The 88,155-nt window shown below is 66.7% G+C and carries 67 protein-coding genes and 2 pseudogenes; 23 read left to right on the top strand and 46 right to left on the bottom strand.

The genetic code is table 11. The annotated features are described in order from the left end of the window. Positions 1-60 precede the first annotated feature (60 nt). The 6 genes from paaK to paaF all read right to left on the bottom strand — a co-directional run bounded on the left by paaK (position 61) and on the right by paaF (position 6,286). Positions 61-1,377, bottom strand: a complete 1,317-nt coding sequence (paaK, locus tag B4I46_RS15615; RefSeq protein ID WP_054915437.1) for a phenylacetate--CoA ligase PaaK — start codon at positions 1,375-1,377, stop codon at positions 61-63. An 82-nt stretch (positions 1,378-1,459) separates the two neighbouring features. Continuing rightward, positions 1,460-2,665, bottom strand: a complete 1,206-nt coding sequence (gene pcaF, locus B4I46_RS15620) for a 3-oxoadipyl-CoA thiolase (protein ID WP_123752470.1) — start codon at positions 2,663-2,665, stop codon at positions 1,460-1,462. Next, entirely contained in the window at positions 2,658-3,107 is a 450-nt protein-coding gene (paaI, locus tag B4I46_RS15625) for a hydroxyphenylacetyl-CoA thioesterase PaaI (RefSeq protein ID WP_043863008.1), read from the bottom strand. The genes pcaF and paaI overlap by 8 nt, the downstream gene beginning before the upstream one ends. Then, on the bottom strand, positions 3,100-4,674 hold the full coding sequence (gene paaH / locus B4I46_RS15630; RefSeq protein ID WP_286900902.1) for a 3-hydroxyacyl-CoA dehydrogenase PaaH: 1,575 nt from the start codon (positions 4,672-4,674) through the stop codon (positions 3,100-3,102). The genes paaI and paaH overlap by 8 nt, the downstream gene beginning before the upstream one ends. A 2-nt stretch (positions 4,675-4,676) precedes the next feature. Next, positions 4,677-5,468 carry a 2-(1,2-epoxy-1,2-dihydrophenyl)acetyl-CoA isomerase PaaG gene (gene paaG / locus B4I46_RS15635; RefSeq protein WP_043863010.1) on the bottom strand — a complete coding sequence of 264 codons (792 nt, stop codon included), beginning with the start codon at positions 5,466-5,468 and terminating at the stop codon, positions 4,677-4,679. Between the two features lie 44 nt (positions 5,469-5,512). Further along, positions 5,513-6,286, bottom strand: a complete 774-nt coding sequence (gene paaF, locus B4I46_RS15640; RefSeq protein ID WP_054915468.1) for a 2,3-dehydroadipyl-CoA hydratase PaaF — start codon at positions 6,284-6,286, stop codon at positions 5,513-5,515. Positions 6,287-6,547: 261 nt separating this feature from the next. On the opposite strand from paaF, the gene paaY reads away from it, so the two are divergent. The 3 genes from paaY to feaR all read left to right on the top strand — a co-directional run bounded on the left by paaY (position 6,548) and on the right by feaR (position 9,116). Then, the gene (gene paaY / locus B4I46_RS15645) at positions 6,548-7,144 is read left to right on the top strand and encodes a phenylacetic acid degradation protein PaaY (protein ID WP_043863012.1); all 597 of its coding nucleotides are present in this window, start codon (positions 6,548-6,550) and stop codon (positions 7,142-7,144) included. A gap of 73 nt (positions 7,145-7,217) precedes the next feature. After that, positions 7,218-8,141, top strand: a complete 924-nt coding sequence (gene paaX / locus B4I46_RS15650; RefSeq protein WP_054915441.1) for a phenylacetic acid degradation operon negative regulatory protein PaaX — start codon at positions 7,218-7,220, stop codon at positions 8,139-8,141. A gap of 66 nt (positions 8,142-8,207) precedes the next feature. Continuing rightward, a complete protein-coding gene (gene feaR / locus B4I46_RS15655) occupies positions 8,208-9,116 on the top strand; it encodes a transcriptional regulator FeaR (RefSeq protein WP_043863014.1) in 909 nt (302 codons plus the stop codon). Positions 9,117-9,139: 23 nt separating this feature from the next. On the opposite strand, the gene B4I46_RS15660 is transcribed toward feaR, so the two are convergent. The 7 genes from B4I46_RS15660 to B4I46_RS15690 all read right to left on the bottom strand — a co-directional run bounded on the left by B4I46_RS15660 (position 9,140) and on the right by B4I46_RS15690 (position 17,217). Continuing rightward, positions 9,140-10,639 (bottom strand): aldehyde dehydrogenase family protein, encoded by a 1,500-nt coding sequence (locus tag B4I46_RS15660; RefSeq protein ID WP_286900907.1) that lies wholly within the window; start codon positions 10,637-10,639, stop codon positions 9,140-9,142. A gap of 179 nt (positions 10,640-10,818) precedes the next feature. Next, entirely contained in the window at positions 10,819-11,247 is a 429-nt protein-coding gene (locus B4I46_RS15665) for a MarR family winged helix-turn-helix transcriptional regulator (protein WP_043863016.1), read from the bottom strand. Next, on the bottom strand, positions 11,240-12,325 hold the full coding sequence (hemE, locus tag B4I46_RS15670; RefSeq protein ID WP_054915444.1) for a uroporphyrinogen decarboxylase: 1,086 nt from the start codon (positions 12,323-12,325) through the stop codon (positions 11,240-11,242). Before hemE ends, B4I46_RS15665 begins: the two co-directional genes overlap by 8 nt. 27 nt (positions 12,326-12,352) lie before the next feature. Continuing rightward, entirely contained in the window at positions 12,353-13,039 is a 687-nt protein-coding gene (gene rpe, locus B4I46_RS15675) for a ribulose-phosphate 3-epimerase (protein ID WP_043863018.1), read from the bottom strand. 12 nt (positions 13,040-13,051) lie between these two features. Further along, entirely contained in the window at positions 13,052-13,978 is a 927-nt protein-coding gene (locus B4I46_RS15680) for an alpha/beta fold hydrolase (protein WP_100633845.1), read from the bottom strand. Between the two features lie 58 nt (positions 13,979-14,036). Then, entirely contained in the window at positions 14,037-15,599 is a 1,563-nt protein-coding gene (locus B4I46_RS15685; protein WP_286900910.1) for a class I adenylate-forming enzyme family protein, read from the bottom strand. 1 nt (position 15,600) lies between these two features. Continuing rightward, positions 15,601-17,217, bottom strand: coding sequence for a phosphopantetheine-binding protein (locus tag B4I46_RS15690; RefSeq protein ID WP_286900911.1), 1,617 nt, complete (start codon positions 17,215-17,217; stop codon positions 15,601-15,603). A 451-nt stretch (positions 17,218-17,668) separates the two neighbouring features. Here B4I46_RS15690 and ccoN point away from each other — a divergent pair, with 451 nt between their 5' ends. Together ccoN and B4I46_RS15700 are read left to right on the top strand one after the other, a co-directional pair. Further along, positions 17,669-19,096 (top strand): cytochrome-c oxidase, cbb3-type subunit I, encoded by a 1,428-nt coding sequence (gene ccoN, locus B4I46_RS15695; RefSeq protein ID WP_043863022.1) that lies wholly within the window; start codon positions 17,669-17,671, stop codon positions 19,094-19,096. 10 nt (positions 19,097-19,106) lie between these two features. Beyond that, positions 19,107-19,319, top strand: coding sequence for a hypothetical protein (locus B4I46_RS15700; protein ID WP_054915446.1), 213 nt, complete (start codon positions 19,107-19,109; stop codon positions 19,317-19,319). A gap of 272 nt (positions 19,320-19,591) precedes the next feature. Here the strand turns inward: B4I46_RS15700 and B4I46_RS15705 are convergent, their stop codons facing one another. Further along, positions 19,592-20,674 carry an ABC transporter substrate-binding protein gene (locus B4I46_RS15705; protein WP_286900913.1) on the bottom strand — a complete coding sequence of 361 codons (1,083 nt, stop codon included), beginning with the start codon at positions 20,672-20,674 and terminating at the stop codon, positions 19,592-19,594. A 228-nt stretch (positions 20,675-20,902) separates the two neighbouring features. On the opposite strand from B4I46_RS15705, the gene B4I46_RS15710 reads away from it, so the two are divergent. Further along, entirely contained in the window at positions 20,903-22,561 is a 1,659-nt protein-coding gene (locus B4I46_RS15710; protein WP_043859916.1) for a nitrite/sulfite reductase, read from the top strand. After that, positions 22,545-23,039, top strand: coding sequence for a DUF934 domain-containing protein (locus tag B4I46_RS15715; RefSeq protein WP_043859917.1), 495 nt, complete (start codon positions 22,545-22,547; stop codon positions 23,037-23,039). The genes B4I46_RS15710 and B4I46_RS15715 overlap by 17 nt, the downstream gene beginning before the upstream one ends. 53 nt (positions 23,040-23,092) lie before the next feature. Here B4I46_RS15715 and B4I46_RS15720 read toward each other — a convergent pair whose 3' ends face one another. Further along, the gene (locus B4I46_RS15720; RefSeq protein ID WP_286900914.1) at positions 23,093-28,015 is read right to left on the bottom strand and encodes an NEL-type E3 ubiquitin ligase domain-containing protein; all 4,923 of its coding nucleotides are present in this window, start codon (positions 28,013-28,015) and stop codon (positions 23,093-23,095) included. A gap of 69 nt (positions 28,016-28,084) precedes the next feature. After that, a complete protein-coding gene (sohB, locus tag B4I46_RS15725; RefSeq protein WP_054915449.1) occupies positions 28,085-29,101 on the bottom strand; it encodes a protease SohB in 1,017 nt (338 codons plus the stop codon). A gap of 197 nt (positions 29,102-29,298) precedes the next feature. Between sohB and B4I46_RS15730 the strand changes: the two genes are divergently transcribed. The 5 genes from B4I46_RS15730 (at position 29,299) to B4I46_RS15750 (ending at position 33,370) form a co-directional block, all read left to right on the top strand. After that, a complete protein-coding gene (locus B4I46_RS15730; RefSeq protein WP_088515425.1) occupies positions 29,299-30,009 on the top strand; it encodes a histidine phosphatase family protein in 711 nt (236 codons plus the stop codon). A 55-nt stretch (positions 30,010-30,064) separates the two neighbouring features. Next, positions 30,065-30,382, top strand: coding sequence for an SCP2 sterol-binding domain-containing protein (locus B4I46_RS15735; RefSeq protein WP_286900916.1), 318 nt, complete (start codon positions 30,065-30,067; stop codon positions 30,380-30,382). 178 nt (positions 30,383-30,560) lie between these two features. Then, positions 30,561-31,628 (top strand): phosphotransferase family protein, encoded by a 1,068-nt coding sequence (locus B4I46_RS15740; RefSeq protein WP_286900918.1) that lies wholly within the window; start codon positions 30,561-30,563, stop codon positions 31,626-31,628. A 28-nt stretch (positions 31,629-31,656) separates the two neighbouring features. After that, complete coding sequence (locus B4I46_RS15745; RefSeq protein ID WP_286900919.1) at positions 31,657-32,424, top strand: SDR family oxidoreductase; 768 nt, start codon at positions 31,657-31,659, stop codon at positions 32,422-32,424. Between the two features lie 166 nt (positions 32,425-32,590). Then, a complete protein-coding gene (locus B4I46_RS15750) occupies positions 32,591-33,370 on the top strand; it encodes a TSUP family transporter (protein WP_043859924.1) in 780 nt (259 codons plus the stop codon). Here B4I46_RS15750 and nudC read toward each other — a convergent pair. From nudC to gnd, 5 genes and pseudogenes are all read right to left on the bottom strand, one after another. After that, positions 33,338-34,168 carry an NAD(+) diphosphatase gene (gene nudC / locus B4I46_RS15755; RefSeq protein ID WP_058541138.1) on the bottom strand — a complete coding sequence of 277 codons (831 nt, stop codon included), beginning with the start codon at positions 34,166-34,168 and terminating at the stop codon, positions 33,338-33,340. The two genes, B4I46_RS15750 and nudC, sit on opposite strands and share 33 nt — an antisense overlap. A gap of 30 nt (positions 34,169-34,198) precedes the next feature. Further along, positions 34,199-35,011 (bottom strand): crotonase/enoyl-CoA hydratase family protein, encoded by an 813-nt coding sequence (locus tag B4I46_RS15760; protein WP_043859926.1) that lies wholly within the window; start codon positions 35,009-35,011, stop codon positions 34,199-34,201. Positions 35,012-35,145: 134 nt separating this feature from the next. Further along, positions 35,146-36,945: a glycoside hydrolase family 15 protein gene (locus tag B4I46_RS15765; RefSeq protein WP_054915454.1), complete on the bottom strand. Its 1,800-nt coding sequence runs from the start codon at positions 36,943-36,945 to the stop codon at positions 35,146-35,148. 10 nt (positions 36,946-36,955) lie between these two features. After that, positions 36,956-38,455: a glucose-6-phosphate dehydrogenase gene (gene zwf, locus B4I46_RS15770; protein WP_054915455.1), complete on the bottom strand. Its 1,500-nt coding sequence runs from the start codon at positions 38,453-38,455 to the stop codon at positions 36,956-36,958. After that, positions 38,452-39,438, bottom strand: a pseudogene (gene gnd, locus B4I46_RS15775) (phosphogluconate dehydrogenase (NAD(+)-dependent, decarboxylating)); the annotation flags it as partial. The pseudogene gnd and the gene zwf, both read right to left, overlap by 4 nt. A gap of 191 nt (positions 39,439-39,629) precedes the next feature. Here gnd and B4I46_RS15780 point away from each other — a divergent pair. Next, a complete protein-coding gene (locus B4I46_RS15780; protein WP_221181553.1) occupies positions 39,630-39,800 on the top strand; it encodes a DUF6026 family protein in 171 nt (56 codons plus the stop codon). On the opposite strand, the gene B4I46_RS15785 is transcribed toward B4I46_RS15780, so the two are convergent. Further along, the gene (locus B4I46_RS15785) at positions 39,797-40,405 is read right to left on the bottom strand and encodes a LysE family translocator (RefSeq protein WP_043862636.1); all 609 of its coding nucleotides are present in this window, start codon (positions 40,403-40,405) and stop codon (positions 39,797-39,799) included. The genes B4I46_RS15780 and B4I46_RS15785 overlap by 4 nt on opposite strands. 120 nt (positions 40,406-40,525) lie before the next feature. Here B4I46_RS15785 and B4I46_RS15790 point away from each other — a divergent pair, with 120 nt between their 5' ends. Beyond that, positions 40,526-41,407 (top strand): LysR family transcriptional regulator, encoded by an 882-nt coding sequence (locus tag B4I46_RS15790; RefSeq protein ID WP_286900923.1) that lies wholly within the window; start codon positions 40,526-40,528, stop codon positions 41,405-41,407. 108 nt (positions 41,408-41,515) lie between these two features. On the opposite strand, the gene B4I46_RS15795 is transcribed toward B4I46_RS15790, so the two are convergent. From B4I46_RS15795 to B4I46_RS15810, 4 genes are all read right to left on the bottom strand, one after another. After that, entirely contained in the window at positions 41,516-43,738 is a 2,223-nt protein-coding gene (locus B4I46_RS15795; protein ID WP_258659257.1) for a TonB-dependent receptor, read from the bottom strand. 240 nt (positions 43,739-43,978) lie between these two features. After that, positions 43,979-46,417: a TonB-dependent siderophore receptor gene (locus B4I46_RS15800; RefSeq protein WP_286900926.1), complete on the bottom strand. Its 2,439-nt coding sequence runs from the start codon at positions 46,415-46,417 to the stop codon at positions 43,979-43,981. An 84-nt stretch (positions 46,418-46,501) separates the two neighbouring features. Next, a complete protein-coding gene (locus B4I46_RS15805) occupies positions 46,502-47,473 on the bottom strand; it encodes a FecR family protein (protein WP_286900927.1) in 972 nt (323 codons plus the stop codon). Continuing rightward, positions 47,470-47,976, bottom strand: a complete 507-nt coding sequence (locus B4I46_RS15810; protein ID WP_043860201.1) for a sigma-70 family RNA polymerase sigma factor — start codon at positions 47,974-47,976, stop codon at positions 47,470-47,472. The genes B4I46_RS15805 and B4I46_RS15810 overlap by 4 nt, the downstream gene beginning before the upstream one ends. Positions 47,977-48,108: 132 nt before the next feature. Between B4I46_RS15810 and B4I46_RS15815 the strand changes: the two genes are divergently transcribed. Then, positions 48,109-48,555, top strand: coding sequence for a GNAT family N-acetyltransferase (locus B4I46_RS15815; RefSeq protein ID WP_058541143.1), 447 nt, complete (start codon positions 48,109-48,111; stop codon positions 48,553-48,555). Positions 48,556-48,634: 79 nt separating this feature from the next. On the opposite strand, the gene B4I46_RS15820 is transcribed toward B4I46_RS15815, so the two are convergent. The 3 genes from B4I46_RS15820 to B4I46_RS15830 form a co-directional block, all read right to left on the bottom strand. Beyond that, entirely contained in the window at positions 48,635-49,186 is a 552-nt protein-coding gene (locus B4I46_RS15820) for a DUF4174 domain-containing protein (protein ID WP_043860195.1), read from the bottom strand. A gap of 243 nt (positions 49,187-49,429) precedes the next feature. Then, on the bottom strand, positions 49,430-51,790 hold the full coding sequence (locus B4I46_RS15825) for a DNA polymerase II (protein WP_054916068.1): 2,361 nt from the start codon (positions 51,788-51,790) through the stop codon (positions 49,430-49,432). Positions 51,791-51,844: 54 nt separating this feature from the next. Continuing rightward, a complete protein-coding gene (locus tag B4I46_RS15830; protein WP_282362301.1) occupies positions 51,845-53,059 on the bottom strand; it encodes an MFS transporter in 1,215 nt (404 codons plus the stop codon). Positions 53,060-53,176: 117 nt separating this feature from the next. On the opposite strand from B4I46_RS15830, the gene B4I46_RS15835 reads away from it, so the two are divergent. The 5 genes from B4I46_RS15835 (at position 53,177) to B4I46_RS15855 (ending at position 56,782) form a co-directional block, all read left to right on the top strand. After that, positions 53,177-54,130, top strand: a complete 954-nt coding sequence (locus tag B4I46_RS15835) for a LysR family transcriptional regulator (protein ID WP_078480214.1) — start codon at positions 53,177-53,179, stop codon at positions 54,128-54,130. Between the two features lie 36 nt (positions 54,131-54,166). After that, positions 54,167-54,853 carry a hypothetical protein gene (locus tag B4I46_RS15840; protein ID WP_043860192.1) on the top strand — a complete coding sequence of 229 codons (687 nt, stop codon included), beginning with the start codon at positions 54,167-54,169 and terminating at the stop codon, positions 54,851-54,853. Positions 54,854-54,936: 83 nt separating this feature from the next. Next, a complete protein-coding gene (locus B4I46_RS15845; RefSeq protein ID WP_043860191.1) occupies positions 54,937-55,635 on the top strand; it encodes an AzlC family ABC transporter permease in 699 nt (232 codons plus the stop codon). Next, the gene (locus tag B4I46_RS15850) at positions 55,632-55,955 is read left to right on the top strand and encodes an AzlD domain-containing protein (RefSeq protein ID WP_054916070.1); all 324 of its coding nucleotides are present in this window, start codon (positions 55,632-55,634) and stop codon (positions 55,953-55,955) included. Before B4I46_RS15845 ends, B4I46_RS15850 begins: the two co-directional genes overlap by 4 nt. Further along, positions 55,952-56,782, top strand: coding sequence for an AraC family transcriptional regulator (locus tag B4I46_RS15855; protein WP_054916071.1), 831 nt, complete (start codon positions 55,952-55,954; stop codon positions 56,780-56,782). The genes B4I46_RS15850 and B4I46_RS15855 overlap by 4 nt, the downstream gene beginning before the upstream one ends. Before the next feature lie 69 nt (positions 56,783-56,851). Here B4I46_RS15855 and B4I46_RS15860 read toward each other — a convergent pair whose 3' ends face one another. Genes B4I46_RS15860 through B4I46_RS15880 form a run of 5 tightly spaced genes read right to left on the bottom strand, consistent with a single transcriptional unit; the run spans position 56,852 to position 61,293 of the window. Beyond that, positions 56,852-57,604 carry an ABC transporter permease gene (locus B4I46_RS15860; RefSeq protein WP_058541148.1) on the bottom strand — a complete coding sequence of 251 codons (753 nt, stop codon included), beginning with the start codon at positions 57,602-57,604 and terminating at the stop codon, positions 56,852-56,854. Continuing rightward, a complete protein-coding gene (locus B4I46_RS15865; RefSeq protein ID WP_286900930.1) occupies positions 57,604-58,803 on the bottom strand; it encodes an ABC transporter substrate-binding protein in 1,200 nt (399 codons plus the stop codon). The genes B4I46_RS15860 and B4I46_RS15865 overlap by 1 nt, the downstream gene beginning before the upstream one ends. Then, positions 58,769-59,617, bottom strand: a complete 849-nt coding sequence (locus tag B4I46_RS15870) for an ABC transporter ATP-binding protein (protein WP_043860186.1) — start codon at positions 59,615-59,617, stop codon at positions 58,769-58,771. Before B4I46_RS15870 ends, B4I46_RS15865 begins: the two co-directional genes overlap by 35 nt. After that, positions 59,614-60,681, bottom strand: coding sequence for an acyl-CoA dehydrogenase family protein (locus B4I46_RS15875; RefSeq protein WP_058541149.1), 1,068 nt, complete (start codon positions 60,679-60,681; stop codon positions 59,614-59,616). The genes B4I46_RS15870 and B4I46_RS15875 overlap by 4 nt, the downstream gene beginning before the upstream one ends. 51 nt (positions 60,682-60,732) lie before the next feature. Next, positions 60,733-61,293, bottom strand: a complete 561-nt coding sequence (locus tag B4I46_RS15880; RefSeq protein WP_043860184.1) for a carboxymuconolactone decarboxylase family protein — start codon at positions 61,291-61,293, stop codon at positions 60,733-60,735. A gap of 106 nt (positions 61,294-61,399) precedes the next feature. Between B4I46_RS15880 and B4I46_RS15885 the strand changes: the two genes are divergently transcribed. Further along, positions 61,400-62,311, top strand: coding sequence for an AraC family transcriptional regulator (locus B4I46_RS15885; RefSeq protein ID WP_043860183.1), 912 nt, complete (start codon positions 61,400-61,402; stop codon positions 62,309-62,311). A 127-nt stretch (positions 62,312-62,438) separates the two neighbouring features. Next, entirely contained in the window at positions 62,439-64,064 is a 1,626-nt protein-coding gene (locus B4I46_RS15890) for a methyl-accepting chemotaxis protein (RefSeq protein WP_286900931.1), read from the top strand. A 53-nt stretch (positions 64,065-64,117) separates the two neighbouring features. On the opposite strand, the gene B4I46_RS15895 is transcribed toward B4I46_RS15890, so the two are convergent. The 11 genes and pseudogenes from B4I46_RS15895 to B4I46_RS15945 form a co-directional block, all read right to left on the bottom strand. Then, positions 64,118-65,086 carry a LysR family transcriptional regulator gene (locus B4I46_RS15895; protein ID WP_088515436.1) on the bottom strand — a complete coding sequence of 323 codons (969 nt, stop codon included), beginning with the start codon at positions 65,084-65,086 and terminating at the stop codon, positions 64,118-64,120. Positions 65,087-65,140: 54 nt separating this feature from the next. Further along, entirely contained in the window at positions 65,141-66,097 is a 957-nt protein-coding gene (locus B4I46_RS15900; RefSeq protein ID WP_058541152.1) for a peptidylprolyl isomerase, read from the bottom strand. Continuing rightward, positions 66,094-66,570 carry a YbjN domain-containing protein gene (locus B4I46_RS15905; RefSeq protein ID WP_043860180.1) on the bottom strand — a complete coding sequence of 159 codons (477 nt, stop codon included), beginning with the start codon at positions 66,568-66,570 and terminating at the stop codon, positions 66,094-66,096. The genes B4I46_RS15900 and B4I46_RS15905 overlap by 4 nt, the downstream gene beginning before the upstream one ends. Positions 66,571-66,587: 17 nt before the next feature. Continuing rightward, the gene (locus tag B4I46_RS15910; RefSeq protein ID WP_043860179.1) at positions 66,588-67,247 is read right to left on the bottom strand and encodes a hypothetical protein; all 660 of its coding nucleotides are present in this window, start codon (positions 67,245-67,247) and stop codon (positions 66,588-66,590) included. Positions 67,248-67,271: 24 nt separating this feature from the next. Beyond that, on the bottom strand, positions 67,272-68,954 hold the full coding sequence (locus tag B4I46_RS15915; protein ID WP_286900934.1) for a putative porin: 1,683 nt from the start codon (positions 68,952-68,954) through the stop codon (positions 67,272-67,274). Positions 68,955-69,007: 53 nt separating this feature from the next. Continuing rightward, positions 69,008-69,682: an energy transducer TonB family protein gene (locus B4I46_RS15920; RefSeq protein WP_240619904.1), complete on the bottom strand. Its 675-nt coding sequence runs from the start codon at positions 69,680-69,682 to the stop codon at positions 69,008-69,010. 8 nt (positions 69,683-69,690) lie between these two features. Then, positions 69,691-70,116, bottom strand: a complete 426-nt coding sequence (locus B4I46_RS15925) for an ExbD/TolR family protein (RefSeq protein ID WP_043860333.1) — start codon at positions 70,114-70,116, stop codon at positions 69,691-69,693. Between the two features lie 10 nt (positions 70,117-70,126). Continuing rightward, entirely contained in the window at positions 70,127-71,932 is a 1,806-nt protein-coding gene (locus B4I46_RS15930) for a DUF2341 domain-containing protein (protein WP_286900935.1), read from the bottom strand. 30 nt (positions 71,933-71,962) lie between these two features. Further along, positions 71,963-73,501, bottom strand: a complete 1,539-nt coding sequence (locus B4I46_RS15935; RefSeq protein ID WP_088515468.1) for a ShlB/FhaC/HecB family hemolysin secretion/activation protein — start codon at positions 73,499-73,501, stop codon at positions 71,963-71,965. Positions 73,502-73,588: 87 nt separating this feature from the next. Beyond that, a pseudogene (locus B4I46_RS25665) lies at positions 73,589-73,903 on the bottom strand (transposase); the annotation flags it as partial. A gap of 534 nt (positions 73,904-74,437) precedes the next feature. Continuing rightward, positions 74,438-75,064 (bottom strand): LysE family translocator, encoded by a 627-nt coding sequence (locus tag B4I46_RS15945; protein ID WP_078481895.1) that lies wholly within the window; start codon positions 75,062-75,064, stop codon positions 74,438-74,440. Positions 75,065-75,199: 135 nt separating this feature from the next. On the opposite strand from B4I46_RS15945, the gene B4I46_RS15950 reads away from it, so the two are divergent. Then, positions 75,200-75,697: an Lrp/AsnC family transcriptional regulator gene (locus B4I46_RS15950; RefSeq protein ID WP_058541157.1), complete on the top strand. Its 498-nt coding sequence runs from the start codon at positions 75,200-75,202 to the stop codon at positions 75,695-75,697. Between the two features lie 48 nt (positions 75,698-75,745). Here B4I46_RS15950 and B4I46_RS15955 read toward each other — a convergent pair. Continuing rightward, positions 75,746-88,155 (bottom strand): filamentous haemagglutinin family protein (locus tag B4I46_RS15955; RefSeq protein ID WP_414708944.1); only part of this gene is annotated, 12,410 nt, incomplete at its 5' end.

Consider the following 88,155-nt stretch of genomic DNA (forward strand, 5'->3'; position numbering starts at 1 on the left):
ATGCCTGGCGCACACAAAAAAAAGCCCCGACCAGGTCGGGGCTTCGGCAGCCATCAGCTATCAGCTGGCCAGACGCTTGTCGTACACATGACAGGCCTTGCCTTCCGAACGTTTCAGCGTGCCCAACGGCTGCAGCACGATGCGCGTGCTGATGCCGATGTAGGTCTTGATCTGCTTGCCCAGCTCGGCGGTCAGCAGCCTGCGCTGGGCCTCGTCGTAGTGCTGGCATTCGGCACGCAGCTCCACGTGCACATCCACCGTGTCGAGATTTCCATCACGATACAGATAAATCTCATAGCACTCTGAAAACTGTTTTATTTTCAGAACCTGTTCCTCGACCTGGGTCGGGAACACGTTGACCCCGCGCACGATGAGCATGTCGTCGCTGCGCCCGGTGATCTTGTCGATGCGCCGCATTGGCCGCGCGGTGCCGGGCAACAGTCGCGTCAGGTCGCGGGTGCGGTAGCGGATCATCGGCAGCGCCTCCTTGCTCAGCGAGGTGAACACCAGTTCGCCCATCTGCCCGTCGGGCAGCACCGCACCGGTCACCGGGTCGATGATTTCGGGGTAGAAGTGGTCTTCCCAGAGGGTCGGCCCGTCCTTGGTCTCGGCGCACTCCATGGCCACGCCCGGGCCCATGATTTCCGACAGCCCGTAGATATCCAGCGCAGTGATGCCCATGCGCTGCTCGATGGAGCGACGCAGCTCGTCGGTCCACGGCTCGGCACCGAAGATCCCCAGGCGCAGCGCCAGCTTGTGCGGGTCCAGCCCCTGGCGCTCGATCTCGTCGGCCAGGTTGAGCATGTACGAGGGCGTGACCATGATGATGTCCGGCTGAAAGTCGTTGATCAGCTGCACCTGCTTCTCGGTCTGCCCGCCCGACATCGGGATCACCGTGCAGCCCAGGCGTTCGGCGCCGTAATGCGCGCCCAGCCCGCCGGTGAACAGCCCGTAGCCATACGACACATGCACCTTGTCGCCCTTGCGCCCGCCCGCGGCGCGGATCGAGCGCGCCACCACGTTGGCCCAGGTGTCGATATCGTTCTGCGTGTAGCCCACCACCGTCGGCTTGCCGGTGGTGCCGCTGGAGGCGTGCACCCGCACCACGTCATGCATGGGCACGGCGAACATGCCGTAGGGGTAGTTGTCGCGCAGGTCGGTCTTGGTGGTGAACGGGAATCGGGCCAGGTCGTCCAGCGAACGCACCTCGTCGGGGTGCACCCCCAACTGGTCGAAGCGCTGGCGATACAGCGGCACGTTCTGGTAGGCGTGGGACAGGCTCCAGCGCAGGCGGTCAAGCTGGTGCTGGCGCAGTTCATCGATGCTGGCGGTCTCCAGCGGGTCGAGTACAGCAGTGTTCAAGGCGGCCATGTTCATGTGTTCACTCTGATTCTTTTTATGGTTCAGCCCCTGACGGGCCCGAGTGTGGGAGCTGCACGGCTCCCGCTGTATTGCCGGCTCAGGTTCGCTCGATGATCATCGCGATACCCTGCCCCACGCCGATGCACATCGTGCACAGCGCGTACCGCCCGCCGCGCTGCTCCAGTTCCACCAGTGCGGTGGTCACCAGGCGAGCGCCGCTCATGCCCAGCGGATGCCCCAGGGCGATGGCGCCACCATTGGGGTTGACCCGCGGGTCGTCGTCAGCCAGCCCGAGCTCGCGCAGCACCGCCAGGCCCTGCGCGGCGAAGGCTTCGTTCAGCTCGATGACATCCATGTCGGCCAGGTTCAGGTTGGCCAGTTCCAGTACCTTGCGCGTGGCCGGCACCGGGCCGATGCCCATGATGCGCGGCTCGACGCCGGCCGTGGCCATCGCCACCACCCGCCCACGAGCCTTGAGCCCGAAGCGCGCAGCCTGCGCCGGGCTTGCCAGCAGCAGCGCACAGGCACCATCGTTGACCCCCGAGGCATTGCCCGCCGTGACACTGCCGCCCTCGCGAAACGGCGTACCCAGGCGTTGCAGCATCTGCAGCGTGGTGTCGCCACGCGGGTGTTCGTCGTGCTCGACGCGCCTGGGCTCGCCCTTGCGCTGGGCAATCGACACCGGCACGATCTCCTGCGCCAGGCGCCCGCTGGCCTGGGCAGCTGCCGCACGTTGCTGGCTGCGCAGGGCGAAGGCGTCCTGGTCGGCACGGGAAATGCCGAACTGTGCGGCGACGTTTTCGGCAGTCTCCGGCATCGAGTCGATACCATACGCCTTTTCCATCGCCGCGTTGACGAAGCGCCAGCCAATGGTGGTGTCGTACAATTGCGCCTGGCGCGAGAAGGCCTGTTCGGCCTTGCCCATCACCAGCGGGGCGCGCGACATCGACTCCACCCCGCCCACCAGCAGCAGGCCGGCTTCGCCACTGCGGATCGAGCGTGCGCCCAGGCCGATGGCGTCCATGCCCGAGCCGCACAGGCGGTTGACCGTGGTGCCCGGCACTTCTATCGGCAGGCCGGCCAGCAGCGCCGACATGCGCGCCACGTTGCGATTGTCTTCGCCGGCCTGGTTGGCGCAGCCGAACAGCACGTCGTCCACCTGCGACCAGTCCACCTGCGGGTGGCGCGCCATCAGCGCACGCAGCGGCACCGCGCCCAGGTCGTCGGCACGTACCGTGCTCAGCGCGCCGGCATAGCGCCCGATGGGGGTGCGCACGGCGTCGATGATAAGGGCGTCATTCATCTGCGGTCTCCTGGGCAAGCACTGTGCCTTGCACCTTGTAAGATTTGCCATGGAACAGCGCGATCAGCTGCCCGTTCTGGTTTTCCACACGCACGTCGTAGTTGCCGGTGCGTCCGCCACGGCTCTGCTCGACGCAACTTGCATTGAGCGTGTCGCCCATCAGTGCCGGGGCGATGTAGTCGATGCTGCAGCCCAGGCCGATGGTGACCTGGTTGTAGGTGTTGCAGGCCACGGCAAACGCCGAGTCGGCCAGGGTGAAGATGTAGCCGCCATGGCAGGTGCCATGGCCCTGGATCATGTCGGCGCGCACCGGCATGCTCAGGCGCGCCCTGCCCGGCGCGACGCTCAGCAGTTGCATGCCCAGCGCGAGGCTGGCGCGGTCACGGGCGAGCATGGCCTGGGCACATTGGCTGGCAAGCTCGGTGGCGTTCAGGTCAGTCATGCAATGCCCTCCCCTCGGCGACCGTGCGCCGCAGCAGCAGTGATGGCCGGTAGCGGCTTTCGCCGTAGGCGGCCTGCAGATTGTCGAGTACCGCCAGCACCTGCGTCGGGCCGATGGCGTCGGCCCAGGCCAGCGGGCCTTGGGGGTAGTTCACGCCCTTGCGCATGGCCAGGTCGACATCCGCCGCCGTGGCCACGCCCTGCAGCACCGCGTCGGCGGCTTCGTTGGCAAGCATGGCCACGGTGCGCATCACCAGCAGCCCCGGCACGTCGGCCAGCGGGCTGACCACCAGGCCCGCGGCCTGCAGCAAGGCCACGGCCTGGTCGCGGGCAGCGGGGGTGGTGTCGGCGGACCAGCTGATGCCGATGCGCCCGGCGGTGGCGTAGTCCAGCGCCAGGTCGAACAGCACGAGGTTGTGCAAGCCTTCGTCGCGGGCGCGCTGGCTGGCCAGGCGACCGTCGGTCAGGGCCAGCACGGCGTCGCCCACGCGTATGACTGCGTGCCCGCATCGCGGGTCAAGCCCGCTCCCACAACGACCGGTGGGCGCGGGCTCGACCCGCGATGGGGCCCGGGACACCTTGATGCCGTGCGCCTCGATACGCGTCAGCAAGCCCTGCGCAACGCCCAGGTCGCCTTCGACTTCGCAGGCCTCGATGCGCAAACCACTGCGCAGCTCGCTGACCACCGGGCGCGCGGCCGAGGGCCCATAGTCATAGAACCCCTGCCCACTCTTGCGCCCCAGCCGGCCGGCATCCACCAGCGCCGCCTGGATCAGCGACGGCTGGAAGCGCATGTCGCCGTAATAGGCATCGAACACCGAACAGGTGACCGCGTAGTTGACGTCATGCCCGATCAGGTCGGTCAGCTCGAACGCGCCCATGCGAAAACCGCCGGCCTCGCGCATCAACGCATCCAGCGTGGCGCACTCGGCCGCACCCTCCTGCAACAGGCGCAGGCTTTCGGCATAGAACGGGCGCGCCACGCGGTTGACGATGAAGCCCGGGCTGGAGCTGGCATGCACCGGCGCCTTGCCCCAGGCCCTGGCCGTTGCATACAGGCTGGCTGCTACCTGCGGCGCCGTGGCCAGCCCCGAGACGATCTCGACCAGCGCCATGACCGGCGCGGGGTTGAAGAAGTGCACGCCCACGAACCGCTCGGGCCGCGCCAGGCCGGCCGCGATGCGGGTGATCGACAGCGACGAGGTGTTGCTGGCAAGCACGCAGTCGGCCGTGCAGATTGCTTCCAGGCGCGCAAACAGCTCGCGCTTGGCGTCGAGGTTCTCGACGATGGCCTCGATCACCAGCCCCGCATCCGCCAGCTCGTCGAGCGCCTGCACCGCGTGCAGGCGCGCCAGGGTGGCCTCGCGCTGCGCGGGGTCGAGCTTGCCCTTCTCCACCCGCTTGCCCAGTTGCACACCCAGCCCCTCGATGGCCGCGCTCGCCGCCCCCGGGCGGCTGTCGTGCAGCAGCACCGGATGCCCGGCCTGCGCCGCCACCTGGGCAATGCCGGCGCCCATGGCCCCGGCACCGATCACCGCCACCACAACACTTGTGTCCAGTGCGCTCATGCTCAGCACCCCTTGAACACGGGGGCGCGCTTGGCCATGAAGGCGGCCACGCCCTCGCGGTAGTCCTCGCTGCGCCCGGCCAGGCGTTGCAGGTCGCGCTCCAGGTCCAGTTGCTGGTCAAGGCTGTTGTCCAGGCTGGCATTGAGCCCGCGCTTGATCAGTGCCAGGCCCGAGGTGGGCTGTGTCGCCAGCTGTCGCGCCAGGCCCAGGGCCTCGTCGCGCAGGGCCTCATCGTCGACACAGCGGTAGATCAGCCCCCACTGCTCGGCCTGCTCGGCCGACAACTTGTTGCCCAGCAGCGCCAGGGCCTTGGCCCGCGCCACGCCGACCAGCCGCGGCAGGAACCAGGTACCGCCCGAGTCGGGCACCAGGCCGAGTTTGCAGAACGCCTGGATGAAGCTGGCCGAACGCGCCGCCAGCACCAGGTCGCAGGCCAGCGGGATGTTCGCCCCGGCGCCGGCGGCCACGCCGTTGACCGCGCAGATCACCGGCAGCGGCAAATCGCGCAGGGCGCGAATCAGCGGGTTGTAGAATTTTTCGATGGACTCGCCCAGGTCGGGCATCTGCGCACCGGGCGCGACGTTGCGGTCGGACAGGTCCTGCCCGGCACAGAAGCCGCGCCCTTCACCGGTAAGCAGCAGCACACGCACCTGGGCATTGGCGCGTACCTGCTTGAGCGCCTCCTTCACTTCGGCGTGCATCTGCGCGTTGAAGCTGTTGAGTTGCTCGGGACGGTTCAGGCGCAGAAAGGCCACGCCGTCGTCTATGTCGAAAAGAATGTGCTCGAAGGTCATGACCAGTACCGCTCGCAAGGTTGAAGTAAAAGGGGCCGGCGCACTCAGCGGCCGGTGAACACCGGGGCGCGTTTTTCGCGAAAGGCACTGATGCCCTCGCGCCGGTCATCGGTGGCGGCCAGCACGGTGAAGGCGTGGCGCTCGAAACGCAGGCCGCTGGCAAGGTCGGTGTCCATGGCCTTGAGCAGCGATTCCTTGGCCAGGCGCACGGCCAGCGGGGCCTTGCGCGCGATGGCCTGGGCGATCTGCACGGCGCGCTCGACGGTGAATTCGGGTTGGGTGATTTCGCTGACCAGGCCGGCCTGTTGCGCGGTGCGCGCATCGATGGGCTCGCCGGTGAGCACCATCTGCATGGCCATGGACTTGCCCACCGCGCGCAGCAGACGCTGGGTGCCGCCGGCGCCAGGCATGATGCCCAGGTTGATTTCCGGCTGGCCGAAACGCGCATCCACGCCCGCCACGATGATGTCGGCGTGCATCGCCAGCTCGCAGCCACCGCCCAGGGCAAAGCCGTTGACGGCCGCCACCAGGGGCTTGCTGAAGCGGCTGATCTGCTGCCAACAGGCAACACGCGGGTCGTTGAGGATGCCCACCGCATCGCGCTCGGCCATCTCGTTGATGTCGGCGCCGGCGGCAAACGCCTTGCGGCTGCCGGTGAGAACCACGGCGCGGCAGCTGTCGTCACGCTCCAGGCGCTCGAGTTCGGCTGCCAGCTCGCCGAGCAGGCGGGTGTTGAGGGCATTGAGCACCTCGGGGCGGTGCAGCGTCACCAGGCAGATGCCGGCGTGGGAGTTATCAAGCAACAGGGTGTCAGGCATGACGGTCACCGCACGGGCCAGTCGAGGCTGGCTGTTATTGTTGGGTCGAGGCCGAATGCGGCAGAGTATAGCCACAATACGATACACAAAATCAACATTACCGTGACCTGTCTGTGTCTATTTGTTTTCCATGCGTGCCAAACAAACCCAGCAAACACTGCGTTTATCGCGAGTAAAGCGCCAAGAAGCGATACATCTAAGCATTGCAAACAAGTAACAATACGTTATATTCGCTGTCATCCCCGTCCACAGGAAACCGACATGACCTGCTACAGCCTTGGCGGAATCACCCCGGTCATCGACCCCAGCGCCTACGTGCACCCTTCGGCGGTGCTGATTGGCGACGTGATCGTCGGCCCCGACTGCTATGTAGGCCCGCTGGCCAGCCTGCGCGGCGATTTCGGACGCATCATTCTCGAACAGGGCGCCAACCTGCAGGACACCTGCGTGATGCACGGCTTCCCCGACAGCGACACGGTGATCGAGCGCAACGGGCACGTGGGCCACGGCGCCGTGCTGCACGGCTGCCGCATCGGTGCCGATGCGCTGGTGGGCATGAATGCGGTGGTCATGGACGGCGCCGTGATCGGTGCCTGCTCGATCGTCGGTGCCACCGCCTTCGTCAAGGCCGGCTTCGACTGCCCGCCCCGCTCGCTGGTGGTGGGCTCGCCGGCCCAGGTAAAACGCAGCCTGAGCGACGCTGAAGTGCACTGGAAGCAGGGCGGCACGGGCGAGTACCACGCACTGACCCGGCGCTGCCTGGAGCAGATGGTGGAATGCAGCCCCTTGAGCCAACCCGAACAGGACCGCAGACGTGTCAGCGACAGTACGTTCCGCCCGAAAAACCACACGGCCTGAAGTGCCGGCGGCAACGCTGGCCTTGAAGGACAAACGGCAGTTATATTCCGGGGTTTCACCCAGCGGATCCTCCATGTCGTCGCTCGCGCCCCTCAATCAGCTCGTCACCCGTTTCCAGGAACAGATCCCGATCCGTGCCAGTTCGCTGATCGTCACCCTGTATGGCGATGCCATCGAACCCCACGGCGGCACCGTGTGGCTGGGCAGCCTGATCCAGTTGCTCGAGCCCTTCGGCATCAACGAGCGGCTGATCCGCACCTCGATGTTCCGCCTGACCAAGGAAGGCTGGCTGACCGCCGAAAAGGTCGGCCGGCGCAGCTACTACAGCCTCACCGGTGCCGGGCGGCGGCGTTTCGACAAGGCCTTCAAGCGGGTGTACAGCTCGGTGGTGCCGCAGTGGGATGGCTCCTGGCACCTGGCGATGCTCACCCAACTGTCTGCCGACAAGCGCAAGCAGGTGCGCGAAGAGCTCGAATGGCAGGGCTTTGGCGCCATCTCGCCAGTGGTGCTGGCCAGCCCGCGGGCCGACCGCACCGACATCAACGCCACCCTGCTGGACCTGGACGCGCTGGAAGACACCATCCTGTTCGAGACCACCGGCCAGGACGTGATGGCCTCCCGCGCCTTGCGTGCCCAGGTGCGCGAAAGCTGGCGTATCGAGGAACTGGGGGCGCAGTACAGCGAGTTCATCCAGCTGTTTCGCCCGGTGTGGCAGGCGCTGCGCGAGCAGGACAGCCTGCAGCCGATGGACTGCTTCATGGTGCGCCTGCTGCTGATTCACGAGTACCGCAAGCTGCTGCTGCGCGACCCGCACCTGCCCGACGAACTGCTGCCGGGCGACTGGGAGGGCCGCGCCGCACGCCAGCTGTGCCGCAACCTGTATCGACTGACCTGTGCCCCGGCCGAACAGTGGCTGAGCAGTGCGATGGAAACCGCAGACGGCCCGCTGCCCGATGCCAGCGAAAACTTCTACCGGCGCTTCGGCGGGCTGCGCTAACCTGCAGCGCGTGCCCCCAGCCATCACATGCACCCTAACAACAATGCCAGGTGTGAGGTGTGACCCATGAATACCGCTACTGCCCAGCAGCACTTCCAGCAATGGCTGGCCGACATCAACCATGCCTGCGGCGAGTTCGACGGTGCCGCGCTGGGGGATGCGTTCAGCGGTGAGATTCGCCCCCGCCAGCTGGGCGCCCTGCGCTTCAGTCACGTGAGCAGCTCTCACGCGCGGCTGCTGCGCACGCCGCGCGAGGTGCAGCGCAGCAGCGAACACAAGTACTTTGCGGTGTTCCAGCTCAAGGGCATGGCCAACATGGCCCAGGACGACGCCCGCGAAGTGCTGATGCCGGGGGACATCCTGCTGATCGACAGTGCACGCCCCAGCGACTTCACCTTTGGCGATGCCTCCCAGCAGATCTCGCTGATACTGCCCCACGACCGGGTCGACCAGCTGCTGCGCTTCACCCCGGTGGAGATCGGGCGCAAGATCCCGGCCGGCTCGCCGGTCGCCCTGCTCGCCCAGCAGATGCTGTTGTCCTCGACCCAGCTGGACGAGGTGAGCCTGGCCGAAAGCGAAGCGGTGATCGATGCGCTGATCAGCCTGATGCGCCCGGCACTGTGCGGCAGCGACAGCAATCCCGACCCGCATGAACGCATCTTTCGCAAAAGCCTGGCGCTGATCGAGACGCACATTGCCGACGAGGCGCTGTGCCCGGAGATGATCGCGCGCGACATCGGCGTGTCGATGCGCGGGCTGTACCGGGTGTTCGCCAAGAAGGGCCTGGTGATCGCGCAGTACATCAAGAACCGGCGCCTGGACATCTGCGCCGAAACCCTGCGCAACCCGCAGTCGACCCTCAAGCTGTCGGCGCTGGGGTACACCTGGGGCTTCTCCAACAGCAGCTACTTCACCACCGCGTTCAAGCAGCGCTTCGGCGTGTCGCCCGGCGAGTACCGCAAGCGCTACAGCTGAGCGCCTGCGGCCTGCCAGCCGCCTCAGTGGCGGATGCACACCGACTTGGTCTCGGTGAAGGCGTCCAGCCAGTCGACGCCGAAATCACGCCCGGTACCGGATTGCTTGAAGCCGCCAAACGGCATGTTTGCATCGATCAGGGTGTGGCTGTTGACCCACACGGTGCCGGCCTCGATGCGCGGGGTGAGGTCCATGGCCGACTTGAGGCTGGTGGTCCACAGGCTGGCGGTCAGGCCATAGTCGCTGTCGTTGGCGCGGGCCAGCGCTTCTTCCACATCGGCCACGCGGGTCAGGCTCAGCACCGGGCCGAACACTTCGCTGCGGGTCAGGCGCAGGTTGTCGTCGGGGTTGAGGATCAATGACGGGCTGACGTAGTAGCCATTGGCATCCGGCGCGCTGGCACCGCTGATGATCTGCACGCCCTGCTCGCGGGCATCGGCCAGGTAGGCCTGCACCGACTGCTGGTGCGCGCCGGAAGCCAGGGCGTTGATCTGCGCGCTGGGGTCCAGGCCCGGGCCTACGCTCAGCCCCTTGATCGCCTGCTCGAAGTCCGCTGCCAGGCGGTCGAACAGCGGCGCCTCGATATAGATACGCGAACTGGCGGCGCACACCTGCCCCTGGTTGAGGAAGCTGCCCATCATCAGGCCTTCGATCACCTGCTGCGGATCGGCGTCGGCCAGTACGATGGCCGGGTTCTTGCCACCCAGCTCCAGTGACAGGCGCGTCAGGCGGTCGACCGCCGAACGGGCAATGTGCTTGCCGGTGGCGGTAGAGCCGGTAAAGCTGATCTTCGCCACCCGCGGGTGGCTGGTGAGGGCGCTGCCGCATACGCTGCCGCTGCCGGTGATCAGGTTGAACACGCCGTCCGGGATGCCGGCCTCGGTGGCCAGCTCGGCCATGCGCATCAGGGTCAACGGGGTGATCTCGGAGGGCTTGATGACGATCGAGCAGCCGGCCGCCAGGGCGGGCATCACCTTCCACATGCCGATCATCAGCGGGAAGTTCCACGGCACGATGCCAGCCACCACGCCGACCGGCTCCTTGCGCGTATAGGCGGTGTAGCGGGCGCCTTCAGGCACCGGGATCGACACATCCAGGGTGCGCCCGCAGATCTTGGTGGTGAGGCCGGCGGTGTAGCGCATCCAGTTCAGGGTACTGCCGACTTCGAAGGCGCGGGCGATGTTGATCGACTTGCCTTGTTCCAGGGTTTCGAGCTGGGCCAGCTCTTCACCGTGCTGTTCGAGCAAATCGGCGTAGCGCAGCAGGATACGCTCGCGCTCGGCCGGGGCGCGGCGCGCCCACACGCCACTGACGAATGCCCGATGCGCCGATTGCACGGCCTGGTCGACATCCTCGGCGCTGGCATCGGGGGTCACGGCAATGGGTTGGCCGTTGGCCGGGTTGAAGACGGTAAGGGTCTGGCTGGAGGTGGACGGCCGCCAGCCGCCATTGATGTACAGGCCGTGTTGGCGTCCGAGAAAACGCTGGACACTGGCTAGCAGGGGTACGGTGCCGGCAGTCATGAACACTCCTTTTGTTATGGTTGGGAACATCCCAGGAGAGTGTATGGCGCTGCTGAAGGTGGGGTGTTTCGCTGGCTGCCAGGGAGGTTGGCGGGTGTGCCAATGTGGTGGGTGGTGTGGCTGTTCGCCAGCAAGGCTGGCTCCTACAGGAGCAGGCCTTGCTGGCGAATGGGTGCGGGTCAGCGCAGGCGGGTACGGATCCGGTGGCACACGTTGAGCACCTGCTCCACCTCGCCCTCGCCCAGGTCGATCTTGCACGCCATGTTGCTGAACACCTGCGCCGCCTCGGCCTTGAGCTCACGGCCCTTGTCGGTCAGCAGCAGGTTGCGTCGGCGTCGGTCGCTGGGGTCCAGGTACACGGTGATGAACCCCGCATCCGCCAGGCGCTTGACGATTGGCGTCAACGTGCCCAGGTCGAACAGGGTGAGCTCGCTCAAGGCGCTGATCGACACATCATCCTTGCCCCACAACCCGGCCATCACCAGCAGTTGCGGGTAGGTGACGCCACGTCGCTTGAGCGGTTCGGCATAGTCCCGAACCATGGCGTTGGCTGTCGAATACAGCGAGAAACACAGCATCTTGTCGAAGTCGAACGTCGGGTCAAGCATGCACACCTCCCGCGACGCGGCTGTAGTGATGCACCGCGTCGACCAGTACTGCAACCGCCTCTGGCGAAGTGGCCGGCGAAATGCCCTGCCCCAGGTTGAACACATGGCCGAAACCGGCCGCCGGTGGTCCGAACGTCTGCAGGGTGCGTCGCACCTCGCGGCGAATGCTCGCCTCGTCTGCCAGCAGCACGGCCGGGTCGAGGTTGCCCTGCAGCGCCACGCAGTTGCCCACCAGCTGGCGTGCCAGCGCCAGGTCACACGTCCAGTCCAGGCCCAGCGCATCGGCGCCGCTGTCGGCCAGCGGGCTGAGCCACTGGGCGCCACCACGGGTATGCACGATGGAGGGAATGCGCACGCCATGCTGGGTCTTGTGCAGGCGCGCCAGCACTTCACGCAGGTAATACAGGGAGAAACGCCGATAGGCAGCGTCGGCCAGCACACCGCCGAAGCTGTCCACCAGCATCACCGCCTGGGCGCCGGACTCGATCTGTGCATTGAGGTCGGCAGCCACCGCGTGACCGAGCACCTTGAGCAACCGGTGCAGCAGTTCCGGGCGACGGTAGAGCATCTTCTTGATCAACTGGCAGTCGCCCGGCGGGCCACCCTCGACCATGTAGCAGGCCAGGGTCCAGGGGCTTGCGGCAAAGCCCACCACCGGCACCTTGCCCTCCAGCTCGTGACGCACCTGGGCGAGGGTCTGGTAGGTGTGCTCCAGCGCCTCGGGTTCGGGCACGCGCAGGCGCTCGATGGCCGCCTCGTCACGCAAGGGGTGACGAAAGCGCGGGCCATCGCCGTTCACGCAGTACAGGCCCAGCCCCATGGCGTCGGGCAGGCTGAGCATGTCGGCAAACACCACGGCGGCATCCAGGCTGAAACGGCGCAGCGGTTGCAGGCTGGCCTCGGTGGCCAGGTCCGGGTTCTTCACCAGGTCCAGGTACGAGCCGGCCCTGGCACGCAGGGCACGATGCTCGGGCAGGTAGCGGCCGGCCTGGCGCATCAGCCAGACAGGCGTATGCGCCGTGGGTTGGCGCAGCAAGGCCTTGATAAACGTATTATTGTGCAAGGACGGGTAACTCATGCTGGTTCGCGAAATTCACTGCACAGCTCATGACTGGCGCCGCGGGGCGGCATCGGCAATCGTGCTGCGCAAGGCGTGGAGCGTGGCGCGGTAATCGGGCTGGGAAAAGATCGCCGTACCGGCCACGAACATGTCGGCACCGGCCGCAGCGACCTGGCCGATGGTGTGAAGGTTGACCCCGCCATCCACTTCCAGGCGGATGTCACGGCCACTGGCATCGATCAGCTTGCGCGCTGCTTCGATCTTGGGCAAGACCGCCGGGATGAACGACTGCCCGCCGAAGCCGGGGTTGACCGACATCAGCAACAACAGGTCGAGCTTGTCGAACACATACTTGCATTCCTCCAGCCCTGTGGCCGGATTGAAGGCCAGGCCCGCCTTGCACCCCAGATCCTTGATCAGTTGCAGGGAGCGGTCCAGGTGAACGGTGGCCTCGGGGTGAATCGAGATGTAGTCGGCACCCGCCTCGGCAAATGCCTGGATCATCGGGTCCACGGGGGTGACCATCAGGTGCACATCCAGCGGCGCGGTGATGCCGTAGCTGCGCAGGGCCTTGCAGAACTGCGGCCCCATGGTCAGGTTGGGTACGTAGTGGTTGTCCATCACGTCGATGTGGATGACGTCGGCACCGGCAGCCAGAACCCGCTCGGCTTCCTCGCCCAACCGGGCAAAATCGGCCGCCAGCATCGACGGGGCAATCCAGAACTCTTTCACACGCCTACTCCGTTACTCATTGGCTATTCGTCGCATCGGGCCCTGCTCGTTTTGCGCAAGGGCGGTGTTGATCTGTGCGATCAGGCTGTCACTTGCCGCTTCGAGATGAAAATGGTGCCCGCCATCATGCCAGTGCACACGGCTGGCCCAGGGCAACGCTTTTTTGCGCTTGTCGAATTCCGGGCCGGCAAACAGGCCCTGGCGCCCGAGCATCACATGCAGCGGGCAACTGATCTGACGCAGGAAGTCGCAGGCCTGACGCTCGGTCAGCTGCATCGGTTCGGGCAGCACCAGCCGCGGGTCGTGACGCCAGCGGTAGCCATCCCCCACGCTGAGCAGGTCGCGCATGGCCAGCAGGCGTGCCGAGGCCGGCGAGAGCAGGCCGTCGATACTGTTGCGCCGCTCGTTGACCGCCGCCTCGACGCTGCTGAACTGCACGCTGTCGGGGGCCGAGAAGCCATGCAGGCGGGTGCGCAGGGCCAGGCGCATCAGGCGATGGGCCTTCTTCAGGTGCTCCACGGTGTCTTCTTCGGCGATGGTGAACGGAGCGCCCATGCCATCGAGGAAGATCATGCTGTCGATGGACTTGTTCATCGCCCCCAGGATCGACGCGATGCCGCTGCCCATGGAATGGCCGATCACCGAAAAGCGCTTCCAGCCCATGCACTCGACCAGGGTATTCATGTCGTCGGCATGTTCCCACAGATAGTAGCCACTGTCGGCACGCCGATGGTCCGAGCGTCCGTGCCCGGCGAGGTCCGGTGCCACCACGAAGCAATCCTTCAGGTACGGCGCCACCTGTTCGAACGAGGCGGCGTTGTCCAGCCAGCCATGCACGGCCAATACCGGATGAGCCCCCTCCTCGCCCCAGACCCGCAGGGCAAACGTCTGCCCGTTGACGTCCAGGGTCTGGTCCCTGCCTTTATTGCCAAGACGCATGTAGATACTCCCTGCGTAAGCACTGTTTCGAGGTAACGGGCAACACCCGCAGCGCCTGTCAGCCGGCGGCCGCCAGCTGCGCCGAGCGTGCCGTGTGTTGCAACTGCTTGAGGTCGAACTTGCCGTTGGCGGTGCGCGGCAAGGTGAGCTCGATACTGATTGCCAGTGGCACCTTGTGCGGCTCGAGCCCGGCGCGGCAGCGTTCGAGCAACTGCTCGGCGCTGAGCGTGACGCCCTGGCTCAAGGTCACGAAAGCCCACAGCCCTTCGCCGGCCGCAGCATCCTCGACACCGACCACCGCTGCCGCGTCGATGCCTGCCATGGCATAGAAGAAGTCTTCCACTTCCGCCGGGCTGACCTTCATGCCGCGGGACTTGATCACGTGATCCATCCGGCCTTCGAAATACAGGTAGCCGTCTTCGTCCAGGTGGCAGTAGTCGCCGGTATGCAGCACGCTCTCCCCGGGATAGGGGCCGGGCTTGAGCTTTTTCGCCGTGGCCTGCGGGTTGCGCCAGTAGCCGGCCATGACCGTGGCGCCGCGAATCACCAACTGGCCCACCTGGTGGGCCTGGTCGATGCGCTGGCCGTGCTCGTCGATCAGCCACAACTCGGTGTTGGGAATGGCGATGCCGACGCTGCCCGGCTTGCTGTCGATGTCCTCTGGCGGCAGGTAGGTGCAGCGCTTGCACTCGGTCAGGCCGTACATGGAGAAGATCTGCGCCTGCGGAAACAGCGCCTTCATCTGCGCAATGTGCGTCGGCTTGAGCGCCGCGCCGGTATTGGTGACCATGCGCACGTGCTCGAAACTGGCGTTGCGCTTGCTCGCGTACTCATGCAGCAGCATGAGCATGGTGGGCACGAACGGGATGACCGTGATCTGGTACTGGCGGATCTTCTTGATCAGGAAGATCGGCCAGGTGAATTCCTTTTCCAGTACCAGGGTGGCGCCCGCGCTCAGCGCCATGATCATCTGGTACAGGCCATAGTCGAACGACAGCGGCAACGAGCAGAGCACGTGGTCGCTGTCGTTGTAGCCCAAGTAGGTGTGCAGCGACGACAGCGCCGCGAGCATGTTGCGATGGGTCAGCATCACGCCCTTGGGCTCGCCGGTGGACCCGGAGGTATAGATGATCGCGGCCAGGTCCAGGTCAAGCGTGCCGCAAGGCACCGGAGCTCCGTTGCCCTGCATCAGCACACCCTCGAAGGTGCGTGTCAGCGCCGAGTCGGCCTCGCCGTCCAGCAGCACGATGGTGCGCAGGTACGGCAGGCTCGGGGTGTCCACCGACAGGCTGGCGAACTTCTCCGAGGTGGTGATCAGCACCGAGGCCTCGGCGTCCCGCACGATGTAGTCAAGGCCCTCGGCGTGAGTCTCCAGGCCGACATTGACCACCACGCCACCGGCCTTGAGCACACCCCAGAAGGCACAGATGGTTTCTACCCGGTTGCCCAGGCACAGCACCACCCGTTCCTGACGCTGCAGGCCACAGGCCTGCAAGCCCGAGGCCAGCCGCGAACTGGAATCGTCGAGGTCGGCATAGGTGTAGGTTTCATCGGCATAGATGACTGCCGCCTTGCGCGGGTACAGGCCGTTGCTGGCCTCCAGTACCTGCTGCAGGAGCACGCTAGACCGCCTCATACTGTACCTCTGGCTGGCCTTGCGAGGCGGTTTCGGGGGCGTTCTGGCGGTTGGCGTCGATGTACTGCGCCAGCGTCGTCACGGTATTGAAGTGCCCGGGGGCAATGGTGTCGGGGTTGACGAAGAAGCCTTCGATCTCGTCCTCCAGGCTGACCAGCAGCTCCATCGAGGTGAGCGAGTCGAGCCCCAGGTGGTCACGCAGGTGCGAGTCGGCACGCACCTCGGTACTGGCTGGCAGCTTGAGCACCACCCGCAGGATCTCGATCAGTTGCGTCTGCGTGGCGCCGCTGGCCGTCACGCCCGGTGCGCTGCTGGCGACAGGTGCGCTGGCCGGGGCGGCGAGCATGTCGTCCAGCGCCACGTCGGCGTGGCTGTCGCGGATCTCCAGTGCGGTCTGACGGGCCCTGGCCAGGAACAGGCGGCCGTGACTGACGATCACCTCGGCCGGGTGACCATGGCTGTGGAACAGGGTGGGCGAGGCCGTGGGGCCATAGGCACCGGAGGCCGTCACCGCCAGCAGGTCGCCTTCGCTCAGGGTCTCGATGCGCACGTCACGCCCCAGCAGGTCGTCGGGGCTGCACAGCGGGCCGGAGATATGGTACTCGCGCAGCGGCGCGCCATTGCTGCCGGTGGCGTGCACGATGCGGAAGTTGCGCTTGAGCACCTGGCCGCTGCCCGCCGCGGCACCGTGGCAGTTGGTGCCGCCGTCGGTCACGGCGAAGGTCTTGCCGTGGTTGTGCTTGATGTTGTCGACGGTGACCAGCAGCGCGCCGCATTTGCCGGCCACGAAACGGCCGGACTCGACGATGATGCGGGTACGCGGGAACTGGCGATGGAAACTGTCGAACAGCGGCGCCAGCAGCTGCTTGAGCTGACGGGTGTCGAGTTCCTTTTCGTTCTCGTAGTACTTGATGCCCAGGCCGCCGCCGACGTCGACCATGCTCAGGTCCAGGTCGTAGCGAAGGGTGAGGTTGCGGTACAGGTCGAGGATGTAGCTGGCATTGTCATACACCGACTGGGCGTCGAGGATCTTGGTGCCGTTGTAGACGTGAATGCCCTTGATATGCAGATTGGGCAGCGCCAGGTACTGGCCGAAATTGGCCACTGCGGTGTCTTCCTCGATACCGAAATGGGTCGGGCGCCCGCCCATCTTCCAGGGCGAGCCCGAGGCCGAGAAATTGGGATTGATGCGAATGGCCACCGGTGCGGTACAGCCCAGCGAGCCGGCCAGGGCAGAGAGCGCGCGCAGTTCGGTTTCGGATTCGACGACGATGGCGAACACCCCCACTTCCAGCGCCCGGCGGTGTTCCTCGGGCTTCTTGTAGGGGCCCAGGAAAATGATGTCCTGGGGTGCAACGCCCGCCTTCAGGGCGATTTCCAGCTCGCCCAGCGAACAGACCTCGGTGTTGCCGCCGTACGAACGGATCAGCTTCACCAGCGACAGATTCGGATTGACCTTGAGCGCGTAGAAGATATCCACGCAGTCGGGCAAGGCGTCGCGCAGTTCATTGAAACTGCTGCGCAGCACCGCCTCGTCATACAGGTAGGTAGGCGTACCGAATGTCGCCTTTGCCTGGAGGACCAATTCTTTGGAAAGCTTCATCTGTTGCTCCCTTCGTTATTATATTTTCCGGTGCCGAATGCGTGCGCGGGATGCGCACCTGCGTCGTCCCGTTAGCCCTGGCGCGTTAAGTGTCGTATCGGATCGCGCAACGCCTGCAACAACGACAGAAAGCCCCTGCCTGCAAAACTTTGCGCGCAAAGTTTGTGAAATTCTCTACTGCGTTTCGCGGTGATGTCAAGATAATTCCAATGAACCCTGGCTGCGGCCGATGGTCACCCCGTTGACTGCGATTTAGGCCGCATAACAGCGTTCAAATGTCGCACCTGTTACAGATCAGTAGCGCTTTTGCCCAATGAATACAGGGCTTTTATCTGATCCGTATATAAGGCCTGTTTCTGAGTCTGTTTTGTCTGCGGCAGGCTTTCTAGAGTCAGCGCCTGTGCTCGTCCCGTCGGGGGGTGGGCTAGGAAGGAAACGCGGATAAACAGCCATGAGTACTCATCAACAGGCACAGGCCTACAACTACAAGGTGGTCCGGCAGTTCGTGGTCATGACGGTGGTGTGGGGCATCGTCGGCATGGCCATGGGCGTATGGATCGCCTCGCAACTGGTCTGGCCGGAGCTCAACCTGGACCTGCCCTGGACCACCTTCGGCCGCCTGCGCCCCCTGCACACCAGCCTAGTGATCTTCGGTTTCGCCGGCAGCGCGCAATTTGCCGCCAGCTACTACGCGGTGCAGCGCACCTGCCAGGTACGCCTCTACAGCGACTGGCTGACCGCCTTCACCTTCTGGGGCTGGCAGGCGACCATCGTGATCATGCTGCTGAGCCTGCCCCTGGGCCTTACCACCACCAAGGAATACGCCGAGATCGAATTCACCGGAGCGGTGTGGATGGCGATCGTGTGGGTGGCCTATGGCGTGGTGTTCTTCGGCACCCTGCTGCGCCGCAAGGGCACGCACATCTATGTCGGCAACTGGTTCTTCGGGGCCTTCATCGTGGTCATCGCGATGCTGCACGTGGTCAACCACCTGTCGATTCCGGTCAGCTGGTTCAAGTCCTACCCGGTGTACGCGGGGGCCACCGATGCGATGGTGCAGTGGTGGTACGGCCACAACGCGGTGGGCTTCTTCCTGACCACCGGCTTCCTGGGGATGATGTACTACTTCGTGCCCAAGCAGGTCGGCAAGCCGGTGTATTCCTACCGCCTGTCGATCGTGCACTTCTGGGCGCTGATCACCCTGTACATCTGGGCAGGCCCCCACCACCTGCACTACACCGCCCTGCCCGACTGGGCGCAGTCGCTGGGCATGGCGATGTCGATCATCCTGCTGGCCCCGAGCTGGGGCGGCATGATCAACGGCATGATGACCCTCTCGGGCGCCTGGCATAAGCTGCGCAGCGACCCGATCCTGCGTTTCCTGGTGCTGTCGCTGGCGTTCTACGGCATGTCGACCTTCGAAGGGCCGATGATGGCGATCAAGACCGTCAACGCCCTGTCGCACTACACCGACTGGACCATCGGCCACGTGCATGCGGGTGCGCTGGGCTGGGTGGCGATGATCACCTTCGGCGCGCTGTACCACATGATTCCCAAGGTGTTCGGCCGCGAGAAGATGTACAGCATCGGGCTGATCAACCTGCACTTCTGGCTGGCCACCATCGGTACCGTGCTGTACATCGCCTCGATGTGGGTCAACGGCATCACCCAGGGCCTGATGTGGCGCGCCATCAACGACGACGGCACCCTCACCTACTCGTTCGTGGAGGCTCTGGTGGCCAGCCACCCGGGCTTCATCGTGCGCTTCGTCGGTGGCGTGTGCTTCCTGAGCGGGATGCTGCTGATGGCCTGGAACACCTGGCGCACGGTACGCGTGGCAGACCCGAAACTGGCACTGGACAACGCGCAGATGGCGTAAGGGGCAGCGAATGAACGGCTGGGCATATGGGTTGTATTGCGTGACCGGACTGGTGTTCTTCTACCTGATCACCAGCGCCTGCCTGAGGCGCCATAGCGACCAGGTGGATGACCAGGCAAGCCTCATACCCTTTGCCGATGACCCGGTGGTGGCGCGCCGGGTCGAGCAGGCCATCGGGCGACCGGTGCCTGCCGAGGCACCGGAGGCCTTGCTGAAGGCTTGAGGGGGGTGCTGCACCGGCATGTCCGCAAGAGCGGGTTGATTCGCTCTTGCGGCTTGGCCTATTGATGACTGACCCAGTAAACCGCCGTCACGACCACCAGTACAATCAGGCAGAGTATCGCCCACGCATCGACACTGCTGTCCGGCTTGCTTGCCTTGCTTGGATTTCCCATTGCATTGCCTCTTGTTGTGGTTATGGGAATGCACTGCACCTGATGCAGTTAAGTCCAGCAATGCCCTTTGCTCAAGCAGGGTTTTTGTACAGCTCGTCGGTTAGTAGTCCATCGCGTCCTTCAGGAACGGGTATCGATACCCTGGCGCCTTGCCAACGGCGCTGAACCCCTTGAAATCCAGCCCATAGTCGCCCTGCTGTTCAAGCGAGAGCCAGCGCCGCGCCTTGACCGCATCGATCAGCTGAAGCACCGGCACCGGCCGCGGCCGGGCGAGCAACTGACCGATCGGCACGCCCTGCGCATCATCGTGCAGCAGCACCATGGCCCACCCGCCCAGAGAAAAGTGCCCGCCCATCAACACGCTCAATCGACCCTCGATTCGCGCCTGCAGGGCCTGCGGCGAACTGTTCACCGCACTGAACAGCACATCCCGGCCCGGCACCCGCCCGGCCTCCTCGAATGCCTGCATCGCGCCAAACGCCATCTCGTCATTGGCCGACCACACCAGCTGCGTACGCGGATAACGCGCACCCAGCAACTGCGCCTGTTCATAGGCGCGCTGGCGACTCCATTCCCCATACACCAGCTGGCGCAGGTGCACGCCGGGCAACTCGGCCAACGCCCGGTGCATGCCCTGCTCACGCAACTGCGCCGCCGGGGTGTGCTTCAACCCCGAGAACGCCAGCAGGTCCACGCCCTGCTCTAGGGCAGCGGGCGGCAACTGCTCGACCAGCGTCTTGAGCATGCGGTAGCCGGCCTCCTCGTCGTTGCCGGTCAGGGTGCCGAGGACCGGCGGATAACGGTCCGGATACTCGTGCACCTGCCGCGCCTGGTCGACCGTCAGGCCGTTGTTGACCAGAAACAGCCTGACCCCGCTGCCGCGCGACAGGCGGATGATCTCCGGCGCCACGTACTGCTCGTTGACCAGCACCAGGTAGTCCGGCCGCTGCGGCCCCTGGAGCGCCTGTCGCGCCTGATGCAACACACGCTGGCGATCACGCCCGCTGTACTCGACACGCAAGGACATGCCCAGGTTCTGCGCGGCGCCTTGCATGAAACGCGAGTAACTGACCCAGAAGGTCTCGTCGGCATTGCCCGGATTGAGAAACACCACCGAGGCCGCCTGGGCGCCACTCACCAGCGACAGGCCCAGCCACACCGACAGGCACAAGGCCTTGAGCATTCGAGTACGCTCCTGCAACGCAAAGCGCCGAGTATAACCGCGACGGCACGGGCAACGCTCAGGTGACAGCCAAACGCTAGCCAGTCTCACTTAGTCCATATAGTTCTTTTCATATGCAAAAACATCACTTTTGCGCATAAACGCAAACTGCTATCTTGCCTCGGCTCCGCCCCGGAGTGCGCGGCCGTGCGCGCGATTAGCTGCAAGCAGCCTGAGAACAGGACCCCTATGTACGTATACGACGAGTACGATCAGCGGATCATCGAGGACCGCGTCAAGCAGTTCCGAGACCAGACCCGACGCTACCTGGCCGGTGAGCTGAGCGAAGAAGAGTTCCGCCCCCTGCGCCTGCAAAATGGCCTCTATATTCAACGTTTTGCCCCGATGTTGCGGGTAGCCGTGCCCTACGGCCAGCTGACGTCGCGCCAGACCCGGATGCTGGCCAAAATCGCTCGCGACTACGACAAGGGCTACGCGCACATCAGTACCCGGCAGAACGTGCAGTACAACTGGCCTGCCCTGGAGGACATCCCCGAGATCCTCGCCGAGCTGGCCACGGTGCAGATGCACGCGATCCAGACCAGCGGCAACTGCCTGCGCAACGTCACCACCGACCAGTTCGCCGGCGTTGCCGCCGACGAAGTGATCGACCCGCGCCCATGGTGTGAAATCGTGCGTCAGTGGACCACCTTCCACCCCGAGTTCGCGTACCTGCCGCGCAAGTTCAAGATCGCCATCAATGGCTCGGCCAGCGACCGTGCGGCCATCGAAGTGCACGACATCGGCCTGGAGCCGGTGCACAACGCGGCCGGCGAACTGGGCTTTCGCGTGCTGGTCGGCGGCGGCCTGGGCCGTACCCCGGTGGTGGGCGCCTTCATCAACGAATTTCTGCCCTGGCAGGACCTGCTCAGCTACCTGGACGCGATCCTGCGCGTGTACAACCGTTACGGTCGCCGTGACAACAAGTACAAGGCGCGCATCAAGATCCTGGTCAAGGCCCTCACGCCGGAGGTGTTCGCCCAGAAGGTCGACGCCGAAATGGAGCACCTGCGCGGCGGCAGCACCACCCTGACCGATGCCGAAGTGCATCGCGTGGCCAAGCACTTCGTCGACCCCGACTACCTGGCGCTGGACAACCTCGACAGCCAGCTGGCCGAGCTCGACCAGCAGCACCCCGGCTTCGCCCGCTGGCGCACGCGCAATACCCTGGCGCACAAGAAGCCGGGCTATGTGGCCGTTACCCTGTCGCTCAAGCCGACCGGCGTGGCGCCGGGCGACCTGACCGACAAACAGCTGGACGCGGTGGCCGACCTTGCCGAACGCTACAGCTTCGGTCAGTTGCGCACCTCCCACGAGCAGAACATCATCCTGGCCGACGTCGAGCAGCGCCAGCTGCACGCGCTGTGGCTGGAGCTGCGTGAAAACGGCTTCGCCACGCCGAACATCGGCCTGCTGACCGACATCATCTGCTGCCCGGGTGGCGACTTCTGCTCGCTGGCCAACGCCAAGTCGATCCCGATCGCCGAATCCATCCAGCGCCGCTTCGACGACCTGGACTACCTGTTCGACATTGGCGAACTGGACCTGAACATCTCCGGCTGCATGAACGCCTGCGGCCACCACCACGTCGGCCATATCGGCATTCTCGGGGTGGACAAGAAGGGCGAGGAGTTCTACCAGGTGTCCCTGGGTGGCAGCGCCAGCCGCGACGCCAGCCTGGGCAAGATCCTCGGCCCCTCGTTCGCCCAGGACGACATGCCGGACGTGATCGAGAAGCTGATCGATGTGTACGTCGAGAAACGTACTGAAGACGAGCGCTTCATCGACACCTACCAACGTATTGGCATCGACCCTTTCAAGGAGCGCGTCTATGCAGCGAATCATTAAGGGCAACCAGATCGTCGACGAAACCTGGCACCTGCTGCCCAAGGACGTCACCCTGGACGAACTGACCAACTGCGACGACTATATCGTGCCGCTGCACCTGTGGCGCGAGCACGCCCATGCCCTCAAGGCCCGCGACGGCGGCCTGGGCGTGTGGCTGGATGCCGACGAGGAAGCCGAGGAAATCGGCGATGACGTGGCCAGCTTCCAGGTCATCGCGTTGAACTTCCCGGCCTTCACCGACGGGCGCAACTACTCCAATGCGCGCCTGCTGCGTGACCGCTACAAGTTCACCGGCGAGCTGCGTGCCATCGGCGACGTGCTGCGCGACCAGCTGTTCTACATGAAGCGTTGCGGTTTCGACGCCTTCGCCCTGCGGGCCGACAAGGACCCGGTCGAAGCGCTGCAGAGCCTGCAGGACTTCTCGGTGACCTACCAGGCCGCCACCGACGAGCCGCAGCCGCTGTTCCGTCGACGCTGAACACCGCCCCATGAAAAAGGCCCCTTGCGGGGCCTTTTTTTGTGGCGTCGAATTTACAACCGGGTGACCTGGTCAGGCACGCTGTTCCAGATTTCTGCCGTCAGCGTCTCCAGCAACTTTTTCTCCTCCTTGGCCAGGTTGGCTTGCAGTACGTGGCTCTGGCGCAGGTACGCCGCTTCGGTGATGTGCCCTGCATCTGCATCTGCCTGCAAGGCCTCCATGCGGGCGTGCAGCGGCTTGGCGATGCGCTGGTAGCGCTCGGCATACTGCACCTTCAGGTAACTGACCCAGAAGTCGCGCTGGGCAATCGAAGCCTTGAGCACTGCCGGCGTCTCGCCCTCTTCGATCTCCTTCTGCGCAGCCTTGATATCGGCATCGCTGACCTGGGCAGTGGCTCGGTAGCGCATGGTGTTGGGCTGCCCCGGCAGTTCGAGCGGCTCGGTCAGCGCGGTACGGTAAGCCAGCCGCACTTCGACCTCGTCCACCACCGTGCCAGCACGCACACGTGCATCGATGACCCGCCGGGCAATCAGCTCGACCTGCTCCAGACGATACAGCCCGCGCGCCAGCTTCATCAGTGACCACTCGGCACCCAGCTGGGTACCCAGCGCCAGGGCCTGGTTGATCAGCACCTGCACCTCAAGCTGGCTGAACACCAGGATCACCGCATCGCCACAATTGCGCACGCTGTCCAGGGTCTGCAGTACCTCCTCGCGCAGCGCCGTGTTGGCGCTCACTGCCTTGATCAGCGTCCACACCCGCTGCTTGAGGTCGTCGTAGGTCTCGCGAAAATCGGACGTCTCCCCCAGGTCATCGAACAGCCGGAACAGTTCGCCGGTGCCCGGTTCGGCCTTGAGCGCATCCCACATCGCCTGCAGTTCGGCCGCCTGCACCGCATCTGCACCGGCAAGCCAGGCCGTGGCACCGGCAGCCATCGGCTCGGGCGCAAAATGGACGCGCAGGTTCGGCGTAACGCCAAAGCTGATACGCGTGCGCTGACGATAGACCGTCAGCCTGACCTGGCTGTCGGCATCGATCGGGTTGCCGTGCAGGCTGGTGACCCGATTGATCCTCAACACCCGATCGACACGCTCGGCTGAGGGCGCCAGCACGTCCTGCGGCACCACCTGAATGTTGTTGGCGCGCAGGTCGACCTCTTCGAGCATGTCAAGGTCCATCAGGCCGGTCGGCCAGGTACTGATGCCCGTGTGCTGCAGCCTGAGCCCGCGCAGGTCGGCCAGGGTCGAAACATCGGGCGCGGTTATCAACGGGTTGTGGTCCAGGTTGAGGATTCTCAGGCGAACCAGTTTGGCCAGCACCGCATTGGCAGCAGCATCCATGACCAGGCTGTTGTAGCTGAACGTCAGCCGGGTGATGCGCGGTATGGCTTCCAGCGCGGCAGGCAGGGTGCTGAACAGGTTGTTGGAAAGGTTGAGCCAGCGCGTATTGGCAAACTGCTCGATAAAGGCCTCGGGCAACTCACTCAACTGCATGTCGCGCATGAACAGCGACGCCACATGGCTGAAATCGGCACTCAGAATCGGCAGACCGTCAAGGCGCGTCTCCGACAGGTTGAGGGTGTAGCCGACGGTTCGCCCTTCAAAGGTTACCACCGGGCTGGTCTGGCGCCGCCAGCAACGCTCGATGCGATCGGCCGCCACCTCCCGGTGGCGACGGGTGGCGAAACTCACGGACTGATCGTTGCGCCAGGCGGTCAGCTCATCGATCAGCTTGAACAGTTCCTGGCGACGCCCCTCAAGCTTGACCAGCAGCTCCTCCTCACTGAGCCCCTCACCTAGCTCCTGCAAAAAGGCCTGCACCTCGTCCACCGCCAGGTCGGGGTACAGCGCCCGGGCCCGCTGCATCGGCGTCTGCGGCCTGCCGAACGGGCGCCGGCCACTGAGCGGATAACCGATCTGGCCATCGAGCATGCGCATTGGCGGCTTGAACCAGCGCGTGCGCGGACGCACGCCGATGCTGCTACGCACCGCAGCCGTATCCTTGGCGGCATTCTCGGCCAACATCAGGCGCAACGCGTCGGCCTGGTTGATGTTCAGGCCCAGCAGCACGCGCTCGCTGTCGGGCAGCGCATGCAGCATGGCGGCGCACAACGGCTCCACCCCGCCCAGCGCGTTATGCTCGCTGTCATAGGCCTGATAGCCTTCGTCCAGCCGCGCGAGAATACGCTTGGTGCCGGTGGCCGTGCTGCTCCCGACCGCCTTGAGCTCATCGCCCCACGGGCTGCCCTCACGTACCTGCAACAGCACATCGCCAGACCAACCCGGCAAGGCCTGCAACTGGTCCATGGCAACCTTCAGGCAGTCCAGGCGATCGGTGTAGCCCAGGTAGAGGCCCTCACGGGCACGCACCACGCGCGCCTGCTCCGCCAGCCAGCGGGCCTGTTCGGCCAGGCGCAACGGCACCCGCGGCGGGTTGGCGGTGAGCTGCGCTCGCTCGCTGACGCTGGCACTCTCGACCAGCTCTCTGGCCTGCCGCCACGCCAGCCCGGCAAACTGCTTGCGTACCACCGCCATGCCCGCCACCTCCTGCACCGGGTCGGCGCGGTAGAGGCTGTCGAACACCTGGCTGCGGTTGACGCTGGCGTAACGGGCATAGGCTTCACGCAATTGCGTCAGGCGACCAGCCTCGGTCCTGGCCAGGTAGGGGCCGAACAGGGCCTTCTCTTCCTGTTCGGTCAAGCCCTGCAGCAGCGTTGTCAGGAAGCGTCCGTCGACCAGTTCCTGGCGCGTGATCGACAGGGTCCGGTTGTCGGCGCTCAGCGGCGTACCGTACTCCTTGACCAGTTGCCCGTCCTCCATCACCCGCACCAGCACGCCGGCCGGCCAACCCGGCATGCGTGTGAGCAAGGCCAGGGGCAAGGCATCGAGCTCGGTGGCCAGTGGTTGCCCGTCGCGCATGGCCGCAATCACATCCGTCACCCTGCGGCTCATCTGCCAGCGCACCAGGCTGTCGCCGAGCAACGCCGGCAAAGGCTCGTTGTTGCTGTGCAGGCGGCGCAGGCGTGCCTCGTCGATGCCGGTGATGGCGGCCATGTTCAGCAGGTCCTCGTCACCCATGCCGTCCACCAGATGGCCCAGGCGCCGCCACAACGTCAGGCCCTCCCACTGCTGCGGGTCTTCGGCCTCGAGGCGCCAGGCCCCGGCGCCGTTGTGCACCACCGGCGGCTGATAGGCGTCATCGCGAGGATGGCGGACCTGGTACTGGCCCGCTTTGGTGCCGATCACCTCGTAGGCGCGGCCCTGCACACGGATGTAGGTCTTGTCGCCCACGCTGTAGCGCCCCTGAAGGTCCGGCACGACCCCCGACAGATCGACATCCGCAGCATAGGGCTCCAGCTGCGGCTTCCACAGCCGGTACTGCCCGTTGGCCAGCCTGATCTGGATCGTGCCTTCCAGCAACTCGCTGCCCGGCCCGACGGCCAACGGCTTGAGGGCAAGCCCCAGGCCCACGGCGAATGCAATGTTCAGTGCCACCGACTGCAGGTGCGCCATGGCCAGCTCGCGATCACCCACCTCCCAGTCCTCGATGCCCTCGACCACCTCCCCGATCAACTGGCCGGCCGCCACCACCGCCATCACCTCCCCCAGCCCGGGTACGAAGAAGGCGGCGCTGTTGAGCACGTTCAGACCGATGCTTTCCCAGTACGCCAGGCGCGCCTCGCGGGCCGCTTCGTCCGCGTCGGCACTGGGCACGGCCAGGTGCCGCGCATCAGCCTTGGCCTTCTCGATCAGGCGTCGATGCTGCAACTCGAACAGGTCTTCTTCCACCCGGTGTTCACGCAGGTACAGGTCAGCCTCCAGGTTGGGCTGGCGCTCCAGCAGCCCGTGCTGGCCATCGACCAGGTGAAACAGATTGCTTTCCAGCAGCCCGAAGAAGCGCTCTTCATCGGCCCGGGCCACACAACCGCGCATGGACTGCTGATAGGCAGGCGAAATCAGGTTGATGCGCAGGTCGCGCTTGAACGCCTCGATGCTCGGGTATTCCTTGAGCGGGTACAGGGGCGCGCCAGGCACATACACCAGCACAGGCTCGGTCTGCTCGCTGAGCAGGCGGTCGGCACTGGCCACCCAGATACCGGACAAGCCAATGCCGAACATTTCCAGGGTGCTGAACACCAGGGGCTTGCCGTTGTACTGGGCGGCACCGGTGCCATCGAGCCAGCCGAGCAAGGCGCTGCGGGCAGCCTCGCCAATCTCGCCCTTCATCGCCGCAATCCAGGTGCGCACGCGCAGGCGCGCCTTGTAGGCCTCGATGGACTGCCGGCGAACCCGATCATGGGTGGCCGGCGCCTCGTACACCGCAGCCAGGTGATCCTGGTACTGCTTGCCCAGGTCCAGCTCATGGCACACACGGGCAAAGTCGCGCGGGGCCACCGCCAGCTTGCTGCTGTAAACGTAGCGATAGCGCGGCGCATGCTCGCTGCCAGGTACCAGCGTCATGGAAAATGCGCCCTTGGCCGCCAGGGCCGTACCGTCGTCGAATTCGGCATCCCGGGCAAAGTTCTGCAGCGCCGCCTGCAGCAGGCTCTGGCGCCTGGGCACCACGCGCACCAGCGCGCCCAGCAGTTCGGTGTCGTGGGTAACGTGCACGAATTCGTGGGTGTTGACGTCGTCGTCGCGCTGCAAGTCGCGCTTGAGCCTGGCCTTGAGCAGCGGCTCGGCGAACTCGACGATGCCTTTGAGGGGGCGCAGGGTACGCGCCAACGCGTCGGCGCAGGCGCGGGCGCGCTGCTGGCAGGCGAGCAGTGCCTGGCGCTGGTCCTCGCGGGCATTGCTGAACCAGGGCGCCGGCGCATCCCCTGCGCCCTGGTGCTGTTCGGCGCCCCAGGGCCGGCTCAGGGCCGCGAAACTTGCAGGGGTGGAGTGCTTGAGCCAGTCAGGCATGCGCTGATGGATGAAGGGGCCATGCGGCCCCGGGGTGACATAGGTGTCGGTGGAATCGGTGGGAGTGGTCATGATGGTCCTCGGGGTAGATTGAACCCCAAGCAGACCCCATCATGACGCAGGTGAAGTGCTACATATTGCTCAGCGCCAGCGGCCCAGGCGGCTCCACAAACCCACCAGGGTGTTTTCGATGGAGGCGCTGGCAGCCAGGCCAACGCGCTCCTGCAGGCTCTTGCGTTCGGCAAAATGCAGGTGATACAGGTTCGAATCGCGAGCGCGTTCGCTCAGGTATTCGTCACTGGTGCGCAGCTCGTCCACCAGTTGCTTGTTCAATGCCGCCACACCCAGCCAGACCTCGCCGGTGGCCACCTCATCGATGTGCAACTGCGGGCGGTAACGCGAGACGAAATCCTTGAACAGCTGATGGGTCACGTCCAGGTCTTCCTGGAACTTCTCGCGGCCCTTCTCGGTGTTTTCGCCAAACACGGTCACGGTGCGCTTGTACTCACCCGCCGTGAACACCTCGAAGTCTACATCGTGCTTTTTCAGCAGGCGGTTGACGTTGGGCAACTGCGCCACCACCCCGATCGAGCCCAGAATGGCGAAGGGCGCACTGACGATCCTGTCACCGATGCAGGCCATCATGTAGCCGCCGCTGGCCGCCACCTTGTCGATGCACACCGTCAGCGGCACGCCGGCCTGGCGGATACGCGCCAGCTGCGAGGAGGCCAGGCCGTAGCTGTGCACCATGCCGCCACCGCTTTCAAGGCGCAGTACCACTTCGTCCTTGGGCGTGGCGAGGGTCAGCAGCGCGGTGATTTCATTGCGCAGGCTCTCGGTGGCCGAGGCCTTGATGTCGCCGTCGAAATCCAGCACGAACACCCGCGGCTTGTCCTCGGGCTTTTTCTTCTGCTGCTTGTCGCGCTTGGCCTGCTGCTTGCGCAGGGCCTTGAGCTGGGCCTTGTCGAGCAGACCCGACTCCAGGCGCTCGCGCAGGTCCTTGTAGAAATCGTTGAGGCGAGTCACGTGCAACTGCCCCCCGGCCTTGCGCCGGCCCTTGCCGCGCAACCCGGCAATGGCCGACAACACCACCAGGAGCGCGATCACCAGGGTCGCGGTCTTGGCCAGAAAGCTGGCGTATTCAGCAAGAAAATCCACAGTAGCTCCTTAACATGTCTGCGCCCGTACGGCGCCAAACGTGGCCCAAGCATACCGGCGCGGCCACGCCTCCACCAGCGTGGGCAACGCCCCGAAACGCAGTTCAAACGACCTTTTCAAACGCTTGTATGTTTTTTCGTTGACAGGCCGCCATCGGCCACCTACCCTCGCCAGAACCTTCACTCCAGGCATACGACGTGGGCAGCATCTACCTCATTCGACATGGCCAGGCCTCCTTTGGTGCCGACGACTACGACGTGTTGTCGCCGACCGGCATTGCCCAGAGCGAAGCACTGGGCGATCACCTCGCCCAGCTGGGCCTGCGCCTGGATCGCTGCGTGGCCGGCGACCTGCGCCGCCAGCAGCACACCGCACGCCTGGCCCTGGCCCGCCTGCAGGCTGCCGGCAGCGCGGTACCCAGCCTGGAAACCGACCCTGCCTTCAACGAATTCGACGCCGACGCCGTCATCCGCGCGCTGCTGCCCGGCCTGCTGCCGGACGAGCCCGAGGCGCTGCACATCCTGCGCAATGCCCGCGACAACCGCAGCGAGTTCCAGCGCCTGTTCGCCCTGCTGGTGCAGCGCTGGCACGGCGGCGAGCACGATGTCGACGGCCTGCAAAGCTGGCAGGGCTTCGTCGAGCAGGTGCACGACGGCCTGCAACGCCTGCTGCGCGAGGCCGGGCAAGGCGACAACATTGCCATCTTCACCTCCGGCGGCACCATCACCGCCCTGCTCCACCTGATCACCGGCATCACCCCCAGCCAGGCGTTCGCGCTGAACTGGCAGATCATCAACACCTCGCTCAGCCAGCTGAAGTTTCGTGGCCGCGAGGTGGCGCTGGCTTCCTTCAACAACCAGGCCCACGTGCAGTTGCTGAGGGTGCCGGCGCTCATCACCTACCGATGAGCACCGGCCTGTTGCGGCCCCAGGGTCGCTTACATCACTTAATAAGGAATACACCATGACCGACGTAGCTAAAGCCGTTCAAGCCATGAAAGAGAAGTTCAACCCTGCCGCCGCTGCCGGCCTGGACCTGGTGTTCGGCTTCAACATCACCGACGAAGACAAGCACTTCTCGCTGATCGTCAAGGACGGCACCTGCGATCTGCAGGAAGGCGAAAACCCTGACGCCAACTGCACCCTGGTGCTGGACAGCGAAACCCTCAAGGGCATCGTCAGCGGCGAAACCGACGGCATGCAGGCCTTCATGGGCGGCAAGCTGCGCGTCGAAGGCGACATGATGCTGTCGATGAAACTCAGCGAGCTGTTCCCGGCCTGAGCCTTGCGCTGATGCCACCCAGAACCGAAGCCTTGTGCTTCGGTTTTTTTTCGCCCGGCATCAGGGGTGGTGATCGTGGTGCAACACGCTGGCCTATAACACAGTCAAACACTTGTTCGGTTTATCCACGAGAATTAGATTAAACAATAATCAGCGACTTTCAGAATAAAGGAAAAGCATGACGCTCACCGACCAGTCGACCCAGGTTCGCCCCGGCGAAGAACTCGATGCCGCCCTCATCGACCCTTATCTCAAGGCCAGCATTCCGGGCCTGAGCGGCACGCCGGTGATCAGCCAGTTCCCCGGTGGCGCGTCCAACCTCACCTACCTGCTCAGCTACCCGGACCGCGAGTTCGTGCTGCGCCGCCCGCCGTTCGGGCAAAAGGCCAAGTCGGCCCACGACATGGGCCGCGAGTTTCGCATCCTCAACCAGCTCAACAGCGGCTTCCCCTATTGCCCCAAGGCCTACGTGCACTGCACCGACGAATCGCTGATCGGCGGCGAGTTCTACGTGATGGACCGGGTCAAGGGCATCATCCTGCGCTCGGACCTGCCCCCCGAACTGGGCCTGGACAACCAGCGCACCGAAGCCCTGTGCAAGAGCTTCATCGACCGCCTGGTCGAGCTGCACCAGGTGGACTACACCGCCTGCGGCCTGGCCGACCTGGGCAAGCCCGAAGGCTATGTGCAGCGCCAGATCGAAGGCTGGAGCGCACGTTATGAAAAGGCCCTGACCCCGGATGCACCGCGCTGGGAAGCGGTGATCGCCTGGCTGCGCGAGAAGATGCCGGCCGACCACCCACGCCCCGCCATCGTGCACAACGACTACCGCTTCGACAACGTGATCCTCGACGCCGACAACCCCATGCGCATCATCGGCGTGCTGGACTGGGAAATGACCACCCTCGGCGACCCGCTGATGGACCTGGGCAATACCCTGGCCTACTGGATCGAAGCCGGCGACCCTGCGCCCGTGCAGCTGATGCGTCGCCAGCCGAGCAACGCACCGGGCATGCTCACCCGGCGCCAGTTCGTCGACTACTACGCCGAACGTGCCGGGCTGCAGATCGACAACTTCGACTTCTACTACACCTACGGCCTGTTCCGCCTGGCCGGCATCGTGCAGCAGATCTACTACCGCTTCTTCCATGGCCAGACCCAGGACAAGCGCTTCGCCCAGTTCGTGCACATGAACAAGCTGCTGGAGCACATGAGCCTGCAGGTCATCGGCAAATCCACGCTCTGACGCCCTACAACTACAAGGAACCCGCCCCATGTCCAAGACCCAGTTGTTCGACCTCGACGGCAAGATCGCCTTCGTGTCCGGCGCCAGCCGCGGCATCGGCGAGGCGATTGCCCACCTGCTGGCCCAGCAGGGTGCCCACGTGATCGTGTCCAGCCGCAAGCTCGACGGCTGCCAGCACGTGGCCGACGCGATCATCGCCGCCGGCGGCAAGGCCACGGCGGTGGCCTGCCACATTGGCGAGATGGAACAGATCGGCGCGGTGTTCGCCGGCATTCGCGAGCAGTTCGGGCGCCTGGACATCCTGGTCAACAACGCCGCCACCAACCCGCAGTTCTGCAACGTGCTGGACACCGACCTGAGCGCCTTCCAGAAGACCGTCGACGTGAACATCCGCGGCTATTTCTTCATGTCGGTCGAGGCCGGCAAGCTGATGCGCGAAAACGGCGGCGGCAGCATCATCAACGTGGCGTCGATCAATGGCGTATCGCCGGGGGTGTTCCAGGGGATCTACTCGGTGACCAAGGCGGCGGTGATCAACATGACCAAGGTATTCGCCAAGGAATGCGCCCCCTTTGGCATCCGCTGCAATGCGCTGCTGCCGGGGCTGACCGACACCAGGTTCGCCTCGGCGCTGGTCAAGAACGAAGCGATCCTGAACACGGCGCTGCAGCAGATCCCGCTCAAGCGCGTGGCCGATCCGAGGGAGATGGCGGGCGCGGTGCTGTACCTGGCCAGCGATGCGTCCAGCTACACCACCGGTACGGCGTTGAATGTGGATGGGGGGTTCCTGTCCTGATACCGCATAGCGGGTCAAGCCCACTCCCACAAGGATCACCGCTATTTCTGTGGGAGCGGGCTTGACCCGCGATAGGGCCCTGACAGGCACGCACCATCTCCTTTACCATAGCGCCCCTCAGGCGCAGCTTTACCGTTCTGCGCCCCAGTCGAATAAGCCCAACACCATGCCCTTCGAACTCAGCGTAGATCTCACCACCCTAGCCATTCTTGCCGCCGTGGCCTTCGTGGCCGGGTTCATCGACGCCATCGCCGGCGGCGGCGGCCTGCTCACCACCCCCGCCCTGCTCACCGCCGGCATGCCGCCGCACCTGGTGCTGGGCACCAACAAGCTCAGCTCCACCTTCGGCTCGGCCACCGCCGGCTTCACCTACTACCGGCGCAAGCTGTTCCACCCCGCACAGTGGCGACACGCCCTGGTCGGTACCCTGGTAGGGGCCTTCATCGGCGCCATCGTTGCCCACTACCTGCCGGCCGAATGGCTGAACAAGATGCTCCCGGTGGTGGTGTTTGCCTGCGGCGTTTACCTGCTGTTCGGCGGCACGCCCAAGGCGCCGCTGGACGCCGATGCGCCGATCAAGAAGAAGTGGCAACTGCCCCAGGGCTTGACCCTGGGTTTCTATGACGGTGTGGCCGGCCCGGGCACCGGCGCGTTCTGGACCGTCAGCACCCTGCTGCTGTACCCCATCGACCTGGTCAAGGCCAGCGGCGTGGCGCGCAGCATGAACTTCGTGAGCAACGCCGCAGCACTGTCGGTGTTCATCTTCTCCGGCCAGGTAGACTGGGCGGTGGGCCTGGCCATGGGCTCGTCGCTGATGGTCGGCGCGTTCTTCGGCGCACGCACCGCCATCAGCGGCGGCAGCAAGTTCATCCGCCCGGTGTTCATCACCGTGGTGCTGGCCCTGACCGTGCGCCTAGCGTGGCAGCACTGGTTCGGCCAGGCCTAGGCGGCGCGCCACGTACAGGTCGATCAGGTAACGCGCAATCGAGCGGCCCGCCGGCAACGGCGGCAGCGCATGCACGCTGAACCACTGGGCATCCTCGATCTCGTCGGCCTGCATCACGATCTCGCCGCCGGCGTATTCGGCATGAAAGCCCAGCATCATCGAATGCGGGAACGGCCAGCACTGGCTGCCCACGTACTGGAGGTTCTTCACCTCCAGCGCCACCTCTTCACGCACCTCGCGCACCAGGCAGTCCTCGGCCGACTCGCCCGGCTCGGCAAACCCGGCCAGGGTGCTGTACACGCCGGTCACGAAGCGTGGCGAGCGCGCCAGCAGTATCTCGTCGCCACGGGTGATCAGCACGATCATGCTCGGCGAAATGCGCGGGTAGCTGCGCAGCTCGCAGCCGGCGCAGTACATCGCGCGCTCCCACTGGATCTGCACCATCGCCTGCCCGCAACTGCCGCAAAAGCGGTGCTCGCGGGCCCAGGTGGCGATCTGCGCGGCATAACCGAGGAGGGTGTAGGTATCGGAATCGCCTTCCAGCATGAACTGGCGCAGGCCGCGCCAGCTGCAGCCCTGCGGCGCCTGTGCCGAGCGCAGTTCGAGCAGAAACACCGGCTGGCCGTCGAAGTGGCCGATGCCGTGCTCGCACACCACGTCCAGGTCCTGGCGCCTGAGCCAGTCCCGCGGGAACAGCGCGCCGTTGGCGTCCACCAGAAAGCCCTCGGCACAGTGGGCGACGGCCAGGCCGCCGGGGGTGTTGGGGTCCAGTACTGCAGTGGTCCAGCGCGCTGACATGTTGCGTTCCTTGAGGGTTCGCGACCGGGCTCAGTCGTCGAACTGCGGTTTCTGTTTGCTCATGCTGGCGGCCATCGCCACCCGCAGGTCGGTGGATTGCAACATGGCAGCGTTCCAGGTGGCAATGTATTCCAGCCCGTCGTCGATGCGGTGATCACGCATGTAGCTGAGCATCTCCTTGGTGCCGGCCACGGCAATCGGGGATTTGCCCGCGATCTCGGCGGCAATCGCAAAGACCCCGTCCAGCAGGCTGGCCTGATCGTCGAAGGTGCGGTTGACCAGGCCGATCTGGCGCGCCTCGTCGGCGCCGACAGTGCGCCCGGTGTAGGCCAGCTCGCGCAGCATGCCGTCGCCGATGATGCGTGGCAGGCGCTGCAGGGTGCCGACGTCGGCGGCCATGCCCATGTCGATTTCCTTGATCGAGAACTGCGCATCGGCAGCCGCGTAGCGCATGTCGCAGGCGGCGATCAGGTCGATCGCGCCGCCCAGGCAGTAGCCCTGGATGGCTGCCAGCACCGGCTTGCGGCAGGTATCCACGGCGTTGAACGAGGCCTGCATCTGCAGGATCTTGCGCCGCAGCAGGCGCGCGTTGCGGCCTACGTCCTTGCCCATTTCGTTGGCCACCGAGGCCAGCAGCATCAGGTCGATGCCGGAAGAAAAATGCTTGCCGGCGCCGCTGATCACCACCACGCGCACCGCGTCGGTCTCGTCGATCCACTGGAAGATCTCGACGATCTCGCTCCAGAACGCGGCATTCATGGCGTTGATCTTTTCCGGGCGGTTGATCTGGACGTGGGCGATGCTGTTCGACAGTTCGACCTTGAACGCGGTGTAGTCGGTCACGTGGCACTCCTTGGGCTGACGCGGGATGGGGTGGCTGGACTATATCGCAGACCGTAGGCGGCGCTTGTGCCAAAGGCTGGGCTGTTGCTCCTGCACTGCAGGAGCCGACCTTGCCGGCGAAGCGGCCGCCGCAGTCACCCGCAGCGGGCCCTGTCGCGCACCGGACACTGCGCCCGGTGCAGGTTCAGCGCCGTGTTGATGATGCCGATATGGCTGAAGGCCTGCGGGAAATTGCCCAGCATGCGGCCACCTTGCGGGTCGTACTGCTCGGCCAGCAGCCCCACATCGTTGCACAGCCCGCACAGGCGCTCGAACAACGCCTGGGCCTCTTGCTGACGCCCCAGCAGCACGTACACGTCCGCCAGCCAGAACGAGCACACCAGAAACGTACCCTCCCCCGGCGCCAGCCCATCGCAGCCGCTGTCGCTGTCGTAGCGGCGCACCAGCCCGTCATGCAGCAGGCGCTTCTCGATCTGCGCCAGGGTTGCCAGAAACCTCGGGTCGTCGGCTGGCAGAAAACCGGTCAGGGCAATCTGCAGCAGGCTCGCGTCCATCTCCTGCGAGCCATAGGCCTGCACAAAACAGCCCAGCTGCGCATCGACGCCCTGCTCGCACACCTGGCGATGGATCTGCGCGGCCACCTCGCGGTAGTGCGCAGCCTGGGCCTTGCCCTCCTCGGTCGGCTCGCTCAGGCTGGCCGCCCGATCGAACGCCACCCAGGCCATCACCTTGGAGTGGGTGAAATGCTGCTGCGGCCCGCGCACCTCCCAGATGCCCTCGTCGGGTTGGCGCCAGATGGTCTCCAGGTACGGCATGATCACCCGCCCGATCGCCGCACTGCGCGGCAAGCGCGGCAGGCCGCCGCGCATGGCCTGACACAGCGCATCGGCCACCTCGCCATAGATGTCCAGCTGGTGCTGCACCGCCGCGGCATTGCCCACCCGCACCGGCTGCGAACCGGCATAGCCGGCCAGCCAGGGCAGCTCGTACTCCGGCAGCCGGCGCTCGCCGGCCAGGCCGTACATGATCTGCATCTGCTCGGGGTTGCCCGCCACCGAGCGCAGCAGCCATTCGCGCCAGGCCTGGGCCTCCTCGAAGTAGCCCAGGTTCATGAACGCCAGCAAGGTCATGGTGGCATCGCGCAGCCAGCAGTAGCGGTAATCCCAGTTGCGCTCGCCACCCAGGTGCTCCGGCAGCGAGGTGGTGGCCGCGGCCACGATGCCGCCGGTGGGTGCATAGGTCAGCGCCTTGAGGGTGATCAGCGAGCGCTTGACCCGCGCCGTGTGCTCGCCCACCTGCGGGCAGCGCGCAGCAAACTCGCGCCACTTGTGTGCGGTGTCCAGCAGCGCCTGCTCCGGCTCGAAGGCCGGCTGCAACGGCAGGTGCGATGGCTGGTGGCTCAGGCTGAAGGTGTGGCGCTGCCCGGCCTTCACGCTGAAGCGGCTGCCGGTATGGTGATCGCGTGCGTGGGTGCTTACCGTGCTGCGCAGGGTCAGGCGGTCCGGCCCGGCCACGGCGGTCAGGGTCAGCGGGTCGAGCTTCTCGACCCAGGGCACGCTGCTGCCATAGTCGAAGCGCATCACCAGGTCCATGTCGAAGGCCACCTCGCCCTCCAGCCCCTCGACGATGCGCAGCACGCTGTGGTGCGCGTCGTCCAGCGGCATGCAGTCGATCAGGCGCGCACGGCCGCTGGCAGTGACGAAGGTGGTGTGCAGGATCAGGGTGTCCTGCTGGTACTCGCGGGTTACCTCCAGCGGCGCTTCGCGCGGCGCGATCTGCCAGCGCCCGTTTTCTTCGTCGCCCAGCAGCGCGGCAAAGCAGGCCGGCGAGTCGAAGCGTGGAAAGCACAGCCAGTCCAGCGAGCCGTCACGGCCCACCAGTGCTGCGCTGCGGCAATTGCCCAGTAGTGCGTAGTCTTCGATGGCGCCCGTCATGAACCTCCCGTCAACCAATGCTGTGCCAGACCCGCCGATCGCGGGCCAGCAGTTCGTCGGCCGCCTGCGGCCCGTCTTCCCCGGCCGCATACGGCTGCACCTCGCCGCCCTGCGCCCAGGCGTCCAGGAACGGCTGCACCGCACGCCAGCCGTTCTCGATGTTGTCGGCACGCTGGAACAGCGTCTGGTCGCCCGTCAGGCAGTCGTAGATCAGGGTCTCGTAGCCCGTGGAGGGCTGCATCTTGAAGAAGTCCTTGTAGGCAAAACCCAGCTCGACGTTCTCCATGGCCAGGGTCGGCCCCGGCCGCTTGGCCTGCAGGTCGAACCACATGCCCTCGTTGGGCTGGATCTGGATCTTCAGGTAGTTGGGCTTGGGCCGCTCGGCGTCGCTGTCGCGAAACTGCGCATAGGGCGCCGGCTTGAAGCAGATGGCGATCTCGGTGTCACGCACGCTCATGCGCTTGCCGGTGCGCAGGTAGAACGGCACGCCCACCCAGCGCCAGTTGTCGATCATCACCTTGAGCGCCACGTAGGTTTCGGTCTGGCTGTCGGGGTCGACCCGGGGCTCTTCGCGGTAGCCGGCCAGTTTCTTGCGCCCCTGCTTGCCGGCGGTGTACTGCCCGCGCACCGAGTTCTTCAGGGCCATGGCCTTGGACCACGGGCGAATCGCACCGATCACCTTGGCCTTTTCACTGCGCACCGCGTCCGCGCCAAAGGCGGCGGGCGGCTCCATCGCCACCATCGCCAGCAGCTGGAACAGGTGGTTGGGCACCATGTCGCGCAGTGCCCCGGTGGTGTCGTAGAAGGCGCCACGGGTTTCCACGCCCACCGTCTCGGCAGCGGTGATCTGCACGTGATCGATGTAGTGGTTGTTCCAGAACGCCTCGAACAGGCCGTTGGAAAAACGGCTGACCAGGATGTTCTGTACCGTCTCCTTGCCCAGGTAGTGGTCGATGCGGTAGATCTGCTTTTCGCTCATCACCTTGAGCAGGCAGGCGTTCAGCGCCTCGGCGCTGGCCAGGTCCGAACCGAAGGGCTTCTCCACCACCACCCGACGAAAGCCGTTGGCCTCGTCCAGCAGCCCGGCCGCCCCCAGTTGCTGCACCACGCCGCTGAAAAAACGCGGCGAGGTGGCCAGGTAGAAGATCGCGTTGCCGGTGCGCCCCTTGTCGATGCGCTCGGCGATGGCCTGGTAGGTGGAGGGCTCCATGAAGTCGCCGGTGAGGTAGCCGATGCCCTTGGCCAGGCGCTTCCACAGCTTGTCGTCCAGGCACCGGGTGGCGCCCTCGCCCTGGTCGCGTTCACGCATGAAGGTTTCCAGGCGCTCGGCGAATTCGCCGTCGGTGGCCGGGTTGTGGTCGACCCCGACGATGCGCATGCCTTTGTCCAGCAGGCCGTCGCGGTGCAGGTTGTACAGCGCCGGCATCAGCAGGCGTTTGACCAGGTCGCCATTGGCGCCAAACAGGAACAGGGTACAGGCTGGTGCCGCTTCGACGTCGTGTTCACTCATTCGGGCTTCTCGACATGGCCACCAAAACCGAAGCGCATCGCCGACAGCAGCTTGTCACCGTAGGTGCCCTGCTGCTGACGTGAACGAAAGCGCGCGAACAGTGCGCTGGACAACACCGGTACCGGCACCGCCTGCTCCACCGCCGCATCGATGGTCCAGCGCCCTTCGCCGCTGTCGGACACCGAGCCGCTGTAGCTGCCCAGCTGCGGGTCGGCCACCAGTGCATCGGCGGTCAGGTCCAGCAGCCACGAGGTGACCACGCTGCCGCGGCGCCACACCTCGGCGATTTCGGGCAGGTTGAGGTCGAAGCGCTGGTCGGCCGGCAGGCTCTCGCTGGCCTTGGTCTTGAGAATGTCGAAGCCCTCGGCATAGGCCTGCATCAGGCCGTACTCGATGCCGTTGTGGATCATCTTGACGAAATGCCCGGCGCCGGGTGGCCCGGCATGGATATAGCCCTTTTCGGCGCGCTCGCTGGGGCCGGTTCGACCACGGGTACGTGGAATGTCGCCCTCACCCGGTGCCAGGGTGGCGAACAGCGGCTCGAGGCGTTCGAAAATCGCCTGCTCACCGCCGATCATCATGCAGTAGCCGCGCTCAAGGCCCCACACGCCACCGGAGGTGCCGACGTCCACGTAGTGCAACTGGCGCTCGGCCAGGTGCTGGGCGCGGCGGATGTCGTCCTTGTAGAAGGTATTGCCGCCGTCGATGATCACATCGTCCGCTTCCAGCAGGTCGGCCAGTTGCGCGATGGTCTGCTCGGTGGCCTCGCCCGCCGGCAGCATCACCCAGACCGCACGCGGCGCGTCCAGTTGCTGCACCAGTGCGGCCAGGTCGGCGGCGCCTGTGGCGCCCTCGGCCACCAGCGTATCGATGGCGGGCGCGTTGCGGTCATGCACCACGGTGTGGTGCCCCTCGCGCATCAGGCGCCTTGCAATATTGCCGCCCATGCGGCCCAGCCCCACGATTCCCAGTTGCATGTGCCGATGCTCCGTAAAGTGTAGAAAGCCTGCTCAGGCCTTCAAGGTTAGTCCAGGCAGGCCTGGGTTGGTTTCATCGACCAACGGCACGACAGCGATAAACAAAAAAGTTCCCATGACAGGAAAAAGAATTCAGAATCGCGGCCGATCGAGCGTCTACGCTCAAACCATGTACCAAACCAATTGCGAGGTGTGCAATGGGAACCTTGATGTCAGCGAGCCCACCCCAGACCCTTTACGTGAGCGTGCGCCGCGACGAACTGCGCCGCCTCAAGGAAGAACGCGACCAGTTGCAGCGTCAGGTGGCGCAGCTGAGCCTGCTGTTGCAACAGGCCCAGGGCAGCGACAAGGCTGTGGTCACCCTCTAGGCGGCCAGCAGCGCCCGCGCCGAATACACAGCGCCGGCCACCGCCACCAGCAACAGCACCAGCCCCGACAGCCGGGCCACCAGCGCCCGGTGCCGCTGCGCCAGGGCGCCGCGCATCAGCGCGATGTACAGCGCCAGCACCCCCAGGTCGACCACCAGCCACAACGCCGCCAGCACCCCGATGCTGGTGCCGAACGAGGCCGTGACGTGGATGAACTGCGGGAAGAACGCCACGAAGAACAGAATGTCCTTGGGGTTGGCGATACCCACCGCAAAGCCGTGCCACCAGCCACTTGCCCTGGGCGGCGGCGCATCCTCCACGGCTGGCGCACGCAGCGCCCCCAGCCCCAGCCAGGCCATGAACACGCACCCCACCAGCGCCACCGCATTGAGAACCACCGGGCTGAGTGCCAGGCTGCCGGCCAGGATCAGCGCAGCGGCGGCCACCAGCACCAGGGAGGCGGCATTGGCCCCCAGCGCCGTGCGTATGGCCGCCCCGGTGCCCGAACGCCCGCTGGTGCCGACCACCAGCGCCACCACCGGCCCAGGGGTGGCGATCAGAATGAGTACAGTGCCCAGGTAGGCCAACAGCAGCGTGGTGTTCAAAATAGGCTCCTTTGTCTTCAATGCGGGTCAGGTGCAGAGTGTGCGCAGCTGCATGGCCCTTGAAAAACGCAAAATGCTCTGCCCTACTACGACAAATACTCATCATGGGCTGCCCCTGGCATGGTTGAACGTCTGCCCCCGTTGTATGCACTGCGCGCCTTTGAAGTGGCGGCCCGTACCTGTTCGTTCACCCGCGCCGGGGAAGAGCTGGCGCTGACCCAGAGCGCCATCAGCCGCCATATCCGCACCCTGGAGGCCCAGTTCGGTTGCCGCCTGTTCGAGCGCCACGGCCCGCGCCTGCGCCTCACCGATGCCGGGCGGCGTCTGGCCGAGCAACTGGGGGCGGGCTTTGCCCTGATCGAACAGGCCTGCCAGCCGTTTCGCAGCGCTTCGCGCCACCTGCGCCTGAAGGCGCCCTCCACCCTGACCATGCGCTGGCTGCTGGGCTGCATCCAGCGTTACGCCCAGGCCGACACCGTGCAGCTGGCAAGCGTGTGGATGGACGTCGACAGCGTGGATTTTGCCAGCGAGCCCTACGACTGCGCGGTGCTGCTGGGCAATGGGCAGTTCGGTGGGCAGGTCGAGGTGTGCAAGCTGTTCGATGAGCGATTGATCCCGATCTGTGCGCCGGGGTTGCTGGGGGATGGCGTGTGGGATGCGCAGCGGCTGGCCGGGGTGGCGTTGCTGCACCCGTCCAATGACCGGCGGGACTGGCAGCGCTGGCTGCGCGGGGCGGGCCTGCTCGAGCAGGTCGACCTGCAGCGCGGCACGCTGTTCGATACGCTGGAGCAAGGGATTGCGGCGGCCATGGCCGGGCATGGCGTGTCGATCGGCGACCTGGCGCTGGTGAGCGACGATGTCCGCGCCGGGCGGCTGGCGTTGCCGTTCGAACAGGCGGTGGCAACGGGGGATGCCTACTACCTGGTGTGCCCGGTAGGCAGTGCGTGGCGCGAGAGCATCGAGCGGCTACGGGTGTACCTGCTGGGGCAGTTGCCGGCCTGAAAAACTTCGCGGGTCAAGCCCGCTCCCACAGGTATGGCGCTGGTTTCGAGAACGGCGCTGTACCTGTGGGAGCGGGCTTGACCCGCGATAAGGCCCGCAAGAGCGACCTCAGAACCGCGTCGTGGCACTCACCCCGAACGTCCTGCGATCCCCCCGCGCATCCCACGCCACATCGAACGGCAGCGGCACGCTGTCGGTCTTGTACTGCTTGTCGGTGAGGTTGTTCACATAGGCGGTGAAGTCCAGGTCATATTGCCCGCCCACATGGTACGTGGCGCTGGCATTGCCCAGTGTGTAGCCACCCTGCGACACGCTGTGGTCGGCCTGCGCGGTGGGCAGAAAGAAGATCCGGCTCTGGTAGCGCCAGTCGGTGCCCAGGGTGATGTCGTCGCCGTTCTCCAGCGCAATGCGATAACTGCCCCCCACCGCCAGCGTGCGCGACGGCGAACGTGCAATGCGGTTGCCCGAGTAGTCCACACCCCCCGATTCGAAGTCCTGCAACTCGGTATGCAGCAGCCCCAGCGAGCCATGCAGTTCCAGGTTGGCCAAGGGCAGCGCCTGCAACTCGAACTCGGCACCGCGTATCACGCCCTGGCCGCTGTTGGTCAGCAACGACACCACCTGCCCGTTGCGCACCGACACCGCGTTCACCTGGATGTCCGAATAGTCGTAGTAGAACACGTTGGCATTGGCGATCAGGCGCTCGTCGAACCACTCGCTCTTGACCCCCAGTTCGTAGGCGTCGACGTTCTCCGGCGCCACCACCGAGGCCTCGGCCTGCACCTGCGCCCCGCCGCTGAAGCCGCCGGAACGAAAGCCCTTGGCATAACGCAAGTACACCCGCGCGTTGTCGTTGAGCTGGTATTCGGGGGTGAAGTCGTAGGTCAGCTTGTTCCAGGTGCGCTTCTCGTCCTGTACCACCGTGGTCGCCAGCGGCCCGCTGTAATGCTTCCACCAGTCGTTGCGGTTGCTGAAGTCGACACTGGCAGCATCCGGCGCGGCCACCCGGCGCAGGTCGATGTCCTTGGTTTCGCGGGTCCAGCGCAGGCCGGCGGTGAAGCTCAGGTCGTCGGTGGCCTGCCAGGTGCTGCTGCCGAACAGCGCGAAGCTGTCGGTCTTCTGATCGATGTCGGTACGCCCGAAGTCGGCCACGCCGAAGGCCTGGTTGTAGGCTTCGGGGAACAGCGCATTGCTGTTGTGGCTGTCGAGCTGTTCGTGGAACAGGTGGGTGCCGACGATCCAGCTCACCGGCTGGTTCTTCGCCGACGACAGGCGCAGCTCCTGCGACACCTGCTTCCAGCGGTCGTCGTTATAGCCACGGCCGAACTCGTAGATGCTCATGTTCGGGCTCTGGGCCTTTTCGTGCACGTCGTCGAAGGCGGTGATCGAGTCCAGCTGCAGCTCGCCCAGGTCCCACTTGAGCGCCAGTTGCAGGCCGTTGTGCTCGATGCGGTCATCGGCCTTGCCGGTGAAGGCGACCTTGTCGGAGGCAGGCTTGGGCGCAGGCCCGAACAGCGTGCTGCCGCCCGGCCCGGCACCCCAGGCGCGGGCCACGATACCTTGCCCCTTGTAGTCACGGGCGTGCAGCTGCAGGGTGGCCTGCAGGTCGTCGTTGACCTGGGCCAGCAGTTGCAGGCGCAGGGCCTGGTCGTGGATGTCGCCGGCGGTATGGCCATCGACCTCGTTCTTGAGCTGGCCGTCGCTGCTCTGGTCGATGAACGCCACCCGCGCGGCCAGGCGGTCCTTGACCAGGGTATCGCCGTAGGCACCTTCGTACAGGCGCGAATTGTAGTTGCCCAGGTCGAGCTTGAAGTAGCCGTTGGCGCCGTCTTCGAAGCTTGGCTTGCGCGACACGAAGTTGATCGCGCCACCGGTGGTGTTCTTGCCCCACAGCGTGCCTTGCGGGCCGCGCAGCACCTCGACGCGCTCCATGTCGTAAAGCGGGAAGCCGGTGGCCACGTGCGGGTCGATGTACACGTCATCGGTATAGATGCCCACCGGGTACACGGTGGTCGAGGCCATGTCGCCCGAGCCCATGCCGCGGATGTACCAGCGCGGGCGCTGGTGCCCGGCGAACTCGGGGGCGATGGCGTTGGGCACGTTCTGCAGGGCCTTGCCGGCACTGAAGCCGCCGCCGCTGCGGTCGATCTGGCGGTCACTGACCACCGAGATCGCCGAGGGTACGTCCTGTACCGATTCTTCGCGCTTCTGCGCGGTCACGGTGACGGTGGGCAAGGCGTCGGCGGGCGGTGCGGCGGCAAGCGCAGCGGCGCCGTGCAACGTGGCGGCAATGGCCAGGGCAAGGGGTAGATAGGCGGTAGGGGCAGGCATGGCGGGGGTTCCGATGAGTCAGGGTAAGCGGACTATCGCAAGCGGCGTGCCAATGCTTTATGTAGTTGAATTATATGAATTTTATGGATTATTCGAACAGCGGCTGCTGACCAGGCAACAGTGTGGCAGCAGCGGGTTGTGTGCTGGGCATCAGGGCTGCTGCGCAGCCCATCGAGGGTCAAGCCCGCTCCCAAAGTGATCACCGCCACCCTGCAAGAGCGGGCTTGACCCGCGAAGCTTTTACCAGTCGTAGGTCAACTCAAGCGCCGCCGTACGCTCCTGACCGTAATAGCAGCCAAACGCATACACGCACGTCGACACATACTCCCGGTCGAACAGATTCTGCACGTTCAGGCTCGCCTGCAGGCCTTTCAACCCCAGCTGCGCCAGGTCGTAGTTGATCGTTGCGTCATACACCACGAACGACGGTGTCTTGAAGGTGTTCGCCGAGTCCCCGTAGTTCTTGCCGGTGTACCTGGCCCCTGCCCCTACTGTCAGCCCGGCCAGGCTGTCGTCGAAATGCCAGGCCACCCAGCTGCTGGCCGACCACGGTGCCTGCGCCGCGTTGCGGTTGCCCTCGTCGCCGTCGGCGCTCTTGGTGCGGAACGAATCCAGGTACGACAGCGCCAGCAGCAGGTCCACCTGCCCTACGCTGCTCTTGGCCTCCAGTTCGATACCGCGCGAGCGAATCTCGCCATCCTGGGTCTGGTACATGGGGTCGTCGCGGTCGGTGGTCAGCACGTTCTTCTGCTTGATCTGGTACACCGACGCCGTGATCAGGGTGTTGTCCTGCGGCTGGTACTTGACCCCCACTTCATACTGCTCGCCCTCGATCGGCTTGAACGAACTGGCACCACGCGCCGGTGAGCTCTTGCCCACCGACGGCATGAACGATTCGGCATAGCTCACATAGGGCGCCAGGCCGAACTCGGTGACGTAGGTCAGGCCCACTCGCTTGGTGAACTTCTTGTCCTTCTGCGGCACCTTGCGCTCTGCCGGGCTTTGCGCCAGCAGGTCGCGGTTCTCGACCTCGGCCCAGTCCTGGCGCCCGCCCAGGGTCAGGATGAAGCGGTCGAAGCGGATCTGGTCCTGCACGTACAGGCCGGTCTGCTTCACCGTGTTGTCCCACTTGGTGGTCAGGGTCGGCACGCCGTCGGTGTGGTAGTTGGTGGGGTTGTACAGGTCGATGATCTCGGCGTTGTAGAGGTTGTAGCCCTGGTAGCGACGGGTGAACTTGCGGTAGTCCACGCCGCCCAGCAGGGTGTGCTCCAGCGCCCCGGTGCTGAACGTGCCCTCCAGGTTGTTATCGATGCTGTAGGTGGTGTTGTGCTGGCGCCAGTCCAGCTTGGTGCGGGTGGCGCGGGTATCGTCGACCACGCCGTTGGCATCGGTGACGAAGCGGTTCAGGTAGAAGCCGCGGTAGCGATCGTTGACGTCGATGTAGCGTGCACTCTGACGAAACTTCAGGTTGTCGTTGAACACGTGCGACAGGTCGTAGCCGAACACCTGCTGGTCGCGGGTGTAGGCGTTCCAGTCGCTGTCGCCCAGGAACACGTCGCGGTCGATATGCTGGCCGCGGCTGTTGCGATACAGCGTGCCGATGACCGGCAGCGCCTGATAGTCCGCCGCGCCCTTGTCGCGCTGGATCTGTGCGTAGGCGGTGAACTCGGTCTGCTCGTTTGGCGCCCAGGTCAGGCTCGGCGCGATCAACGTGCGCGACTCGTCGGCATGCTCGACCTGCTCGTTGCCGCTCTTGGCCAGGCCCACCAGGCGGTAGCTCAGGGTCTTGTCGGCGTCCAGCGCACCGCCCACATCGAAGGCACCCTTGACCCGGTCATAGCTGCCATAGCTGAGCTTGACCTGATGATGGTCCTCGATGGCCGGGCGCTTGGACACCAGGTTGATCATGCCGCCCGGCTGGTTCTGGCCGTACAGCACCGAAGCCGGGCCCTTGAGCACTTCGATGCGTTCAAGCAGGTAGGGGTCGATCTGCGGCGCGCCGCCCAGGCTGCCGGCATACGGCAGGTAGGCGCCATCCAGGTACAGCAGGGTCGGCGCAAAGCCGCGGCTGCCGATCTCGTCGGCGATGGTGTTGCGGTCGGTGTAGCCGTTGGTACTCAGCCCCGGCGTATAGCGCAACGCCTGGGTCAGGTTGCGAGCGCCCTGGGTCTGCACTTGGGCGGCGGTGACCACGTTGACTGCCTGGGGGATTTCGAGGATCGGCGTGTCGGTCTTGGTGGCCGTGGCGCTGCGGGTGGCCACGTAACCTTCCACCGGGCCGCGCGCGTCTTCCAGGCTGCGGCCATCGATGGCGGTGGGCGCCAGGTTGAGCGCGGCGCCATCGCTCAACGGGTACAGGCTCCAGGTGCCGCCGCGGGTGCTGCCCAGCCCCAGGCCAGTGCCGGTCAGCGCCTGGCGCGCGGCCTGTTCGGCAGTGAAATTACCGCGTACCGCAGCGGCACGCTTGCCCTCCAGCAGCGCCGGGCTTACCGACAGGGTGTGCCCGCCTTCGCGAGAGATACGGCTGAGCGTCTCGCCCAGCGGCCCGGCCGGCAGGTCGAAACGGTGCACGGCACTGCTGGCCGCGATGGCGTTGTCGGCCTGCGCAGGCATCGTCGACAGCGGGCCAAGGGCGATGGCCAGGGCCAGCAGCCCTGGGCGGAAAGTCATGTGTGACATGGTGGCAAGGTGCTCGTTGTAGGTTGGCATTCAACGAGCAAGACCGACGAAAACGCCAACCCCCTCACACCGGGTGCAAAAAAATCAGCGCGCCTCTATTCGGGTCAGCCAGCCGCCGTACTGCTCCAGGCGAATCGGCAAGGTCTCGGCCAATGCGTGCAGGGTGGCATCGCTGTCATCCAGGCTGAACACCCCGAACACCCGCACCTGCGCCGCCTGCGGGCTTGTGCGCAGCAGCCCCGGACGATAGCGGCGCAGCACTTCGACCACCTCGCCCAAGGGCTCGTCGTGTACCACCAGTTGCCCGCTCTGCCAGTCGGCGCGGCTGCGCAGCGACACTGCTTCGGGGTGGATACCCTGCGCATCGAAACGCGCCGCCTGGCCCTGTTCGACAACGCTGCTGGCGCCCCCACGGGTGGTCAGTCGCACGCTGTGCTGCTGCACTGCCACCAGGCTGTGGTCACGGCTCTGGCGCACCAGGAACTGCGTACCCAAGGCACGCGCCTCGCCGTGCGCCGTGGCAATCACGAAGGGCCTCGCGGCATCGGCCGCCACCCTTACCAGCACCTCACCTTCACGTATCAGCACACGGCGCTGCGCAGCGTCGAAGCGAATGTCCACGGCGCTGCGCGCGTTGAGCAACAGTTCGCTGCCATCGGCCAGGGTCACGCGCTTGCGCTCACCCGTGGCACTGTGCAGATCGGCAAACAGGCCTTCGAGCGGTGTCAGACGGTTGGCGATGCCGCCTGCACCCAGCCCCAGCAGCATCGCCAGGCCGCCACCCAGCACCTTGCGCCGGCCGTGCACGGGCGCCGCCAGCAAGCTGCGACTGGCGGCCTGGCGCTGGCCGGGGCTGCGCGCCTCGGCTTCTTCGAGGCTGGCCAGCGGCTGGCTGAGCAGTGCATTGACCCGCTGCCAGGCGTGGCGGTTGGCCGGGCTGGCCGACAGCCAGGCTTCGAAGGCCTGATGCCGCGCATCGCCGGGCGGTACCGATTCCAGCCGCAGCAACCAGTCGACCGCCGCCTGGGTGGCCGAATCCACCTTGGGCACGCTCATGGGCCCACCACGCTCAGGCAATGCACAAAGGCGCGGCGCAGGTCGCGCTCCACCGTCGCCAGCGACACGCCCAGTTGCTCGGCTATTGCCGGCTGCGACAGGCCTTCCAGACGATGCAGCACGAACGCCTGGCGCACCCGCAGCGGCAGGCCCGCCAGCAGACGGTCGATGCTCTCGATGGCCTCGCGCACCAGGGCCAGGTCTTCTTCAGAGGGGCTGAAGCTGTCGGGCAGCAAAGCCAGCTGCTCCAGGTAGGCGCGCTCCAGGCTACGGCGGCGCCACAGGTTACGCAGCAGATGGCGCGCCACGGTGGCCAGGAAGGCCCGGGGCTGCTCCAGCTGTGGCAACTGCTGCGAGCCCAGAGCGCGCACGAACGTGTCCTGGGTCAGGTCGGCGGCATCCTGCGGGCAGTGCAACTGGCGATACAGCCAGCCGCGCAGCCAGCGGTAGTTGTCGCTGTAGAGCGCGGTGAACAGGGCGTTGGGGTCTGAAGGCGTGGGCACGCTGGGCAAATCCGACACGAATGGTAATTTGTCTCATTATCATGTTGATGTTTTGCCGTGAAAGCAATGCTGCCCTGCGACAACGCCTTGATTTAAGGTAGGCGCTTGCTGCCACCCACCAGGAGCCTGCCGATGATCCGCCCCGCCACCGCCCACGACGTTGCACCTGTACAGGCACTGATCGAGGCTGCCTATGCGCTGTACATTCCACGCATCGGTGCCAGGCCGGGGCCGATGCTGGAGGATTACGCCGCGCTGATCGCCCAGGGTCGGGTCGAGGTGTTCGAAGAGCAGGGTCAGGTGCTCGGTGTGCTGGTGCTGATCGCCCAGGCCGATGGCCTGTTGCTCGACAATGTCGCGGTAAGCCCGGCCGCTCAGGGCCGCGGGCTGGGGCGACAACTGATGGCGCATGCCGAAGCGCGTGCCCGGCAGTTGGGGCTGGAGGTGGTGCGGCTGTACACCAATGAAGCGATGAGCGAAAACCTGGGGCTGTATGAGCGGCTGGGTTATCGCGAAACCCACAGGGCAGTGCAGGCGGGGTTTCGGCGGGTGTTCATGGAGAAGCGGCTGGGCGACTGAAGTGCCTGGCCGGCAAGGCCGACGCCTACAGGCGTAGCGCTGAACCTGTAGGCGCCGGCCTTGCCGGCGAAGGGGGGTCTCAGTCTTCCAGCGGCTTGGGCGGTGCAGCCGGCTTGGCGGGCTTGGCCGGTTTGGCATGCTTGCCCGGCTTGCCCTCTGGCGCAGGCTCGGCGGCGGGCGCTGCGACCGTCGGCGCCACAATGGCCTTTTCGCTGGCCGGCAACTGGTCGACCGCCGCGAAGATCTGCTCCGGCTCCACCGTGCCGTCATGCTCGATGATGTGCTTCTCGCCGTCCTTGCCCACCAGTACCACCTGGGTGCCCTTGCGCGCGCCCAGGCTGAGTTCGCGAATCAGCGCCATGGTGGTCTGCTGCTCAAGGTTCTTGTCGTCACGCTTGCCGACCATGCCCGCTACGCTGTAGAGCACCAGGTTGCGCTCCTCGAACTTGCTCTTGGTCGCCGGGTCCTTGAGGGCCTCGTTCAGGGTGCGCAAGGTCGGGTCGGCGGTGCTGGGGGCAATCACGATCAGGGGTCTGGACTTGCCCAGGTCAACGGCCAGGGGCGCGTCGTCGGCGAGCAGCGGGCTGGCGACTGCCAGCAGGGTGGCGAAGGTCAGTGACCGAACAAGCATGTGCATCTCCTTCTTGTTTCCATGCACCAAAGACTACAGATCAAAGCGAAAGATCCGAGCGAGCCTAAACGACTGCCCGCATGTGTGGACGTTTACAAAAGTAACTTTCGGTTTCAAGGGTAGCTGTGCATGTGCAGAGGATAGCTGAAGGTCAGGGATGTGTCGGGCCACTGGCCCCTCCGCCGGCCAGGCCGGCTCCTGCAGGTTCGCTAAATGGTGGTGTGCAGAGGCGCAACAGCCCCATCAGAACAACCCCATCTGCCGATCGATCAGGGTGCTGAAGTCATCCCCCACAAACGGCAGTATCGCATCGGCCACCGGCTGCAGTTGCCGGGTCAGGTAATGCTCGTAGTCGATGCCGTTGCGCCGGTTTTCCAAAGGCTCGGGCCCGGCCAGGGTCATCACGTAGCTGATCCACCCGCCATTCTGGTACTGGCGTGGCCGCCCCTGGCTGTCGTTGAACTCGTCGGCCATGCGCGCCGCCCGCACATGCGGCGGCACGTTGCGCTGGTAGTCGTCCAGGGGCCGGCGCAGGCGCTTGCGGTAGACCAGCTGATCGTCCAGCTCGCCGGCCAGGGTGCGCTGCACGTAGTCCTTCACATAGGCCTGGTGCGGCCTGCGCTCGAAAATGCGCTGGTACAGCTCCTGCTGAAAGTGCTGGGCCAGCGGCGACCAGTCGGTACGCACGGCCTCCAGGCCCTTGTAGACCATCTCGTCGGGCCCGCCCTCGCGGTGCACCAGGCCCGCATAGCGCTTCTTGCTGCCCTCCTCGGCACCGCGGATGGTGGGCATCAGAAAGCGCTTGTAGTGGGTTTCGTACTGCAGCTCCAGCGCACTGTCCAGGCCGTACTCATCGCGCAGGTGCTCGCGCCACCACTGGTTGACCTGCTGCACCAGGGCACGCCCGATCTCCCCGGCCTGCGCCTCGTCATGGGCCCGCTTGAGCCACACGAAGGTCGAGTCGGTATCGCCGTAGATCACCGTGTAGCCCTGGGCCTCGATCAGCTCGCGGGTGCGGCGCATGATCGCGTGCCCGCGCATTGTGATCGACGACGCCAGGCGCGGGTCGAAAAAGCGGCAGCCACTGGAACCAAGCACCCCGTAGAAGGCGTTCATGATGATCTTCAGCGCCTGCGACAGCGGCGCATTGTGTTCGCGCTTGGCCTGCTCGCGGCCCTGCCACACCCGCTCGACGATGGCCGGCAGGCAATGCCGGGTGCGCGAGAAGCGTGCGCCGCGAAAACCCGGCACCGAGTGTTCGTCATCCGGCTCGCGCAGGCCCTCGACCAGGCCGATGGGGTCGATCAGAAAGGTGCGGATGATCGACGGGTACAGGCTCTTGTAGTCCAGCACCAGCACCGACTCGTACAGGCCGGGGCGCGAATCCATCACGAAGCCGCCGGGGCTGGCCTCGTCCGGGCGCCCGCCCAGGCTTGGGGCGACAAAGCCCTGGCGGTGCATCAGCGGTATGTACAGGTGACAGAACGCCGCCACCGAACCGCCGCTGCGGTCGGCCGGCAGGCCGGTGACCGTGGCGCGTTCGAGCAGAAAGGTCAGCAGCTCGGTCCTGGCGAAGATGCGCGTGACCAGCTCGCAGTCCTTGAGGTTGTAGCGCGCCAGGGCCGGCTTGTCCTCGGCGAACATGCGGTTGATTTCGTCCATGCGCTGGTACGGCGTATCGATGGCCTTGCCTTCGCCGAGCAGGGTCTGGGCGACGTTCTCCAGGCTGAACGAGGGGAAGCTCCAGGTCGCCGACCGCAGCGCCTCGATGCCGTCGATGATCAGGCGCCCGGCAGCGGCGGCAAAAAAGTGCGTGCGGCTGCCGTGCTCGCGCCATTCCATCACCTCGCCGCCGCGCCCCAGGCGCAGCGGCACCTGCAACTGCTGGGCATGGGCGTGCAGCACGCGCAGGTCGAACTGAACCAGGTTCCAGCCGATGATCGCGTCGGGGTCGTGCCGGGCCATCCAGTCGTTCAGGCGCTCCAGCAGCTGGGCACGGCTGGCGCAGTACTCCAGGTCGAAGTCCACGCCACTGGCGTCGCCGTTGGCCGGGCCGAGCATGTACACCTGGCGCTGGCCACAACCTTCCAGGGCAATCGAGTACAGCTCGCCGCGCTCGGTGGTCTCGATGTCCAGCGACACCAGGCGCAGGTTCGGCCGGTAGTCCGGGGCCGGCTTGAGCTGGGCGTCGAGCAGCAGGCCGTCGGCATCGGGGCGGCCGCTGAACGTCACCGGGGCAGTGATGAAGCGCTCCATCAGGTAGCGCTCGGGCGGGCGGATGTCGGCTTCCAGCAGGTCGACGCCCGCGGCGCGCAGGCGTTTTTCCAGCTGCATCAGCTGGCGATGCTGGCGGCAGTACAGGCCCAGCACCGGTCGGTGGCGGAAGTCGCACAGCGCCAGCTCGCGCAGCTCGACGTCGCGTTCGGTGCGCAGCACCGCCTCGACATGGGCACGCTGGGTGGCGGCGACGAACGCCACCGACGTCTGCACGGGCAGGCGCAACTGGCGCGGGCCCTGGTCGGTCGCCAGCCAGAACTCCACGCATGTGCCCTCTGGCGTATCCCGCCAGTGCCGGGTCAGGACAAAGCCCTGTTGAACCTCCACCGCTGCAACCTCGTACCCCTGTCAATGCGCCGATTCTACCTGATAGTGCCGGGCTTACCCGGCATTGCGCCGCCCCAGCGGAAAACCGTGCCGGTGCGAACGCAGGGTCAGGGTCAACGCCAGCCCCACCAGCGCCAGCAGCAGCCACGGGAAACTCTGCACGCCCCAGTGGCTCAGCAGCACGCCGCCCACCAGCCCGGCCACGGCGATGGCCAGGTTCCACACTGTGACGATCATCGACTGCGCCACGTCCGCGCCCTCGCCCGCCGCATCGGCACTGGCGGTCTGCAGCAGGGTGCCGGCGCCGCCGAAGCTCAGGCCCCACAGCGCCACACTGAAGTACACCAGCAGCGGCGCACCGGTAGCCAGGCCCAGCAGCACCGACGCCACGCCGAAACCGACCAGGCTGCCCAGCACCAGCCGGCGCAGGTGGCGGTCGATCAGCACGCCCACCACGCCAATCCCCACCAGCGCGGCGCAGCCGAACAGCAGCAGTACCGGGCCGGTGCTGCCGGCCATGCCGCCGGCCTGCAGAAACGGCACGATGTAGGTGTACAGCACGTTGTGCGCCAGCACCCAGGTGAAGATCACCGCCAGCACCGCGCTCACCCCGGGGGTGGCCAGCACCTGACCGATGGCGGCACGCCTGCCGGCCGGCAGGCCGTCGAAGTCCGGCACGCTGAGCAGCACCCAGCCCATCAGCACCAGGGTCGCCAGCGACACCAGCACGAAGGTGCTGCGCCAGCCCAGCAGGTCGCCCAGCCAGGTGCCCGCCGGCACCCCCAGCGACAGCGCCAGGGGCGCGCCGATCATGGCCACCGCCATCGCCCGGCCCTGCTGGCTCACGCTGACCATGCGCCGTGCGTACCCGGCGATCACGCCCCACGCCAGGCCGGCCGCCACCCCGCACATGAAGCGCGCCGCCAGGGTCAGGGTGTAGTGCTCGGACACCGCCGTCACCGTGTTGAACACCCCGAAGCCGAGCACCGCCAGCATCAGCACCCTGCGTCGGCGCCAGCCCTGGGTCAGGGTCACCAGCGGGATCGCCGCCAGCAGCGAGCCCAGCGCATAGGCCGTGACCAGTTGCCCGGCCATCGCCTCGCTGACCTGCAGGCCGCTGGCGATGTGCCCCAGCAGGCCGGCCGGCAGGGTCTCGGTGAGAATCGCGATGAAGCCGGCCATCGACAACGCCAGCAGGCCGGACAACGGGAACGCCGGTTCGGCCTCCACCCCTGCTGCGGCCTGGGCCGGGCAACTGCTCTGGGACATGGTGCAAACTCCTGAAATAAAAAAGTGACTGCACGGTAATCCTTCCCGCCACTGCGGAAAAAGACGGGTAGAATTCCGCACAATCCGGACACACCTGTCCGCAATCGGAGAACGACCATGGACAGCCTCAGCGGCTTCGTGGTGTTTGTGAAAGTGGCCGAAACCCGCAGTTTCGTGGCCGCCGGCAAGGCCCTGGGGGTCAGCGCCTCGGCGGTGGGCAAGCGCGTGGCGCGGCTGGAGAGCCGGCTGGCGGTACGCCTGTTCCACCGCAGCACCCGCAGCATCACCCTCACTGCCGAGGGCGCGCTGTTTCTGGAGCGCAGCCGGCGCATCCTGGCCGAAATCGAAGCCACCGAAGCCGAGCTGTCCCAGGCCAGCCAGGCCCCGCGCGGCAAGCTGCGGGTGAGCCTGCCCCAGGTCAGCAGCATGATCGTGCCGCTGCTCAGCGACTTCATCGGGCAGTACCCGCAGATCGAACTGGACCTGGACTTCAGCGACCGCATGGTGGATATCGTCGGCGAAGGTTTCGACGTGGTACTGCGGGCCGGCGAACCCTCCGATTCGCGTCTCAATGCCCGCCGCCTGGGCGACTTCCGGCATGTGCTGGTGGGCTCGCCGGCCTACTTCGCCGAGCACGGCACACCGCGCCATCCCCGCGAGCTGGCCCGTCACGCCGGGCTGCACTACCGCTTCCTGACCACCGGCAAACTCCAGCGCTGGCCACTGCGCCGCGCCGACAACGGCGCCGACCACGAGGTGCCGGTGTCGATGGTGTGCAACCACCTGGAAACACGCATCTGCTTTGCCATGCGCGGCCACGGTATCGCCTGCCTGCCGGACTTCACCATCACCCAGCAACTGGAACGCGGCGAATTGGTGACGGTACTGGATGAACACCTGGACCACGGCGGTTGTCTGTACCTGTTGTGGCCATCGGGGCGACAGATGTCGCCCAAGCTGCGGGTATTCATCGACTTCATGGAGCAACGGCTGTTTGCCCCGGTGCCGCCAACCGCTAGAATGCCGACCCAGGAGCCCCACCCAACCATGGATAGCCGGATACCGACATGACCAGCGCTGCCCTTTTTTCGCGGATGGAACGTTAACGTGTTTTCTGCCTGTCGCTACATCAGCCTGCTCTGTCTGCTGCCCGCCCTGGCCCTGGCCGATGAGGTGCGCATCGACCCCCACGCCGACCTGCTGTACCGCCAGGCCCTGCCGTTTCTGGAGCAGGCCGATGCACGCAGCCGTGCCCTGCCACTGACCCCCGAGCCCGGCGACCAGGAGCTGATCGGCGAGGTCGAGGCGCTGGGGCGCATCCTGGAACCGGCGGTGGCGCTGCTGCGCAAGGCGGCCGAACTCGACCACCCGGTGGCGCAGTACCGCCTGGCGCTGTTCTACATCACCTACCTGCCGCAGAACGACATCGCCAGGTCCGCCTGCCCGCTGCTCGAAGCCAGCATTCGCCAGGGCTTCGCCCCGGCCGCCCTGGGCATCACCACCTGGTGCCCGGCCTTCAGCGACAGCGCCGACTACCGCCAGGCGCTGGAACGCATACCGCTGAACAACACCCTGTACGCCCCCTATTACCCGCAGCCGGCGGTGCGCCTGGAATGCAATCGCCAGCAGCCCCAGGGGCTGAACATGCAGTGGGGGCGCCAGCGTGACTTCCAGGCCGAGGTCTACCGCCTGCTGGGCACCATCGACCCGGGCCAGCGCCTTACCTACTACCAGAAGGCCGTCGACATCAATGGCTGCCTGCCGGCGCAGCGACGCCTCACCAGCCAGCGCTGAAGTACGCGGGCACCGCAAGATCGTACAAGGCAAGCGCCCACGGCTCTGGCATCCTGTGCAACCGACCCCAAGCGTGTGTTGTCATGTCCCGTTCTGCCGTTGCCCGCACTGCCTACATCCAAGGCTCGATCGCCTGCCTGCCGCTGTCGCTGGCGGTGGCCCCCTGGGGGCTGCTGGCCGGTTCCATGGCCATCGAGGCCAACCTCACCCCGCTCGAAGGCCAGGGCCTGTCGGCCATCGTGTTCGCCGGCGCCGCGCAACTGGTGGCCATCGGCATGCTCAAGGGCGGCGCCAACCTGTTCTCGATCCTGCTCACCACCCTGCTGCTGACCTCCCAGCACCTGCTGTACGGCCTGTCGATGCGCCCGGTGATCGCCGACCTGCCGCTGCGCTGGCGGCTGGGCCTGGGCTTTCTGCTGACCGACGAATTCTTCGCCCTCACCAGCCAGTACGACCGCCAGCAGTTCAACCGCTGGTACGCGCTGGGCGTGGGCCTGACCTTCTACATTGCCTGGAACCTGTTCACCCTGGCCGGCATCGTGCTGGGGCGCAACATCCCGCACCTGGACCAGCTGGGCCTGGACTTCTCCATCGTCGCCACCTTCGTGGCGCTGATCGCGCCGCTGGTACGCAACCTGGCCACTGTGGTGTGCGTGGCGGTGGCCCTGTTCAGCTCGGTGCTGTTCAGCTACTGGCACTGGGAAACCGCGCTGGTGCTGGCCGGGCTGCTGGGCATGAGCGCAGGCTTCATCTGCCAGAAACTGACCGGAGCACGCACATGATCATGCTGCTGATCGTTGCCATGGGCCTGCTGGTGTTTCTCAACCGCTACGCCTTTCTCGAACCCCGCCTGCCGTTGCGCCTGAGTTCCAATGCGCGGCAGTTCCTGGGGTTTGCCGTGCCAGGCATGCTCACCGCCATCTGCGGGCCGATCGTGTTCATGCCTGACCACCAGCTCGACCTGAGCCTGGCCAACCCCTACCTGCTGGGCGCGGTCGTGGCCGTCGTGCTGGTGCTGTGGACCCGCAGCGTGCTGCTGAGCATGTTGCTGAGCATGGGGTTGTTCTTCGTGCTGCGCTGGTGGTTGAACGGCGCCCCATGAAAACCGTGCTGCGTGAACAGACCCGCCTGTGGCAGGCCCAGGCACTGGGCGACATCGAGATGCTGCATGCGCGCTACGTGCAGCAGCGCTTCGCCCCGCATGTGCACGAAGGCTACGTGATCACCATCATCGAGTCCGGTGCACAGCGCTTCTGGCACCGTGGCAGCGAGCACCTGGCGCCCGAGGGCAGCATGGTGCTGATCAACCCGGACGAGCTGCACACCGGTGCCAAGGCGCATGCCCATGGCTGGCGCTACCGTGGCTACTACCCCGAGCAGGAGCGCATCACCTCGGTGCTGGACGAGCTGGAGCTCAAGCGCGGCGGCCTGCCCATCTTCAAGGCCAGCGTGCTGCACGACCCGCAGCTGGCGCGTGCCTTCAGTGGCTTGCACAGCCTGGCCGAGCATGGCGCCAGTGCGCTGGAGCAGCAGACCGCGTGGCGCGAGGCGGTGTTGCTGCTGGTGCAGCGTCATGCCGGGGCGCGCGAGGCGCGGGCACCGGGGCAGGAGCCGCAGTCGGTGGCCAGGGCCAAGGAGCTGATGGAAAGCCGGCTGGCCTACCCGCCGTCGCTGGAGGAGTTGGCGGTTGCGGTGGGGTTGTCGCCGTTTCATTTTGCCCGGGTGTTTCGCCAGGCTACCGGCCTGCCGCCGCATGCCTGGCTCAAGCAGCGCCGGCTGAGCCGTGCGCGGGAATTGCTCAAGGCTGATTGCCTGCCGTTCAACGTTGCGTTTGCGCTGGGGTATTCGGACCAGAGTCATCTGAACCGGCAATTCAAGCAGGCGTATGGCGTGACGCCGGGGGAGTATCGGCGGGCGTGTTCGGTGTAAGGTGCCGGGCTGCCCCCACGACCTGGAGCCAATGCAGGAGCCGGCCTTGCCGGCGAAGGGGTCAGCCCCTCACCCATGCACCCAGCGCCGATGCAGCCCTCGCGCCAGTGCATCCAGCATGAAGCCCAGCACCCCGATCACCAGCACCATCGCCATCAGCTCCGAGTACGCCAGCCGGTCGCGGGTATCCAGAATGAAATACCCCAGCCCCGCACTCACCCCGAGCATCTCGCACGGCACCAGCACGATCCACACTATGCCGATGGCCAGCCGCACGCCGGTCAGCACATGCCCCACCACCCCCGGCAGGATCACCTTGCGCAAGGTCTCCCAGCGCGTGGCGCTCAGGCTGCGGCTCAACTGCAACCAGCGCGGGTCGAGCTGACGCACACCCGCCGCCGTGTTGAGCAAGATCGGCCACAACGCGGCAAACGCCAGCAGGAAGTAGATCGGCGCATCACCCACCCCCATCAGCATCACCACCACCGGCATCCACGACAGCGGCGAGATCATGCGCAGGAACTGGAACGCCGGGGTGGTCGCCGCGTCCAGGCGCCGGTAGCTGCCCACCAGCAAACCCAGCGGCACGCCCACCAGCAACGCCAGCACCAACCCCACCAGAATGCGCTTGAGGCTCACCGCCACATGCTCGTACAGCTCGGCATGCCCCAAAAGCTCCAGCAGGCTGGCAAAGGTGGCCTGCGGCGCAAACCGCAAGGCCAGCCCGTCACCGCCGAACAGCACGATCCCACCCCACCACAGCAACAACAGCACCAGCAGCCCGGCGATACCCAGGGCCGCGTGTTTGACTGGCTTGACCATCAGACCGCGAACTCCTCGCTGCGCTCGAAGCTGTCGGGCAAGCCGAAGGCCTTGAGCCCGCCAACGGCACCGATGGCGTTGCGCACGAAGCGGTCATCCACCAGGTCGCGGGCGGTCTGTTGCGGGTCCAGTGCGGCCAGGAAGCCCTTGTCGCCTTCGATCAGGGTGTCCTTGAGGCGGCGCACCAGTTCCTCGGTGTAGCTGGGGAACGGGTACGGCTGGAAGTCGATGCGCTGCTCGTCCCACTGCGCATGCCGGATCGCCCCGCTCTGCACATACTGTTCGCGGCTGTCGGCAGCCGGCGTGAGCACCCGGCCCAGCACCTCGGGGGCATGCGGGGTGTAGCGGTTGGCACCGCTCTTGGACAGAATCTGCGCCGCCTCGGCGCGGTGGTCGCGGGTCCACAGCTGGGCCTTGACGATGGCGTTGACCACCTTCTGCGACCACTCGGGGCGGTTGTTCAGGTCGTGCTCGTGCATGAACACCACGCAGCACGCATGGTTGCGCCACACGTCCCCGGTAAAGCGCTGCACGCGCCCGACCTTGAGTTCCTCGGCCAGGGCATTGAACGGCTCGGCGACGATGTAGCCGGCAATGCGCTTGCTGGCCAACGCCGGCGGCATGTCCGAAGGCGGCAGCACCACCAGGTTGACCTCGTTGGCCGCCACCGCAGCCGCCGCCGCCCGCGACACCGGCTGCAAGCCGTTATCACGGAACAGTTGCTGCACCACCACGTTGTGAATGGAGTACCAGAACGGGATCGCCACCGTCTTGCCGCCCAGCTGCTTCACCTCGGTGATGTCCGGGGCCACGGTCAGCCCCGAGCCGCCCACGTGGTTCCAGGCCACCACCTTGGCCGGCACCTTGCTGCCGTAACGCGCCCATACGGTCATCGGCGACAGCAGGTGGATCACGTTGACCTGCCCGGAAATGAACGCCTCGATCACCTGCGCCCAGCTGCGCAGCAGCACCGGGCGCTCGGCCTTGATGCCCTCGGCCTCGAACAGGCCGTTGTTGTGCGCCACCAGCAGCGGCGTGGCGTCGGTGATCGGCAGGTAGCCGATGCGCACCGGCGCATCCGGCTCGGCGGCGGCACGCGCCTGCAGGCTGCTCAGCAGCGGCATCGCACCGGCGGCACTGAGCACCGCGCTGAGTTTGAGAAAATCACGACGAGTGTGGGTGAAGTCGTCCAGGCACATGGGCAGTCTCCGACGGCGTAGGCAAAGAATCGGTTGGGGAAGTGTGGGTGCGGCTCGCCCGCCGAAGGGTCTTGAGAATCTCGATGCGCAACGCGCCCAGCGCCTCGACCTGCTGCTCACGCGGGTGCGCCAGGTCGATGGGCCATTGGCCGAGGGTCCGCGCCGGGTGGTCGCCCAGTAGCAGGATGCGGTCGGACAACAGCAGGGCCTCGTCGATATCGTGGGTGATCAGCACCGCAGCGGTGCCGTGTTCGGCGATCACGCTCAGCAGCAGTTGCTGCATGTCGGCGCGGGTCACTTCGTCCAGCGCGCCAAAGGGCTCGTCCAGCAGCAGTACATGGGGCTGGCGCGCCAGGCAGCGCGCCAGCGCGGTGCGCTGGGCCATGCCGCCGGACAACTGCGCCGGGTAATGCTGGCGTGCATGCTGCAGGCCCACGGCGGCGATCGCATGGTCGATGCGCGCCTCGCGCTCGGCCTTGGCCAAACGCGGCTGGCGAGCGAAATCCAGGCCGAAGGCAACGTTGCTTTCCAGGCTCAGCCAGGGCAGCAGGCTGGGGTCCTGGAACGCCACCGCCACCCGTGGATGCGGGCCGTCCAGCGGCTCGCCGAGCAGGCTCACGCGACCATCGCGCGCCGCCTGCAAGCCGGCCAGTACCCGCAGCAGGCTGGACTTGCCCACCCCGCTGGGGCCCAGGATCGACACCACTTCGCCCGGCGCCAGGTCCAGGTCGAAGCCTTCGAGCAGGGTTTGCCAGCCCTGTTCGCGGGCGTAGCCCAGGCTGATACCGCGGGCCTGCAGTACCACCTTGCTCATGCTGCGCGTGCCTGGCGTTGCAGCTCGGCGCGCAGTTGCACCAGGCTCGGGGTCACGATCGGCACGAACGCCGACTCGCGCCAGCGCCGCGCAAAGCCTGCGCCGTACTCGCTCAGGTAGGCCTTGCCGCCGCTGGCCTGCAGCTCCAGTTGCAGCGCCTCGCCAACGATCTCGGCCAGGCTGATGCGCACCTTGAACAGCGACGCCGGGTTGCCCAGGAAGCGCCCGTCGAGCAGGCCGGCCTTGAGCTCGCTCACCACATCGGCCAGCAGCTCGCGCTGCGCCTCGAGGGTTTGCGCCAGCACCGAACGCACCCCCTGCAGGTGCCCCTGCGCTTCCTGCAAGGCGCGGCGGGCCAGGCCGATGGCCATGCCGCACTGCAGGCCCAGGAACGCCGGGCGCACCGCCGGCAGGAACTGCCGGGCATCCTCATGCAGCAGCCAGTCGCGGCCCAGGGCCACCTGATCGAAATCCAGCGCGGCGGTATTGCTCGACTGCAGGCCCATCAGTTGCAGGTCGGGGGAGCGCTGCACCCCCGCGATGCCGTCGGGGATCGCCACCACGAACGGTGCACCGCCTTCGGCGCGGTCGATGGCGGCCGCCACCACGAAGCCGCCCTTGCGCAGGTTGGTGACCCAGTGCAGGCGCCCGTTGAGCGCCCAGCCCTGCTCGCCGCGCGCCGTGGCGCTGACCTGCAGCGACTCGATGCCGGACAGAAACTTCATTGCGTTGGAGAGCCCGGTGGCACCGGCCAGCTCACCGCTGAGCAACGACGGCAGCAGGCGCTCGCGCAGGGCGCTGTTGGGGCTGTGCAGCAGGTATTCGATAAAGGCCCGCTGGCCCCAGAACACGAAGGCGGCGGCCAGCGAATAGCTGGCAACGCTGGCCACGGTTTCCACGGCGTCGGCCACACTGGCGCCGCTGCCGCCCTGACGCGGGTCCACACCCACACCCAGCACCTTGGCTGCGGCCAGTTGCCCCAGCACCTGCTGCGGGTCGCACCGGCCCTGGTCGAGCGCCTCGGCATTGGCCTCCAGCCAGTGCTGCAATACGGGATCAAGCATGTTCTTTCCTCCTTAGAACAGGGCGCCAGCCACACACTGGCGCCACGGGGCTCACTGAGCGTCGGCCTGCCAGCGATACTTGGCCAGCTCGTCATTGAGCGGCGTGCGCGCAAACACGTTGGCGAAATTGCACAGCGTGGCCAGGCTCACCCCCAGGATAACTTCCAGGGCATGGCCTTCGGTGTAACCGGCCTCGCGAAACTCAGCGTAGGTGGCATCGCTCACATTGCCACGGGTGGCAATCACTTCGCGGGCAAACTTGGCCAGGGTTTCGAGCCTGGGCGATGGTAACTCGCCGCGCGCACGCAGGGCCTGCACCACTTCTTCGGGCAGCTTGGCCTTGTTCAGCGCCACCGCCGTATGGCCGGCCACGCAGAAGTCGCAGCCGTGCTGGGTGGCGGCAATCAGCTGCACCACTTCGCGCTCGGCCAGGCTCAGCTCGGCCTTGCCATTGAGCGCCGAAACCGTCACATAGGTTTCCAGCGCGGCCGGCGCGTTGGCCAGCACGCCCAGCAGGTTGGGAATGAAGCCGGAATTCTTCTGCGCGTTCTCCAGGAACGGGCGCGCGGCTTCCGGGGCGCTTTGCACGGTGTGTAGAGTGATGCGTGACATGGCGTGGTCTCCTGCATACTGAAGGTGTTCGCCAAGTCTGTTGGTTATAAGAAAACCGATCCATATTCTATAGTCGCGATTACTTGCTCCTGAGTGTTTCCATTAGATGATTTCTTCCAGCGTTTTGGTCGATTGGTTATTAGAGCGTCTGGAACTGGACGCCAGCCTGTTCCATGTGGGGCGCTACTGCGGTGGCTGGCACGCCAGCACCCAGGGCCTGGCCCGGGCCAGCTTTCATGTGGTGGTGCAGGGCCACTGCTGGCTGCACATCGACGGCCAGCCCGAGCCGCAGCGGCTGGAGGCCGGCGAGGCGGTGTTCCTGCTGCGCGACCTGCCCTATCGCCTGTCCGACAGCGCCGACAGCGACACCGCGCGCTGCCAGCCGCGCATCCCGATGCAGGCACTCGACAGCCAGGCGGCGGATGGCGTGGGGCTGGTGTGCGGGTTCTTTCACTTCCAGCCGGGGCTGTCGTCGCTGATGGCCGAGTCGCTGGCCGACTGGATCATCCTGCGCACCGGCGACCCGTCGCTGCAGGCGGCGCGGGCGCTGTTCGAGCTGATCCTGGAGGAATGCCAGCGCACCCCCGCACCCTCCTCCACCCTGCTGGAGCGCCTGAGCCAGTTGCTGTTCTTGTACGTGCTGCGCCAGCAGGTGAGCGACAACCAGGACCTTGGCGGCCTGGTCGCCCTGGCCCGTCACCCGGCGTTCGCCCCGCTGCTGGAGCAGTTGATCGAACACCCCGAACAGCCCTGGTCGCTGGAGAGCATGGCCGCCTGCACAGGGCTGTCGCGCTCGGCCTTCTTCAAGCGTTTCAACGAGCTGGCCGGCCAGTCGCCGGGCCAGGTGCTGCTGGCGCTGCGCATGCGTCACGCCTGCCAGTTGCTCAAGGCCAACAACACCGTCGAACAGGTCTGCGCAGCGGTGGGCTACCAGTCCATCGCCGCCTTCACCCGGGCGTTCGGCAAGGCCATCGGCGTGCAGCCCGGCGCCTACCGCCGCCAGCACGAGGGCCGCTGAAACAAAGGCTGTGCGGTAATCGAACAGAACCCGTCGTCGCCCCCTAAAGTCATGCGCCGCGCCTCCGATAGCAGCCTACCCACCGCACAGAGTGGGGGTATTTTTTACTGCCAGGAGTAATGCCCGCATGCTTGCCGACCTCAAGATCCGCACCGGAATGTTCTGGGTGCTGCTGCTGTTCAGCGCCACCCTGCTGTTTTCCACCGTCAGCGCCTGGCGGGCGGCGGTGGGCAGCGACGCGCAGATCAACGAGCTGGACCAGACCGCCCAGCAGTCCGACCGCCTCAACAACGCGCTGCTGATGGCGATTCGCGCCAGTGCCAACGTGTCGTCGGGCTTTATCGAGCAGCAAGGCGGCCACCTCGACAGTGCCAAGGCGCGCCTGGCCATGTCGCAAAAGCTGCTGGGCGACAGCCAGGCGCTGGTCGACGCCTTCGTCACCAACACCCATGAGCCGGCGCAAAAGGCCCTGGCCCAGGACCTGCAGCGCACCTTCGCCGACTATGCCAACGCCGTGGCCGGGCAGCGCGCCGCCACGCTCAAGGGCTCGCTGGACGACTACTTCACCGTCAACGTGGATGCCGGCAACGCCATGCGTACCCTGCAGGCGCTGCGCCAGCAACTGGTGGCAGCCCTGGCCGAGCGCAGCCGGCAGATCATGGCCGAGTCCGACCAGCGCCTGGCCACGGCCCAGTGGCTGAGCGTGCTGCTGGGGCTGTTGACCCTGGTGCTGGCCGCCGTGTGCTGGGCCTTTATCGTCGCCCGTGTGCTGCGCCCGCTGCGCGAGGCCGGCGTGCATTTTCAGCGTATTGCCGGGGGCGACCTGAGCGTGCCGGTGACGGTGCGCAGCCACAACGAGATCGGCCAGCTGTTCGCCGAACTGGCGCGCATGCAGCACAGCCAGCGCGATACCCTGGGGCAGATCACCGCCTGCGCCACGCAGCTGTCCAGCGCCGCCCAGGCCCTGGACAGCGTGACCGAGCAGAGCACCCAGAGCCTGCGCCAGCAGGACCAGGAGCTGGAACAGGCCGCCACGGCGGTTACCGAGATGACCACGGCGGTCGAGGAAGTGGCGCGCAATGCGGTGTCCACCTCCCAGGCGGCCAGTGCCTCCAATGCCTTGGCCGAACAGAGCCGCCAGCAGGTCGCCGACAACATCGACGGCACCCAGGCCATGGCTCGCGAAGTGGCGATCAGCGGCGAGCGCCTGCAACAGCTGGCGGTGCAGATCCGCGAGATCGGCACGGTGCTGGAGGTGATCCGTTCAGTGTCGGAGCAGACCAACCTGCTGGCGCTCAATGCCGCCATCGAGGCGGCGCGTGCCGGCGAGGCCGGGCGCGGGTTTGCGGTGGTGGCCGATGAGGTCAGGACCCTGGCCTACCGCACGCAGCAATCGACCCAGGAAATCGAGCAGATGATCAACAGCGTGCAACAGGGCACCCAGGCGGCGGTGGACTCGATGCAGGCCAGTACCGGCCGCGCGCAGTCCACGCTGGGCATCACTCAGGCGTCAGGCCAGGTGCTGGAGGGCATCTACACGGCCATCGGCCAGATCAACGAGCGCAACCTGGTGATTGCCAGCGCGGCAGAAGAGCAGGCCCAGGTGGCCCGCGAGGTGGATCGCAACCTGCTGAACATTCGTGAATTGTCGGGCCGCTCGGCGGCGGGCGCCGAGCAGACCCGCGTCGCCAGCCATGCGCTGTCGCAGCTGGCCACGCAACTGACCACGCTGGTCACGCGTTTTATCGTCTGAGGTGCGGCGCCGGTTCGCTGGCAAAGCCGGCGCCTACAGGGCACCGCGCCCCTTCAGAACCACTCCCGACGCTCCTCGAACGCGGCCCGGATCATGGTCACCAGCACCTGCACCAACGCCGCCTGCGCCGCACGCTCATGCACCGCCAGCCACACCGTGCGGCGCATCGGCGCCTCCAGCAACCCCGGCAATGCCAGCAGGCCACGGTCCAGCTGCGCCGCATAATGCGGCAGCAAGCCGATGCACGCGCTGCACTTGATCAACTGGCTGAACAGGTCGTAGCCCGGCACCCGCGTCACCCCCGCCTCGCGCTCGTTCAACAGGCGGTTCCACGGCGCCAGCGCCGCCACCTGGGCTTCGCCCTGCCACTGCACCAGCATGTAGTCGCGCAGGTCGTCCCGGCACACCGGCCGGTTGCTCTCGCGCGAATAGCGCTTGGCAATGTGCGGGTGATACTCCAGCTGCGCCAGGCGCGTCGGCGCCTCGCCGGCAAACCCCGGCAGCGGCACGCTGCCCGCCTCGTCATCGAGCCACAGCACCACATCGGCCTGCGCCAATCCCTGTGCATCCAGGCCGCTGACGTCCAGGCGGATCCCGGCGTTCTGGCGCACGAAGGCCACCAGGTTGCGCGCCAGAATGTCCTGCATGATCGGCTCGGCCACCGCCAGGCGCACCAGCACCGGCGCATCCAGCGCGGTCATGGCCTGTGGCTTGCTGCTCAGGCTCGACTGCAGCAACGCCTGCAACTGGCGCCCCTCGCGGCTGAGCACCAGGGCATGGCCGCGGTTGACGAACAATGGATACCCCACCCGCGCTTCCAGCTGCGCCAGCTTCTTGCGCAACAGGGTGGACTTGAGGTTGAGGCTGCGCGCAGCCTGCATGAAGCAGCCGCACCGCGCACTGGCCAGAAAACAGCTGAGCATCTGCTCGTCCTGCACCCAGCCCAGCCCGGCCCGCACCTTGGCCAGCGGCTCGGCCGGCGGATAATCGGGCACGTAGTGCGGCATATCGAACATCGGCATCCTCGCCTCCTGCCGGGCCCCGGCCAGGGCCCGCTCTTCCTTGATCGGCGCCGCCTAGCGGCTGGCGTCCATGACCTGATTGAGCGCAGCGCCATCGATACTCAGCGTCGCGCTGTTGAACATGCCGTCCACGTAGGCCCGGGCCACCTGTTCCTGGCGCTGGGCCCGCAACAGGTCACGCAGGCTGTCGCGCACCTCGTCCAGGCTGGCCACACGCGGCGGCTGCACCTCGATGAGCTTGACGATGTGAAAGCCCGCCGCACTCTGCAATGGCTCGCTCACCGCCCCTTCCTTGAGCTGCGGCACCGCATCGCGCACCTGCGGCAGCAACTGGCTCAGCGGCTGCAAACCACTGTCGCCGCCACGCTGCGCACTCTCGCGGTCCTGCGAGTTGGCCCTGGCCAGCGCGGCAAAGTCGGCATTGGCAGCCTGGGCCTGCTTGCTCAGGGCCAGCGCCTGCTTGCGCACGCGTGCCACCGACTGCTCGTCCGGCACCGCCAGGAAGATCTGGCTCAGGTGATAGCGCGTGGGCAGTTGCAGGCTGGCCTTGCCGTTCTCGTAGGCCGCCTGCAGTTCAGCCTCGCTGGGGTAGTCGGCCGGTACCTGGCTGACCGAGTTCAGGTAGTCGCGCAGCACGATCTGCTCCACCACCGCATGGGTCTGCGCCTGCACATCGGGACGCTCCGACCAGCCCTGGGCCTGGGCCTGCTGGTACAGCGCCTTTTCCGCCAGGCGCGAGCGAATCCAGCCCTCCAGGGCCTGGCGATTGCCGCTCAGTTCCTCGCGCGCCGGCGCCGGCAGCTTGGCGAACAGCGCCTTGAGCTCCTCCACGCTGACCTGCTGGTCGCCCAGGCGCGCCAGCGCCGGCCCCGCATCGCTCGCCACAGCGGCAACCGCCGGCGCTTTCGCGCTGGCTGCCACCGGGTCATCCCCCGTGCGCAGTGCCAACACCACTGCCACGCCCAGAACGGCCAGCGCGCCCGCGCCGGCCCACAGCGTACGTCGAGTCACGAAGCGCTCACCGCTTCAGCCCCGGCCACCGCCTCGTCCTGCACCTGGGCCACGTTGCGGCTGTAGTCGCGCAGGTACACGATGAACTCCTGCAGCAGGCGGTCCCACAGCACCAGGCTGCCCAGCAGGTGCTTGTGGCTGACGCCGTCGGCCACCATCACGTCCATCTCCATCACCAGGAACTCGCCCTGCACCGACAGCCGCGCGAAGCGGCGCGACACGTTCCAGCGTTCGGCCAGCCCGGCCGGCAGCTCGCCCTGGATGCGCAGGGCGCAGCTGTAGGTGAAGTCGAGGAACTCGCCCTCGCGCTCGGCACGGTTGCCAAAGCGCACCGCATAGCCCACGCCCTGGCTGGCACTGAGCAGTTGCACCACGGCATTCTGCTCGCTGCGATTGACTCGGCAACCTGCATCCTGCAACAGGGTGGTCAGAGAGTCGGCGCTGACGGTTTCAATCAGTTGGTTGTCGCTCATGGCTTCGCTTCCTTGTGTCAATTGACTTGCGGTTTGCTGCCGCCCTGCGCGGCATCGAACTGGGTCTGGTACAGCTGATCGCCGTAGGCCTGGGCAAGTTCCTCGAACTTCACCCGGGCGCCCCCGGCAAAGGGTTGGCGCATCTTCATCACATCCGCCACATCGATCTTTTCGTAGGCCGCAAGGATCCCCTTGGCGACCCCGTACATCTGCTGATTCTTTGCCGAACACGCCAGCACCTGCTGCTCGCGCTCGGCCAGGCTGGCGGCCAGGCGCGCACGCTCGGCTTCCTTGGCCTTGGCCATGCCCAGCAGCTCGTCGTAGGCCTGCTTGTACTTGCCCAGTTGCGCGTTGCTGCTGGCCACCAGCGCCTGCGCCTGGCCGTGCAGGGCCTGCTGCTGGCCCAGCAGCTGCTCGGCCTGGCCACGGGCCTGGGCCAGTTGCGCGGTCAGTTGCTGCACCTGGGCCTGGGCCGCATCGCGTTGCTGCTCGGCGCTCTGGCGCGCCGCCGAAGCCTGCGCCTGTTCGCTCTGCAGCGCCTGCAACTGCTGGGTGGTACTGCGCAGCTGGGTGCGCAGGCGCTCTTCCATGCCTTCGGCCGCAGCCACCCCCGCCCAGCTCACGCCCAACGCCACCAGCAGGTACGAACAACAGGCCCGATAGGCTCGCTTGTTCATGCTCTTTCTCCCTGTGCGCGCCTGCTAGAAGCGCGTGTTGACTTCAAGTTGTAGCACATCGATATCGAACGGCGCGCCGTAGACCGCCTCGGTACTCATCCAGCGCGCCGTGGCGTACACGTTCTGGTCCAGGCCGTAGTTGGCACCGAGGATGTAGCCCTTGGCGTTGGTGCCGCCCAGGTGGAACGAGGAATCGTTGAAGCCGTCGGGCAAGGCATCGGGCTGGATGTGCTTGTAGCCGGCGAACAGGTTCCAGTCGCCCTGCTTTTTCAGCTCCAGCGCGTTGCCCAGGGTGAACTGCACCATCCACGCATTGGCACCGCTCTTGATGTTGCCGTCGCTGTCGAGGTTGTTGGCCAACTGGCCGGCCGAACGCTTGCGCATCTCGCCTTCGTCGTAGGCCAGGTTGTGGATGTAGTTGGCCTGGCTGCGCAGCTTGAAGTCGTGCGGCAGCTCGGTGTCCCATACCGCGTTCAGGTCCAGCAGGTTGAACTCCGATGCCAGCCCCACGAACTGCGGCTGCGGGGTGGCGGCAGGGTTGGCCGGGTTGGGCGTGATGTCGCGCAGCAGGAACAGCGTGTTGCCCTTCTGCATGAAGGTCGGGCGGCTGCCGTCACTGTCGCAGCCAGGGTCGCCGTTCCACGGCTCGCATGCCCCGGAGCGCTCGCCGACAATGTCGTCGAAGCGGTAGTAGGCCAGCGCGCCCTTGAGCCGGTTGCTGTCGTTGATCTGCCAGTTGGCGCCCAGCTGCGCGCCGTACAGCCACTTGTTGTCGCTGCTTTCCTTGTCCAGCCCGTTGCTGCTGGCGGTGTCGGCGCTGTACTCCACCGGGAACGCGCCGAGGGTCCCGAACAGGCTCAGGCTGTCGCTCAGCGGCTGGTTGAACAGGGCCGCCACGCCGTCGAAGTTGAGGTCGTTGGAATACAGCATGTCGGTGGACATGAACGGGTTGGCGATACGCCCGCCGGTCAGGGTCACGCGCTCGCTGGCCACCCAGCTCAGGTAGCCCTGGTCGAGCCACAGGTCCTTCTTGCCGAAGCCGCCGCCCAGGGTCTGGGTGGTGGACACCGGGCCGTTGTCGCTGCCGGTGCCGATGCGGATACCCGCCGTCCAGCTCGGCGACAGCACCGCCTTCAGGCCCAGGCGCGCGCGCAGGCGCAGCAGGTTCTCGCGGTCTTCGCGGGTATTGAGCAGCGGCGGCAGGTTGCGCCCGTTGTTGGGGTTGACGTCGTAGGGGCCGTCGGCGTTGAGCTTGGCAAAATCGATGATCTGGTTGCTGTTGTTGCCCGAGAAGTAGCGCGACTCGTCGCGCAGGCGCACGTCGCCATCGAAGCTGATGCGCGAGGCCCAGTCGGGGAAGGTGTTGGGCGCGGCCCAGTTCTCCTGCTTGGCCTGGGCCATCACCTCGGCCTTGACCTCGTCGCGGATCTGGTCGCGCACGATGGCCGGCACATACTGCACGCGCACCTCGCCATTGGCCGCCGGCACCGCCGCCACGCTGGCGCGGGCCTGCACCGCCTCGCTTTCGGCCTGGTCGATCAGGGCCTGGGCCTGGTCCTGCTTGAGCACACCCTGCTGCACCAGCAGGCGGATCAGGTTGATCGTCGCGTTCTGCGACGGCGCCGGGGTCTGCGCCACGGCCGGACCGACCGCCGCGGCGACCACCAGGCCGACTGCCAGGGTCAATCGGTTCACTGAGCACATCATGGATTTACCGCTCCTGTTGGTAAGTCGTGCGTCGTAGGGATCGGGCGCCGGGTTCATCCGCGGCGCCCCTGCAAGGCGATACGCACCGGCAGGGTCAGGCTCGCCGGCGGGCGCTGGGTCATGGCCGGGGCGGCGCGCAACGCGGCCAGCACCTGGGCGTCCACCGCGGCATCGCCGCTGGAGCGCACCAGCTCGACGCGGGTCACCTCGCCGGTTTCGCTGAGCCAAACATCGCCCTGCAGGTTGAAGGTCAGGTTGCGCAGCTCGGGGTTGTCGCGCAGCAGGCGCTGGAAGGCATACGCCAGGAACTGGCCGTAGCTGCCGCTGCCCAGCCCGCCACCGCCGCCGGCCATGCCGCCGCCCTTGCCGGCACCGATGTTGAAAGCGTCCCCGCCCGCCTGTGCATCGCCGTCGATCTGCATCGGGTTGGCCATGTCATCGGCCGGGCTCGGCGGCGCCTCCTCGGCCGGCTTGACCTCCTCGGCCTCGGGCACCGGCTGCGGCTCGACAATCTTCTCTTCCACGGGCGGCTCCGGTTCCTTGGGGGGCTCGGGGGGCGGCGGCGGTGGGGGGGGCGGCAGCGGAATGATCGCGGGGATCTTCGGTGCCTCGCGGCGCACCCCGCTCATGTCGTTGGCCCACTGCCACAGCAACCAGGCCAGGCCCGCGCCCACCAGTGCCACGACGCCCCACTTGAGCAGGCGCCGGCTATCGAACTTCTGGTTCATGGGCATCCTCAACCCTGGTTCGGCTTGCCGGTCACCAGCCCGACCTGGGCCAGCTCCAGCCGACGCAACAGGTCGAGCACCTCGACCACCTTCTGGTACTGCACCGCCGCGTCGCCGCGCACGATGATCGGGAAGTCCGGGCTGCGCGCCTTCTCGCTGCGCAGGCGCTCTTCCAGTTCGGCCAGGGTCACCGGGTAGGCGTCGAGAAACACCTGCCCGGCATCGTTGACCGAGATCGCCTTGGTCTTGGGCTGGGACAGCGACACCGAGGCACTGGCCTTGGGCAGCTGGATCTGGATGCCCGACACCTGCGCGGTGGCGGTGAGGATGAACATCACCAGCACCACCATCAGCACATCCACCAGCGGGGTGACGTTGATGCTGTCGACGGCCGCGTCGTCGTCATCGTCGTGGGAAGCATTCATGGCTGCCATGGCGCTCTCCTCAGGCCGGTACGGACGGGTGGGCAGCGTGGGCAGCACGCCGGTGGCTGGCCTCGCCGGCCTGGCCTTCGCCATGCAGCTCGGCCAGGCGCGTGATGAACTCGTCGACGAACACGCGCATGTCGGCGCTGACCTCCTTGTTGCGGGTGATCAGGCGGTTGTAGCCAAACAGCGCGGGGATCGCGACGAACAGGCCCATGGCGGTGGCCAGCAACGCCGCGGCCATGCCGGGGGCGATGGCGTTGATGTTCACGTCACCGGCCATCGCGGTGCCCAGGAACACCACCATGATCCCCAGCACGGTGCCCAGCAGGCCGATGTAAGGGCCGCCGGCAATCGCGTTGGACAGGCTCGACAGCTTCGAGCCCAGCGCCTGGTTCTCGCGGGTGCGCACCCCGTCCATGGAGCAGCGAATGGCCTCGATGGTGGCCGCCGACACCGCCGAGGTGTCGAAGCCCTGGGCGCGGCGGGTACGGATCTCCTTGACCGCCACCAGGTACAGGCGCCACAGCGACGAGTGCGTCAGGCGCTCGCCCAGGGCGGTGTCGTCGGCGAACATCTCAAGGCGCGTGCCGATATTGGCGAACTGCTCGCGAAACAGCCGGTTGGCCTGGCTGACGTGGTTGAGGGTGCGGTTCTTGCGCAGCATGATCACCCACGACTGCACCATCATCAGCACCAGCACCGCGATGATGATCCAGGCGTCCAGCGGCACCGCCTTGAGCAGAAAGCCCAGGCTGCCGAAACCGAAACCGGACTGCTCTTCATCCACCCCGTACACCACCAGGCGCGACTCGGTGCCCTGGGCCAGCGCGTCGGCCTGCAGCACCGGCACGGCGCGGGCGATGCGCGACAGGCGCAGCTCGTCCATCGCCCCCACGAACGGTACATAGGCGCCGGGCGGCTGACCCTCGGCCGGCGGCAGGTCGGCGCCGATGGCCAGGGTCGAATTGAACGCCGGCACCGCCGCGGTCAGGCTGGCGACCTGGCGCCCGTCCACCAGCAGGCTGAGCGTACCGCCCTCGCCCACCAGCGCCAGGTGTTGCCACTGGCCGGCATCGAGCACCTGGCCGGCAGCGCTGCGCAGGCCGTTGACCTCGACGAACGGCAGGCCCTGGCTCACACCCAGCAGCAGGCGGTTTTCGCCTTCATGGCGGGCCAGCAGCAACTGATCGCCCAGCAGCTGGTCCTGGCGTACCCAGGCGCTGAAGGTGAAGGCAGCGCCAGCCGGCAGTTGCAGCGACGGGCTGGGTGCCAGCAGCAGCGGCTGGCCGTTGAACTGGATGGCGCGACCGATGATGCCCTCGATGCTCGCCGCACTGCCCTGGGCCTGGTTGCCGTAGGGGCTGGCGTCACGCGGTGCGGCGCCGTCGAAGTGCATCAGCAGGGTGTAGTCGGCATCGAAGGCCGGTTGCGCATTGGCCGGCTGCGCCTTGGGGTTGCCGTAGTACATCCACAGGTCCTGGCGCTGGCCGCCCTGCACGTCCGGCACGTCGACCCAGATCAGCGCCATGCCCATCAGCGGGTCGAAGCTTTCGATCTGGTGGTTGAGCACGGTCTTGTCGTCGCTGGCCACGAAGCGGATGTCCGCGCCGTTTTCATTGACCCCGTCAAAGCTGAAATTGCCGGTGTGCAGGCGTACCAGCAGTGCCGTGCGGCCCAGCGACTGGGTCAGCGCCGCGCCCTGGGGCGTGGTGTCGACGGAAATCTGCTTGCGGAACTGCCAGTCGTCCTGCCACCAGGCACTGGCGCTGCCCGGCAGGGCAAAGCCCAGGCAAATGAGCAGGGTCAAGATGAGGCGTTGCATGGAATGTCTCCAGGGTCGATGCCGATGGGGTCAGAAGGTTGCCTGTACGCTGAAGTGCAGACGCGAGTGGTTTTTCTCGGTGTTCGCGCCGTCCTTGAGCGGCAGGCCCCAGTCCAGGCTGCCGGACAGCCAGTCGTTGAGGGTGGCGCGGGTGCCCAGGCCGACGCTGGCCAGGCTGAAGTGGTCGTCCTGCTCGGGCAGCGGGTCCTGCAGCGACAGCTGCGCGCCTTCGGCGAACACATAGAAGCGCCAGTCGCTGATGTAGCTGCCCACGTAGCGGCCCAGCGAGGGCGTGCGCAGTTCCTGGGAGAACAGCAGGCCGTCGTCGCCGGTGCGTTCGGCGGCCAGGTAGCCGCGCACCGAGGTGGCGCCGCCGGCAGCGAACTGTTCGTTGGACACCAGGGCCCCGGAGGCCAGTTGAAAGCCCAGCTTGGTTGCGCTCTGCCAGTCGCCGGCAAACGTGAACGTGTAGTTCGCATCGCCCTTGAGCGCGGCGAAACTGGAGTCGGCGCGGTAGCGCTTGTAGTCGAAGGCCTCGTCGTCGCTGCCGTAGCCGAACAGCCGGCGTGTGCCGGCCACCAGGCTCAGGCCCAGCCCCAGCTGCGAGGCTTCGGTATAGCGAAAGCCGTTGTAGGCCAGGGTGATCGGTGCGTACTTGAGCGGCACGGTATCGCGCTCGCCGCCCAGTTCGACCTGCTCGTCGAAGTCCTTGAAGTCGATGCCCACGGAAAACGAGTTGGCCCAGTTGCCGTCCGGCACCAGTGAGTAGATCGCCGACAGCCCGTAGGAATGGCCCTTGCCCAGCACGTTGCTGCCGCCCACGGTGGCCACACTGCTGTCGGACTTGTAGCCGCTGGCCTGCAGGGTCCAGCGCGGGTTCAGGGGCGCGCTGTATGAACCGGACCACACCTGCGCGTTGTCGGTGTCCTGGGGGGCGGTGAACCAGGTCAGCGACACGCTGTGACCCAGTTGCCAGAGGTTGTTGTAGCCCACGGTGGCCACGCTGCGCAGCTTTCTGGTGTCGGCGCTGTAGTCGTTGTTCAGGCCGATGCTGGCGTGCCAGGGCTGCTTGTCTTCGACCTGCAGGTCGACGTCCAGGGTGCCGGGGCGCTGGCCTTCGCGCACCAGTGGCATCACCTGGCGCCCGGGGCCGCGGTTGAGTGCGGCCAGTTCGCCCTGGACCTTGGCAAAGTCCGGCACCTGGCCCTCGCTCAGGGCCGGCACCTGCTCGCGGATCTCCACGGGCGAGTAATGCCTGGCGCCGACCACTCGTACCCGGCCGACCCTGGTTTCGCTGACCTGCAGGTACACCACGCCGCCTTCGACCTGCTGCTCGGGCAGCTCGACGAACACCGACTGATAGCCCAGCGCCTGATAGCGTTTCTGCAGGGCCTCGCGGGCGCCTTCCAGATCCACCAGGGTCTTCTGCGGGCCGAGGTAGGGGTACACCGCCTCCTCGATGGCGCGGGCATCGAGCACCGTGTTGCCGCGCACCACGTACTCGTTGATATCGACGCGACGCTCGGCCTGTTCGGCGCTTGCGTGGTGGGTTCCCAGGGCCAGCAGCATCACTGCGCCGGCTCGCCACCCGTTGAAAAACAAATGCTCCACACCGCCCCCTCGTTCAAGGAAATCCGTCTGGCCCAGGGCCGTGTCTTATAAATGGTTGTCTGCGCCGCCGTGACCGGCGTGGCGGGCCAGCCAGCTGTGCAGCTGGGCCAGGTTGAGGCTGAACTCGGGCATCTGCGCCAGGCCCGCGTTGCACACCTCGTTGACGATCGACTGCAGCAGGCGCGTGGCCTGCTGGCAGGCCAGCAGTGCGTTGAGATCGTGGCTGAACAGGTTGAAGCTCCACACCCGCGACTTGAGTTCCAGGCCCACGAACCAGCGGAACAGCAGGTTGTAGTTGAGCTGTTCGTAGAGTTGTTTTTCGCTGGGGACCGAATACAGCAGCTGCAACAGCAGCAGGTGCATCAGGGTGTGCGGGGCGATGCTCATCGCGTTGCGCCGGGCCAGGTCGGCCAGCTCCTGCGCGTGGGCGGCCAGCAGTTCCTCGACCCTGGGCTTGAGCATCACCAGCGAATGGCCTGGCGGGATGCAGCTGGAGACTTCCTTGAGCGCGCTTTGCCAGTCGTCCTGGGACACGATCCACACCCAGGGTGCGCCGTAGCGGTACACCGACACCGGTTGCTTGCGCGCGGCTTCGACGATCTTCGCCAGGCGTTGATCGAGTTCCTGCATTCCGACTTTTGCGTAGCGTTCCATGGTTCCCATCGCTCCACTCCCTTCGTCCCTGTGCGGCTGCGCAGTGACTGCACATACCCATGACGGGGGTGGCGCTTTGCTACCGAACTTTTGTCACCAAAGCTTCATGAAGAGAGATGCAGGGCTTGGGCTATCCAGCGCCCTCAGGGTCGTGCGCCGCCTGCGCGGCGCTCGGTTTGAAGAGCGCCACAACTACTTCATCGACTGGCGCCTGCCGGGCCCGCCCCAACCGCCCGCCCCTCACCCCTGCTGCACCCAGACCAACCGAACCGCAAACCCCACCAGCAGCCCACCAAACACCCACTGCTGAACCTTCTGCGCCAGCGCGCGCTGCTCCAGTTGGCGCCCGACCCACCCGCCGGCCAGTGCATACACCCCATCGAACATCATCCCCATCACCACCAGCACCAGCCCCAGCAGCGCGAACTGCTCACCCACCGCCCCCTGTGCGGGGTGGATGAACTGCGGCAACAGCACCGAGCAGAACAGCAAGGCCTTGGGGTTGAGCAGGTTGGTCAGAAAGCCCTGCGCTATCGCCGCCCTCCACGTGCCACGTACCGCTGCACCCCCCGGGCCCTGCACTGCACCCGCCACGGGCCTGAACATCTTCACCCCCAGCCACAGCAGGTAGGCCGCCCCGGTGTACTTGACCACCTCGAACGTCCAGGGCAGTACCTTGAACAGCGTCGCCAGCCCGACGGCGGCCAGGGTCACGTGGCACGCCCGGGCAACCGCCAGCCCCAGCACGGTCGCCAGCGCCGCCCGCCGCCCCTGGCGCGCACCGGTCTGCAGCAGCAGGATCATGTCCGGGCCCGGCATCAGGTAGATCATCGTCAGGGCAGTCAGGTAGAGCAGTTTTTCGTCCATTTCAACGACCTCAGGCTGGGGCAACAGAGTGAAAATTCTATGCCGGAAGGTCGAGGCAGGTGCTTGCGTTATGCGCCCGCAACGGGGCTATTATTGGCAGGATGTACCAATTCAATACCTAGCCACAGGCCACTTATGCCAAACCACGACCCAACCTACCCCAAGCTGGACGGTTACGACCAACGCATCCTTGGCGCACTGCAGCGCGACGGGCGCCTCACCAACGTGCAACTGGCCGAAGAGATCGGGCTGTCGGCTTCGCCGTGCCTGCGACGGGTGAGGCTGCTGGAAGAAGCCGGGGTGATCCGCGGCTACCATGCCAGCCTCGAAGCCGAGGCAGTCGGCCTGGGGTTGACGGTGTTCGTGGGGGTGAAGGTCGAGCGGCACCATGAGGTCGAAGCGGAAAATTTCCGCCTGGCCGTGCTGGCCCTGCCCGAGGTGGTCAGCGCCTTTCTGGTGTCGGGCGAGTCGGATTTCCTGTTGCATGTGGTGGTGCCGGATCTGCGCGGCTATGAGCGGTTCCTGACCGACACGCTGCTCAAGCTGCCGGGGATCCGGGATATCCGCAGCAACTTCGCAATCAAGACGATCAAGCCGCAGGGGGCGCTGCCGCTGGGGCACCTGGGGCGGTAAGCGGGTAGCAACGACCGGCCCACCCGCCCCGAACCGAACCTGGCAACCCTACAACACCAGATTCCCGCGCTCCTCCTCCGTCAACCGCCCCCGCGCCTGCTCATCCAGCGCCCCGGCCCCCAGCACCTGCACCGGGCTCTGCGGGTTGTACTGCGGCCCCAGGCTCGCACCCTCCTTGCCCGGCACCAGGCGCTCGGTACCAAACCCCAGCACCTGCACGGTGATCACCGACGGCTGACGCTGGCGGGCCGCGGCCTGCTGCTGGCGCACCGCATCTTCGGCGGCCTGGGTCGCCGACGACGCCGCCGCACTCGCCGACGAGATCGCGCCGGTGTTCACCGCCGCCACCACCGGCATGCCCTTGGCATCACCCTGCACCTGGATGTTGGCCGCGTTCACCACCTGCAACGCGGCAATGTTGACGTTGCCCGACACCCGGATGCCCGCCTCCCCCGCATCGATGGTGCCCAGCGGCGCAATCAGGTCGATGTCCCCCGGCGGCACTTCCACCACCGGCGCCAGGGTGGCGATACCCGCACCGGTACTCGGCACCGTGGGCGACAGGCTGCTGTTGCCCCAGGTGTCGTACAGCCGGCGAGGCGGGGTGTAGACCACCGTGGTCTTGGAACCACGCCCGGCGTTGATGTCGCCCTCGGCCGACCAGCCCAGAATCGACCCGCCAAAGGTGGTCATGATGCGGCTCTGCCCCAGCAGGATGCTGCCACGCGCGTACAGCTGGATATCGCCGTTGCCCTGGGTGATCACCCCGGCACCGGCCGGCGGCGCCTCGCCCTCCACACCGAACACCTGCTGGCCACCGGGGGTGAGCATCTGGATCGCGCCCCCCACCTGGGTACGTACCCCGGCCCCGCCGAACATCAGGATGTCGCCGTCGTAGCGGATCGGGTTGCCGGCCACGTCCTGCTCGGGGAACAGCGCCGCGATCGCATTGCGCCCGCGCAGGTAGCTGCCCTGGCGCGGCCCGCCCACGGTGTTGTACTCCAGGCCGCCGGCACGCAGCTCGGCAAAGTACACCTGGCGCGCAAACACCGCCTGCTCGGTCGCCGGCAGGCTGGCGAACCTCGCCCGCGCCTGGGCCGCATCGCCCTCGAAGGCGTAGCGCTCGGCCAGCCATTGACGCAACTCCTCGGCGTAAGTCTTGGCCACCTTGCCCGGCTGCGCCGCCAGGCTCTGGTTGCTGTCGGCAAGGTTGGCCGGGTTCAGGTACAGCTCGGCAAAGCGCGCATACCCTGGCCCCTGGGCGCCCACACCGGCCTGCAACACCAGGCTTGCGCCGGGGCGGTTGTCGCCGGTAACGATGGCGCCCAGGCTGGTGATGGCTGCACGGTCCTCCTGGCGCAGGTCACGCCCGGCACTGACGGTGAGCGTGCCGGAGCCGGCCACGTTCAGGCCACTGAACAGGATGTCGCGCCCAGCCACCACCTGCGAGTGATCGGTGGCGTGGTTGTGCACGAACAGGTTGCCGCTGGACAGCGCCAGCGCACCGACGATGTCCGACATCATCGCCGGCACGTAGGTGGTCTCGCCAAGGCCGGTTCCGCTGTACACGATGTCGCGCCCCGCCATCATCCACACCGGTGCGGCGCCTTCGTACCAGACGGCCCCATTGCGCGCATTGCCAAAGTTCAGGACCTCGCCCGAGCGCACCCCCACCAGGTCGCCGCTCACGGCGTAGATGCGCGCCGGCTGCAATTGCCCGTAGGCATTGGCGGTGCTGGTGCTGCCAAAGGCGAACAGCGGGAAGCGACCCGCTTCCAGGTCTGCCGCAATCCCGTCTGGCCTCTGGTTGCTGACGCTGTGGCCGTTGTAGCTGCCGATGAAACCCGGGTTGAACGGCGTAGCCAGGGCCGACGGTGCGGCGCCGGACTGGTTGATCGCATAGCCACCGGCGTAGATCGAACCCTGCGCCACCAGCTGCAACTGGGCATTGGCCGAAGGTGCCAGCAGCAACGAGTAGCCACTCGCGCCCTGCAGCCGGTTCTTCTCCCGGTACTGCGCGGAGTTCCCGTAGTACAGGTTGCCGGAGGCCGCCACCGCACGCAGGATCGACGGGTAGACAAAGCGCCCGTCGGTGGGCGAGGTATCCAGGCCGGACAGCGCATCACCGCTGACCGGCTGGGTCAATTCGATCAGTTGGGTGCTGGGGGTCAGGTCACCGCCCGCCGAGAACAGGTCGATGGCAGTGTTGGCCGTCCACAGGCTGAACCAGCTGTTGCCGCCCCCCGCCGCCGTGCCGAACGGCGTGGTGTTGAGCGTTGGCACACGGCCCGGGTCGGCCGCCGCCCCCAACACCAGGTCGCCCCGGGTGCTCAGTTGCACCGTGGCGTCGCCGGGCACCACCACCAGGCCGCCTTTGGCGCTGGCCAGGGTGGCCTGGAACGGGTCGTAGGCGCGGGTTTCGTGGCTGTCCTGCTGTATCCCGAGCGCGCCGTAGGCACGGTCGATACCGCCCACGGCCGCCGCCGACACCTGCAGGTTGCCGCGCAGGTTGACCAGGGTGCCCTGCAGGTCATGGGCGGCCACGCCCAGTACATCGGCGTTGTCGCCATGCCCCAGGGCCGCCTGGGTGGGGTTGACGGCGCCGCCGACCTTCAGGTTCAGGTCGCCGCCACCGCCCAGCGTCAGGCTGCCATCGCGGCCCACGCGGCCGGTGCTGCCTACTGCCAGCTGCAGGGCCTGGGTACGTGCGCTGTCGTCCCACTGCGTGCGGTACTGGTCAGCGGTATTGCCGATCACATCGAGGGTGCCGGCCTGCCCGCCCACCGTGACATCGAGGTTGCCCCCGCCCAGGGTGCCGAAGCCGGTGAAGCCGGCCACCACACTGTTGCGCTGGTAGCGCACATAGGTGCCGAAGTTGATCCACCAGGCCGTGGGTATCTGCTCGTCTGCCGCCAGCGCGTTGCCACTGCCCTGGCGCCACAGCCAGTTGCCGACCTGTGCAGTGGGCAACTGGTAGGCCAGGCGGGTCAGGCTGCCATATTCGCGGCTGAGGGAGTTGCCCGTCAGGTTGCCCCCCACCGTCAACAGCAGGTTGCCGCCCTGCTCCGGGTACCAGGCCTGGTACAGGCTCTGCGCGCCGCCATCGACCAGCGCCTCGTAGCCGCCGAGAAACTCCGGCAGCACCTGCCCGTCATTGGCCTGCCCGCGTGCCAGTTGATAGGCGGCGGGCACCGGGGTCGCCGTACCGGCGGTGTACACGCCGAACAGCGTGGTCATGTCCAGGTTGCCGGCGGCGATCAGGTCCAGGTCACCGGTACCGGTACGCAGCACGCTGTAACGCGAGGCGCCGCCGGGCACCGTGTCGTGCTTGGTGTTGCCTGGCGCGGTCATCACGCACCAGGTGGGGAACTCATCGCACAGGGTGGGGTAGCCAATCGCATCGAAGTCGATCAGATCACCCGGCCTGGCATCTGCGCCAAACCCGTCGATGCCTTCCTGGGTCCAGGCCAGGCCACCGCCGGCCGCCGGTGCCCGGGCGCACCAGGTGGGGAACTCGTCGCACAGCGTGGGGTAGCCGATGGCGTCGAAATCGATCAGGTCACCGGGCCTGGCGTCCACGCCAAAGCCGTCGATGCCTTCCTGGGTCCACACCAGGCCGCCGCCGGCAGCCGGTGCCCGGGCGCACCAGGTGGGGAACTCGTCGCACAGCGTGGGGTAGCCGATGGCATCGAAGTCGATCGGGTCGCCGGGCTTGGCGTCCACACCAAACCCGTCGATGCCTTCCTGGGTCCACACCCAGCCGGCACTGGCGCCTACCGCCAGCATGCCCACGTGGTGGTCGGCCAGGCGCAGGCGCCCGCTGGCGTTCGGGTCGGCCAGGCGCGGGTCGGCCGCCGTGGTATCGGCACCGGCCACCACGCGCAGGTTCCACGACTGCGAACCGGCCGGCAGCATGCTGGCGACCGCCCAGTTGGTGCCCTTGCCCTCGCTGCGCAGCGCCACCGAGCCCACGCCCCCCAGCTTGATATCGGTGCGCGGCGGAATGATCGCGCCGCGTTGCAGCACCAGGTTGCCCGCCAGCAGCACCAGGTCATCGGCGCCACCGTTCAGCAGGTGGCCCGGATCGGACGGCAGTGCCACGCCTTTTGGCCAGGTCATGGCCGTGACGGGCGTGTTGACCACCAGCCGCGTGCCGGCGCCCAGTTGCATGCCCGCTTCCAGGCGCAGCGGGGCCTCCAGGCGGGTGCCCGCCGCCAGTGCCTGGCTGCCGTCGGCGTTGTAGAGCGCCGCCGAGAGCACGGTGCCAGCCGGCAGCTCGATCGCGGCCGAAAGGGTTGCACGCACTGGCAGCACAGCGCCCGAGGCCAGCACGCGCGCCTGTATCGGCAGGTCGTAGTTGAGCACCTGGCCGGCCAGAAAACCGGTGCCCTCGTGCAGCTCGACCCCGCCGTTGGGCACCACCACCTGGGCGCCATAGGCCAGGCGCCCTTCCAGCAGCACCCAGCCGCCGTCGTCCTGGGTCTCGGGTGGCGGCGCGAAGCCGTCGTTGATGCTGCCCAGCACCTCCACGTCGCCACCGGCACGCAGGCTCAGGCTGCCGGCCTCGCCCGAGCCGTACACCGCGCCGGTCTTGTGCACGTTGGGGTTGAGGCTGGCATAGCGGTAGCGCGACAGGTCGAGGTCGCCGCTGACCACCAGGTCGCCGTCGGTGATCACTTCAAGCCCCGGGCGCAGGTGGAACTGCTGGGCGTAACCCTTGACCAGGCCGGCGAGCTTGCCGTTGACCAGCGCCGTGTTGGCCAGGGCGCTGTCGATGAACTGCACGCTTTGCGCGTGGCGTGCGTCGAGGTAGGCCTGGTCGATCTGGACATAGGGCTTGCCGCTGACATGCGGGTCGACGCCCTGCGGGGCCGCATGATCGCGCGCCATGGCGAACAGGTCGATGCGCTGCGCACCAAGAATCGACAGCGCCTGCGAGGCGTCGATGGCGATGTCGCCATGGGTCGGGTCGTCGGCCCGCAGCCGCGGCGCATACAGCGCCAGGGTGCCGCGCTCGCGGCCATCGTGCTGGCCGGCGCCGCCGCCCAGTGGTGCGTCGGTGCCATGGCGCAGGTCGATACGCACGTCACGCGCCAGGGTCAGTTGCCCGGCACCGGCATTCAGCTCCACCGTGGCCCGGTTGGGGCTGTCGATGATCTTGCCGTAGCTGTCCACGCGCAGCACGCTGCCATGTGCATCGAGCACCGCGCCCTGGGCCAGGGTCAGGCCATTGCCGGCGGCCAGGCGAATGCTGCCGACACGCTCGCCGCTGGCATCGATCAGGCCGTTGACACGCAGATGGCCGTTGTCCAGCGACACCTGCACCTGGTTGGCGCGCACCCCGTTGCCGATCTGCAGGTCGCCCTGCTTGAACTGGAAGCGCCGGCTGCCATGCACGCCGCCGTCGTTCAGGCGCTGGTTGAGCGTGGCGAAGGCACTGCTCAGGTCACCGGCCAGCCCCTGGGCACGCAGGGTGAAACCCGCACCCGCGTAGGGCACCTGGGTGCCCCCGGCATCGTAGTGGCCGGAGCTTGCGCCCAGGAGGCGGCCTTGCAGGTCGACCTGGCCGGCACTGGCGTCCAGCGCCACCACCTCCAGGCTGCCGGCCTGGTTGTGTTCGGCGTGCAGGTCGATGATCGACCCGGCCGCCTGGTGGATGTTGCCGTGCTGGCTGCGCAGGATCACGTCGCCGCCCCAGCTGTACTTGTCCAGGTCGTTGAGGCTGACCTTGCGCCCGGCCAGGTCCAGTTGCGCCGCCTGGCCCAGGCGCAGGTCGCCCTGGCTGTCGAGGGTCAGCTTGCCGCTGGGCAGTGCCACGCGGGTGTCGAGGTCGATGCGCTGCGCGCTGAACGACCATTCGGCGCCCAGCGCCCCGGCCTTGAGCTGCGCGTCGGCGGTGCTCGGCGCCGCCCCTGCGAGCATCTGCAGGGCACCGCCGACGCGCACCTGGTTGACCGAGCCGGCTTCACCGGTCACCAGCGGGGTGCGCACCAGCAGGTTGCCGCCGCTGTAGCGGTAGCCTTCGCCGGTCACATACTCGCCGCGTGACTGATACACCGACAGGCTGCCACGGTGGTTGGCAGTCAGGCGTTCGCTGGCCAGCAGCGCCACGTCGCTGAAGCCCAGCGCCAGGCGCTCGAACGCCGGCTGGCTGCTGCTCTGCGCCTGCGGGCCATACCCCAGTTCGATGCGCCGGGCTTCGATCTGCAGCCGTCCGCTGCCGGTGCCGGCACCGTTGCCGAGCAGGGCCGGCGCGGCCTGGGTGGCGCCACTCCAGATCAGGTTGCCGGTACGAATGCTGGCCACGTCAGTGGCCGCGCCATGCCCGTAGATCGCCGGGGTGCCCAGCACCAGGTTGCTCAGGCGCGACTTGCCGGTCGCCGGGTCGAGGGTGTCGAGCGCGGTGGTGCCGAAGAAGTTGAGGCTGTCCTGCACGGTCAGCGTCAAGGTTTCCAGGGCTGGCGCGCCACGGCGGGTATCGCCCTGCAGCAGGCGGTCGAGCACCTGCTGGTTGAGGGTCAGGCCGCTGGGCAGGTAGCCCGCCGCAGCGGCAGCGGCCAGGCTTTGCGCACTGCCGACGTTGATCGCGCCCACCGCCAGGGTCAGGTTGCGGGTGCCGAAGCGCACCTGGTCGTCGAGGCTGAAGCGGTTGTTGGTGGCGGCGGCAATGGTGCCTTCGGAATACAGCTCGGTCTGGCCGCTGCACCGCGTCAGGCAGCCGCCGATCAGGATGCTGCCCGGCCCGGTGATCGTCCCGCTGGGCGCTTGCGGCGCCAGCACGTCGACCCAGCCATTGGACACGATCAGCAGGCTGCTGTTGTGCGGGTTGTAGAGGTAGCCGTCGCGGCTGTCGTAGGCGGGTGCGCCCTGCCCGAGCGTATCGATGCTCGCGCCTTGCTCTATGTTGATGGCGCCGGCGATGCGCCCGGTAACCATCAGCACTTCGGCGGCCTTCAGGTGCGCGCCACCCTTGAGCACGATGCTGGTGCCCCTGGCATCACCGAACAGCAGCTGGTTGCCACCCTGCCCGTACACCCGCTGCCCGGCATGGCCGATGCGCAGGCTGCTGGCACCCAGGGCGTTGAGCTGCGACGCGGCAATGGCGGTTTCGCCGGCACCCGGTGTGGCGGGCGCGTTGTCGCCGTGGATCACCAGGGTGTCGCCGAACAGCACCGTGGCGATGCTGCCGTGGCCCTTGTCCGCCGGTTTGTTCAACAGCACGCCCTGCATGCTGAAGCCGGGCCGCGTGGTGTCGTTATGGCCCAGGTCCAGGGTCAGGCCCTTGGCATCGATGGGCAGCGCGGCACGCGGGATACCCAGGCGTGCGGCATCGTTGAGCAGGAACTGGCTGAAACTGGTTTCGTTGTACTGCGAGTACCGACGCAAGGTGTCGGCACCGGTCAGTATCAGGTGCTGCGACAGGGCATCGCCCAGCCCGCTGCCGGCGATCGAGCGCTTGCCGGTCAGGCCCCATGAGCCATTGCGCAGCGCCATGGCACCTGCCTGCGGCGCGCCGACGCTGGCCTGGCCGTTGACCTCGACACGGTAGGCCCCCGGCAACAGCGCATAACTGGCCGGCAGCAAGGTGTAGGTGCCGGCGGGCAGGCCTGGGATCCCGGCGTCCAGGGTGATCTGCTGGCCCACCAACGGCATCGAACCCGATGGCTCGCCCGCCACCGCTTCAGGCGCCACGCTGGCCTGCACACCGGGCACGATGGCGTACACCGGGTTGTTCGCCAGGCCCGGCAGGCTGAAGCTGCCATCGGGGTTGTTGCGCACCAGCGGGTGATAGCGGGCATCGGTGGAGCCGCCGCGCCCGGAGATGAAGCCGGCGCCGCGCACATCGCCACCGCCGGACAGGTCGATTACCGCACCGGGTTGGACCGCGATGCTGCCACCGCCCAGGGTCACGTTGAGCCAGCCGTTGGGCAGGCTCTGGCCCAGCACCGTGCTGTTCAGCGACTGGCCGGCGAAGTTGTACACCAGGCCATCTACGGTGCCGCCATAAGGCATCACCAGGCCGGCGGCACTGACCGAAGTCAGGCTGCCAGGGCGCAGGGTCACTTCGCGGGTGCTGGCGGTGCCCAGTACCAGGGCGCCGAGGGGCGCGCGCAGCACGCCCTGCTGGTCGATGGTGTCGGCCTGTATCGACAGCGCGCCAAACAGCGAATAGGGCTGGGCAGGCGTGGCCGCGCTGCTGCGCGCAATCTTCACATGCTCGGCCTTGATCACTGCCACGGCATTGGTGCCAGGGTAGATCTGCGCCGCGCTCAGGGTCAGCGTGCCCGGCGCCACCAGCCGCGTGTCGTTACCGCCCAGTGTCTTGAGCAGGCGCAGATCGCCGCTGCTGTTCAGGCTGACCTGATGGAAGCCGCGTCGATCGATGCTCAGCGCTTCACTCACCCCCGTGCCGAACTTCAGGGTATTGCGTACGTCGATCAGCGCCGCATCCACCTGCAGCATGGCCTGATCGGCTTGCGACGAAAGCGCGATACCGATTTGATTGTTGGTGAGGCCCGGCCCGGCCGGCGGCAGGCTGGTGTACCCGGCCAGACGCACATGCGCAGCCGACAGGCGCACCCGGGTATCGGCGCGAGCCCCTTCGGCCAGCCCCAGTGCGCCGGCATACAGGTGCAGGCTGCGCGCCGGTTGCAGCGTCACGTCGTCGGTAAAGCTGATCACGCCGCGGCTGAACAGCGTCAGTACATCGAACCCGCCCTGCGCCACCTGGGCCACGCTGAGGTGGCCATGGCCATGTTCCAGCTTACCGGCCTGGTTGGCGAAGGCTTCCCCGCGCGGGCTGATACGCAGCTCGCGCTGGCGGATGGCCTCGGCATAGGCCGGGGTGATCGGGTAGGTACCGCTCTCCAGCGCAAGGGTCAGGCTGCCGCCCGCCACGCCAGCGCCACCCGCCGCTGCACGCAACTCGCCGTCCACGTACAGGCCATTGATCGAACTCAGGCTGATGCTGCCGCCCTGGCTGGCCAGCCGAGTCGCGCCAACCCCGGGAACATCGACGCTCATCTGGCTGCCGGACGCATCCAGTACAGCGCCACGCTCGACCACCACGAACAGGTCGGGGGCCAGCGCGCCACCCAGGTTGGGGTCGAAGGTGCTGCCGATGACGATACTGCCGCCCTGGCGCAGTTCGCCATAGCGCTCGCCACGCGCGTCCACGGCGGTGACGGCACGGGCCGATACGTCGAGCAGCGCCCCGGCGCCGACCCGGATCGCCCGTTGATGCGGCTCGAACCGCACCGCACTGGTCAAGGCCTCCTGCACAACAGTGTCAGCCAGGGTGATCTGCCCGCCGTGTGCCACCAGGCTGCCGTCAACCTGCAGGCCACCGGGGCTGCGCAACGTGATGGACTGCCCGTCATCGACCTGGATACGGCTGCCGCTGGCTACCTGCAGCCAGCGTGACGCCACCTGCTGGGCCGACTGGTCCAGCTCGCTGCCCGCCTGCAGCAGCAGGCTGGCACCGGCGCGCTGGGTCAGGACGCCCTTGGCGGCGTTCTCCAGGTACTGCGGTGGCGTCCACAGCTCCAGCGCCTCGGTCGCCGAACGGGCATCGCCACGCAGGCGGTACACCGGCCGCGTCACCTGCACCTGGCTGTCGGCCGCCACCTCCAGGCGCTGGTTGCCCACCACCTCATAGCGGGCAAAGCCCTTGGCAAAAAAATCGCTGCCCAGGTTCAGGCTGGCCGCCGGGGTGTCGGCGCCGATGCTCACGGTGTCGCCGCGCAGGGCCAGCGTGCCGGCACCCGTGGTGCCGTACCCGCGCAGCTCGCCGCCCAGCAGCAACTGCCCACCGGCCCCGCCCGAGGTCAGGCTGGCCAGGCTCAGGTCGCCACCGGCACCCCCGCGCCAGTTGCCGTCGGGGGTGCGCGCCGCGCCGCTTTCCACACTCAGCACACTGCCCTGGCCCAGGCGAATGTCGCCGGTGCCACGCAGGGCCAGCGAACCGCCGTCCAGCCAGGCCGAGAGGTCGGCGGGCTGCGCATTGACGCCGTCCTGGCGCCGGCCGCTGGCCTCCACGCGAACCCCGTCGGCCACCTCGATACGCGCGGCCAGGCCGGCATTGCCGACCCGCAGGCTGTCCGAGCCGCGTTGCAGGTTGCCCAGCAGCAGGTCGCCGCCGTGGCTGACCAGGTCGGCGTTTATCTGCACCTGTGGCGCCAGCAGGCTCAGGCCGGCGCCGTCGGCCAGGTTCAGCGCCTGCTCCAGGCGGATGCCCTCATACGCGGCCACCTGCAGGCCGCCAAGCTCGCGCAGGCGCTCGGCTTCCAGGCGCAGGACGCCTTCGCGCTCGGCCTCGACCGGGGCGTCGAGGGTCAGTGAGCCGCCCTGCACCTGCGAGCCGATCACCACCTGGTGCAGGTTGCCCGCGCCGGCGTTGAGCACGCTGCCCGTGGCGGTGGGCCGGTAGTCGCCAACGATCAGCTGCGCGCCGCGGGCCTGGCTCAGCTGGCTTTGCCGGTAGCCGTCGAGGCCGGTCTGGGGGGCCTGCAGCTGGTGGTCGCCCTTGAAGGTTTCGCCCAGGATCTCACCGCCCAGCTGCGCATTGGCGGTGCCGACCACCAGCCGCCCGGCATCGCGGCCAACGGTGTAGCCGTTCTCCAGGCGCTCGCGCGGGGCGATCAGCGGGCTGTAGAAGTAGCGGGTCTGGCCCCAGCGTGCGCTGTGCTGCTCGTAGCCCTTGTACACGCCCTGGTACAGCACATCGCCAGGGGCACGCGAGAGGTTGTACAGGCGCCCGTCGGCGCCCTTGAGCCAGGTCTGCTTGAGGTAGCCGGTGGCCACGTCCAGCGTGCCGCCCGAGAGGTTGACCAGCGAGCCGGCCTGGGTCACCAGGTCGCCCCCGGTGAAGCTCACCGTGCCGCCCTGGGCCAGCCACTCGCCCAGCCCGTGGCTGCGCGTGCCGAGGTAGCCGCCCACTTCCAGCAGGCCGCCGGCGGTGTACCAGCGCTCGCCCTCGTAGCCGTTGGTGCCGGCGGCCACGTGCACCAGCTCGCGGATGTCGACCCACACATCGGTGCTGTTGAGCGCGCCGCTGTCGCGGTTGCCCGCCGCGTCGCGCTGCTCGTTGCCCTGGATGTTGACCTTGATGCTGTTGCTGTCCATGGCCAGCTTGACCCCGACCGCGCCCGCCACGTCCAGCACCGCGCCGTCGCGCAGCAGGCTGCGCTGGCCGGCACTCACCGCCACCTGGCCGCCGGTGGCCAGGGTCAGCGAGCCGCCCTGGAAGTCCACCGTGCCGCCACTGACGATCTCCACCCGCGACAGGCTGCGGTCATCGGCCACCGCGCTGAGGTTGTCGAACGCGCCGTTGCGCTGGTTGACCTGCCCGCCCAGGTCCTTGCGCACCGCCTCGCGCTGGCTGTCCAGTGCGCTGCCGGGGTTGGCGTCGATGACGATGGCAGTGGTGCTGCCGGCGGCCAGGGTCACGTTGCCGGTGCGGTCGCTGGCCGCGTTGAGCAGGTGGATGGTGCCGCGGTTGTCGATCGAGCTGGTGGCCACGGCCACGCCCTGCTGGCGCACCTGATGCCCGGTCAGGGTGATGTCGCCCTGGCTGGCCTGGATCAGCCCGCTGTTGCGCACCGTGCCGGCCGTGCTGCCGGCCTTCAGCGTGGTGGCCACCTCGTTGCCGCGGGTGGTGGAGTACGGGTTGCCCGCCGTGCCGACGCCCTTGCGGATGTAGAAGGTATCGCCCGCCGCCAGGGTCGCCTGGCCCTTGGCGTTGATCAACTGGCCGGCGTTCTCCACCTCATGGCCCAGCAGCAGGGTGTAGCCACCGCCCTGGGTGGAGCTGGCCGGGGCGTGGGTCTGGATCAACGCGCCGCGCTCGACCATGACCTTGCCGGCGGCATCGGTAAAGGTCGGCTGGCTGCCCAGGCTGTCCACGTACAGGCCGCGGTCGGTGAACTGCTGGTCGCTGATGGTGGCGGCGGCCGCCGTCAGGTTGCGCACGTTGATCTGGCTGCTGCCGCTGAACACGATGCCGTTGCGGTTGACGATCATCAGCGTACCGTCGGCCTTGATCGTGCCCTGGATCTGGCTGGGCGCGACGCTGTTGCCGACGCGGTTGAGCAGTGCCCAGTTGGCGTCCTGCTGGAAGGTCAGCTGGGTGTCGCGGCCGACGTTGAAGGTTTCCCAGTTGAGAATCGCCTTGTCGGCGGTCTGCTTGATGGTCACCTGGGTGGTGCCGCCCTTCTGCGTCTGTACCGGAGCCTCGGCGTTGGTGAACAACGGCTTGCCATTGGCATCGAGCAGCGGGTTCAGGCCATTGCCGCCCAGGCCGTTGTGGATGCTCGAGGGCGCCGCCAGCGCGGCGGCGCGGCCGGCCGCCTGGGCAGCCTGTTGCGCGGCGATGGCGGCCACGGTGTTGTTGAGGTTTTGCAGCGAACGCTGCAACTGGGCATTGGCACGCTGCTGCTGGGCCAGCGGCGGTGGCAGCC

The sequence above is a fragment of the Pseudomonas sp. UBA7500 genome (assembly GCF_002478435.1).
Classification (GTDB): domain Bacteria; phylum Pseudomonadota; class Gammaproteobacteria; order Pseudomonadales; family Pseudomonadaceae; genus Aquipseudomonas; species Aquipseudomonas palmensis.

Coding starts and splice junctions, on each gene's coding strand:
- paaK (WP_054915437.1), bottom strand. CDS start 1,377: ATGAACATGGCCGCCTTGAACACTGCTGTACTCGACCCGCTGGAGACC.
- pcaF (WP_123752470.1), bottom strand. CDS start 2,665: ATGAATGACGCCCTTATCATCGACGCCGTGCGCACCCCCATCGGGCGC.
- paaI (WP_043863008.1), bottom strand. CDS start 3,107: ATGACTGACCTGAACGCCACCGAGCTTGCCAGCCAATGTGCCCAGGCC.
- paaH (WP_286900902.1), bottom strand. CDS start 4,674: ATGAGCGCACTGGACACAAGTGTTGTGGTGGCGGTGATCGGTGCCGGG.
- paaG (WP_043863010.1), bottom strand. CDS start 5,468: ATGACCTTCGAGCACATTCTTTTCGACATAGACGACGGCGTGGCCTTT.
- paaF (WP_054915468.1), bottom strand. CDS start 6,286: ATGCCTGACACCCTGTTGCTTGATAACTCCCACGCCGGCATCTGCCTG.
- paaY (WP_043863012.1), top strand. CDS start 6,548: ATGACCTGCTACAGCCTTGGCGGAATCACCCCGGTCATCGACCCCAGC.
- paaX (WP_054915441.1), top strand. CDS start 7,218: ATGTCGTCGCTCGCGCCCCTCAATCAGCTCGTCACCCGTTTCCAGGAA.
- feaR (WP_043863014.1), top strand. CDS start 8,208: ATGAATACCGCTACTGCCCAGCAGCACTTCCAGCAATGGCTGGCCGAC.
- B4I46_RS15660 (WP_286900907.1), bottom strand. CDS start 10,639: ATGACTGCCGGCACCGTACCCCTGCTAGCCAGTGTCCAGCGTTTTCTC.
- B4I46_RS15665 (WP_043863016.1), bottom strand. CDS start 11,247: ATGCTTGACCCGACGTTCGACTTCGACAAGATGCTGTGTTTCTCGCTG.
- hemE (WP_054915444.1), bottom strand. CDS start 12,325: ATGAGTTACCCGTCCTTGCACAATAATACGTTTATCAAGGCCTTGCTG.
- B4I46_RS15680 (WP_100633845.1), bottom strand. CDS start 13,978: ATGCGTCTTGGCAATAAAGGCAGGGACCAGACCCTGGACGTCAACGGG.
- B4I46_RS15690 (WP_286900911.1), bottom strand. CDS start 17,217: ATGAAGCTTTCCAAAGAATTGGTCCTCCAGGCAAAGGCGACATTCGGT.
- ccoN (WP_043863022.1), top strand. CDS start 17,669: ATGAGTACTCATCAACAGGCACAGGCCTACAACTACAAGGTGGTCCGG.
- B4I46_RS15700 (WP_054915446.1), top strand. CDS start 19,107: ATGAACGGCTGGGCATATGGGTTGTATTGCGTGACCGGACTGGTGTTC.
- B4I46_RS15705 (WP_286900913.1), bottom strand. CDS start 20,674: ATGCTCAAGGCCTTGTGCCTGTCGGTGTGGCTGGGCCTGTCGCTGGTG.
- B4I46_RS15710 (WP_043859916.1), top strand. CDS start 20,903: ATGTACGTATACGACGAGTACGATCAGCGGATCATCGAGGACCGCGTC.
- B4I46_RS15715 (WP_043859917.1), top strand. CDS start 22,545: ATGCAGCGAATCATTAAGGGCAACCAGATCGTCGACGAAACCTGGCAC.
- B4I46_RS15720 (WP_286900914.1), bottom strand. CDS start 28,015: ATGACCACTCCCACCGATTCCACCGACACCTATGTCACCCCGGGGCCG.
- B4I46_RS15735 (WP_286900916.1), top strand. CDS start 30,065: ATGACCGACGTAGCTAAAGCCGTTCAAGCCATGAAAGAGAAGTTCAAC.
- B4I46_RS15740 (WP_286900918.1), top strand. CDS start 30,561: ATGACGCTCACCGACCAGTCGACCCAGGTTCGCCCCGGCGAAGAACTC.
- B4I46_RS15745 (WP_286900919.1), top strand. CDS start 31,657: ATGTCCAAGACCCAGTTGTTCGACCTCGACGGCAAGATCGCCTTCGTG.
- B4I46_RS15750 (WP_043859924.1), top strand. CDS start 32,591: ATGCCCTTCGAACTCAGCGTAGATCTCACCACCCTAGCCATTCTTGCC.
- nudC (WP_058541138.1), bottom strand. CDS start 34,168: ATGTCAGCGCGCTGGACCACTGCAGTACTGGACCCCAACACCCCCGGC.
- B4I46_RS15765 (WP_054915454.1), bottom strand. CDS start 36,945: ATGACGGGCGCCATCGAAGACTACGCACTACTGGGCAATTGCCGCAGC.
- zwf (WP_054915455.1), bottom strand. CDS start 38,455: ATGAGTGAACACGACGTCGAAGCGGCACCAGCCTGTACCCTGTTCCTG.
- B4I46_RS15780 (WP_221181553.1), top strand. CDS start 39,630: ATGGGAACCTTGATGTCAGCGAGCCCACCCCAGACCCTTTACGTGAGC.
- B4I46_RS15790 (WP_286900923.1), top strand. CDS start 40,526: ATGGTTGAACGTCTGCCCCCGTTGTATGCACTGCGCGCCTTTGAAGTG.
- B4I46_RS15795 (WP_258659257.1), bottom strand. CDS start 43,738: ATGCCTGCCCCTACCGCCTATCTACCCCTTGCCCTGGCCATTGCCGCC.
- B4I46_RS15800 (WP_286900926.1), bottom strand. CDS start 46,417: ATGTCACACATGACTTTCCGCCCAGGGCTGCTGGCCCTGGCCATCGCC.
- B4I46_RS15805 (WP_286900927.1), bottom strand. CDS start 47,473: ATGAGCGTGCCCAAGGTGGATTCGGCCACCCAGGCGGCGGTCGACTGG.
- B4I46_RS15815 (WP_058541143.1), top strand. CDS start 48,109: ATGATCCGCCCCGCCACCGCCCACGACGTTGCACCTGTACAGGCACTG.
- B4I46_RS15820 (WP_043860195.1), bottom strand. CDS start 49,186: ATGCTTGTTCGGTCACTGACCTTCGCCACCCTGCTGGCAGTCGCCAGC.
- B4I46_RS15830 (WP_282362301.1), bottom strand. CDS start 53,059: ATGTCCCAGAGCAGTTGCCCGGCCCAGGCCGCAGCAGGGGTGGAGGCC.
- B4I46_RS15835 (WP_078480214.1), top strand. CDS start 53,177: ATGGACAGCCTCAGCGGCTTCGTGGTGTTTGTGAAAGTGGCCGAAACC.
- B4I46_RS15845 (WP_043860191.1), top strand. CDS start 54,937: ATGTCCCGTTCTGCCGTTGCCCGCACTGCCTACATCCAAGGCTCGATC.
- B4I46_RS15850 (WP_054916070.1), top strand. CDS start 55,632: ATGATCATGCTGCTGATCGTTGCCATGGGCCTGCTGGTGTTTCTCAAC.
- B4I46_RS15855 (WP_054916071.1), top strand. CDS start 55,952: ATGAAAACCGTGCTGCGTGAACAGACCCGCCTGTGGCAGGCCCAGGCA.
- B4I46_RS15860 (WP_058541148.1), bottom strand. CDS start 57,604: ATGGTCAAGCCAGTCAAACACGCGGCCCTGGGTATCGCCGGGCTGCTG.
- B4I46_RS15865 (WP_286900930.1), bottom strand. CDS start 58,803: ATGTGCCTGGACGACTTCACCCACACTCGTCGTGATTTTCTCAAACTC.
- B4I46_RS15870 (WP_043860186.1), bottom strand. CDS start 59,617: ATGAGCAAGGTGGTACTGCAGGCCCGCGGTATCAGCCTGGGCTACGCC.
- B4I46_RS15875 (WP_058541149.1), bottom strand. CDS start 60,681: ATGCTTGATCCCGTATTGCAGCACTGGCTGGAGGCCAATGCCGAGGCG.
- B4I46_RS15880 (WP_043860184.1), bottom strand. CDS start 61,293: ATGTCACGCATCACTCTACACACCGTGCAAAGCGCCCCGGAAGCCGCG.
- B4I46_RS15885 (WP_043860183.1), top strand. CDS start 61,400: ATGATTTCTTCCAGCGTTTTGGTCGATTGGTTATTAGAGCGTCTGGAA.
- B4I46_RS15890 (WP_286900931.1), top strand. CDS start 62,439: ATGCTTGCCGACCTCAAGATCCGCACCGGAATGTTCTGGGTGCTGCTG.
- B4I46_RS15895 (WP_088515436.1), bottom strand. CDS start 65,086: ATGCCGATGTTCGATATGCCGCACTACGTGCCCGATTATCCGCCGGCC.
- B4I46_RS15905 (WP_043860180.1), bottom strand. CDS start 66,570: ATGAGCGACAACCAACTGATTGAAACCGTCAGCGCCGACTCTCTGACC.
- B4I46_RS15910 (WP_043860179.1), bottom strand. CDS start 67,247: ATGAACAAGCGAGCCTATCGGGCCTGTTGTTCGTACCTGCTGGTGGCG.
- B4I46_RS15915 (WP_286900934.1), bottom strand. CDS start 68,954: ATGATGTGCTCAGTGAACCGATTGACCCTGGCAGTCGGCCTGGTGGTC.
- B4I46_RS15920 (WP_240619904.1), bottom strand. CDS start 69,682: ATGAACCAGAAGTTCGATAGCCGGCGCCTGCTCAAGTGGGGCGTCGTG.
- B4I46_RS15925 (WP_043860333.1), bottom strand. CDS start 70,116: ATGGCAGCCATGAATGCTTCCCACGACGATGACGACGACGCGGCCGTC.
- B4I46_RS15930 (WP_286900935.1), bottom strand. CDS start 71,932: ATGCAACGCCTCATCTTGACCCTGCTCATTTGCCTGGGCTTTGCCCTG.
- B4I46_RS15935 (WP_088515468.1), bottom strand. CDS start 73,501: ATGCTGCTGGCCCTGGGAACCCACCACGCAAGCGCCGAACAGGCCGAG.
- B4I46_RS15945 (WP_078481895.1), bottom strand. CDS start 75,064: ATGGACGAAAAACTGCTCTACCTGACTGCCCTGACGATGATCTACCTG.
- B4I46_RS15950 (WP_058541157.1), top strand. CDS start 75,200: ATGCCAAACCACGACCCAACCTACCCCAAGCTGGACGGTTACGACCAA.